The sequence below is a fragment of the Clostridium zeae genome (assembly GCF_017312485.1).
GTDB classification, from domain to species: Bacteria; Bacillota; Clostridia; order Clostridiales; family Clostridiaceae; genus Clostridium_AR; species Clostridium_AR zeae.
The window spans coordinates 59,966-175,308 of sequence record NZ_BMBA01000005.1; the positions used below are offsets into that span (position 1 = coordinate 59,966).

Genomic DNA, 115,343 nt, shown 5'->3' on the forward strand with positions numbered 1-115,343 from the left:
CACTCTATTGCCATACTTATATTTCAAGTTTGCATGTCTATCAAAAATCATCAATGAACTCTTACCTTTCAGATAGCCCATGAATTGTGCTACGCTTAATTTTGGTGGTATACTCACAAGCATATGTATATGATCTTTGCATGCATTTGCTTCGATTATTTCTACACCTTTATGTTCGCATAATTTTCTTAATATTTGTCCTATATCTGATTTTATCTTTCCGTATATTATTTGTCTTCTATACTTTGGCGCAAAAACTATGTGATATTTACAGTTCCATTTGCTATGTGCTAAACTATTATTATCCATTTTGGATATACCTCCTTTAAAATGTTAGTGGTCGGCAAACCTACTATTATTTTACTCCGGAGGTATTATTTTTTTCTACTCATAGCTATAAGCTTTTTAGAACCACATGTATAACATGTGGTATTCATTAATACAATAAAAAAATGCTACAATATTCACAATGTAGCATTTTAAAATTTAAATTTTGAAGTTTTATAAATATATTCAATTTACCATTTTTATGAACACGTATTATTGAACAGCTCAAGAAACTAAGTAAGTATAACTAATAAGTTTTTAAGTTATAAGTTTTAATGACCATATCTTTTTTGTTGTTCACTGGTTTCCATAATTCAATTCGATTTATCTTAGCCATATTATAAAAACCTTCTATTTTTGCAGTACTGCAAGCTACTTCGTACTCTTGTTTTTTCCATTCTCTCTGAGCAAAGTTAGTATTTGCAAGTGAAACATGCAGATCCCAATCACTTATATTTTCTCTTACGGAAAAACCATGCAGTTTTAAAGTGTCGTTTATATTTCTTGCTAGTCTTTTTATATAGCCTTTATTTTCTACTTTTAAATTCACAGACTTATGAGGTTCGCCAAAACAAATAATATCTTTAAGTTCAACTTTAAATTTTTTATAAGGCTTGATTATCTTGGAAATTACTTCATCTAATTTATCTAAATTTGGATTTTCTATTACTTCTAATGTAATGTGTAAGGTTGGTAAGTTTTTATATAACCTATATTTTTTAGAAAGATTTTTTTGTATAGGTTCTATTGATTTGTAGGAGTCATCGTCGAATAGCGCAACTAAATAATACCTCATGTTTAACCTCTTTCAATACAATTCTCATTATATAATATACAGACTTTGTTATAAATTATAACATATTACAAGGTATAAAAAAATATGCGAATACTTAAAATAGATATGCAAATTGTAATTTTGCAAAAATTTAAATTTATTGTTATCTAGGAGGATAAAGCAATGAAACATAACGATAGTATAGGATGTGTAGTTACAGAATGCAAATACCACGCTAAAGACAAGAATTTTTGTAGTCTAGATCAAATAATGGTTGTAAAACATACTCCAAAAGCTGAAGACGTACAATGTACAGATTGTGGAAGCTTCGAAGGAGAGGGAAGATAGAAATTAGTAAAAGAGGGTAATGCTTCATAGCATTACCTTCTTTTTTTATAAAAAAGTATTTATTAGTGATTTTTTATTTGTAAAATAAATGAATATTTATTAAAATTATTACATAAATATAGGAATTTATTTAAAAAATTCGTAAAGGTACATTTTTCCACGGTATCAACATAAAAAATCACTTTAATTATTATTACGTTATGATATAATGGAAACTATGGACAAGTGCTTTATTTAGTGATTTTTGACAATCTTGTATGTATAATTTTGTTGAAAATTGTAAGGCATTATTTGGATAATTGTTCTTTAGTTAGGGGAATTTATATATATAAAATAAGTGAGCAAGGGTGAAGTAGTATGGAAAGGTTAGTTATAAATGGAGGCTACAAGCTTAGGGGAGTAGTAGAAATTGCTGGTGCAAAGAATGCAGCTGTGGCTATATTACCTGCAGCTATATTAGCAAGTGAAGGAAAATCTATAATAGACAATATACCTGATATAGAAGATGTTCACTGCTTAGAGAGAATACTTAAAGGTTTAGGATGTAATGTAAATAAGATAGATAATAACACTTTAGAGATAGATTCATCAGATATTAATACTGTAGAAGCATGTACAGCAGATGTTAGAGCTATGAGAGCATCTTACTATTTTATAGGAGCTATGCTATCAAGATTTAAGAGAGCAAAGGTAGATTTACCAGGAGGATGCCCTATAGGGGTTAGACCTATAGATCAACATATAAAGGGCTTCGAAGCTATGGGCGCAGAAGTTGTCATAGAGCATGGTGCTGTAAACATCAAAGCTGATAGATTAGTTGGAGCTAATATATTTTTTGATGTTGTAAGCGTAGGTGCTACTATTAACGTTATGATAGCAGCAACAATGGCTGAAGGTGTAACAGTATTAGAGAATGTTGCAAAAGAGCCACATGTAGTAGATGTAGCGAACTTCCTTAATTCAATGGGTGCTGATGTAAAAGGCGCTGGAACAGATATAATAAGGATAAGAGGAGTTGAGTCCATGAAAGGACACAACTATAGTGTTATACCTGACCAAATTGAAGCAGGTACTTTCATGATAGCAGCTGCTGCAACAGAAGGTGATGTTACAATAACAAATGTTATTCCAAAGCATCTTGAGTCAATATCTGCAAAACTTTTGGAGATGGGTGCAATAATCGAAGAAGGCGATGACAGTATTAGAGTTGCGGTAGATAAACCACTAAGAGGGGTTAGCATAAAGACTGCACCATATCCTGGATTCCCAACAGACGTTCAACAGCCTATGTCTACACTTCTTTGTGTAGCTGATGGTAGAAGTATGATAACAGAAACAATATGGGAAAGTAGATTAAAACATCTTGATGAACTTAAGAAGATGGGTGCATCTGTGAAAGTTGAAGGAAGAGTTGCTGTTTTAGAAGGTGTAAGTAAGCTTACTGGAGCAATTGTAAAGGCTACAGATCTTAGAGCTGGGGCAGCAATGGTTATTGCAGGCTTAGTTGCAGAAGGAAAAACTGAGATATGCAGTATTGAACACATTGATAGAGGATATCCGCACATAGAAACTAAGTTTAGAGAACTAGGTGCAGATATATATAGAATACAAGAAGAATAAAAAATAGAATCATGGGGGAAGAGGCATGATATTTTGCTCATTATACAGTGGTAGTAGTGGCAATAGTATATTTGTGCGTTCAGATAGCGGAAAAGTACTAATAGATGCTGGGCTACCAGGGAAGAAAATTGATTCAGCTTTAAGTGAAATAGGACAGAATCCTTCCGAAATAGATGGAATATTTATAACCCATGAGCATTCAGATCATATTAAAGGTATAGGAGTTTTATCTAGGAAGTATAATATTCCTATATATGCAAATGAAGCTACTTGGAATGCCATGGAGAATCAAGTAGGCAAAATAAAAGAAGAAAATATAAGAATTATAGATAAACGAAGCACAATTGAAGTAAAAGACTTAGAAATTAAGTGTTTTAATATACCTCATGATGCTGCGGGTCCTATGGGGTATACTATAAGATCTAAAGGAAAATCTGTGAGTGTAGCAACAGACTTTGGTACATTCACTGAAGAAATAAAGGAAAATATAAAAGATTCTGAGGTTATACTTCTGGAAAGTAATCATGACATACAGATGCTTAAATATGGACCGTATCCATATCCTTTAAAAAGAAGGATACTAAGTGAGGTAGGGCATCTCTCAAATGAGGATTGTGGAAAAGCAATTGTAGATATACTTAGAGGAGATGAGCCTAAGAGGATAATATTAGGACACTTAAGTAATACTAATAATCATCCAGATTTAGCTTTCCAAACAGTATTAAATGTATTGAATGATAACAATATAAAAGATGGAAAAGATGTTTATCTAACTTTAGCAGATAGACACAAACCAAGTAGTTATATCGAACTTAAATAACTTAAACATAGGAAGGGTATGATATAATGAGCGATTATATTGAAAAGCTAAGTTGTGAAGATCATGTAGATATGGCAATTGATGAATACATAGATCAATTTGAAACATTTCCTACTTTAGAGAATGCGGATAGTGGAAGTTGCAATTACTGCAATTCGAAGGCTGTATATAAGATAAGTGGGGAAAAATAGCAAATTATAAATTATAATCTTGAAAAACATAGAAGTAATTAGTATAATTTCAATAGAATACTATTAAGAAGGAGATAATATAATGAGTTTATATAGTCAATGGACAGATATGGTTGTAGATTATGTTAAGACTAAGGGGGAAGCAGCTTTTTGGTCAGAATATAGTGATATAGAAAGAAGAATATACACTGAACTGCTTGGTAGTCACAATACAGTAAAGAAAGCTACAATTGAAAAGTTAGCTAAAGATTATAACACAACATCAGAATTTGTAATGGGATTCGTTGATGGTATAAACGAAAGTCTTAAAAATCCTTATGATCTTGAAAACATAGATGCTGATCAAGAATTAGTGTTCGATTTAGATTTTGAACAACTATATTTTAATATGTTAGATGCCAAAGCTGACTATCTTTACGATCTTCCTCAATGGGATGGAATATTCTCAGTAGAGAAGAGAAAAGAAATATCTGTTCAGTATAGAGAATCAAAAATAGTAAGAAATGAAAATAAAATTGGCAGAAATGACCCGTGTACATGTGGAAGCGGAAAGAAATACAAAAAATGCTGTGGTAAAGGTGAATAAATACTAGTTTTAAACTAGGTATTAGATAAAAAGGGTTCGGTAGATACATCTGCTGAACCTTTTCCATGTTTTACATAAGTAGTGTAGTGATAAAAATAATAGGAAAGTGTTAATGAATTATCAATAATTACGATAATTATATATGCAAATAATACTTATATAGCTAGGCATTTACGGGGAAGTATGCTGTAGTTTTATTTTGCAAATAATAGTCAGGGGGAAAGATATGAAGAAGGAAAAGCAAAAGAGCAGTTTAGGATTTAGAAGTATAAGAGCAAGATTAATAATATTCTTTATTTTAATATGTCAGGTTCCGCTATTGGCATTCGCTTTAATAGCAAATTATCAGTCAAAAAGTACGTTATATAGTAAATTAAAAGTGACTACTACTCAAGAGATTGATTTGACTAACAAGATAATTGATAATTATTTTTCCATATTTTCTAGTTCTATAGATACAATGTCTGGACTAGATGATATAAAAAGTGATGATGACGCTACTGTAGTAAGCATACTTAAGGGATTTAAGGATAAGAATCCAGATATAATAAATGATTATGTAGGTTTAGCTAATAAAAAGATGACTATATATCCGGAAACTACTATGCCAAGTGGTTATGATCCTACTACAAGACCTTGGTATACAGAAGCTATAAACAATAAAGGAAAAGTTTCGTTTAGCTCTCCTTATAAAGATGCGGCTACAGGTAAGTTAGTTATTTCATTATCAAAAACAATTGAAAAAGATGGACAACTTATAGGGGTAGTATCTATAGACTTAAGTTTAGAAAACTTAGCTAAAACTTTTTCAAATGTAAAGGTAGGAGAAGAAGGTTATGTTTACATATCTGACAGCCAAGGGATATTAGTTTCGCATCCTACTGCTAGTTTAGTTGGAACTGATGAAGCTAAGAAACAAAGCTTCTGGGGTAATGTTGAAAAAAATCAAAATGGATTTGAAGGATATACCTTCAATGGAGCTAAAAAATATGTAAGCTACGATAAAAATAAAGTAACTGGATGGATTATATTTGCATCTATGAACGAAAGTGAGCTTACTAAAGATACTAAAGTTCTAATAAATACTTCTATACTAGATATGATAATAACTTTAGTAATTAACATAGTTGTTGCATATGGAATCAGTACATATATAGCAAGAAATATAAATAAGATAAGACAAGGCTTAAATAAAGCAGCAAATGGTGATTTAACACATAAGGTTGTTATAAACACTAAGGATGAGTTTAGTCAATTAGCTGATAGCTTTAATGAGATGACCACTAGTATGAATGCATTAATATCAGGAGTAAAGGAATCCTCCTTAACAATGGAAAGTACAGCTGTAACAATAGCGACTATGAGTGAAGATGTTACTACTGCTATTGGTGATGTAGCAAAAACTGTAGATCAGGTTGCCGCTGGAAGCTCAGAGCAAGCTAAAGATATTGAAGAGGGAGTTTACGAGCTTCAACAACTTATAAGTGAACTTAAGGTTGCTTATGATCAAATAGAGAACATGACGAGCTTAGCAATGGTAACTCAAGATATGACTAATGACGGAATAACCACTATGGATGTGCTTAGTGAAAAATCTGTAGAAACAAACAAGTCATCCCAAAATATTGAAGAAGCAGTAAATGATATGACAAGTTCAGTAGGAACTATCAAATCCTTCACTAATATCATAAATGAGATAGCAGAACAAACTAATTTACTTGCTTTAAACGCAGCAATTGAAGCAGCTAGAGCAGGTGAAGCAGGAAGAGGATTTGCAGTAGTTGCTGATGAAATAAGAAAACTTGCTGAACAAGTAACAGAATCAACTAAGGAAATTGGTTCGATAATAGATTTAGTAGATTCAAAATCAAGAAATGCACTTAATGCAATGGAAAATACAAAAGCTGCAATCAGCAGTCAATCAGAATCTGTTGAACAGACTAAAAATAATCTTCAAACCATATCTGAATTTATGGGATTATTGTCTGAGGCTATAAGCAATGTTAAAACATCTATAGATGTAGTGGACAAGAGTAAGGATCAGATAATGGAAAACATGCAGAGTATGTCAGCAATATCTGAAGAAACTGCAGCAAGTACAGAAGAGGTTTCTGCATCTACAGAAGAAATATCAGCTACAATGGATGAATTTAATCAAAATGCAGAAGTGTTAAAAGAAATAGCAGTTACCTTAGAAGAAAAGATAGATAAATTTAAATTAGAATAATTATAGAAATAGAATTTAGCACCGAGTATATTGATCGGTGCTAAATTTTTTTGCTTTTTTATAGTTTTTATAACAGCAAGTTAAAACATTGATGCTAGGAAGAATTTAATGCCTATATGTCAGATTGAATGGCATAAACTTATGATATAATTATTTTAGTGATAGAGGACTAGTTAATAAGATTTAATCTTGCTGATTTAAAATTAAATGTAACTATAATATTTGGGGGTGTTTGCTATGGATTTAAACGTGTTTTGGTCAAATGAAAAAAAGATAGAAAGAACTATTGAAGCTCTAAACAAGAATAATATTAATGGATACTATATAAAGAGCAGAGAAGAGCTTCTAGAAAAGATTTGTGATTTAGTTTCAGAAGGTGAAACTGTCAGCTGTGGAGGTTCTGCTACACTTACTGAGACAGGCTTGCTTGAGCATTTAAGAAGTGGAAGATATAACTTTTTAGATAGAGCAGCAAAGGGAATAACAAAGGAAGAGATGAAAGAGGTTCATAGAAAAACCTTTAGTGCAGATACATTTTTCACTAGCACCAACGCCTTAACTGAGGCAGGAGAACTATTCAATGTTGATGGCAGAGGAAATAGAATTGCAGCTATGCTTTTTGGCCCAGATAAAGTTGTAGTTGTATGCGGAGTAAATAAGATTGTTAAGAATATTGAAGAAGCTGTAGAGAGAAATAAGAGAGTATCAGCACCAATAAATGCAAAAAGACTAAACAGAAATACTCCTTGTGCAAAGGTTGGTTACTGCATGAATTGCAGCAGTAATGATAGAATATGCAATGAATATACTGTGATAAAAAGACAAGGTGATAACACAAGAATGCACGTATTAATACTGAATGAGAGCCTAGGCTTCTAATAGAAGGGGTTTATGTTAAAACATCGCGTTGAAAATAAGTGGTTAGTCCTCCAATGCTTTAATTCTAGTAGCTCGCTCATATAGCATCTCCGGCATAGCCACTTATTTTCAATGATATTTTTATTGATAACTTATAATAAATGGATCTTTAATAGCTGGATAGTCTGTTAAAGATCCTTTTTGGCATATGGAAAGTATGGTGAGATGCATTCAAAACGCGTTTTACTATGAAATGGTTGGTTTACTCTTTTACTTAGTAAATATATAATAAATAAGAAATAATATTAAGAATGAACTTGTTGACTAAGTGATAAAAGAAGATTAGGAGATATAGATTTATGAACATAACCTTAATAACAGTAGGTAAAATAAAAGAAAAATATTTGAAAGATGCTATAGATGAGTATACAAAGAGATTAAAAAGATACTGTAAGCTGGATATTATTGAACTTCCAGATGAGAAGACTCCAGACAATGCATCGGAAAAAGAAGAGCTTCAAATAAAAGAAAAGGAAGGGCAGCTTATACTAAAATCAATAAAAGATACAATGTATGTTGTAGCCTTAGATTTGAAGGGGAATATGATATCATCAGAAGAATTTTCGACACTTATAGGTGATTTAGGAGTTAAGGGTGAAAGTCAGTTATGTTTTGTAATAGGTGGATCATTAGGGCTATCAAAGGAAGTTATACAAAGAGCTAATTATAAACTTTGTTTTTCTAAAATGACATTTCCTCATCAATTGTTTAGAGTTATGCTTTTGGAGCAGATATATAGAGCTTATAGGATAATGAAGGGGGAACCGTACCATAAGTAAAGGAAGTTTATAGCTTTAGGCATTGATATAACTTGGCTAAGACTATTTTTAAAACTGAAGATACCGTATCATAATTAAAAAGTAATTTGCAAAATATGTTATAATTGAAAATTCTTAAATAACAATAAATTTATTGGAGGATAGTATATGGACAGAGTATTATATGGTATGCCTACATTAATAGAGTGTGATTCGTTAGATAAAACTATAAAGTTATGCAAGGAACTTAGATTAGACTTTATAGAAATTAATATGAATTTACCACAATATCAGAAGAACAATATAGATATCTCTAAGATGAAAAGTTATATTTTAAATGATAATATATTTTTTACTATACATTTAGATGAGAATTTAAGAGTATGTGATTTTAATGAAGATGTATCAAAAGCTTATATAGATACAGTGCTATTTACGATAGAAATTGCAAAAAAATTAAGTATACCAATATTAAATATGCATATGGATAAAGGAGTATATTTTACTTTACCTAATGAAAAAATATATTTATTTGAAAAGTACAAAGATATATACTTAACTAATTTGATTAAATTTAGAAATTTATGTGAAGAAACGATAGGTAAAAGAAATATAAAGATTTGTATAGAGAATTGTGATGGGTATACAGATTTTATGAAAGAATCAATAGAGATATTACTTCAGAGTGAAGTTTTTGCATTAACATTTGATATTGGGCATGATTATTGTATAGGTAACAAGGATATAATGTTTATAAACAAAAATATTAATAAATTAATGCATATGCATATACATGATGCAACAAATTATAAAAATCATTTACCGCTTGGAAAAGGTAAGATTGATATTAAAGATAGAATAAACATTGCAACAAAAAATAATTGTACATGTGTTTTGGAAACTAAGACAATAGACAGTTTAAGGGAATCGGTACAATACATTAAGGATTATATAATAAATTGATTTTTATATAAATGTTTATTTTTTATAAAAATTTGATATAATATAAATAAGAAAAGCTTAGTGTTGGTAGCACTAAGCAATCCTTAGAACATTTATTTTGTTTTAGGGCTATTAGATGAATTAAAATTAATATTTTATTCTAGAGTTAAGCACTATTCTTTGTCGGATGGGTGCTTTTTCTCTTTGCCATTAAGTTCTATATGAATACCAAGAAATTTAATCTTGATAATTAACTTAGAAATAAAAAGGTTATGTTTCAAAACTAATTTAATAATATAAATAGTAACAAAGCTTTTTATAGTTAATTCTAGCATATCCAATACCACCCCCTAACTATGATGAAATATCACCAATAGTCCAAGGGGGATAAAACGTCCAAAACCCCCGTAGCCATCCACTACGGAATTCTTAATTTCTACTTTAGAATTATACCATAATTATGTAGAATATATACAGAAGAATAAAATGGAAAAACCTCATTTAAAGTGATTACGGCGAACCTTATCATAAGTAATGGAATGTATATAGAAATGCTGAAAGAAGCTCAAAGCTAATTTTACACAAAGATTATATTATTTATGTAAAAAGAGTACCTTGTGGGTACTCTTTATTTTCTTTGATGAAACTTAATAGAACTAGACTTTATCGGTAGATAATGCTTGTTAGAAACCATAGGGAATTCTGTATCATCATACATAGTTTCCTGTATTAAGTGAAATTGGTTTTCTGGTGATATTGGAGAGACCTTTGCTGTAAAGTTTCCAGAGGTAGAATACTTAACTTCAAGTAATACATTGCTACATATGTCATAAAGGTCTTTTTCTACAAATTGCAGCACTCTATCATGGTCATTCAGATCTATGTTAAACTTTGATATAGTTTCAATTGGAAGCAGCGTAAAAGAATATGCCGCTGTGTTTTCTTTGGATTTATACCATCTATCTATTAATACTACAGCAGCGGTTTTTTTTCCTAAAGTTTGATTAAAATAGTCTGTGGAAGGTTCTATGCGCAGTTGAATCTTAACCTCATCAATTATGTCAGCTGAACATCTATATATCGGATGTCCAATAGTCTCTAGGCCAACTGGTTTATCAGTGTGAGATTTAATTATAAAATTCCCCTTACCTCTAATATTTTTAACTATCCCATCATCTTGCAATAGTGCAAGTGCTTGCCTTAAGGTTGTTCTACTAACACCAAGTAACTTTGATAGGTCAGGTTCTGATGGTAATCTGCTCCCTTCAGGAAAAGTACCTTCATTTATCATTTTGAAGAGTCGATTATATACGGCTACGAACTTTAATTCCTTTTCCTTTTCAACAATACTAAATTGATCCATTAAATTAACACCTTTCTGCTGAATATGAATTTGTCTAGACAAGTGTGTCGATTGGATTACGAGTTGTCTATAAAAACATTATTAATATTAATTATAGCTTTAAATTTATGATTAGACAATAAAATACTAAAAGTGGACGTGTTGCATACATAAAAACACTAATTAAATTATGAATTTATTTAGATTGCGATATAAACAGCAGCATGGATGTCTGAAAACTATTAAAAAATCGGTAATGTTAAAGAACCGTGTTGAAATTAAGCGGTTATACATCCGATGCTTTAATGAGCTTATGCAAAGAATTAATATGATTTTGTCATATTCCATGGCTAAAACTGTAAACTCACTATGTTCGAACAGTACAGTTTTTTAACGCCACTCCATCTGAAAAAACCATTTAATTCTAGTAGCTCGCTCATATAACATCTCCTTTATAACCACTTAATTTCAACAATACTTTTAAACATAGCCAAAAAATCAAAGATTACAAAATGAACATAAAAGAACTTGACAGGCAAAAGCAGACATGCTACACTCGTTGTGTAGACAAAAATACAAGTAAATAGACATGTTAGAAATGTGTCTATTTTTTATGACATATTTGTAAACGTATAACAAGTGCGATTTATATTAGAAATAGATGGAGGGGCAAATATGATTTATTCACAGGGTTCAGGAAAACAATATCATATTAATGTTGGAGAAGGGGAGGTAGGAAAGTACGTTATACTACCTGGAGATCCAAAGAGATGTGAAAAGATAGCAGCACATTTTGATAACCCAAAGCTAATTGCAGATAGTAGGGAGTATGTTACATACACAGGATACTTAGACGGAGTTATGGTAAGTGTGACATCTACTGGTATAGGTGGTCCATCAGCTGCTATAGCATTAGAAGAACTAGTAAATTGTGGGGCAGATACTTTTATTAGAGTAGGAACCTGTGGTGGAATGGATATAGATGTTAAGGGTGGAGATGTAGTTGTAGCTACTGGAGCTATCAGAATGGAAGGTACAAGCAAAGAATATGCTCCAATTGAATTTCCTGCTGTAGCAAATTTTGAAGTAGCAAATTCACTAGTACAGGGGTGTAAGGAGCTAAATAAAACTCATCATGTTGGAGTGGTACAATGTAAGGATTCATTTTACGGACAACACTCTCCAGAGACAAAGCCAGTTAGTTATGAATTGGTGGACAAGTGGAATGCATGGTTAAGATGCGGAACTTTAGCATCTGAAATGGAATCAGCTGCACTTTTTGTAGCAGGAAGTTATTTAAAGGTAAGAGTAGGATCAGTGTTCTTAGTGGTTGCAAACCAAGAACGCGAAAGAGCAGGACTAGAAAATATACAAGTTCATGATACTGAAGCAGCTATAGAAGTTGCTGTACAAGCAATTAGAAATTTAATAAAAGCTGATAACGGAAAAATCGGTTAGTAAGATATTTAATGAATAAGTAGGAGGGGTAAAATGGAGAAGTATCAAGATATCATAGATAAAGCATTTAAAGCAGCTGAAAATGCATATGTGCCTTATTCAAATTATCAGGTTGGCGCATGTGTTCAAACAAAAGATAATAAATACTTCATAGGAGCAAATGTTGAAAATGCATCTTACGGGTTAACAAATTGCGCTGAAAGAAATGCAATTTTCCAAGCTTATTCAAATGGATACAGACAAGAAGACATAGAAGCTATAGCTATTGTAAGTAATGGAAAAACCCTAGCAACTCCTTGCGGAGCATGTAGGCAAGTACTAGTAGAGCTGCTAGAAAGACATACACCAATAGTGTTATCTAATCATAAGATAGAGAAGATAACTAACATTGAAGAATTACTACCAATGTCTTTTACTAAAGAAGACTTGGATTAATAAAGAAAAAGGATAATCTCTAAATAGATTATCCTATATGCGAGGCAAATGTGGAAGCGCTTACAGAAGGAGAAGAAGATATGAAGAAATATAAAAGAATTTTTACAATAGTATTAGACTCTCTTGGTGTTGGAGAGATGAGTGATTCAAAGGAATATGGAGATATAGGAGTAGATACCTTAGGACATATAGCAGAAACAGTGGAAAGCTTTAAGATCCCTAACCTTCAAAAGTTAGGTTTAGCTAATCTACATGCTATGAAACATGTAGAACCGGTTGAAAAGCCTCTAGGTTATTTCATGAAAATGAGAGAAGCGAGTATTGGTAAAGATACTATGACTGGGCATTGGGAGATGATGGGGCTAAGGATTAACACTCCATTTAAAACCTTCACAGAAACAGGTTTTCCAGATGAACTTTTGGAAGAGCTTAAATTAAGAACTGGTCATAATATTGTAGGAAATAAAAGTTCTAGTGGTACTGAAATTTTGGATGAATTTGGCGAACATCAAATAAAAACAGGAGACATGATAGTCTATACTTCAGCAGACTCTGTTTTACAAATTTGCGGACATGAAGAAACCTTTGGATTAGAAGAACTTTATCGCTGCTGTGAGATTGCAAGGGAATTGACCCTTAAGGATGAGTGGAAGGTTGGAAGAGTTATTGCAAGACCTTATGTAGGAACGAGAAAAGGAGAGTTTAAGCGCACAAGTAATAGACATGATTATGCCTTAAAGCCATTTGGGCAAACTGCTTTAAATGTGTTAAAAGATAATGGCTTTGATGTAATCTCCGTTGGAAAGATAAGCGATATATATGACGGAGAAGGTATAACAGAAGCACATAAGTCAAAGAGTTCTGTTCATGGTATGGAGCAAACCTTAGAGTTAATGGATAAGGATTTTAAAGGATTATGTTTTGTTAACTTAGTTGATTTTGATTCACTATGGGGACATAGAAGAAATCCTATTGGCTATGCTGAAGAGTTAGAGAAGTTTGATGTAAATCTAGGTAAGGTATTAGAAAAATTAAGAGAAGATGACTTACTGATAATTACTGCAGATCATGGTAATGATCCAACTTATATAGGTGCTGATCATACAAGAGAGTTCGTTCCCTTCTTGGCGTATTCACCAGCTATGACTGAAAATGGCGTAATGGAAACAAGTAATAATTTTGCTGCAATTGGAGCAACTGTAGTTGATAATTTTCAGTTAGAGATGCCTAAAAATACAATTGGTGAATCGGTATTAGCAAAGTTAATCTAATAAGGTACAGGAAAGGTACGGGCAATGAACAATGTAATTAGTAATGTAAAAAATAAATCATATAAGACTTTTCTAATGAGAATAATAATATCCTTAGTGGGAGTTTCTCTAGTAGGCTTTGGACTAGCGTTTAATTCAGCAGGGATGCTAGGAAATGATCCTGTTGCAGTTTTATATGATGGGGTTAGAAATCTACTAGGACTTCAACCTGAAAAGCTTGGCTTAGTAACCAACTTAGTTAATTTTATACTACTTGCCATGGTGTTTATCCTTGGCCGTAAATATATAAATATAGGAACGTTTATTTATGCACTACCTATGGGGAATTTCGTAAGTATAGGATTTAAATTTCATGAGATTCTTAATATACCTAATAGTTTAGCTGGAAGAATAATAACTTCTTTTTGTGGATGTACAATGTTGTTTTTAGGTATTGGTATCTTCATAGCAGTGAATATTGGAATGGATCCAGTTACAGGTGTAATTATGCTTGTGAGAGATAAAATAAATGGTCAATATAAAGTAGCAAAAATAATCTGCGATATTATATCACTAATATTAGGTTTTTCCTTTGGAGGAAAGATAGGAATAGTTACAATTGTTGCAGCCTTCATAGCAGGACCAACTATACAAAAAATTTCAGAGCTTTTTGATAAAGCAGTTCTTAAGAAGATGAACTTAAGTAAATTAGCTGTTGAATAACCAAGGGGGGCGACCTAAAAAGGAGTTTCCTTGCTAATTAGCCCCCTATGGTCTATATAAAGTTTTCAAGGAGGAATTTATGATGCAAACACCAACTCCACATATTGGAGCTAAATTAGGAGAAATTGCAAAAACAGTATTAATGCCAGGTGATCCGCTAAGAGCAAAGTTTATAGCGGAGAATTTTTTAGAAGATGTGGTACAGTTTAATTCAGTTAGAAATATGCTAGGATACACAGGAACTTATAAGGGAAAGCGTGTATCTGTGATGGGTGGAGGCATGGGTATGCCATCTATCGGAATTTACTCATATGAACTATTTAATTTTTACGATGTAGATAACATAATACGTATCGGAACTGCAGGAAGCTTAAGTGAAGATGTGAAGTTACGTGATGTAGTTATAGCATTAGGGGCATCTACTAATTCAAATTATGCATCACAGTACTGCTTGCCAGGAACTTTTGCACCTATTGCTAGTTTTGATTTGGTTAGCTCTGCAGTTGAGGTTGCAAAGGAAAGAGACATAAATGCTGTTGTAGGAAATATATTATCATCTGATACTTTCTACTGTGCAGATAAGACAGCATTAGATAAGTGGATAAGTATGGGGATATTAGCAGTAGAAATGGAGGCGGCTGCATTATATATGAATGCTGCAGAGGCTAAGAAAAATGCATTATGTTTGCTTACAATTTCGGACAGGCCTCTAACTGGTGAATCACTTTCAGCAGAAGATAGACAACTAAGCTTTACAGATATGATGGAAATTGCACTTGAAATAGCAAAATAATATATTAGTTTATTTTAGGAGGATAAAATTATGAAAAAGGTTATTGCAGTAGTAATGTCAGCGGTTGTTATTATGGGTACAATGGTTGGATGTGGAAACAGTAAGAGTGCTGGAAGTACTGGTGAAGAGAAGAAGGCAGCTACAAACTATAATGTTGCGATGGTAACAGATACTGGTGGGGTAAGCGATCAATCTTTCAATCAATCTTCATGGGAAGGTTTACAGGAGCTTTCAAAGAAAACAGGTGAGAAGGTAAGTTATTTAGAGTCAAAGCAAGAAACAGATTATGTTACTAACCTAGACAAGCTTGCAGATTCAGAGAACAAGTTAATTTGGGGTATTGGATTTGCAATGTCTGATGCAATATTAAATGCCGCAAAAACAAATAAAGATATAAACTATGCTATCGTAGATAATTCTTATGGTGATAAAACACCAGACAACGTAACAGGAGTTACTTTTAGAGCTGAAGAGCCTTCATTTATTGTAGGTTACATAGCAGGAAGAACTACTAAGACAAATAGAGTAGGATTTATAGGTGGTATAAAGAGTCCGGTAATAGATCAATTCCAATATGGATATCAAGCTGGAGTGCTTTATGCAGCAAAAGAATTAGGAAGAACTATTAATGTAGATGTTCAATACGCTGAGAGTTTTTCAGATGCTTCAAAGGGAAAAGCTATAGCTAACAAAATGTTCTCTGCAGGTTGTGATATTGTATTCCACGCAGCTGGTGGTACAGGGGTAGGTTTAATTGATGCAGCTAAGGAAGCTGGCAAGTTTGCAATTGGTGTTGACCGTGATCAAGCGTATCTAGCTCCTGATAACGTTTTAACTTCAGCTTTAAAGTTAGTTAACATCGCTGTTGAAAAGGTTTCCGAGCAAGCTATAAGTGGAAAGAAGATTGGTGGAACTACTTATACTTATGGATTAAAAGAAGGTGCAGTTGGAATTCCTGCTGAAAATAAAAATGTAAAAAAAGAAGTTTATGATGCTGCAATGAAATTAGAAGATAAAATCAAAGATGGCTCAATAGTTGTTCCATCTGATGAAAAGACTTACAACGAATTCAATAAATAATACTAAATATTAAACTTACAAAAGTTTATTTAAGCTTATGTTTAAAGTCAAATCTTTGCTGGCAGTTTAAGTTTGCTGCTAGCAAAGCATCTGACTAGAGGAGGAGTTAGTATGGAAATCAGCGAACAATATGCAGTTCAGATGAGTGGCATTACAAAGATGTTTGGTACGTTTTGTGCGTTGGATGATATAAGTTTGAATGTTAAAAAAGGTACAATTCATGCGTTATTAGGAGAAAATGGAGCAGGAAAAAGTACACTAATGAATGTACTTTATGGTTTATACAAGGCTGAAAAGGGTGAAACTTATATCAATGGTAAAAAGGTAAATATAAAGAATCCTGGTATAGCAATTGAAAACGGTATTGGAATGGTTCATCAACATTTCATGCTGGTTGATAATTTTACTGTGACAGAAAATATAGCTTTAGGTAGTGAAATCACTAATAAATTTGGTGTGACAAATATGAAAAAGGCACGAAAGCAGATATTAGATATAATTGATCAATATGGACTAGAAGTAGATCCTGATGCAAAAATCGAAGATATCTCTGTTGGGATGCAACAGCGTGTAGAGATATTAAAGGCATTATATCGTGGAGCAGATTTACTAATACTAGATGAACCCACAGCGGTATTAACACCTCAGGAAATACAAGATTTAATAAAGATTATGCATAATCTTATATCAGATGGAAAGACGATCATTATAATAACACATAAGCTAAAAGAAATAAAAGAATCATCAGATGTTTGTACAATTATACGTAGAGGAAAATATGTGGATACAGTTAATGTTAATGAGGTTAGTAGAGAGGATCTTGCAACTATGATGGTAGGTCATGAAGTCAATTTAGTTGTTGATAAAACCGTTGCAAAACCTCAAGAGGTAGTATTTGAAATAAATGATTTAACTGTTAAGGACGAGAGAAAATTAAATGTAGTTAAAGGTTTATCACTTAAAGTGCGTAAAGGTGAAATTGTTGGTATCGCCGGTATTGATGGAAACGGACAAAAAGAATTAGTTGAGGCTATAACATGTCTTACTAAAACTGAAAGCGGTACCATTAAAATAAATGGACAAGAAATACAAAATACAACTCCAGAAAATGTTATCAAACACAAAATTTCCACCATTCATGAAGATAGACAAAAACGCGGGCTTGTATTGGATTTTACTGTGGCTGAGAATATGGTTATTGAGAAATATAAGAGTAAGCCATTTTGTAAAAATGGTTTCTTAGATAAAAACAAAATTGTAGAGCATACAAAAAGACTCATTAAGGAATATGATGTTAGACCTGATAATTGTGAGTTGTTACCGGTTAGAGGGCTATCAGGAGGAAATCAACAAAAGCTAATAATAGCGAGAGAAGTAGCTAATAATCCAGATTTACTCATTGCTGTGCAGCCAACTCGTGGTATGGATGTAGGAGCAATTGAATATGTACACAAAACCTTAATCAATGAAAGAGATAAGGGGAAGGCAGTACTCCTAATTTCTTTAGAACTTGATGAAGTTATGAATGTTTCAGACACTATAGCGGTAATTTATGATGGAGCTATCGTTGAGTCCTTTAAACAAGGAGAAGTGGATGAAAATACAATTGGTTTGCTAATGGCGGGAGGTAAACGAGATGAAAACCGTAGTCAAAATACTTAAAAAGCCAGTTACATCAACATTTATTGCAATACTAATTGGATTTATTGTGGCTGCAGTAATACTTGGTATTGCAGGGTATAATCCAGCAGATGCATTTGGAGCACTTTTTAAAGGAGTTTTTTCCAAACCTAAATATATATCAAACACTATTATTAAGTCTACCCCTATTATATTAACTGGTTTGAGTGTTGCTTTTGCATTTAAAACTGGGTTATTTAATATTGGAGCTGAAGGTCAGTATATTGTAGGAACAATTGCAGCAACAATAGTTGGTATTAAACTTAACTTACCAGCAATAGTGCAAGTTCCTGTTATAATTCTTGCCGGTGTAATTGCAGGAGCATTATATGGAGGAATTGTAGGACTCTTAAAAGCAAGGTTTGGAATACACGAAGTTATAACAAGCATAATGTTAAACTGGATAGCTCTTTATTTGTCTAATTTTATAGTTGGATTAGATGCCTTCCACCAACCAAATTCTACTGGTACTTATATAATAAATAAATCTGGTTTTACAACTTTACTAGAGAATTGGAAAAATTCAGATGCAGGAATAGAAGTTTTATCAAAGCATAAGTGGCTTTCTGAAATCATGCTAAAAACTGATGTGAATATTGGAATTATAGTAGCTATTATAGCAGCTATAGCAATATGGGCATTGCTATACAAGTCCTCTAAGGGATATGAACTTCGTGCTGTTGGGTCAAACAAGTATGCAGCAGAATTTGCTGGTATAAATGTTAATAAGAATGTTATTCAAGCAATGTTAGTTGCAGGTGCCATTGCAGGACTTGCAGGAGCCTTAGCTATTACTGGAGTTGCTCCTCACAAGATATCAACTATGGCTGCTTTTGAAAATAATGGCTTTAATGGTATGTCGGTAGCTCTAATAGCTGGAAGTTCACCTATTGGGTGCATATTTGCAGGATTACTTTTCAGCGGATTACTTTACGGAGGACAAGCGGTGCAGTCTGCTATAGGAGCTCCATCAGAGATAATTAATATTATGATGGGTACAATTGTTTTCTTTGTAGCATTGACAAAGATAGTACCTGCTTTGGCTGATAGACTTTTAAAACGAGGTGAGACAAATGTTAAGTAGCATCTTACTATTAATAGGAATTACGCTTATGTATTCAGCACCATTGATTTTTGGAGCCCTAGGGGGAGTAATTTCTGAACGTGCTGGAGTTGTAAACATTGGTATAGAAGGAATGATGGTCATAGGTGCTTTTGCAGGTGCTGGAGTAGGATATTTCTCAGGAAATCCATGGCTTGGATTTCTTACTGCAGGGATAGCTGGTGGAATAATTGCCTTAATGCATGCAGTAGCAGCAATAACCTTTAAAGCGGATCAAACAATTTCGGGTATTGCTATAAATTTAATTGGACCAGGTCTCGCATTATTCTTATGTAGATTGTTTTTTAAAGGTGCGGCTATGACGCCTCCAGTTGATAACAAATTACCTAAGATATTTGGAGAAAATGTGTCTAATAGCATATTAAAAAGTTTAAATGTAGACAGTACTGTTGTTTTGGCATTAATTCTAACAGTAGTTTTATGGTTTGTTCTTTATAAAACGAAATGGGGACTACATATTCGTTCTGTCGGAGAAAAGCCAGCAGCAGCAGATACTATGGGAATTAATGTTACGAAGGTTAGATATATATGCGTAATACTTTCAGGTGTTTTAGCTGGATTTGGGGGAGCAGCAATGACCTTAGCTATTATTCCTCAATTTACACAAACAGCTATTAGTGGTCAAGGATTTATAGCCTTAGCTGCAGTTATATTCGGAAAATGGACTCCTCAGGGAGCATATGGAGCTTGTTTATTATTTGGATTTTCTCAAGCCTTAACTGTTATGTTGGGCGGTGGAAAGATAGTGATTCCTTCTGAGATTCTTGCAATGCTTCCATATATTTTAACTATTATAGTTTTAATTCTTTTTGTAGGAAAATCAGTTGCACCTAAAGCAGATGGAGTACCTTATGAAAAGGGAGCTCGTTAAAAAATAAAAATAAAAAGGAGATAGATAATATGAGATTTTTCTTAGATACAGCAAACGTAGAACATATTAAACAAGCTAATAAAATGGGAGTAATCTGTGGTGTTACCACAAATCCATCATTAATAGCCAAAGAAGGAAGAGACTTTAACGAAGTTATAAAGGAAATAACAGAGATAGTAGATGGACCTATAAGTGGTGAAGTTGTAAGTGAAGACGCTGAAGGAATGATAAAAGAAGGCAGAGAAATAGCTGCAATTCATAAAAACATGATAGTAAAAATTCCGATGACAGCAGAAGGTTTGGCGGCAACTAAAGTTTTAGCAAGTGAAGGAATAAAAACAAATGTAACTTTAATATTTTCAGCAACACAAGCTCTACTTGCGGCTAATGCAGGTGCAACTTATGTAAGTCCGTTTTTGGGTAGATTAGATGATATATCAATGGATGGAATGGAGCTAGTAAGAGATATAGCAGAAATTTTCGAAATTCATGGTATAGAAACAGAGATAATAGCAGCTAGCGTAAGAAATTCAATTCATGTTATACAAGCGGCAAAGGCTGGGGCTCATATCGCTACAGTTCCTCATAGCTTAGTAATGCAAATGATAAAACATCCATTAACAGATCAAGGATTAGAGAAATTTAAAGCAGACTGGGCGGCAGCCTTTGGAAAGTAGAGATAAAGTTAACCTAAGCAAATTTAAGGAGAGATATGCATGAACATAGCTAAATATATAGATCATACAATACTAAAGCCACAGGCGACAGTTGAAGAGGTAAAGAAGCTTTGCATGGAAGCTAGAGAATACAATTTTGCATCTGTTTGTGTAAATGGATGTCATACAAAACTAGTAAGTAATGAACTTGCTGGAAGTGATGTGAAGACTTGTGTTGTAGTCGGTTTTCCATTAGGCGCAATAACTAAAGAAGCTAAGGGTTTTGAGACTGTTGATGCAATAAAAAATGGCGCAGATGAAATAGATATGGTTATAAATATTGGAGCATTGAAGGATAAAAATTATGCTCTAGTAAAGGAAGATATAGAAGCGGTAGTAAGTGCTGCAAAAGGAAAGGCTATAGTAAAAGTCATAATTGAAACCTGTTTATTAACTGAAGAAGAAAAGATAAAGGCTTGTGAAATATCAAAGGATGCTAAGGCTGATTTCGTTAAAACCTCAACGGGCTTTTCAACTGGAGGAGCTACGGCTGAAGATATCGCTTTGATGAGAAAAACTGTAGGTGAAGACCTAGGAGTAAAGGCATCAGGCGGGGTTAGAGATTATAAAACTGCTGTAGATATGATAAATTCAGGAGCAAGTAGAATAGGGTCTAGTAACAGTATTGCTATAGTAAATGAAAGTAAATCCCTTTAAATTTATAATGTGATGTGAGGAAATATATGAGTAGAGAGTTAGATAAATTATCAATTAATGCAATAAGAGTGTTGTCAGCAGATGCGATCGAAAAATCAAAATCTGGTCATCCTGGGTTACCGCTTGGCGCTGCTAGTATGGCGTACACTCTTTGGACTAAAATGAATCATAATGGAAAAAATCCTAATTGGGATGATAGAGATAGGTTCATATTATCAGCAGGACATGGTTCAATGCTAGAATATTCCTTATTACATTTATTTGGATATGGAATAACTATTGAAGATATAAAAAACTTCAGACAAATAGGAAGTTTAACGCCAGGACATCCTGAGTATGGTCACACTAAAGGGGTTGAAATTACAACTGGCCCTCTTGGACAAGGTATATGTAATGCAGTAGGGATGGCCATAGCAGAAGCTCATCTTGCAGAAAAGTTTAATAAGACAGGCTATAATGTAGTTGACCATTACACCTATGCTATAGTTGGAGATGGATGTCTTATGGAGGGAATTTCAGGAGAGGCATCGTCACTTGCAGGAACATTAGGTCTTGGTAAGTTAGTTGTGTTGTATGATTCGAACAATATCTCAATTGAAGGAGATACTGACATAGCATTTAGGGAAGATGTGGCTAAGAGATATGATTCTTTTGGATGGCAGGTATTAAAGATTGCAGATGGAAATGATATAGATGCAATAGAAAGAGCAATAGAAGAGGCAAAAGCTGAAATATCAAAACCAACAATTATAATTGTTAAAAATCAAATTGGATTTGGATGCCCAGCAAAACAAGGAAAAGCATCAGCTCACGGGGAACCTCTAGGTACTGAAAATGTTGCAGCCATGAAAGAAAATCTTGGCTGGAAGATAGAACCTGCATTCTATGTGCCTGATGAAGTTTATGCAAATATGAATAACTTCATAGAAAATGGTGTATCAAAGGAAACAGCTTGGAATAAACTATTCAATGAATATTCTAAAGCTTATCCAGAACTTGCTGAAGAATATAGTAAGTGGATGAAGAGTGAAATTGATAAAGAAGCTTTATTAAATAACGGTGACTTCTGGAACTTTGATAAGGAAATGGCTACAAGAGATGCTTCAGGAATAGTTATAAATAGATTAGCAAATATTATACCTAATTTTATAGGAGGATCAGCTGATTTAGCACCTTCGAACAAAACATATATGGCTAGTAAAGGAGATTTCTCAGCAGAAAATAGAGGTGGAAGAAACCTTCACTTTGGAGTTAGAGAACATGCTATGGCTGCTATAGCTAACGGCATGTACGCTCATGGAGGGCTAAAAGTATTCTGTGCAACCTTCTTTGTATTTAGTGATTATATGAAGGGTGCTATGAGATTATCATCATTAATGAATCTTCCAATAGCTTATGTATTGACTCATGACAGTATTGGAGTAGGAGAAGATGGACCAACACATCAACCTATTGAACAGCTAGCAGCTTTAAGAAGTATGCCAAATATGACAGTGTTTAGACCAGCTGATTCAAGGGAAACAGCTGCAGCCTGGTATTATGCTGTAACTAATGGTTCTACACCAACATCATTAGTTTTAACAAGACAAAAATTGCCTCTATACGATGGATGCGCAAAAAGAGCACTGAAGGGTGGATATATTCTTAAGGATTCTAAGAAGGAAACACCAGATGTACTTCTTATGGCATCAGGTTCAGAGGTAGAACTGATTTATAAAGCAGCTGAAGAGCTAGAGGCTAAAGGAATAGACGCAAGAGTTATAAGTATGCCAAGCTTTGAGCTGTTTGAGGCACAGGATAAGGCTTATAAGGAATCGGTAATGCCAAATAAAGTTCGTGCCAGAGTAGCGGTTGAAGCCTTGACGTCTTTTGGTTGGCATAAATATGTAGGTCTTGATGGAGAAATAATATCCTTAGATACTTTTGGAGCATCAGGAAATGCAGAAACTTTATTCAAACAATTTGGGTTTACGGTTGACAATGTTGTAAATAGTGCTACTAATGTAATTAAAAATATGGAAATTTAAAATCAGATAAAAATTACTAATACTTTACCATTATAAATAAAATAATCATTAACATAATTTCTGATAATGGAAGTTGTTTCTAATAATAAATAGTTAGTTTGTGTAAGTAAATATATTTTAAATCTAGACTAGATATGATTTAAAGGGTCAATAGCTAAATTTATGTGAATAAAAATTAGTTATTGACCCTATCTGGTTAGAAGTCTATTTATTAAAAATACACTTTGTTATTGTTTGGTCTTCTCCTCTGCTGAAACATTTACTGCAGGATATGCATTTTGCCGGCAATCTATCTCCATTATTCCATCTATTGATTAAATCAGATTCTCTTATTAGAGGTCTGCTTAATGAAAGGTATTCAATTGAAGTTTCATTTATTATATCTGTTAATTTATCAAAATTTCTGTTACCTCCAACAGAGATTAGAGGTATATTGAGTTCTTTTGCAATTACTTCTGAGAATTGTTTAAAATAGGATTCATTTTCTGGTTTTATATTTCGTATAACGCCTTCTCCAAGTCTAGATGAAGGACTTCCTCCGCTTATTTCAATAGCATCTATTCCAGCTTTCTCAAGTGACTTACACACGTTTAGACACTCTTCTAAAGACAATCCTTGATCCATAAAATCATCGCAGTTAATTTTGATTAAAACAGGGAACTCTTTACCAACAGATTCTCTTATTTTTTGATAAGTCTCAATAATTGCCCTTGCTCTATTTTCAGGGGAACCACCATATTCATCTTTTCTACGATTATAATATGGGTTTAAAAATTTGCTTAGAAGGTATCCGTGAGCCACATGCATTTGTACACCGTCAAAGCCTGCTTTTTTAGCTCTAAGAGCGCCTTTAGCAAAAGCATTCTCCATATTATATATATCTTCCTTTGTCATTTCCATTGGAATAGCTTTGTAATATAAATCCTCTACTGCACTTGGTCCCCAAGCTATTCCGTTTTCAATACTAGGATTTTGTATTCCTGTGCAGACCAATTGAAGAATTATATTTGCAGCATACTTATGAACTCTATTAGTTAGCTCTATATATTCATCAATGTAAGAATCATTAGAAATACTCATCTGTCCTGGTAATAAACTTTCAAAATCACTTACTCTTGTCAGTCCAGTAATGATAGTTCCAACGCCTCCCTTTGCAAGATTTTCATAAATTTTAAGTAATTCTTCAGTTGCATGTCCTTCTTTATCTGCTGCTTTATCATTTGTTGCAGAACGAACAAATCTGTTTTTTAAAGTTAATCCTGCAAATTGTGTTTGATCAAATAATGTTTTCATTATAAGCTCTCCTTAATATTAATTAAATTTTTTATTTATTATGGATGATCATAATTAAGGATCCACTCATCTTAAGATATACTTGTTCGATAGACATAGTTTATGGTGATTATCTTGTATGAATAATTTAATAATTGAGTTAGGAATCCTATAAATCATCTTGATAAAAGTTTACTTTAAAAATATAATCATGTAAAATGATTATATTAGATTGGTTTAATCATTAATAGTGATATATATTATGGAGGTTACTTATGGATAGTAATGATTTGAAGATATTTCGAGCAGTTGCAGCAGAAGGAAACATAACAAAGGCAGCTCAAACCTTAGGATATGTACAGTCAAATGTTACAGCTAGAGTTCAGCATCTTGAAACTGAATTTGGAGTACCGCTGTTTTATAGACAAAGAGGTATGGTGCTAACTGCTGAAGGAGAAAAGTTGTTGCCTTATGCAGAGCAAATATTGCACTTATTTGAAGAAGCAGCTAAAGTAATGAACAAATCTTCTGAACCATCTGGACGTTTGGCAATTGGATCAACTCATCTTACTTATTCAATTAATATACCAGAGATTTTTTCAGAGTATCATAAAAAGTATCCAGAGGTGAATTTATCTTTAATAACTGCAAAGACAGAAGACCTTATAACAAGGATTCTAAACTTTCAATTAGATGGCGCCTTTGTGAAGGCCTCTGTGCTTGAAGAAAAGAATTTCATAAGTGAACTTGTCTACAAAGAAAAGCTTGTACTTATAGCTTCTCCTGAAATTAATGACTTACAGCAACTATACAAATTACCTTTTTTACTTAATTCAGTTGGCTGTGTAAATAGGGAAATGCTTATGAGATATTTTAATTCTCAAGGAATAAGAGACCTCACATATATAGAATTTAATAGTCTTGATGCTAGTATTAATGGAGTAATTTCTGGGCTTGGAGCTGCTTTTGTACCAGAAGCTTCTATTATAAGATATGAAAAGGCAGGACTTTTACGTTCTTTTTCAGTTCCAGAGGAATACAGCCTTGTTTACACATACTTTATAAGGAACAAAAATGGTGTGGTTACAAGTGCATTTTCAGAATTCGTTAGAATGATTAAAGAAAGTAATGATGTGAATTTTATAAGAGAGGATAAAATATAATTACTTTAATATTCAAGGATGTGGGATAAAGATAGTTTCACGGTTAATAACAATCATATTGATATAGAATGATAGTACAAATAATCGCTTAATTTTGTTGTTTATCAACAAACTTAAGTAGCAATCATTTCGATGTATTGAATTATACTTGAGATTATATAATAGATATTAATAAGAAGGAGAAGCCTTGTATGACAGGCGTTTTCCTCCTTTTTAATATTTATTTCTATAATTACTATGTGTAGATTTTTTCATTAGTTATATATATTTATGCACCACTTCGCAATAAAACTTATTATTTTTAAATTCTCTCACCAGAAGCCGTGAGAGTTTTAAAAATAGATTTCGGTTCGAAGTGGTACATCTATAGATAAACCACTTCATTATAAAATTTATATTTTCAGATTGAAGTGGTACATCTTTAAAAAACCTTGATGATAAAAACTATTTAGGAAAATTAATTTTGAGATATGCATTTCTTAGGGCAAGCGTATTGACAAGCTCCACAGTCAACACATGCAGATTCATTGATTAATCTCTTTTTATCATCTTCCTGTGTTATACATCCAACAATGCATACTCTTTGGCAAGTTCCACAACCAACACAATCTGATTTATTAATTCTTCTAGGCATAGTTTTCTCCTTTTATTAAAGTGTTTGTTTACAAGAATTAACTGTTATTTCTAATACTCTTGTTAAGAATGAGTATTTTTCATTCATCATCTTGAAGTGCTCTCCATCTTTTAAGTATTTAGCCGTTCCTTCAAGTAAAAATCCGGTTCCCATATAGTTATAGCCAATTACTTCTTTACTACCAAGAGTTAATTTAACCTCAGGGTTAGAATTTATATTTTCTTCTGTTTTAAGCATAGCTGCTGCAGGAATCAAAATTTTATTTCCCTCTACGATAACTAAATAACTATTCCATGTATTAGCAACATGAGCCTTATTATTTGCGCAACTTACAATAGAAACTACACCTTCATGATTTAGTACTTCAAGAAATTTTTCTGTAAACATATTATATTCCTCCTAAAATTATGGATAAGATTTATCGTCGACAACTATTGTCTAGAATTATAATATAATTTTTCTTTGGGGTTGTCAATAAAAATGTTTTCTAAAAAAGTATATATTTACTGTTGAAGCTATATCTTGAATGAGAATAAATAATAGGCTATTATTAAGAGAAGGTCACAAGATGTTTAAAGGAGTATGAAAGAAATGAAATTTTCAATTGGAGTAGAATATGCGCTACATTGTTTATTATATATGGTAAAACTAGAAGAAGGTAAATCTGTGGGTATACGGGATTTAGCTACGTTTCAAGGGGTTTCAGAAACGTATTTATCAAAGGTATATGCGAAATTGAGCAAGTCGGGAATTATAAAATCTATACCAGGTGTAAAAGGTGGGTATGCTTTAGCTCGTAATGCAGAAGAGATAACATTTTGGAATGTTGTTGAAGCAGTAGAAGGAAGCGAACCATTCTTTCAATGTGCAGAAGTTAGGCAAAATAATATATTATTAGATAAGGATAACTTGCCAGATTCACATACGAAATGTCCTTGTCTAATAAAGGTTGTAATGTTAGACGCAGAAGCAGAAATGAGAAGACACCTAAATAGTAAGACATTAGCATGGTTATATGATGAGGTATATAATAAAAAACTTCCTAAGGACGTAGAAATAGCAACATTTGAATGGTTTAATAATAGCAAAAAGTAATAAATTAGCGAAATATTTTACAATACATAATAGCCTAAATCATCAAATATGGTGGTTTAGGCTATAAAATTTCAACTATTTTATGAATTTATTACTTGTGGAGATAATCTAGATGTCCATATCATTATAGTTTTATATTATTAACTTCTTTTAAGATAGTCTCAAGTTTTTCCACAGATTCTATTCTGTCGTTACATTTCTCACTGTCTAGGCATACAGTAAAGCCTATTGATTTGTATCCACCTTCTGCTGCATTAGATGTTTTACAGATAGGTGAAACAAAGGTTACTTCATTTTCTACGTGTATGCAATTGCACAAGGAACATATATTAGCCTTTTTAGAGTCGGTGCTTGTCATCCTGCAAGACATACCTATAACTTTATCATCCATATTGTAGACTACAAATAACTTGTTACTGGCCTTATCAATCCAACCTAGGTAGACATTTTTTGAATTTTCTTGGTTTAAGTCTGGAAGTTTAAGTTTCTTTTCTTTTTTAAACAATTTGCTAATTTGTGCATTTGTGATTACAGGCATACCATATACATATTCATCTAAATTATATAAATAATTATTTATATAAGATGGATCTGTTATATTATTAAGGCTAAGCAGTTCTCTTTCTTCTTCTGCCAAATTGGCAAAAAGGTTGAAGATTTTATCCTGTGTATAGGCCTTAAAGGCATCAATGACATTGCTATCTGAACAAGTTTTGTAAGTATTGCTTAAGTCATTTAAGCATCTTTTTATATAATTATATTGATGTTTCTCTATAAAAGCTTTCATAAAATTCAGTGCCTCTCTTCAAAATATATTATTTTCATCATTATCGTAAGTAAATATGATATCAGTTAAGGTTTATATTAGATTAAATAGATAACCTTCATTAGGTTTTTACAATAAAATAATAGCATGGTTTAAAATAAGGGCTCAATCTAATTAATATTTCTGTAATGATTATGAGCATAGAAAATTCTCTATAACTATTTTTATTGTATAGTACCTGACAATAAAGGATAAATATACACAAGGTATAATATAAAGATAGGGGATATTCTTCCTAGAAAAGTATAAGATTCTAATTGAGAATCTCATAAAAAAACTGTATAATATAAATGTAATTTATTAAAATAATTAGATGTAATTATGTATGAAAGGTGTAAACAGTATGATTTACAAACATGAATTGGGATTAAGGAACACTCCTTGCGAAGGCCATAAAAACTAAATCGGCTATGCTTTGCTTGGAGATTAATTTGTTAAAATAGCTGATGTTGAATTTTGTGGTCTTGTTAAGTTCTTTTTGATTTTCATTAAAGAGCTTTAATTAGCGTTCAATTATTCAGCATTAGGCGATTTAATAGATAATTTCATACATTTATTCCTTTATATTAAGAATAAAACTGTTGCAAACATAGCTTTGTAACAGTTTTTTTGGTCTTTGCTTCAACAAAAAATAAATTTTTGGAGGAGTAAAGATATGAAATATAGTAATGCATACAATGTTTTACCAGATGATATAGTAAAAATTATTCAAGAATATGTGAATGGAGAATATTTATATATACCGAGAAGAGAAGAAGAGCAAAAGAAGTGGGGAGAGAATAGCGGTTCAAGAAGTACTTTAAAAGTAAGAAATGAAGAAATTTATCAGAAATATATAAGTGGTATGGCAATTTTGGATTTAGCTAAGGAATATTATCTTTCAGATAAAAGTATAAGAAGAATTATTGGTCAACAAAGGAAAAATGTGGTTAAGACTAATACAGAATGATAAAGAAGGTTAAAAGGTCTATAGCTTGATTTGATAAAACCAAAATGGCTACAGACCTTTATTTTAAATAATATACAAAACAATATATAGTATTAAAGTTAATAGTGTTTCATTAAAAATTATAAAACTAAAAAGACTCTAGCATTTTTTTCTAAAAGAAAGTCATAAGTATCTTTAAAGCCCATATAAGATAAAGCTATTAATAATGGATACACTGGGTATATATATCTGGATTTTATTTCCCATAATATATAGAATGCGATAAATCCTAATATCACTAAAACTAAGAGTACTTCGTCATATCTTTTAATTTTCATTGAATTTATTAATCTAATGAGGATAAAGCAATACATTAAAAAATTCATTACATACAATACTAAAAGCAAGGAGCTTCTGTATAGGGAATCACCTTTAAATAAGTCTGTTGCAAAAGTGGTATAGCTATAACCGCTGATCATACTCATTCTTTGACTTTTATTTGTAGTTCCGTCATCACCAATTCCGTATCTATCAATTTGATAGGTTCCTTCCGTCCAAGTCCATACAATCTTTTTATAATACATGGTTATTAAATCACCAAAGGTTGCATTGGATAATTTATCTTCAATTGATTGTTTATATAACTGGATACTTTCTTCTTTGTTATAACCAGCTTGTTGTTGATATATATTGTAACTTTGAAAATTGTCCCAAAAACCAAACCTGTCCATGTTAATTCCCATGTTTAGCCACATATATACCGGTGTAGAATTTATAGTAATGGATTCACTAACTTTATTTGCTAATTGAAGAGCTATATTTTGAGTCCAATTCGGTATGTTAAATAGTGAAATTACTATCAATAGGGCTGTTGCAACTTTTTTAAGGCCTATTTTCTTTAAACTCAGTAAAATATAGATAATTGCAGCTATGAGATAAAGTACCCCTATTCCTCTGAAGTAGTTACCCATAGATAAAAGTACAGAGGAAATGATGATGTGTTTAATGTTTTTTTCTTTTACAAATCTAATGATAAAATATATAGCACTAGTTAATAGAGCTGTTCCTATAATGTCATTGTATATAAAATTACTCATTAGCAATGCTGGTATATAAGTAGCACCAAATACTAAAATACCATAGTCATTTTCTTTTGATTTATAATTAATTTGTTTATATATTAAGTAAATCATTAAAGTCGTAACAAGAGTAAATAATATATTAAATATCTTTATAACAAGATAATTATCTGGAAATATAGCTAATAAAGCTTTTAAGTACAATACAATGGAGTAGTTAAATGGGAACATATAAAGATACCCACCAGCTTGAAATGAAGAATAATCATTGTTATACAGCATGTTTAAAGCTAATGAAACCACTGTTTGAGAATCAGCTGTAGGTAAAACTGTAAATGCAAATATAATACCTAATTGAACAAGAAAGGATAGTAGTAAGGTAACTGGAATTACTATTTTTTTACTATACCTATTGAGTTTTAAGCACAGTTTATATAATGCTATATTCAGTAGAACTAGTACTGTTATAACTAAAATAAAAACACCAATATTCTGCCTTTCTAAAATAGGGTTATCGCCATATACAGAAAAACTATATTTTGCTCTAATAAAAAATGAAGATATTATGAATATTCCTATAAAGAAAGTAAGTATTAAATATAATCCTTTTTTAAAAAACACTGTCATAATTAAGCCTCCTTTTAGATATTAACTATATACAGTATAAGCTGAATACCTTAAATAAAGCTTAAAGAATATATTAAAAATATACTTTTTTTATTTATTCACAAATACTATAGCTACAACTTATAGTATAAGTATAAACAGAGTGGTTGGTAATTAATTACTATTAACAAATTTAAAGATATAGTTTATAATGAATGATATGAGAATTATTATCATTTGAAAGATAGATAAGCATTTCAATCCATAAAAGGAGGTTGGGTTTTGTAGGTGATAAAAGAATTATCTGGTTTAATTATATTAGTAATGACTATAATATCAGGTTTGTTATATTCTTCTTTAATAGAATATTGTCTTCATAGGTTTCTGCTTCATAATTCTTATGAGCAAGAACATGTGAAAGTTCATCATAAAGTATTTCATGGAATAGATTCTTATGAACTTGAAGTGGTAAATAAGGAGACCGTTTTATCAAGCTTATGTGAAATTTTAAGAAATATAGCACTGTACCTTCCAGTAGCTATTGTAATATTTATGAGAAATAAGTTTCTTGGAATTTTGTTTCTTATAGTATGTATAATTTACAATATGTGGGAGGAATTTGCTCATTATTATTTTCATAAAAAGAACAAGAAGCTATTTGTATTTAAACTTAAAATGTTCAAGCGGTTAAAGGAGCATCATAGGATTCATCATTATATGTATAGATATAATTTTGGGATTGGAACTAGCTTCTGGGATGTTATATTTAGAACTATAAAAAAAGTATAGATAAAGATATAAGAACTATTTTAAAGACTCTGTTAGTTGCTAATAAGAGTCTTTAAAAATATAAATGATAGTACTAAGTGGTACCTCTATATACTAACACAGAAAGATATTTAGAAAATCAAAAAGAAGGAGAAGTCTATGATTAGTAGGACTTTCCTTCTTTTTGATTAAAGTTAATTTCTTATTAGGTAATCGAATGCTCCTAGAGCTGCATTTGCACCTGAGCCCATGGAAATAATTATCTGTTTATAAGCACTGTTTGTGCAATCACCTGCGGCAAAGATTCCAGGTATGTTTGTAGCACCATGATTATCAACAATTATCTCACCTATTCGGTTACGTTCAATTGTATCACCTAACCAATCTGTATTTGGTACAAGACCGATTTGAACAAATACTCCTTGTAACTCAACATGTTTAATTTCTTGAGTATCACGGTCAATATAAGTAATACCATTTACCTTATCAGTACCAGTGATTTCTTTTGTTTGAGCATTTTTTATAACAGTTATATTTTTTAAGCTATAAAGGCGCTCTTGAAGTACAGCATCAGCTTTTAGTTCTGGCAGAAATTCTAAAACAGTTACGTGGTTTACAACTCCTGCAAGATCAATGGCTGCTTCTATACCAGAATTGCCTCCTCCGATTACTGCCACATGTTTTCCTTTAAATAAAGGAGCGTCACAATGAGGGCAATATGCTACACCTTTTGTTTTGAACTCATTTTCTCCAGGAACATTAACATTTCGCCAACGAGCACCTGTTGAAATTATGACAGCCTTACTTTTTAAAACAGCACCATTTTCAAGTTCTACTTCTATTAAATCCTTTTTTGTCAATCCCTTTACTCGCTGTAAGTTCATGATATCAACATCATATTCCTTTACATGCTCTTCAAGGCTTGCTGCAAGCTTAGGGCCTTCAGTATATTTTACACTTATAAAGTTTTCAATTCCAACAGTATCCATTACCTGACCGCCAAAACGTTCAGCAACAATCCCTGTACGGATTCCTTTACGTGCTGCGTAAATGGCTGCACTTGCTCCTGCTGGACCACCTCCAATGACAAGAACATCATAAGGTTCTTTATTACTGAATTCTGATGGATCTTGAGTCGTACCAAGCTTTGCAAGAATCTCTTCTACAGTCATACGTCCACTGCCAAAGAATTCACCATTTAAGAAAACTGATGGAACAGCCATTATATTTTTGCTTTCAACTTCCTCTTTGAAAGCCGCGCCATCAATCATTGTATGAGTAATGTTAGGATTAAGAATACTCATTAAGTTTAAGGACTGAACCACTTCTGGACAGTTGTGGCAGGTTAAACTAATATAAGATTCAAAATTGAATTGTCCTTTAAGATTTTTAATTTGATCAATTATTTTTTTGTCGACCTTTGGCGGTCTTCCACTAACTTGTAGCAAAGCTAACACCAATGAAGTAAACTCATGACCTAAAGGAATACCAGCGAAGGTTACTCCTGTATCTTCACCAACACGATTGACACTAAAGCTAGGTGTTTTTGATAATGCTGCTCTCTCTACATTAATTTTTGGTGACATAGCTGCTAGTTCATCTACTAATGAAATCATATCATTTGATATATTATCAGATCCTGCACTGATTTTAATAAGGACATTGTCCTCCATCAATTGAAGATATTGTGCTAATTGTCCTTTAATATCGGAATCAAGCATAATAAGCTTCTCCTTAGATCTTTCCTACAAGATCAAGACTTGGTTTAAGTGTTTCAGAACCTTCTTTCCATTTAGCAGGACAAACTTCACCAGGATTATTTCTAACGTATTGAGCAGCTTTTATCTTATTAACAAGAATGCTTGCATCACGACCTATACCACCAGCGTTTATCTCAACAGCTTGAATCACACCGTCTGGATCTATTATAAAAGTACCACGATCAGCTAAACCGTCTGCTTCGATTAATACATCAAAGTTACGTGATATAGTATGAGAAGGGTCGCCTATCATAGTATAAGTAATTTTCTTGATAGTATCTGAAGTGTCGTGCCATGCTTTGTGAGTAAAATGAGTATCAGTTGAAACTGAATATACCTCAACTCCTAGTGATTTTAAAGTTGCATAGTTGTCTTGCAAGTCCTCTAGTTCAGTTGGACATACGAATGTAAAGTCCGCAGGGTAGAAACAAACTACACTCCACTTTCCCTTGAAATCTGCTTCGGTAAGGTCTAAAAATTTACCGTTTTGATAAGCTGATGCTTTGAATGGTTTTACTTCTGTTCCTATTAGTGACATAATAAAAATACCTCCTAAATTTGGTTTTATAATTAAATTAGATTTACATACTTGTTGTAGTTTTTATTAAGTAATAGTAATTATTACTTAATCTTAATTATAAAACTAAAGAATTATTTGTCAATAGTTTTGTATGAATTTTTTTTATTTATTCCATTAACTATTTAACGCTAGGTTAGTATGCCCATTAATGAATAACTAACCAATGAAATAATATATTTAGGGGTATGTTATAAAAGATAAATTTTTATAAAGATTTTTTCTATTATATATTGTTTATAATTAAAGATATAAAGTTCGGGTTATGTTTAAGAGTATTGTTGAAATTAATTGGTTATACAGGAGACGCTATATGAGCGAGCTATTAGAATTAAATGATTTTTTCAGATGGAATGGCGTTAAAAAACTGTACTGTTCGAACGTAGTGAGTTTACAGTTTTAGCCATGGAATATGAAAAGATCATATTAATTCTTTGCGTAGCTCATTAAAGCGACGGATGATTAACCAATTAATTTCAACACAGTGCTATAACATCACCAAAGTATAAATATAGAAAATTTTAAATAAGGAATTTGCATATAGATATTATTTCTACATGACAGAGAATAAGTCTTTTTATATAATAGTAAGGTACTAAAAATTTTGAAGAGGGGTTAAAGTATACCATGAAAAAAATAAATGAAATTTTTAGTGACTATGAAACAAGTGGTAACATAAATACTGCTATTGTAGAATCGGTAGTCTTAAGTAAAAAAAGTAAACGGCTAGAGATGAAAATCAGCTCAGATAAATATATTGAAGTAAATGAATTCGAAAGACTTAATAAATTTATAAAGAAAAGATTCTCTTTAAATGATTCTATAATTTCTGTTAAGTATGCTGATGGAACGGATAAAAAGCCTATAGAACAGGAAATTAGAAATATTATTCTTCTTATGGCAGATAAACATCCTATGCTGAAGACAATTATAAATAACAGTGAATACAATGTGGATGATAAGACAATAAACTTTGATTTTAAAATTGCAGCATCAGGCTTTTTAAAAGCTATGAGTTATGATAAGCAGCTTCGTGAGGCTATAAAATCTCTTTACGGTACTACATATAATATAAAGTTTGTTGATAAGGTAAATAATGAAGAGTTGATTCTTCATGAGGAAGCACGTGAAAAAGAAATGCTTGCTGCTATAAAGCAAATTAAAACTGAGCAAAGCAATAATGCACCTAAGGAAGCTCCAGTTAAAAAAGAGGAAGTAAAGGAAGAATCCGATGGTAAGAAAGGCGATCCATTTGTAATCTTAGGAAGAAGCTCTAAGATTAAGGATACTGTTATAAAGATTACCGATATTACACCTGATGAAGGAAGAATAGCTTTAGAAGGTGAGATATCTAATATAGAAGCTAAAGAATTGAGGAGCGGAAAGACACTAGTCTCCTTTGATTTATACGATGGGTCCAGTTCTATGACCTGTAAGTCTTTCTTAAAGCCAGGAGAATATGATATTGTGCTATCAAGACTTAAAAAGGCTAAGGGTGTTAGACTGGTTGGAAGTGCAAGTTTTAGTAAGTTCTCTGGCGAAGTTGAGATGATTGCTAATATTATAATAGAAACTCAAGGTATTAAAAGAGCAAAGAGAATGGATAATGCAGAGGTCAAGAGAGTAGAACTTCATATGCATACGCAGATGAGCCAAATGGATGCTATGAACAGTGCTACTGATCTTATAAAAAGAGCCATGAGTTGGGGAATGAAGTCAATTGCCATAACAGATCATGGAGTGGTGCAGGCTTTTCCTGAAGCTCATAAGCTTTTAGGAAGAAATAATCCTGACATGAAGGTGTTATATGGAGTAGAGGCGTATCTTGCACCTGATAAAAAGCCATCTGTAACAAATCCAAAGGGACAGAATATTGATACCACTTATTGTGTGTTAGATCTAGAAACTACAGGTTTTTCACCAGTAACTGAAAAAATCACTGAAATAGGAGTAATGAAGTATCAAGGTGGTAAGGTAATAGACCAGTTCAGCTGCTTTGTAAATCCAGAAAAACCAATTCCTGAAAGGGTTATTGAGGTTACTAATATAACTGATGATATGGTAAAGGATGCGGAAACCATAGAGAAGGTTTTTCCTAAGTTATTAGAGTTTATTGAGGGAAGTGTTTTGGTAGCTCATAATGCTGGATTTGATGTAGGTTTCCTAAAGCATAATGCAAAAGTGTTAGGATATGATTTTGATTTCACATATTTAGATACCTTATCTCTTGCTCAGGCGCTTTTCCCAGAGTATAAGAGTTATAAACTAGGAAGAATTGCCAAGAATCTTGGCATAAAGGTAGAAGTTGCCCACAGAGCATTGGATGATGTAGATACAACCGTTAAGGTTTTTGAAGTAATGCTTGAGATGCTAAGGGAAAGAGGTGCAACCACTATTGAGGATGTAGACTTATATGGTTCTGATGAAGAATCTAAAAAAGAAGAGTATAAAAAGCTTAGAACACATCATGCAATAATATTTGCAAAAGATTATGTAGGCTTAAAGAATTTATATAGGCTTGTATCTTACTCTAGCTTAGATTATTTTTATAAAAAACCTCGTATATTAAAAAGCATGTACAAAAAGTATTCCGAAGGATTAATTATTGGAAGTGCCTGCAGTGATGGGGAATTGTATCAAGCAATACTGCTTGGAAAATCTGATGAGGAAATTGAAGCAATTGCAGAAGACTATGACTATTTAGAAATTCAGCCTTTAGGAAACAATGACTATTTGGTGAGAAATGGTCAGGTACCTAATAGAGATTATCTAAAGGAAATAAATAGAAAGATTGTAGCTCTTGGTGAAAAGCTTAATAAACTTGTAGTAGCTACAGGGGATGTTCATTTTATGGATCCTGAGGATGAGATATATAGACGTATACTTGAAGCAGGGCAGGGATTTAAGGATGCAGATGAGCAAGCACCACTATACTTGAGAACAACTGATGAGATGCTTAAGGAATTTGACTATTTAGGAAAAGTAAAGGCTTATGAAGTAGTAGTTACAAATACTAATAAGATAGCTGATATGTGTGACCCAATAAGCCCAATATCTCCAGATAAAGCAACTCCTCATATAGATGGTTGTGAGCAGACTATAAAGGACATTACTTATGGAAAGGCTAATGAACTATATGGAGATCCCCTTCCTGGGCTTGTACAGGAGAGACTAGAAAAAGAGTTGGATTCTATTATTAAAAATGGATTCTCAGTTATGTATATAATTGCTCAAAAACTAGTTTGGAAATCCAATGAAGATGGATATTTGGTTGGTTCCAGAGGGTCTGTAGGTTCTTCCGTTGTTGCGTACATGACTGGTATAACTGAAGTAAATGCGCTGCCACCTCACTACAGGTGTCCAAAGTGCAAGTATTCAGATTTTGAGGATCATGGCTTTAAGAACGGCTTCGACTTACCAGATAAAAATTGTCCTGTTTGTGGAGAAGAGCTCGCTAAGGATGGAATAGATATTCCTTTTGAAACTTTCCTTGGTTTTAATGGAGATAAAGAACCTGATATTGACTTAAACTTTTCGGGGGAATACCAGGCTAAAGCACATAAATACACTGAGGTTATCTTTGGAAAAGGAACAACCTTTAAAGCTGGAACGATTGGTACTATAGCTGAGAAGACAGCCTTTGGATATGTAAAGAAGTATTTTGATGAAAAGAACATGACAATAAGTAAGGCCGAAATAATGAGAATATCAAAAGGATGTACAGGGATAAAGAGAACCTCAGGGCAGCATCCAGGAGGAATTATCGTTGTGCCTAAGGGAAGAGAGATTTTTGAGTTCTGCCCAGTTCAGCATCCTGCTGATGATCCGAATTCTGATATTATAACAACACACTTTGATTATCACTCTATTGACCAGAATCTATTGAAGTTAGATATACTTGGGCACGATGATCCAACAGTTATAAGAATGCTTCAAGACATAACGGGAGTAGATCCAAAGACTATACCTATGGATGAGAAGAAAACTATGTCTATATTCTCATCTACTGAAGCTTTAGGAGTAACACCACAGCAGATAAATTCTAAGGTAGGAACCTTTGGTATTCCTGAGTTTGGTACTAAGTTCGTACGAGGAATGCTTTTAGATACTATGCCAAAAGCTTTCACAGATTTAATCTGTATATCAGGACTATCCCATGGTACTGATGTATGGCTTGGAAACGCTAAGGATTTAATTGATCAAGGAGTAGTAACCTTAAGTGAAGCCGTATGTACAAGAGATGATATCATGATTTACCTTATTAAAAAAGGGCTTCCTCCAAACACTGCCTTTAAGATAATGGAAACAGTGCGTAAGGGTAAGGCATTAAAGGATTCAAAGTGGCCAGAATATGAAGCACTAATGAGGGAATGTCAAGTTCCTGAGTGGTATATAGATTCTTGTAGAAAGATAAAATACATGTTCCCTAAGGCCCATGCAGCAGCATATGTAATGATGGCTTTCAGAATAGCTTGGTTTAAAGTTCATATACCTAAAGCCTACTATGCAGCATTCTTTACTATCAGAGCAAAAGCTTTTGATGCAGAATTTATGACTTTTGGAAAAGAAAAAGTTAAAGCTAAGATGAAGGAAATTGAAATGCAAGGAATTCAGGCTGCACCTAAAGATAAAGATATGTATGATGATTTGGAATTGGTTTTGGAGATGTATGAGAGAGGTCTTAAGTTTCTACCAATTGATTTATATAAGTCTCACTCTACAAACTTTCTTGTAGAAGAGGAGGGAATAAGACCTCCGATAAATAGTATCTCGGGCATGGGAAATGTAGCAGCAGAAGGAATATACAATGCAGTACAAGAGGCGATAAAAGAAGATACACCAATAAACTCTATAGAAGATTTAAAAAAACGTGCTAAAATAGGAAATTCGGCTGTAGATTCGCTTAGAAAGTTTGGCTGTTTAAATGGTCTTCCTGAAAAAGATCAGTTGAGCTTTTTTGATTTAATATAATAAATGAAAATTTAAGATATAATAAGTAAAAGAGGTCTCAGGGTTTTCCTGAGGCCTTCATTATATTTTGGAAAGTAGTATTAGAGAAGAGCTATTTAGCAAAATGCTACTGTATATCAAAGGTTACTTTACCTGTATCCATATGATATTTGCCTCCAATTGCATTTACCTTTTTTTCGGTAGTTAACTTTTGAATAACTGGGCTTTTCTTAATCAAATTTATAGAATTTCTTATATTTTCATCAATTGTTAGGTTATAAACTTCGTCTGCATTTTGACTCTTATTTTTAATTTTATCATAAGATGGTTTTATTTGATTTATAATGGCTGTAATGTTTTCAGATGTTGTACCACCTTCAATTGCAGCTTTTACTGCACCACACTTTTCATGACCTAAAACAATTACTAATGGAGCACCTAGATGTTCAGCTCCATATTCTATACTTCCTAATGCAATAGGATCAATTACATTTCCTGCATTTCTAACAACAAATAAATCCCCTAGTCCTTGGTCAAATACTAATTCAGGTGGAACTCTAGAGTCTGAACAGCTTAACACAACTGCAAAAGGTTTCTGACCATCAGTAGATAGTTCTTTACGTCTTGCATTGCTTATATCATGTGTCAGTGTCTTATTATCAACATATCTTTTATTGCCATCCATCAAAAGTTGCTTTGCCTGATCTATAGTAACAATGTCGGGCCTTGTGTACATTTGAGAATCAGAAGTTTTATTTTCAAACGTTGTTTTACTTGCAACATTATTAATTGATGAAAGATTATCATTTCTAGCATTTGTACAGCCTGTAAGTAAAAAAGTTGCTATAAGAATATTAGCAGTTATTAATGTAAAGATATTAGATGCTTTTTTTAGCATTCATGAAACCTCCTAATTATGATTTTGTCTTTAATACAAATCGTTCATATTTTTTCTTATAATTAGGATTTTTATCCGTTATAAAAAAGCGTACAAAAAACGTATAGTTTTTACACGATTCTCAGCTAATTCTCAGCTAGTTTTAAGGTGTTGTTAATTTAACTAGTTTATATTTAATCTAGATAAATAATTAAGAGAATCTTAGGAGAGATAGATATGGATAGAGTGTTAAAAATTATACCTAATGGTATGACTATAGCAAGAATAATTATGACGATTGTATTTGATTTTCTTATTTTTAAGCAGTTTCTATATGGACAAGATTATAATGCAGTATTAATAAGTTTATTTATAATGATATGTGTTTCGGATTTTTTTGATGGTAAGATTGCAAGAAGGCTTGAGGTAGCTACCGCGATTGGTGCTAAATTAGATGTATTAGCAGATTTGTTATATATAGTTTCTTCTTATGCCGCACTAATAAGTACTCATGTATTGCCTTTATGGTATTTAGTGTTTGTTTGTATTAAGTTTTTAGAATTCGTTGCAACTTCTAATTTCATTAAGCTTTACCAAACTTCATCGGAACATCCATTTATTTTTGATAGGATTGGAAGAACAGTTTCAGCTATATTTTTCTTAATTCCAGGTATAATATGTATTTCAAATCTATTTAATACAGGCAGCACAATCCATATAGTTAGCATATTACTTTATTCTACATTTTTAGGAGGAGTATATTCTTCTTATGAGAGAATAAAAAGTTGTTATATTATGGCCTCATTAAAATATGACAAAGTTAGAAAATAGAAAGAGTTGATAGAATTTAATTGAGAGGTGTTAAGATGAAAAAGAAACTAGGTTTTTTATTTATTATATTAAGCATGTTTATAACTTTTGTAACATGGTTCTTTGTTAGGTCAACTAGAGAGATATCTACGGTAAGTGAATACTCGCAATTGATAGCGGCATTTGCCTTGGTTGCTTTTGCTTTAGTAAATTTTATTTCAACACGGAATAAGATTTTAAATTATATATTCAATGGGCTTGATAAGTCATATGTATATCACAAATATTTAAGTATAGCAGCATTACTTTTAGTGGTTATCCATAATATAACAATTGAAGTAGGAAAGAGAGCTGAGATTAAAGCTGGAATACCAATACCTAGAGATCCATATGCAATGTATGGTAGTTTTAGTCTATATCTATTCGTAATACTTATAATAACTGCAATTGTAGTGAAAAAGCTAAATTATGAAAGATGGAAGACTATCCACAAATTTATGATCGTGGCGTATATGATGGGAGTGTACCACTATTATGGAAGTTCTACTTACCCGGTATTATCCCTAGACCCATTTAGTATATGGTTAAATGTAATTAACTTCATAGGAATTATTTCAATATTATATAGTGTTTTTCTTTATGAAAAAGTAGCATTTAAGTTTAAATTTAAAGTTAGCAAACTTAAAATTGTATCTGATGGTACATTAGAAATTACAGGAAAGGCTTTATCACATAATATAGAATTTAAACCAGGCCAATTTGCATTCATTAAGCTTCCTGGAAAGGGGAGTAAGTTTTCTTCACATCCATTTACAATAAGTGCGGCTCCTAAAGAAGGAGAAATTCAATTTACAATTAAGTCACTTGGTGATGATACGAAGGTTTTATTAGAAACATTAAGACTTGGAGATGAATTTGTAGTAGAAGGGCCTCATGGCAATTTTGATTATAGGGAAGGAAGTAAGAATCAGATTTGGATTGCTGGAGGAATAGGGGTTACACCATTCAGGAGTTTTTTACAAGCGAAGGTAAAAGAAGATTATTCAATAGACTTTTTTTATGCCTATAATAGTGGGCAAGATGGAGCTTATTTAGAGGAATTAGAAAAGTTGACCTTTGGTTCAAATGTAAGGCTGCACTTATTTAACTTCGAAGATAAAGGTTTTTTATCGGTAGAACAAATGAAGAATTATGCGGAACTTAGTGTGGTTGAAGATGTATACTTTTGTGGACCTAAGGGAATGAGAGAAAGCTTAAAGACTCAATTTAAAAAGAGCACTTTTGAAAATATAAATATGCATTATGAGCAATTTCAATTTAAGTAAAGTAAGGTAAAAATGAATTTTACTCTACGACTAAGGTTATTTAAAAAATTATAAAAAGGATAGTAGTCAAATTAAAGTCTTATACTATTGACATATTATGAAAGTTGCTAGTTTTAGTTTGTAAGATAGCTATAATAGTAACTTTTATATTTTATGTTGTAAATAATAATCTTGTTAAAAGTAAGATATTGATAAAGAATATATTGTATTATAATACAATAATTTAATAATATTGAACTATTACCAATTAACTTATTATATAATATATCTAGTATTAATTATAATTAATAGGAGATGTTATATGAGAAAGATTATAACTTCTATTCTTCTGATTTTTCTACTGCTGATAGTCATGTTATATATCTATAAGGGTAATATCAGTGATGTAAAGGCAGTAAAAGGTGTCATTGATTTTAGTAATTATGATTTTGATAAAAAGCAGATTACTAGTCTAGATGGCCAATGGGAGTTGTATAACAATGAGTTGCTTGAACCACAACAATTGGAAAATAGAAGTACCAACAATTATTTAACTATTCCTAATGAATTAAAGGAACAGTTTAATGGACAAGCCACTGGGTATATGACCTTAAGATTGAAGATAAAAGCTGAAGATACTATTGTTTATGGATTTAGAATAAAGAGGCTACTTTCAGCTTCAAAGGTATGGGTAAATGGTATACTACAAGGAAAAGTTGGAACTGTAGGGAAGAGCTATAATGAAGAGAAAGCTATATACTTACCGACATATTCATACTTCACCGCTAAAGATGGTAATATTAATATCGTTATACAAACATCTAATTATAGAGATCTTTTTCCTGTAATTAGGTCTATGGAATTTGGTAAAAAAGATAATATAATGAATCAATTTTTGTTGGATGCTGGGGTTGATTTAGTAATAATAGGGGCTTTACTTATATTGCAATTATTAAACTTATCTTTATTTGTTAGATTAAAGTATAACAAGGCTTTTTTATACTTTTCTATCTTGTGTTTATTTGTACAATTGAGATGTTTATTCCTTAACGAAAGGATAATAGTGAGATTTTTTCCTAACATGCCATATGAGCTACTAAGCAAAACAGCAGCACTTACCTATTACCTATGGGTTCCTATTTATGTTATCTTCATAAAAGAAATATTCAAGGATTTGCCACCGAAATTAACAAAGTTATCATGGGCATTTTCATTATCGTTTACTATAATATGTTTAATGACTAATAATACTTTTTACGATAGTCTTTCATATATAGGAGAGGCAATATTAGCTATAATAATAATTAGTATGCTTATATTTTTAATAAATAAGGTGAAAGTCAAAGAAAGACACAGTGAAATATCTTTTGTGGCATTTTTCTTTATAATGATTACAAGTATAAATGATATATTTGTTAATAATGGGGTGTCCTACGCTAGGTATGGATTTCAGGTTGGTATGTTTATATTTGCTATACTTGAAGCGTACATGCTTACAGTAAAGTATTCAGAGGAAATAACTAAGGTTGAAAAATTAAAAAGTGATACAAAAGTAATATATGAACAATCAATTAGAGATGGATTAACCAATGTTTTTAATAGAGGTTATATAGAGAAAGTCTTAGATAATGTGATTGACGACTATAAAAAATATAATAATAAGTTTAGTGTATTAATGATAGATATAGATCATTTTAAGTCAATAAATGATAATTTTGGACATCCTTACGGGGACAAAATATTAATTGAAATAAGCGGAGTTATTAAAAATACATTAAGGTCTACAGATTATATAGGTAGATATGGTGGAGAAGAATTTATAATAATTTTGCCTAATACAAGTAAAGACAAAGCCAAAGAATTAGCTGAATGTATCAGAGATAACATTAAAGATATTTCCTTGGAAAATGGTACCTCAGTCACTGTAAGTGGAGGGCTATATGAAAATAATACATATATGAAGCAGATGTGTATAGAGATTGTAGACAGATTGCTTTATAAGGCAAAGAATTCTGGAAGAAATAAGATTATAGTTGAATGATATAAAAGTATAAGAATAACAGGTTGTTTAAAAAGCTATCAGCAATTAAATGTTGATAGCTTTTGCCATTGTTTATTAAGTTTTTAGAATATTGTTTATATGGAAATAATATTATATAAATGTTCATTATTAAATACATTCATATAATTTGTTAAAGAAACCAAAAAAATCATTCAACGAATTTGTACTTTCAGAATATGATTTAAGTAATAAATCTAATTAACTTATAATAATTATCTCTACATATTAGTAACTAATTTTATATCATTTTAATTTTTATTTTCTTAGAGGCAACAAGAGGACTAGGAAATAGTAGCTGATTTACATTTGAAATGATATATAAATACTAAGTTAAGGGGTGATAAAATTTGGTTGCTGATAAATTATTTTATAAAACATTATTGAAAAACATGTTTTCTGATCCATTCCAGGTTAAATTTTGGGATGGCAATACTGAAGATTATGGAGTAGGAAAAGCAAAGTTTAAGATAATTTTTAATGAACCAATTCCTAAGAAAGATCTTCTAAGTGATCCGTCTACAGCATTTGGAGAAGGATATATGACGAAGAAGATAGATATAGAAGGTAGCATACAAGATGTGATTGAGTCCTTGTATAATAATAAAGAAAGTTTCTTAAAGAATGGCGAAAAATATGAAAGCCTTATAAAAAAGTTTAAGAGTTCTATAAAAGCTAGTAAGGAAAATATTAAATTCCATTATGATATTGGCAATGATTTCTATAAGTTGTGGCTGGATGATTCAATGACGTATTCTTGTGGCTATTTTAGAGATCAAACAGATACCTTGAATGAGGCTCAAAAGAACAAAGTAAATCATATACTTAAGAAGTTAAACTTAAAAGAGGGATTAAGCCTTTTAGATATAGGGTGTGGTTGGGGAGAACTTATAATATCTGCAGCAAAGAATTACGGCGTAAAGGCAATGGGTATAACCTTAAGTTCTGAGCAGTTTGAAGGTGTAAAAGAAAGAATAAAGAGAGAAGGCTTGGAAGATTTAGTTGATGTAAAACTCATTGATTATAGGGAGATTAAAGGAATAACTTTTGATAGAGTAGTTAGTGTAGGTATGCTGGAGCATGTAGGAAAAGAGAATCTAAAGGAATATTTTCAAGTTGTAAACAGGCTTTTAAACGATAGGGGGATTTCTGTAGTTCATTCTATAACAGGAGTAAATGATGGTGGAACTAATACTTGGATAGATAAATATATATTTCCTGGGGGATATGTTCCAGCTATTAAAGAAATAATAACTGAAATAGCAGAGCAGGATTTTGAGCTTATAGATGTTGAGAGTCTTAGAAGGCATTATGGAAGAACTTTAGAAAATTGGGCTAGAAATTTTGAAAAAGCATTATCTGAGATTGAGAAAGATAAGGAAGAAGTATTTATAAGAATGTGGCGATTATATCTAAATTCTTGTGCAGCATCTTTTAATTGCGGTAATATAAATATTCATCAAGCACTGTTTGCTAAGGGATTGAATAACGACTTGCCATGGACAAGAGAGTATATGTACAAATAAATTTATTAGTAATTTATAAAGTTATTGTTCAATAAGGACATAACTTTATAAAAGGAATCTATGTTCATACTAAGATCATAGGTTCCTTTTTATTAGATATATTTCATAATTCAACCTCCTATATTAAATCTATATAACTGTATTATGACAAGTAGTTCATTGATTATGATTAAATGGAATGAAATTTCAATAGTAAAAGGTTAGTAAAAATTATTATTATTTTACTAAATATATTGAAAAGAGCTTTATAATGTTAGAGAATATAAGTATAGGTTTACATTTAAATATTACTAGTAAACATATCTGAAAAAATTTGAAAAATTGATTTTATGATAAAAGAGTTGGAGGGGTTATTATGGGGTTTAAGGTTCCTAACACAGACTGGCTTTCTGATACTTCAATTTTTGCTGTAAATAGAATTGAAGCTCATTCAGATCACAAGTATTACATTACAGAGGAAGAGATGAATTCTAGAGATATGAAACTAAGACAAAGTTTAAATGGAAGCTGGAAGTTTAGCTTTGCCATAAATCCTAGTTCAAGAATTAAAGATTTTTATAGTATAGACTTTGATTGCAATTCATGGAAGGATATAGAGGTACCTGGACATATACAGTTACAGGGTTACGATAAAATTCAATATATAAACACCATGTATCCTTGGGATGGGCATAGTGAATTAAGACCGCCTCACGTATCTGAAGAATATAATCCAGTTGGAAGTTATGTAAAGTACTTTAATTTAGATGAAAGCATTAAAGATGGTCCTGTATATATATCATTTCAAGGTGTAGAAAGTGCTTTCTATGTTTGGTTAAATGGAAATTTTGTTGGATATAGTGAAGACAGTTTTACTCCATCAGAGTTTGAGTTAACTCAATATATAAGAGAAGGTGAGAACAAGCTTTCAGTTGAAGTTTATAAAAGATCTACTGGAAGTTGGCTCGAAGATCAAGACTTCTGGAGATTTTCGGGGATTTTTAGAGAAGTATATCTATATTCGATTCCTAAGATTCATGTTCAAGACCTTTTTGTTAAAACTATACTAGATAGTGAATACAAAAATGCAGTTCTAGAATCTGAAATGAAAATTATTGGATTAACAACTGGAACTATAGACTTAGAACTGAAAAATAGTAAAGGGTTGAGCTTAGCTAGTATTAAAGATTATAGGTTAGAAAATGAAATGACTTTAAAGCTGGATATAAATGACGTAAGACTTTGGAGTGCTGAAGATCCTTATTTATATACTCTCTACATTACTGTAAGGGATGAAAATGATAATATAGTAGAAATTATACCACAAAAGATAGGTTTTAGAAGTTTTCAAATGATAGATAAAGTTATGCACATAAATGGAAAACGTATAGTTTTCAAAGGCATAAATCGCCATGAGTTTAATTGCCGTAGAGGAAGATCTATAACTAAAGAAGATATGCGTTGGGATATAAGATTTTTTAAACAGAATAATATAAATGCTGTCAGGACTTCTCACTATCCTAATCAAAGTCTTTGGTATGAGCTTTGCGATGAATACGGAATTTATTTAATAGATGAAGCCAATCTAGAAACCCATGGGTCTTGGATGAAGATGGGACAAGTGATTCCTGATTGGGTTATTCCAGACAGTAAACCAGAGTGGCATGATATTGTATTGGATAGAGCTAAGTCTATGGTAGAGAGAGATAAAAATCATCCGTCTATATTGATATGGTCTTGTGGAAATGAATCTTTTGGAGGAGAAAATATCTATAAGATGTCTGAGTATTATAGAGAGAAAGACCCGTCAAGATTGGTGCATTATGAAGGGATTTTCCATGATAGACGATTTAATGAAACTAGTGATATGGAGAGTAGGATGTATGCAAAACCTCATGAAATTGAGGAGTATTTAAATAATAACCCACAGAAACCATATATAAGTTGTGAATATATGCATGCTATGGGTAATTCCTGTGGAGCAATGCACAAGTATACGGAGTTAGAAGATAGGTATGAGCTTTATCAAGGAGGCTTCATTTGGGATTATATAGATCAAGCTATTATGAAGAAAGATAGCTATGGCAATGAATTCTTTGCATATGGTGGAGATTTTGATGATAGAGCCACAGATTATAATTTCTGCGGTGATGGAATAGTATATGCTGATAGAACCATATCACCAAAGGTACAAGAAGTTAAAAAGCTATATCAAAATATAAAATTATGTGTAGATAAAAATGGTGTTAAGGTTAGAAATGAAAACCTATTTATAGATACGTCCAATTATACATTAGAGTATAGTTTAAGCTATAACGGAGAAGAGCAGTATAAAGGCCAAATGGAGGTTGCAGTAAAAGCAGGTGAAGATGAATATTATAAGCTTGATTTACCACAAGTAAGTAATAGTGGAGAGTATTCCATAAATGTTTCTTTTAAATTGAAGGGGGATACTGCTTGGGCTAAGGCTGGTCATGAGATAGCTTTTGATCAATATGTGTATTCTATTGAAGAAAAAGAAGCTGTAAAAGCATTAAATAAAGTTAGAGTTATTCATGGAGATGTAAATATAGGAGTTAAAAACAGAGATTTTAGTGTGTTATTTTCAAAGCAAGAAGGTGGAATTGTATCATTAAGATATAATGGAAAAGAACTTATTACAAGAACTCCTATGCCTATATACTGGAGAGCAACAACAGATAATGATAATGGAAATAAACATGGATTTAGATGTTCACAGTGGCATGAGGCAAGTATGTTCCAAAAGTGCAAGGATATACAGGTTTTTGAACATGAATATAGTGTCACGGTTCAATATACTTACTCTCTGCCTTTAAGCGTATCAGCTGAGGTTAAAGTAGCTTATACTGCTTATGAAAATGGTGAAATCAAAGTTAAATGTGATTACAAAGGTATAGAAGGGCTCCCTGAAATGCCTATATTCGGATTAGCTTTTAGATTATCAGCCGATTATGATAGTTTTAATTTCTATGGAATGGGACCTGAAGAAAATTATATAGATAGAGTACATGGTGCCAGATTGGGTATTTATGAAAAATTAGTTAAGGGCAATGTTTCAAGATACTTAGTGCCTCAAGAAAGCGGCAATCATACTGGTGTAAGATGGGCAAAAATAAAAGATAAAAATGGCTTTGGAATAGAATTTGCAGCAGTTAATAATCCTTTTGAGCTTGGAGTGTCACCATATTCAGCCTTTGAACTTCAAAATGCACTTCATTACTATGAGCTTCCACCAGTTAACTACACTATTGTAACAATAGCAGGAAAACAAATGGGAGTAGGAGGAGATGATAGTTGGGGAGCACCTGTCCATAAGGAATACCTAATAGATTCTTCTAAAGATATGCACTTTGAATTTATTATAAGACCATGTAAATAAAAATAATAGAAGGAGCCATCGAAATGTAAGATTTCATGGTTCCTTTATTTGTGACTAGCTTAAAGCAACTATAATAGCGCCAACGGCTATTAGGCCTACACCAATTCCATTCATTCTGCTTATCTTCTCCCCTAAAAATGCAACGGCTAAGATAGTTGCAAGAACTACACTAAATTTATCTATAGGAGCTACTTGAGATACTTTTCCATACTTTAAAGCTAAGAAGTAAAATAACCAAGAAAGGGCGCCTGCTAGACCACTAAATATTATAAAGGAAAAGGTTTTTTTGTCAGCGATAATCTCAGGTATCTTGCTTAGCTTTCCTTGGAAGACTACAACTAAAATAAGAAATGTGGCCATTATTACAGCCCTTACGGCGGTTGCAGTATTGGCATCTACTGATTTCAAACCTACCTTGCCAAAAATACCTACTAGAGCAGCGAATATTGCTGAAAGCATAGCACATACAAACCATACACTATTCATTGTTAACATCTCCTTATTATTCGATAAAAAAACAAGTAAATATTATCTCAATAAGATTTTATAAAATCTTATATTCGTCTCTTTGTGTCCAATAAATCTTAAATTCAAGTTTTTCTACATCTCTTTGTTGTTTATAGCTAACTCTAAGATTAGCATTATCTGGTATGCTGATATTTTTCTCAAGTGTTAAAAACTTTTCTACACTATTTGATTCGCTTAAGTATGATATTTTTTCGCAGATACTATCCAATATATCTTGCCTAGTTCCTAATTCGTCTTTAGAAACTTGATAAAGTTCGTTTTTATTAATGTAGTTAGTGGAATCTCCAGTAGATAACCAATCGATAAGAGCTTGTTTGCTAAACCTCCATTCCCTACCGATTTTTCTAGCTGGGATATGTTCTTCTCTTAGAAGCTTTATTAATGTTTTTTCACTCACACCTAGGAATTCAACTGCTTGCTCTATGTTTAATATGTTATTGTCCAAAATAACACCTCCTATATATCTATCTTAATACTAAATGATAGAAAAATAAATATATAAATGTATTTAATAGTATTTTAACATTACTTAATAGATATTTGGATGTATATAAATATATTCTTGTTTAATAAATTTAATCTGATTTTAATGTTATTTTTAACTCAAATGGAGTAGCATAAATAAAGATGCACCACTTCGTTTTGAAAATATAAATTTTATTACGAAGTGGTACATCCATATGGAAAAAGTAATTCAAACAAAGATAAAGGCGTAAATAATAAGAGTGATGCAAACAATAATAATGATGAATAAAAAAATATTATATATTAATATTAAGATGGGTTATAAACCACTATTTTTTAGGAGATGATACTTTGAAGGAATTTAAGATACTTTTAGTGGAAGATGAAAAACAGATGTCAATGTTTATTGAGATGGAGCTTTCTCATGAAGGATATAAAGTAGATGTTGCCTATGATGGAATAGATGCATTAAGTAAAGCTGAGATAAATAACTATAATCTTATTCTTTTAGATTTAATGATTCCCGGAATTAACGGAACCGAGGTTTGCAGGAGAATTAGACAATTCTCAAGTATTCCAATAATAATGCTGACAGCAAAAAGTGAAGTTTCTGATAAAGTTTTAGGACTAGATGCTGGAGCAAATGACTATTTGACTAAACCATTCGCAATAGAAGAACTTTTAGCAAGAATAAGGGTATATACAAGAAGTAATGACTTAGCTAAAGATATTAGTGATATAAAAGTAGCTGATATTATTATGGATAGGAAAGCACATAGAGTTTTGAGGGCTGGTCAAGAAATAGAGTTAACAAAGAAAGAATATCAGCTTCTAGAGATGTTATTGATTAACAAGAATGTGGTGCTTACAAGAGAACAATTAATTGAAAGTGTATGGGGTTATGATTATCTCGGAGATACAAATGTTGTAGATGTATTTATAAGATATTTAAGAAGTAAAATTGATGAAGGCTTTAATCAAAAGCTCATAGCAACAGTGAGAGGCGTTGGTTATGTAATAAAAGGTGAATAATATGAAGCTATCAATAATTAAGAATGCTAAAATATCGGTAAAGCTAACTTTAATATATGCTTTTATGTTTTCTTTAGTGTTGCTTATATTGAGTACGGTAACTCTATATGGTACTAAGTATTTTTTATATAAGCAAGCTGACAAGCAAGTTAATGATATAAGTACGGTATTAACAAATAAGATAAATGACGAAACAGGAGAGTTAAGTTTATATAATAAGGATTTTTTAGCTGATTTACCTTCAAAAGAGAATATATCAATAAGGTTATTGGATAATAACAATAATATTATAAATCAATCACGTGACTTTAATTACAATATAAAGTTTAATGAAACTAATGATAAGACGAAACATTTAGAGCAAAAAGAAAAACATCTAATATATTTAAATACTAAATTAGATAGTAAGAATTATGGAGTAGTATATATCCAAGTAGTAAAAGATTTAGAAAATGAGTATAGTTTCATAAAGATATTATTTGTATTTTTGGCCATTGCTGATTTTATCGGAATGGTAGCATCAATAGTATTGGGATATATCATAAGTAAAAAAATGCTCAATCCTATAGATAATATAACTAAAACAGCTGAAAATATTAGTGTTAACAATCTCAAAGAAAGAATTGAAGTTAATGATTCTGATGATGAGTTAAAGAGACTAGCTAGTACTCTTAACAATATGATAGATAGATTACAAAAAGCTTTCGATAGCCAGAGTCAGTTTGTATCAGATGCATCCCATGAGCTTAGAACCCCAATTGCAGTTATTCAAGGATACGCAAATCTATTAGATAGATGGGGAAAAAATGATAAGGAAGCTTTAGAAAAATCAATATATGGTATAAAGCTTGAAGCTGAAAACATGGCTAATTTAGTAGAAAAGTTATTATTTCTGGCTAAAGGAGATGCTTTAACTCAAGTAGTAGAGAAAAAGAAATTTCATTTAAATAAATTGATAGATGAAGTGCTAGAGGAAACAAAATTAATAGATAAAAAGCATAACATATTTAGCGAAGAAAATGAAGATGCTGATATATATGGAGATTATAAACTTATAAAACAAATGCTAAGAATATTTATTGATAATAGTATTAAATTTACACCTGATGAAGGCACAATAACTATAAATTCTATGGTGAAAAATAAATCTCTATATATAAGTGTTTCAGATACAGGAATAGGTATACCAAAGGATGATATTCAAAATGTATTCGATAGATTTTATACAGTAGATAAGTCAAGATCCAAGGAAAAAGGAGGAACTGGGCTTGGTTTATCAATTGCCAAATGGATTGCAGATGTTCATGGTGGGATAATTGAAGTTGTAAGCGAAGAAGGAATAGGAACAAGTTTTATTGTTAAATTAGACTTAAGTGAATAGAGATTTTCAAATAAAAGGTGAGGAGCCAATTGGATATCCTCACCTTTTATTTATGATTTGTGGTAAATTAATGAATTAAAACCAATATGTAAATATCATAAAGATAGTCTTAATAGCAGAAAGTATATAAGGAAACTATAGTCCTAATTGTAAGGATGAAGGTCTTATATGGATGAACCACTTTGTAATAAAAATAGATTTAGGTTCGAAGTGGTATATATATATGTTTAATAAACACTATTAAGTTATGAGGTGATGAGCTTGGGGAAAAATTTAAAAAAATATGTGGCTAGCTTTTTAGTATTAATAACATTAAGTATATTTTGCTCTTGTACCATGCAAGAAAAAAATAAGTTTTTAAGAGTATCCAATACCCCTGTTGAAAATGGGGGCATTTCTCTGGTTATGGATACAACAAATTATCAAGGAATGCCAAGAAATTTTAGAAAAACTTCTGATTTAAGTAATGTTCAGAAAGATAAGACAATAGATTTAAAAGGTTTAAGTGAGCTAAACATATCTGGAACTCAACAGTTTTCAGGTTTTAATCTACCACTTGTAATAAGTAGTATAAATACGAAGATGCCTATAACAGTAATAGACTTGAGACAAGAATCTCATGGATTTATAAATAATATCCCTGTAAGTTGGAAGAATGAGAAAAATGATGCTAACATGGGATTAACAAAAGAACAGGTATTAGCTGATGAACAGAGTAAGCTTAAAAGCATTAAACTAAATGTTCCTATCACTCTTACAAATCATCCTAATGACACAATAATTCCGACTAAGGTTCAGGATGAAGAACAGTTAGTTAAGGAAAATAAACTTGGATATATCCGTATTCCTGTTACTGATGGAAAGATACCTACAGATGAAATGGTTGATTATTTTATACAGATAGTTAAAAAACAGCCTAAAAATACATGGTTACACTTCCATTGCAAAGAGGGAGTAGGAAGAACTACTACATTTATGATAATGTATGATATGGTTAAGAATTCTAAGCAGGTTACCTTTGATAATATTATGAAGAGACAAATAGCTTTAGTGGGATTTAATGAACAAGAAACTAAATCATTTTATAACAATGAAAGAATTAGTTTCTTACAAAACTTCTATAAGTATTGTAATGAAAATAAAGATAATTTTAATACTAGTTGGATTGAATGGAAGAAGACTATTACTGCAAGTAATAGTCCTTTTTCAATGTATATAAAAAATACGATAAAACCAACTTTTCTATATGTGATTTCACAAGATAATATGACTGAAAGTGAAAAAAACTTAATAGCTACACTTCAAGGAGTTGTCAATAATAAATCCGATCACCAAATATACACATTAAATTCTGATCAGCCAGACTATCAAATATGGTTAGAGGATTTAAATAAGAATTATGGAGTAACGTATAAAAAAGTTTCGGATCCGTGGGAGTTAGTTTATAGTTTTAAGGATTATGTAGATGGATATGTTCTGTATGATGTAGGGAATAATCCATCTATAAATAATGCCTGTTCTCTTTGTTCGTTAAAAGCTTCAATAGCAGTAGATAGTAGCATTGAATATAAAACAAAGCTTCATGGCATAACGAAGATAACAGGAGATTGTAGAAATACAGAGGAAAGTTGGGCATACGATAACTTATGGAATAAAGGGATAAATCACTCAATTGTAATACAATTAGAGCCTAATAAAAGTGCTTCACTTAGAGACTATGCAATTATGAGTAAAGCACTAGTATTTTATGAAAATGATATAAAAAACACCTCTCTTAGAGATAAGATATTTTCATCAATGGATGGAAGTAGCGTGTGCATGGGATGGGGGCCTGATGAATTTACTAATGTAAGTACGGCATCAAAGCATGGTGTAAGTATGGTAGCTGCTGATTGGTCTTATAATCTGACTGTTTTAAGTGCATTTGAGACTGCACCTGTTAAACAAGGGGATATAGCTAAAGATATACCTAAGGAGGACAATGTGCATTATGTAACTTTTATTATGTCCGATGGAGATAATCAGCAATGGAATCTTGGTACAAACTACAGCTCACAGAAATGGTATGGATCAAGCTATAGAGGAGATTTCAATTTAGGTTGGGGGATAAGCCCATCTATCTATTATTTAGCTCCCACAGTTTTTAATAGGTACTACGAAAGTGCGACTAAGGGAAAGTATAGTGATTATTTTGTAGTGCCTCCTTCCGGCAGTGGTTATATATATCCAAGCAAGTTTGATAAAGAAAAACTTTCCAAATATATAAAACAATTGGATAATTATATGAAACAGACTGATGAACGATACTTAGCGGTAATTGATGATTCAAGCTTTCATGATGCTGAGCTTTGGAGTCAATTTACAAGCAAGACTAATATAAACGGATTATTTTACTTAGACTATCACAAACATGATAACTATAAAGGAGAAATAGTTTGGTCTAATGGTAAGCCAATGGTATCCTGTAGGGATTTACTATGGAGTGGACTAGAAGATGAAGAACAACTGAATAAAAATATTAATTTTAGAATAGCGCAAGGTCAAACAGATGTAAGGAAGGCCGAAGCATATACTTTTGTGTATGTTCATGTTTGGAGTAAGGATATGAATGATGTTAAAAATGCTGTAAATATGCTAGAGAAAAATCCAAGAGTTAGAATAGTTAACCCAAAAGTATTTATGGAGCTAATTAATAAAAATATTGAAAGGTAATTAATTTGAAATAATAGTGGTGATGTAAAAAAAGACTATGCACTTTTACGATTTATAAGGTGTATAGTCTTTGGTTTTAATACATAGAAAACACTTAATGCTTAATATATAATCAATTTACCTATAGATGAGCCACTTCATAACTAAATTTATGTTTTTAAATTCTCCTCTCAGAACTCAGATGAGTTTTGAGAATAGATTTCGGATTGAAGTGTTTCAACTTTAGCAAAACTGCTTTACTGCAAAGGCTCCTATTATCACAAGTAAATATATTGCACCGAGACACACTATTAATGTTCCGGTTTCTATAGAGGTAATACCTATAACAAATAAAGCAAACAAGGCTATTCCACTTCCTATTAATAGTATATATAAAACTATTAAAAAGTAGTTTTTCATAATTGCTAAGCTACGTTCGTCAACTGGAGGGATATTGCCATTTTTCTTTTTGTATATTAAAGAAGTTGCCAGTGCAATCATCAATCCCACTAAAGTTCCAAATATAGTGCTTGTTGCTCCAGTTTTAAAGTCTAGAGCATTTCTTTGGCTAAGAAAATAGGACATAACCAAACCTCCTGCTATAAAAATTATAGCTAGGTATAAATATATAAATAGTTGAGCTTTTTTCATATCTAATCCTCCTTAATACTCTTTTCTAAGTAAAATAATTGTTCAATCGGCACCTCAAAGTATTCAATCAGCTTCAATGCTAGTTCTAAGCTTGGATTATATTTATTTTTTTCAATGGCGTTTATAGTTTGTCTTGTTATTCTAAGATCTTCAGCCATCTTTGTTTGAGTAATGCCTTTCTTCTCTCTGATTTCTTTAATATGATTAATTACTTTCAATGAAAACCAACTCCTAAAAACTGTAAAGATATCTTTACATAAATTGTAATATAGAAAAACAGAAATGTAAAGATATCTTTACATATTTGCTAATTATAAATTGTTAATAACCAAATTTTAAATTTTCTATAAGAGTTTAAAGGAAAAGCGCTGTCGAAATAAAATATCTTCTATAACCTGGATTCGACAAAGCAATACAAAGCCCTATGATAATATTAGTCTTATATAGAAAATTTTTAAATTTTATAATTTCAATGCAACGAAATTACGAGGTACGGTATCTATAGTTATGATAAAGTTTTTTTGCTTAATATAGTGAAATGAGGTGAAGCTTTGACTTCAAATGATACTTTAATTTTAGAATCCACTAGTTACTATGGAGAATTTATAGAAATGTATGAAAGCTGCAGTAAAAAGCTTTATATAACCGCTCTTATGATTCTGAAAAACCCATCTGATGCTGAAGATGCAGTTCAAGATACAGTAATACTTGCCATTAAAGCATTTAATAGTTTAAGAAACAAAGATAGTTTCCATTCTTGGATTTTAAAAATATTGATTAACAGATGTAATAGGATGAAATTCTTGCGATTTAGATTCAATCTTTCTCAAATAACTTTTGATTCGGTATGGGAAGATGATATATCTGATGATTCAATTGTTATAAGAAATGCATTGTTAAAGTTAGATTATAAGTACAGGATAGTAATAATTCTTAGATTTTTTCATGATTTTAAAATAAGTCAGATAGCCGAAGTGTTGAAGCTTTCAGAGGGAACAGTTAAATCTCAATTGCATAGGGCCCTTAATCAACTAAAAGATATTCTAAAGGGAGGAATGTAAGGTGGATAAAAATAAAATAACCGATGAATATATAGAATTAAGCTTAAGAAAGCTAGATGACAATATAAAGCTACCTAATAACCTAAAATCAATTGACAGAATAATAGAAAATAAGAAGACTAAAAATATAAAAACAAGAAGTAAAGCAGCAATAACAGCAGCATCTTTTCTGATATTTATTGTATTAGGATCATTAACAGTTTTATCTAAACCTGCTGGAAGCATTTTTAATAGTATGTTTGTAGATAAAGGAGTAATTAAATCAGAGATTGATGGTAAGGTTAGTTCAGTTGAAAAAATTTGTGAAAAAAATGGAGTGAAGGTAACTTTAAAAGGTGTTGTATCAGATGGCATTAGAACCGTGATAAGCATAAGATTTGATAGCAAAAATGTTAATTTCGAAGATTTTAAATTATCTAATGTATCTCTAATAGATGGCGACGGGAAAAAATACGAAATGTTTCATTATGGTCAAGGTGTGACTGCGAAAGGGGAAGATAACTTTGAAACTGCAATTGAGTTCAAGGGATCTCCTTCTAAAAAAATAACTGCTAAGCTTAATATAGGTAGTATAAATGATATTAAAGGAGACTGGGATTTTGATTTCGATATTAATCCTAGTTCCATTGAAAGTTATAAAGCAAGTGGAGTTTATAATGATAGTAAAATAGCACTTACTATAACAAGTGTGAAGATTACAGGGACGTATACGATTGTAGAAGGTAATATGAAGGGAAGAGATATTGATATTTATTCAGTTCTTTCAAACAGTAATGGAGATAAAGTTGGACAAGTTTCTGGAGAAATGGGAACAACTAAAGATTTTAAACTTTATTATCCACCTTTGACTAAGACAGATAAGTTGAATTTAACAATAAAAACTGCCGACCAGACTAAAGTGATACTTTCTACTGATATTAATCTAGATAAATAGATTAAACACTAGAATTAAAAGATAAACTACAAAAATTCCAAGAGTAGCTTCTTTTGATTCTAGTGTTTTTTATTTGTTATTCAAAAAGCTCAACTGTACAGCAGTTACTTCACTTTGGTAGGTAGGCATCTTAAGGCTAATGCCATATTTACTACATGCGTTTGATAGAACATAACTTAACTTTTTCATATTTTTAGTAGAACAACTATATCTATCGCCATAGCTCTTTTCATATTTTTCACGAATTCCTAGGAAATGTTTATCTAGTTTTTTATAATAATAATCTCGCTGCCTATCTCTAAGTGACATTCCAAGCCAAGGAACAATATTTTTAACTCCGTAGTAATTTGCTTTATTTACTATGTCTAAAATGTTTTCCTCAGTATCTTCAAGAAAAGGCAAGATAGGCATCATTGTTATACTTGTATGAATCCCAAGTTCAGAGAGAATTCCAAGTGCTTTAAGTCGATCTGTAGAGGAAGGGGCACCTGGCTCTACTACGCTTGCAAGCTTATCATCCGTAGTTGTTATAGTTATGGCAACAGAAGCATAAATTTTATTTATTTCTTGAAGAATATCAATATCCCTGAGTATAAGATTACTTTTTGTTGTGATGTGAATTGGAAATCTATATTGCGCAATTGCTTCAAGACATCCGCGGGTTAATTGATAGTGCTTTTCTGATCTAGTATAAGGGTCACTCATAGCACCAGTTCCAATTACACCTTTTTTTCTTTTATTTTTAAGTTCCTTATTTAAAAGTTCTACAGCATTTCTTTTGACTATTAGTTCATCAAAATTATCTATCCTATAGCATAAACTTCTTGAGTCACAATATATACAATGATGTTCACAACCTCTATAAATATTGAAGGTATAATTAGTACCAAACCAACCACTAGGGTTTTTACTTGTAGAAAGTAACATCTTTGCATCTATTTCTTTTGGCATATTTTTGACCTCCATTTATGACAGTGATATTAGACCACTAAGAATAAAATGTTTTTTTATATTAATTAAGCTCAGCACCTTTTGTAGTCATTATATATTGAAAACATATAATTTACTAATAAAGTATACCTAATTAAATACGACATAAGTCTGTCATATTATTTGAAATAAAGATCGCGATAATTATAAAATTAATGAAGCCCTCTTCTTTTCTGCTTTTCGTGATGCTTTGGATCTACTTCAAAAAGTAGATTTAAAACAGAAGAAGCAACTGGAAGACCTATAAACATTATTATCGATATTCTTGGATAATAGAAAGCGATAGAGATTATTATTAAACTTATAACCGGCATTATAAATATGCGTAGATACAATCTAGATTTATGTTCAAATATTTTGATAGGTACTATAAATAAAAACATAGAACTCATACATAAATTTACACATAAGAAAACTATGGCATATCCAACTGCAGGCGCTACTGCATTGGGATTCTGTATAACCCATTTTGTGAACAGAGGTACTAAGGATAAGAAAAATAAAAATATTATGTTTATCCAGACCACTCTATTAGAAACATGTTCTAACTCATCAAAAAGTCTCCTATGCTGATTCCAGAAGTTCCCTACAACTAAGAAGCTGATTAGATATACAATAATTGAATTAATTAATCCATAAATGGAAGCAGTGTCAAAGGTATTTGGAATAGGGATATTTAAAACTATTATAGTAACAATAATTGCGATTACACCATCACTAAAGGCTTCAAGTCTATTTTTTGCAACTTTCATTTGTATCCTCACTTTCTCTCTATAGATGATTACTTTTCTATGATTCGGTATGTTTACATCCTAATGGATTTCTTTATTTATAATTAAATATATAATTTCTATGTTTACTAAAACTATGGTTTTTTATTTGGAAATACAAAGATTATATTCTATAAATATGGGAAACACAAGAAGAGAAAAGACTAAGAATAAAATAAAGTAAGGTACCTTAATAAATCTGTTGACAATAAAATTGGCTAGGTATATGATGAATATATTAAGGTACCTTATTAATTTTTAAGGAGATAAATACATGTATAATATAACTTCAGAAAAATTGTTGCAACAAATAAATTATTTTACTAATCTTGTTAATCGACAACAGCATAATTCAAATTCTAAGGATAATGAAATTATGGTTAGTAGAGCTCAAGGGCATTTATTAGGATTATTATTAATGAAAGATGGTTTGACTCAAAAGGAATTAAGTTCACAGCTGCAGATAAGACCTGCTTCTCTTGGTGAATTGGTTGATAAATTACAACAAAATGGTTATGTAGAGAGACGAGTAAATGAAAAGGATAAAAGAGTTTCCAATGTATATCTTACAGACCATGGCAGAAAGTCAGCCAATGAAGTAATGCAGGCTAGAATGCAGCTAGTTGATAATATTTTTTCAGGTTTATCAGAACAGGAAATGGAGCAACTTTCTAGTCTAATGAGTAAGTTAATTAACTCAATTGAACAAAGTTCAGGTGAAAATATTGAGGAATTACGTAAAGAGCATCACGGCATTAGAGGAGAAAAAGGGTTTCCAGGAGGAGCTGATTTCTTTAGAAATCATCAGCGTGAACGTTAAAAATATAATAATATAAATCCATGATAATAGGTGCTATAGCCTAGTTTATATAGGTTAATCAATTTATATAAACTAACAACCATTCCTTATAACTGAAAGTAGTAAATTTTTTTGTTTTATCAATTATTGATTTATAAGCATTTTAAAGGAGGATAAGGAAATGGAACAAGTTGAAATAGATCAAATTGATTCATATTATTTTGAAAAATCACCAATTTGGAAAGCAATAGCACACATGTCATTACCAATGATGCTTGGGATGTCACTGAATTTAATTTATAACATCATTGATGCATATTTTATTGGGAAGTTAAACAATACAGAGATGATGTCAGCAATTACTCTAGCATTACCATTTGTTACAGTTTTGATGGCACTAGGAAATTTATTTGGAACAGGGGGAGGAACCTTTATCTCTAGACTTTTGGGAGAAAAAAATCTTCGAGAATCTAAAAAGGTTGCTTCAGTATCCTTTTATTTTAGTATAATCACAGGCTTGATGCTTATATTGTTTTCTATACCGATGCTTCAGCCAATGTTGAAGTTGTTAGGAGCAGAAGGAAATAATATAGAATTTACTAAAAGTATAATTTTAGTTTTTACTATAGGAAGTCCGATAATAATCGCAAATTTTGTATTAGAACAGCTTGTCCGTGCGGAAGGTGCTTCTACAGTATCTATGTATGGAATGGGTATTAGTGTTATAGCAAATATTATACTTGACCCAATCTTAATCTTCATTTGTCATTTAAACATTATGGGAGCAGCCTTAGGAACTGTTTTAGGAAATCTTTGTGCTGTATTGTATTTTATTTATTATATACAGAGGAAAAGCTCTGCTTTAAGTATTTCTTTTAAGGCATTTATACCAACTTCATTAATGACTAAGGATATTTTCAAAATAGGGGTAACATCTCTACTAATGGATGTATTCTTAATTATTTCAGGATTGCTATTTAATAATCTCTCAATTAGGTATGGAGATTATGTGGTTGCAGGTTTTGGTATATCACAAAGAGTTGTACAGTTATCAGATTTTATAGGTATGGGCTTATTTATGGGGATAATACCTCTCGTAGCATATTCCTATTCAGCAAAAAATATAGGAAGGATGCAAGAAATAATTCGTACTACAGCATCTTATATTGTAATTTTAATTGGGATTATTTCAGGAACCTTACTGATATTTAGAACTGAGGTTTTTCAGTTGTTTAGTAAAGATAGTGAAGTTCTTGCAATTGGAACTTTGATTTTTGTGGCTATGCTTTTATCTTCTTTATTCACAAGTCTTTCTGGTTTGATTGTAGGAATATTCCAAGGTGTGGGAAGAGAAAAAGAGGCTGCAATTATGTCTGTGGCAAAAGGATTAATTGTAATCCCAATAATGATTTTATCTAATGCTTTTTGGGGACTTCATGGATTAATATGGTCTCTAACTGTATCAGAAGTTTTAGCTTGTTTAGTAGGAGCTATATTGTGGTTGCACTTTAAAAAAGATCCTTCAATGAAAATATAAAATTTATTATGAAGTGTTCCATCTAAAGGTGGATAACTCTAAACATAAAGCTATCTTTAGCATAAATGCTAAAGCCAGCTTTTTTTATTTCCTAACTCAATTAATTTCTCAACTTGTCCCTCTGGGCATAGAAACGACCCTATTGGATAAGGCTGATTTGTATAATAACCATGAAAGTCAGTTCCACCAGTCATTATAAGATTATACTTTTCTGCAATATATTTTATTTTCTCTTTATCTTCTTCAGAATTTCTAGGATGATTGTATTCTACTCCTTGTACCATTTTGTTCCTAGCCAAATCTGCTAACAGCTCCAGTGAATTAAATTGGCCAGGATGAGCCATTACTGCAATTCCATCAACTTCTTTTATAACCTTCAATACGTCATCAACACTAGGATATTGAATTTGTACATAGTATTTTCCTTTTTTAGAAAGTAATTTTTTATATAATTCTCCAATAACAATATTGCTATATCCTAGGTCTGCTAAAGGCTGCATTATATGGGTTTCATACATAGATTCGCTCTTATGGCTGTAGTTTTCAATATGTCCCATTGTAACTGGATATTCCTCCATCAGCATCTTTGCCATGTTTCTTTTTGCTTTTTCTCTGCTGATTAAGGTTTTGTTTAAAAATCCTTGAAGTTTGAATATATCTTTAGGAAAATAACAAAGCATATGGACTGAACGATTTGTTTTATAATCAACAGACGATATCTCAACTCCAGGTATTACATCTATACCAAGCTTTTCACCTAGAGTATATGCTGTAATGACACCAGCCATAGTATCATGGTCTGTTATTGATATACAATCTAAACCTATTTTCTTTGAATAATTTACGATCTCTTTTACGCTTAAAACTCCGTCCGATAAAAAACTATGGTTATGTAGATCCGCTTTCATCTTTCCTCCAATCCGCATGATTCATCATACATTCATAATAATTTTCTATATGAATTTATAATTATACAGTATCATAAAATAAAATTTCTTGTCAATGAATTAAATGAAAGTTAATTTCTTGATTAATGAAAAAGTCTTATATAAATTAAAGCTTTTTTGATGTTAAGAAAATAAAAACATCTATCTGTGAAAATTAATTTCATGAAATTATTGTTGACAAAATTATTCTGTCACAATATAGTTAACTTATAATAAAAGTTAAGCAGGATTCTATCTTAAGAATATTTAATTCGATCTTAACTTCAGAGAGGGGCCAACCATATGGAAAATAATAAAACCATATTAGACATTATTTTCGCTGGATATGATGATTTTTTTGAGGCTGAGAAAAAAATCGCAAATTATATTATAAATAACAAAGAAAAAGTTATAGAAATGACAATCGCGGAATTATCCTTAGTAAGCGGAGCAAGTGAAGCGACCATTTCTAGGTTTTGCAAAAAATGCAATATGAAAGGGTTTCATCATTTAAAGATCAGTCTAGCAAAAGAGATTGTTGAAGCGCAAGATGATTTTGTTCCAGTATCTAACGATATTGATGAACAGAATATAGGTCAATCTCTTCAAAATATCTTGGCAAATAAGATAGAAGAGCTAAAGCAAACTGTCACAATGATAAATGAAGAAAATTTAAAAGAAATACTAGTGTTGCTGAAAAATGCGAGGTCTATTCAATTTGCTGCGGTTGGGAACACCATTCCAGTTGCTCTAGATGGTACCTATAAATTTAATCAAATTGGTATCCCTGCGATATCTAGTACTATTTGGGAAACGCAATTAGCATATACCTTCAATTTAACAAAGACTGATGTAGTAATTGTAATATCAAATTCAGGAGCATCCAAAAGATTAATGAGTGTAATCGAAGCTGCTAATGAAAAAGGAGCAACTACGCTAGCTATTACTAATAATGAGCTTTCACCAATAGCTAAAGCTAGTAAATATCATATTACAACATCTACTAGAGAAAAATTATTCATGGATGAATATTATTTCTCAAGGATATCTGCATCTATGGTAATTGAAATTCTCTATTTGTTCTTAACAGTAGGCAAAAAAGATGTTTATGAAAACCTAAGCAAGCATGAACAATCTATCGCTGATGATAAAATATAAAAATGTATTAATCACTTATTAAGTGAAATTAGAAATCAATGGGGATTTGTTTATCCATTTGAATAAAATAAGAGATGTATCTTAAGTTATTGATGTTAGGAGAGTGTGAACAATGTATAAATGTTGTGTTTTTGACTTAGATGGTACTTTAATAGATTCTATTAAAGCAATAGCTTATACTTCAAATTTAACTTTGAAAAAATATGGACTAGGTCCAGTTGATGAAGATCATTATAAGATATTTGTTGGGGATGGATACAAAAAACTAATAGAGCGTGCCTTAATTTATTGTGGAGATAAAGATCTAATAAATTATGAGGATGCACTTATCACATACACTGAATATTTTAAAATTCATTGTATGTATGAAGTCAAAGCATATGATGGAATTAAAGACATGTTAGATTATTTAAAATCAAATAATATTAAAATTGCAGTTTTATCTAATAAACCTCATGATAGGACTATTGATAATATTGAGGGGATATTCGGAGAAGGGTATTTTGATAGTATTTCCGGAGAAAAAGATGGAGTTAGAAGAAAACCAGACCCTGAAGGAGCAATTAACACAGCTATTAATCTTGGACTTTCACCTAAAGATTGTTTGTATATAGGAGATACTAATACTGACATGAAGACTGGTATTGGAGCGGGAATGGATGTAGTTGGAGTTACCTGGGGCTTTAGAAGTCGTGAGGAGCTTGAAGAATATAACCCAAAACATATAATTGATACTCCAAATGAAATTATAAACATAATAAAAAATGTTTAAAATCCGTGAAAAAATTCAGCTAAATACTTTACTTTACGAAAATGCATGTTATAATTCAAATAAATTAATTATTAAATATAATATTTGTGCAACTAAAGGGATGTAAGATCACGTTTGTGGTTTTACATCCCTTTTTAATCATTTCTATATGAAAAGAGAGAGTTTTAGAATAAGTATTAAATTAAATGGAGGTATAAAAATGATAGAAAAAATGGGGTTTAGAAAGACAGATAAGGTACTTATAATTAATGCAGATGATTTTGGTATAGCTCATTCTACGAATGAAGCTATTATTGATCTGTTTAATCGTAAGGCGATAACATCTACATCAATAATGATGCCTGGAAATAGATCAAAGGAAATAAAAGATTTTTTAAAAAGTACTTCATGCATAAATGTAGGTATTCATCTTACGCTTACAGACAAATTTAAGCCTGTAAGTATGGCTAATGAGGTTAAAACATTGATTAATAATAATGGAGTTTTCCCAGATAGCTCAGAATATATAGAATTAAATAGTGATATAAACCATGTTGAGAAGGAATTGAAAAGTCAAATTGAGTTAGCTTCATCCTTGGGAATTGATCCTACACATTTAGATAGTCATCAAGGAAGTGTGTTTGGATTTTTCTTAGGAAGGGATTTTATGGAGATAGTGTTTAATTTATGTCTTGAATATGGACTACCCTTCCTATTACCTAAGCAAGCAGTAAATCAAGTTTATTTTGATGAAAGAATGATAAGCTCTTTTAAAAGATATATAAGAATGGCTGAAGAATTAGGAATAATGATTATAGATGATATTATTTCATTGCCTTATGAATTACAAAACGGCGAAGACTATGAAACTGTAAAAGACACTATGATAAATAAATTAATGGAAATACAACCTGGTATTACTCAGATTACCATTCACCCTTCTTTTGTGAGCAAGGAACTAAAGGAAATAACCCCTCATTGGCAAAAGAGACAAATGGAATATAATCTGTTCTTAGATGATGATATTAAAAGAATATTATTAAGTGAAGATATTAAGTTGATTTCATGGAAAGAAATAAGGGATTATCAAAGGTCTATAAATAATTATTGAAATAGTTTTTAAAATATATTCAGATTGTATATTAATGAATAGGTAAGAAAGATTATTTTTTACCTATTCATTTGTTGAAAAATTTTGAATTACCTCGTAAATTTTTTTATTCTTTAGATAAGTTTCCATCACAGTTTCTGCTTCTTCCATTACTTTAAGAATGGAACATATACCTTCCTCTTGTAAATCACAGTTAAACATTGCTCCAGTGCCTTCGATGGCCTTGATTACATCCATAAATGAAATCTCTTCTTTCTTTTTACGTAGGATATAACCACCGTTAACACCAGGAGTTGATTGGATTAGATCAGCTTTAACTAACTGGGTTAAGATTTTTGAAAGATAGGTAGAAGATATATTGAAATGTTTTGCTAGTGTTTGTAAGCCTAAGTTGTCAGTTTTATCGTGTTTCATCATGAATGCAATTGTATGTAATGCATAGTTTGTAGCTTTCGTATATTTCAAAATATACCCCCTTTAATAGGTATTACAGACTTTATTTGTCTATAATTTTAAATTTAATAATTGCTTCTGTCAATGCTTTAGCTAGCAGAAGTTAATTTCAATCATGCTGAGATAAAGTGCATTAAGATTATTTCGAATAAATTTCGTTATATATGCTAATAAATTAAAGCTAAAATTCTAGCTATTAATGATATAATATAAATTGTAATTTAAGGATATATCATACTATTATAATTATGTTTAGCAAATTTGCAGTACATATAGAGATGTGCAACTTAGATTCCGCAATTTATTTTTAAAACTCTCGCGGGTTCTAGTGAGTAAATTTAAAATAAATTTAATTGCAAAGTGGCACATCCATAATAAAAAATAAAATCTCATTATATGCATTTTCTTAAATGCTAAAGGGGGAAAATAGAAGTATGAATGCTGAATTTATAAAAATAAGGGATTATTTGGATATAGATGGAGTGGAATATATAAGGCAATCTATGATTGGAATATTAGGCCTAATTAATTTGTTTGACTTAGCAGTTATTAATTTTTTGAATGATATGGGGTTAAAACAAAGTATATATCAACCTAAGAATATTATTTACTTAGGTATATTGATTTTTTTTGATTTATGGGGTGTGTACATATTTATAAATACGAAAAAAAAGCAAAAAAGTTTTGTATTATATTCTGGAATGGTAGGATTAATATCATCTGTTTTTTATATACTTATATTTTGCGAGGGTATGTTTTTTGAGTTACATAATAAGGCTATAATTTATGTTGTAATATGCATAATTATATATATTTATATTTTGGTAACTGAAATTTCTATAATAAAACAGTATGAAAAGGAAGGGTATAATCAATATAATAGAAGAATCTATAAGAGAAAATTACTTAGTATTTTTATTACAGTAGTCGTTATAGTTATTTGTTTTGCTGATATGGCAACTAAATACCCTAATAAAAATTTTGCACTTATATCAGTAAGTTTTGCTACTCTTATCTTTGGTTATATCTTTGAAAATTTAATTCATAACATTTACAGATATTATCTTGTTAAAAAATATCAGGTGGAATTTGATAGATATATGAATAAGAAATTGAGAAAATAAAGTATTTAAAGGAGAGAGTTATGAACGAAAATGGAATAGTTGAAGATTTGCAAAAACAAATCAATGAGCTTGAAGAAAAAGTAGACAAATTAAATGAAGTAGTTAGACTTTTATCCAAATCAAAAATGCCAGATCCAAGGTATCAATATACACACTGGCTTTTATACAAAGGAATTGACAATGAGTTAAAAAGAAAATTGGGCTATGTTTTTAATATATTAGAAAAAAGATTTAGGGGCGAATTAGTGGAAATACCTAAAAAGAGTCATTTTGTAGATGACGACTTAAAGCAAGTTCTTCATGTCAACCAAAAGCCTACTTTTGAAGAAGTATGTCTGATTTTAAAAAGCTTATTAGGGCAAATGTGTCCAAGTGACATTGATACTTCTATATTACTAATGAGTTTATTAAGAGAGGGATTGCATACAGAATTATCAACATATCTTTTAGTTGATGCTTCTAAAAATTCTAATTACTCTTTTCATAACTTTAGCCAATTTATTTAAATTAAATTTTTATAGTAAAAGGATATATTAATTTCCCACTGGGACATAGTTAATATATCCTTTTTTATTATAATCTAATATGAAAATTTACAAAGGTATTTCAAAATTTATTTGTCTTAATAACGTATTGACAAAGTGACTTGTCAGTCATATACTGTGACTAAGGAGTCATGTGACTTAAAAGTCATGATCTCTAACTTAAATTTAAGGTGGGAGCATATGCCAAAGAATACTTTTTTCAATCTTAATGAAGAAAAACGAGAGAAGGTAATGAGAGCAGCTGTAAGTGAGTTTTCAAATAATGGTTTTGAAAATGCTAACATAGGCAATATAGCAAAAACTGCTTCTGTAGCAAAAGGTAGTATGTATCAATATTTTGAGAACAAAAAGGAGTTATTCTTATTTTCACTACAATGGTCCTTAGAACTTGTCATGAATAAATATGGTAAATACCTAGTATTAGCAGATGACAATATAAATATTTTTGATTATTTATATCAAAGTTCTAAGGATATGTGGTCTCAGGTAAATGATGAAAGAGAAGTGATTATTTTCATTCAGGATGTTTTTTTAGGAAAGTATAATCATTTAACTAACGAATCGATGAAATATATGATGAAGGTTTCGGATGAGTATATATTAAAGATTGTTCAGGATGGAAAGAGAAATGGGAGCATAAGAACAGATATAGAAGATGAAATAATAGCTTTATTCATTTCTGGTGTATCAATGAAGATTAAAGAGCGCATGATGAATAGGGCAAGGGAAGCTGGAGAAGATATTGTGGATGAGAGCTTTGAGATTATAGAAAAAGACATTAAAAGTATGATCGAACTTCTAAAAAACGGACTAGGGACTAAATCATAAATGGTGAGGGAGGCATGAGGTAATCATGTTTATAGAGATTTCTAGCTTAAAAAAGAGCTATGTAACTGGAGATGTTGTAACGCAGGTGCTTAAAGGTGTTAGTATGAGCTTGGATAAAGGGGAGATAGGAGTTATACTTGGTCCTTCAGGTTCAGGAAAGTCAACTTTACTTAATATAATCGGAGGTATAGATCGTAGTGATTCCGGAAGAGTTATAGTAGACGATGAAGATGTTATAGCACTTAATGATGAAAAGCTTACAGATTATAGGCGAGAAAAGATAGGTTTCATATTTCAATTTTATAATCTAATTCCTAACTTGACTGTTGGAGAGAATATTGAGGTTGTTTCTAATATAAGCAAAAATCCTCTAAATACAGATGAGGTACTTAAAGCTGTAGGAATGCTTGAGAAAAAGTATAGATTCCCAAAGGAGTTAAGCGGGGGCGAGCAGCAAAGAGTAGCTATAGCTAGGGCAGTAGTGAAAAATCCAAAGCTTCTTTTATGTGATGAACCAACAGGTGCATTAGATTTTACTACCTCAAGAGATATATTAAAGCTATTGCAAAAGGTAAACAAAGAGTTTGGAACTACAATACTTATGATTACTCATAATAATGCAATAAGCGATATGGCAAATAAGGTATACAAGGTTAGAAATGGCGAAATAGTAGAGCAGCTTGAAAATAAAGTGATCTTACCAGCAGAAAGGATTGAGTGGTAATGGTTATAAATAACAAAATAAAGAGAACCATGCTAGAAAATAAATCTCAGTATATTGGATCATTATTATTAATCATTATAAGTTGCATGCTTTATACGATGTTTAATCAGCTCACCGTAAGCATGAAGAATACTTCAGCAGCTTTTGAAAGTAAGTATTATCAAGAAGATGCTAGTTTTATTGCTGATAAACAAATCAAAAACATAGATGAATTAGAATCAAGGTTTAACCTCCGTATGGAAGAATTAAAAACTTTTGATTATACCGTTTCTGAAGGAAAGACTCTTAGAATATTTAGTGAAAACAAAAAGGTTAATGTGCCTGCCGCCATTGAAGGAACTACTTTAAAAGGTGGAGATATAATTATAGATCCGGCATATGCAAATGCTAATTCTATTAAGATAGGAGATAGCGTAACTATTGCTTCTAAAAGTTTTAAGGTTTCTGGTTTTATGTCTATGCCGAACTATATATATGTTATAAAGCAAGAAAGTGACATATTAAATGATCCAAAGAGTTTTGGAATAGCGGTTATTAGTAAAGAAGACTTAAGTGCAATCGGCCAAGGAAATATTTCCTACGCAATAAGATTTAATAATAGAGAAAATGTAGATGATAATATAGCAAAATTTAAGAATTACTTAAAGGAGCAAAATATAATAATTCTCAAGTGGAGTAATGTAACTGAGAATCCAAGGGTTACGTATGAAACTGCAAAGGTAGATGGTATAGAGCAAATGAGTACTTCAATGCCTATATTTATACTACTTTTGACATGTATACTTACAGGTATAGTTATATGGAGAATGTTAAAAAAAGAATTTGCATTAATAGGAACCCTTTATTCCTTTGGATATAGAAAGAAAGAAATAATGAGGCATTATATAACTTATCCTTTATCGGTTGCAGTTGTAGGTGGAATTATTGGTACTTTCTTAGGAGCACTTACAGTTAAACCAATGCTTAAGGTGATGCTAGCTTACTTCAATATGCCTATGGGACCTATGAAGTACGATCCTAAATACCTTATTATAAGTTTATTACTCCCAATAGTATTCTTAGGACTATGCGGATACTTCGTGGTTAATAAGGCTCTAAAAAATTCTCCGTTAGATCTAATTAGAGGTGGGAGAGAAAAGAGCAAGGTTGGATTCATTGAAAGAAGATTGAGGCTTGATAAACTTGGATTTTCTACAAAGTTTAAAATAAGAGAGCAGCTTAGAAGTATACCTAGAAGCATCTTTTTGTTACTTGGAATAGCTTTTGCAACTATGCTTCTTCTGCTAGGTTTTGTAATGAAGAGTTCCATGGATTACCTCGTAAAGGATACTTATGAGAACACATATAAGTACCAATATCAGTATTTATTCAACTCACTTCAGAATGGTAAAAGTGATAATGCAGAAAAATTTTCTATATCACCATTTAGCTTAAAATCAGATAAAAAACACAGTTTTAGTTTGTATGGCATAGAAGGAGATTCTCAATATATAAGTCTTAAAGATTCAAAAGGCAACAAAGTTGATACAAACAAAGTTGTTTTTACAAAACCTTTAGCTGACAACTTAAAGCTTAAGATAGGTGATAAGGTAAAACTTATCAATAAGCTTGATTCAAAAGAATATGATATAACCGTGGATAGTATTGCGGATACCTATATTGGTGAGTATATTTATATGCCGATAAGTAATTTTAACTCCATGTTAGGTTATCCTAAAGAGAGTTACATGGGACTTATGAGTAAGGAAGCACTAAATATACCTAAAGAGAAACTTCTTAGTACTGCCACGCTTGATGAAATTAAAAATGCCTTTGATGCCTTAACTAAGCCAATGCAGGCTTATGTTGGAGCAATATCCTTCATGGCATTTATTATAGGGCTTATAGTTATATATGTGGTTACTTCTTTGATAATAGAAGAAAATAAGGAAAATATATCTCTAATGAAGGTGCTAGGGTATAGAAAAAAGGAAGTTTACTCACTTATATTAAACAGCTCTTCCTTTATTGTGGTACTAGGTTATCTAATAGGAATACCGCTGCTTTTAGCTTCAGTTAATGAAATGATAAGCTCTGCTACAAAAAGCATGAACTTAGCAATGCCTATAAGAATTAATTATATTTATGTTTTAATAGGGTTTATAGTAATCTATTTAACCTATGAAGTATCAAAGTCTGTAAGTAGAAGGAAGGTTAATAGAATCTCTATGACAGAGGCATTAAAATCTAGAGTAGAGTAAAAGAAAGTTATGAAGTGCTGAAATTAGCAGTTATAAAATATTAATTTAGATAATTATGAAGGTCCCTAAAAGGTCTATCTTACTTGATAGGACTTTATAGGGGCCTTTTTCGCATAAACTCAAACTCATTAAAGCATCAGAGGACTACCACTTAATTTCAACACAGTGCTTTTACAACTCCTAAATCCATGCTGAAGGTTAACTGTTAAATTAATTATTTACTTTAAAATAAAGTATTGACAGGAATATTATGGGTAACTATAATAAAGTATAGTAAGTTTATAGGAATACTAAGAAATAAGGCTGTGATAAGAAAATTTAATTAAGGGGCTATTTTTTTATGCATTTTTAGAAAAATAATTTTATTGGGGGCGTAAGAATGAAGAAAACATTATTAAAAACTATGATTTTAGCATTAAGTGCTGCGCTTATAATCACAGGATGCTCAGCTGATAAGTCTGACAAGGAAAATACGGCTGTAGTACAGCAAAAGGTTGAGGATACCAGTGAGCAGATAATAAAGGCAGCAGATTTAAGTAAAAATGTACAAAAAGCGAAGGATCGTAAAGATACCTTTGTTGCTGCAATTTCAGCACCTGGAGGAGTTTTTTTGCCATATTTTTATGACAATGGTTGGGATGGTAATGCAACAACTCCTATCTTTAGTTCATTAGTAGGATTAGATAAGAATGGTAAACCGATACCGGATCTTGCTGAAAAATGGGATATATCACAAGATCAATTGACATACACCTTTCATTTACGAAAAGATTTAAAGTTTGGTGATGGATCACCTCTTACTGCAGATGACGTAGCGTTCACACTTACACTTTTACACGATCCAGCATATTCGGGAGATATAGATATTTCACTTGCTTCTGTAAAAGGCGGAGAAGATTATAAGAAAGGGTCAGCAACTTCAATTTCAGGAATAAAGGTGGTTGATCCTCAAACAATAGAAATAACAACTGAAAAAGTAAATGCACAAAGCTTAACCTTATTAGGAGTACAAGTTCTATCAAAAGCTTATTATGGAAAAGATTATAAAAAAGGACAGCTTGATTACTTGAAAGCTCTATATCCAGCACCTTTAGGAGCTGGACCATATAAATTTGATAAATATGTTCCTGGGCAAGAAATTCGTTATACTGCCAATGAGTATTACTATGGTGGAAAACCTTCCGTGGAACATTTAATATACAAGGTCACTGCAAAAGATACAAAGCTTCAGTTATTTCAAACTGGTGAAACTGATTATGATGGATTTACCGCAGATGAAGATACAGTAGACCAATTAAAGAACCTAGGTTTTGCTAATATAAGAATAGCTACAGCAAACACATATGGATTTTTATATGTTAACAATAAAAAGCCTTATCTTAAGGATACTCTTGTGAGACAGGCTCTTATATATGGATTAGATCGTCAAAAGTATGTTGATGTTACTTACAAGGGATATGGTCAAGTTGCAAATGTACCAGCATCTCCAGTTTTATGGTCCTACTCAGAGGATGGAGTAAATAAATATGCTTTTGATACTGAAAAAGCTAAGAGTTTATTAGACCAAGCAGGATGGAAAGTCGGATCAGATGGAATACGTGAAAAGGACGGACAAAAACTTAAGATTAATTATTTAGCTAGAAGTAAGGATGATGAGTTAATTCCAATAGCAAAAGAAAATTACAAAGCTATTGGCGTAGATTTCAATGCTGAAATAATGGATTTTAATGCATTAGTTGCAAAACTAAAAAAGGGTGATTATGATTTAGCTGCTGTATCTACATCAATGCTTGGAGATCCTAATGATGCTGTAGGAGAGTTCTTATCAACATCTCAAGCTAATCTTTCAGGATATTCAAACCCTAAGGTTGATAAGCTTATACTTGACGGGTTAGCAACTACTGACGTGGAGAAGAGAAAGTCTATATATAAGGAATTATATAAGGAATTTAGCAATGATCCTCCTATAATACTTTTAAATTATAGAAAGTCGATTTCGGGATATAATGGCAGAATTGAAGACTTGAATATTGACAATTTCAACGGAATTGGAGCAACTCTATCAAAAGTAAAGATAAAACAATAGTCTTGTGAAAAAGGTCTAGCCTATGCTAGGCCTTTTTGAAGATATATTAAAAGGAGGAAAGCTATGAAAAAGTACATCCTAAAAAGATTTATACAGATGATTCCTACACTGATTGGAGTATCTATGATAGTGTTTTTTCTATTTGCATTATTGCCTGGAGATTATATAGATTCTAACTTACAACTTACACCTCAAAGAGCGCATGAGCTCAAAGCTTTGTATGGATTAGATAGGCCCATACCTGCACGTTATATTAATTGGATGAAGGATGCGTTTACAGGTAATCTTGGTTTTTCCTTAAAGTATCAAGAGTCTGTAACTTCACTTTTAAATAAATATATATGGAATTCATTTATTGTAGCAGTATTTACTTTGATACTGTCTTGGAGTATAGCACTTATAATAGGTATATTTTCTGCACTAAAGCAGTATTCCGTCTTTGACCGAATAGTTACATTAGGAGTGTTTGCTTCGATGTCTTTTCCTTCATTCTTTATAGGACTTCTCATGATTAAGTTCTTTGCAATAGATTTAAAACTTCTTCCGGTAGGAGGTATGATTGATACTGGAAGTAATTATACCGGATTTACTTATGTATTTGATGTTTTAAAGCATATGATACTTCCGATTGCAATACTTACTTTCTTGAGCATAGGATCTCTTACCAGATATTTTAGAACAGGTATGCTTGAGGTAATTAGATTAGATTTTATTCGTACAGCAAGAGCAAAAGGATTAAAAGAGAAGACAGTTATATTTAAACATGCTTTGAAAAATGCGATACTTCCAGCGATAACTTTATTAGGTTTTGAACTTCCTGGCTTATTTTCTGGTGCCATAATAACAGAACAGATTTTTAACTGGCCAGGTGTTGGAAGAATTCAATTAGAAGCCTTAAGTTATAGAGATTATCCTGTGCTCATGGCATTTACTATGTTTTTATCCTTTCTCACCATTATAGGAAATTTTTTAGCAGATATATTATATGCTGCTGCTGATCCTAGAATAAGACTTAGATAGAGAGATGAGGTGGAAATATGATTAAGACAAAGAGTGTTGAAGGCATAAATAATATAGCAAAATCACAATCTTTATGGAAGCAGGCTTTTAAAAAGTTAAGAAAAAATAAATTAGCAATGATAGCGCTTGCTTTTTTAATACTGATGCTTATTTTTAGTTTTATAGGGCCACTTTTTTCTCCTTATGTTTCAGGTACAGTTAATGCTGCAAGTATAACTAAAGCGCCTAGTGCGAAGCATTGGCTTGGTACAGATAAGTTAGGAAGAGACATTCTTACAAGGTTAATGCAGGCAGGAAGGATTTCTTTAACTATAGGTATTGCTTCAATGGTAGTATCAGTGTTATTGGGAGCAATTTTAGGAGCAATTTCAGGCTTTTATGGAGGAATAGTTGATAATATAATAATGAGATTTGCAGATATATTAATGTCTATACCTAGCTTGCCATTACTTATGATTATAGGGGCGCTTCTTTCAGAGTGGAAGGTTCCTGGAGAGTACCGCATATATATAGTTATGGTAATGTTAAGTTTAGTAGGATGGCCAGGGCTTGCAAGACTTATAAGAGGACAGATCCTATCTCTTAAAGAACAACCTTTTATGCAGGCTACAGAAGTTTTAGGGCTCAGTGATAGGAGGAAGATATTCAATCATTTGATACCAAATACAATTCCAATACTATTGGTAGTTGCTACTCTGAATGTAGCAGGAGCTATTTTAAGTGAATCAGTGCTGAGTTTTTTAGGACTAGGAGTAGTACCACCAACAGCATCATGGGGAAACATGATTGATTCAGCAAATAATCTAATAGATTTTCAGAAAAGGCCGTGGTTATGGATGCCGCCAGGAACTGCTATTTTCCTCACTGTTATATCTATAAATTTACTAGGTGAAGGCTTAAGAGATGCACTTGATCCTAAGATGAAAGGTAGGTAATTAATTATGAAGAAAATATTAGTACAAGTTAAAAATTTAAAAACCTACTTTTATGTAGATAAGGATGTTGTTAGAGCTGTAGATGATGTTAGTTTTTCAATTAATGAAGGGGAGGTTGTTTGTGTAGTTGGAGAATCAGGTTGTGGTAAAAGTGTAACCTCTCTTTCTATAATGAGACTTATAAGTGATCCAGGTAAGATTGAGAATGGAGAGATACTTTTTCGGGATAAAGACTTACTTGATTTGAATAAATATGAGATGAGAGATATTAGGGGAAAGGATATTGCTATGATATTTCAAGAACCTATGACATCGCTTAATCCTGTATTTACAATAGGCGAGCAGATGCTTGAACCACTAATGGTTCATTTACTTTTGAGTAAGGCGGATGCTCATAAAAAAGCAATTGAACTAATAAATAAGGTTGGAATTCCAAGAGCTGAGGATATATTCAATGCATATCCACATGAACTTAGTGGAGGAATGCTTCAGCGTATTATGATTGCTATTGCTTTAAGTTGTGAGCCTAAACTTTTGATTGCCGATGAACCTACAACTGCATTAGATGTTACTATTCAAGCACAGATTTTAGATATATTACGAAACATTAAAGATGAGTTTAATACATCAATACTATTAATAACCCATGATTTGGGGGTTGTTGCAGAAATGGCAGACTATGTAGTTGTAATGTATGCGGGAAAGGTTATTGAAGAAGCTCCTGTTTTAGAATTATTCAAGGAGACCAAGCATCCATACACTAAAGGACTCCTAAAATCAAAACCGATAATAGGTCAAAGAAAAGAACGTCTTTATTCTATACAAGGTCAAGTACCTAATCTTTTAGATCTTAAGGAATCTTGCTATTTTAGCGATAGATGTGAGCATTGTATGGAAATCTGTAAAAACAAAGCTCCAAAACTTAATATGGATTCAAAGGGACATAAAACAGCTTGTTGGCTTTATGAGGAAGGAGTTCAAAATGAGTAAAGCTTTATTAGAAGTAAAAAACTTAAAAAAATACTTTCCAATTGCTAAAGGTGTTTTAGGTAAATCAAAAGAAAGTGTAAAAGCTGTTGACGATGTTAGTTTTGTAATTAACAAAGGGGAAGCTTTTGGATTGGTAGGTGAGTCAGGAAGTGGTAAAACTACCATAGGTAAAACAATATTAAGAATGAATGATAAGACAGCTGGTAAAGTATTATTTAATGGAGAGGATGTTCATAAGTTATCTAAAAAGGAACTTCAAAAACTCCGTCCTAAGATGCAGTATATATTTCAAGATCCATATAGTTCACTTGATCCTCGCATGAGGATAGGAGATGCAATAGGAGAACCACTGCTTCAACATGGATTAGCAACACCTGAAAATGTTAGGGAGAAGGTTGAAGAGGTACTAGTGTTATGCGGGCTTGCACCATATCATATAGATAGATTTCCTCATGAGTTTTCAGGTGGTCAAAGACAGCGTATAGTTATAGCTAGGGCGATGGCTTTAGAACCAGATTTTATTGTTGCAGATGAACCTGTATCTGCCTTAGATGTATCTATACAAGCTCAGATAATAAATTTGTTCAGTGACTTAAAAGAAAAAAGAGGATTATCGTATCTCTTTATATCTCATGATTTAAGTGTAGTAGAACATTTATGCAATAGGATAGCTATAATGTACCTCGGAACCATAGTAGAACTTGCTGATAGAGATGAACTGTTTAATAATCCGCTTCATCCTTATACTAAGGCACTTTTATCAGCTATACCAATCCCAGATCCTACCTTGAAAAGAAATAGAATTATTTTGAAAGGTGATATTCCAAGTCCCGCTAATCCACCTTCAGGATGTAGATTTCATACAAGATGTCCTTATGCCACAGAAAAATGTACTATAGAAGTTCCTCAGTTCAAGAAGGTTATAGAAGGACATGAGGTAGCTTGTCATTTAGTGTGAGTAATGAACCAGTCTCAATACTTGGAGACTGGTTTTCATTTTAAGAAAAATGTACCATATAACTTTAGTTTTGTTGTTAACTAACTTTAAATAAGAGTATAATTAAGATTATACCAATTCAATTCAAAGATACTCTTAAACATAGCCTAACATTATAAAATAATACCATAGTATTTTAGGATAACGGTGTACTATTGTGAAATATTTTTTAAATAATAACTAGAGCCATAAATAATCTATATAAAGCAAATTGGGGGTATATTATGAGTAGACCAAAAGTATATATAGCAAAACCAATTCCACATGAGGTGGAGGAATATATATCTAAGTATTGTGATTTAGAAAAATGGATTTCAGATGAAGACATAACTAGGGTAGAACTTTTAGAAAAGTTGAAGGATATAGATGGGCTTTTAACATCTGGAACTAAGATAGATGAAGAGTTATTAGAAAAAGCTCCAAACCTTAAAGTGGTTAGCAATATGTCTGTAGGTTACAATAATTTTGACTTAAAAGCTATGAAAAGAAGAAATATAATCGGCACCAATGTAGCTGGTGCACTTGATGATACTGTTGCTGATTTAATATTTGGACTCATGCTTGCTTGTGCAAGAAGAATAACTGAATTAGATAGATATGTAAAGTCCGGAAAGTGGAATAAAGATGATGATCTTGAGCTTTACGGTGCAAATGTTCATCATAGAACCCTTGGTATTATTGGAATGGGAAGAATAGGTGAGGCGGTAGCCAAAAGAGCAAGTTTAGGGTTCGATATGAATGTACTTTATTACAACAGAAGTAGAAAAAAAGAGGTTGAAGAAAAACTAGGAGCAGAGTATTGTACCATGGAAGAGCTTTTAAAAAGATCAGATTTCGTAGTTATAATGACTCCATTGACCGAAGAAACTTTACATCTTATAGATGAAGAGCAATTCAATTTAATGAAGCCTAGTGCAATATTTATTAATGCTTCAAGAGGAAAAACTATAAATGAGAAAGCATTGATAGAAGCGCTGCAAAATAAAAAAATAAGAGCAGCGGGCTTGGATGTATTTGATGTTGAGCCAGTGAAAGCTGACAATCCATTATTAAAGATGGATAATGTAGTTACTCTTCCACATATAGGCTCTGCTAATGAAGATACAAGACTTGATATGGCTAGATTAGCTGCTAAAAATCTTGTAAAGGCTTTAACTGAAGGAACGGCACCTAATATTGTTCCAGAGTTAAAAATTTAAAAGTGTTTTAAACATAGGAAGGAATGAAGCTATATATGGAGCTAACTAAAATAAACGGAAATACTTATTATATCAAAGCTCCAACTAATATTGGGGTTTATAGTTATAAGAATAAAAACTGTCTTCTTATTGACACTGGAATAAATAATTCTGCTGCAAGAAAGATTGAAGAAGTGTTGAAGGAAAATAATCTTCATGTTAAGTATATAGTAAATACACACAGTCACCCTGATCATTGTGGTGGAAACAATTATTTCAAAAACAATTATACTGGATGTATAGTATATACGTCAGAAAAAGAGAAATTGTATATGGAAAACATGGAACTAAGGGCAAACATGTTATATACGGCTACTAGTCCAAAGAATCTTTCTGATGATTGCAAAGACTTAACTGTAGACCATGTTTTAGATCAAGGCAATACCAAGATAAATGATGACAAGTTTGAGGTTTTTGTGTTAAGGGGCCATTCTCCACAAAGTATTGGAATAGTTACTTCAGATAAGGTATGTTTCTTAGGAGATGCTTTATACAGTGGGACAATATTAGAAAAATATTCTTTTCCATACTTATTTGATGTAGATAATGCACTTATTTCTTTAGAGAAGATAAAAGAAATAGATGCAGACTATTTTGTTATAAGCCATGCAGAAGATATTTTTAAGAAAGAGGACATTATAGAGTTAGCAGATAAAAACATTGATAATATCAAGAATTACTGTAATCAAATGATAGAACTGTTAGAAAAGCCTTTGACAAAAGAGGAGTTATTAGAAAATCTAACAATACTTAATGACTTAGATATTGATTTTAGGCAATATCATTTAAACTATTCATCAATGTCAGCATTTTTATCATATCTTTATAACAAAGGAAGAATTAATTCTTCAGTAGAGAATGGAAGGCTGTACTACTATAGCGTTAATGGCTAATTAACATATTAAACAGAAAATTTATTATAAATATTTATTATGTTAAATTTATATATAAATAATTCTATTAATGAATATTAGTACTATTATTAGTAGTATAAAAATATTTTATTGTGAGGTAATATGAATGGATAATTCAAAATTTTATGAGACCATGTATAAAAGAAAATCTATAAGAAAGTATGATATGAGTCCCTTAGATGACAGAACTTTAAGTGATATAAAAAGCTTTATAAGTAACCTTAATCCTTTAGTATCTGGCATTAAAACAGATCTACAGGTTATATCTCAAAATGATGTTAAAAGTTTTATGTCTATAAAAGCACCTCATTATGTGGTTGTATTTTCTGAGAATAAAGATGGATATTTAACTAATGTAGGTTTTATGCTTCAACAACTAGATTTATACTTGTCAGCTAATGGATTAGGTGCTTGTTGGCAAGGAATGGCTAAACCTGCAAAAGAAATAGTAAGTAAATCAGAACTAGAATTTGTTATAATGCTAGCTTTTGGGAAACCAACTGAGAGTTTATATAGAAGTGATAGGTCAGAATTTAAAAGAAACTCAATAGAAGCTATAAGAGATAAAGCTGATTTTGATGAATTATTAGAAGCTGTAAGAATAGCACCATCTGCAACTAATAGTCAGCCATGGCATTTTGATATAGAAGGAAATAAGTTATATGCTAATTGTATAAAGCTTAATCCTATCAAAGCTCTTATAATGGAAAAAATGAATAAAATTGATATGGGAATCGGGTTGTGCCATCTATCAATAGCAGCAAAGCATTCAGGTAAAGAAGTTAAGTTCTTACTTAATGAAACTGCAACATATACTGCTCCAAAAGGATATTTCAATATTGGAAATGTAGAAATAGATTAAATATATAACGATGTGAAAAAAGTCTTCTGTTAATAATGAAAGTATGAAAAAGGAGTTATCATATATAAACTAACATTGTTTATATTGTAATAACTCCTTTTTAGATGAGCCACTTCGCAATAAAATTTATATTTTTAAATTCTCTCACCAGAAACCGTGAGGGTTTTAAAAATAGATTTGGGATCGAAGTGGATCATCTTTATTACTTTAATGCAGTTTGAAATCTGCTATTAACGTCTTCCCAATTAACTATATTCCACCAAGCTTCTACGAAGCCAGCTCTCTTGTTTTGATATTTTAAGTAATAAGCATGTTCCCATACATCCACAATAAGAAGAGGGCATACTTCCCACTGAGTCAAGTTTTGATGCTTTTCTACTTGTAGGATAACTAATTTGCTAAATAATTTATTCCAGCAAAGAACAGTCCAACCGGAACCTTCTACAGCTACTGCAGCAGCACTAAATTGTTTTTTAAAAGCATCGTAACTTCCAAAATCCTTTTTAATTTGATCTGCAAGATTTCCAGTAGCCTCTCCACCGCCATTTGGACTCATGTTTTGCCAAAACATTGTATGTAGGATATGACCAGCACCATGGAAAGCGTATTCTCTTTCCCAATGTTTTATTAAAGCAAAATCTCCTTTTTCTCTAGCTTCAGCTAGTTTTGTTTCTGCGTTGTTTAGTCCATCTACATAAGCTTTATGATGCATGTCGTGATGAATTTTAACAGTTTCTTGATCATAATGTGGTTCTAGTGCATCATAAGCATAAGGTAGATCTGGTAAAGTATACGGCATAATATCACCTCTTAATAAAATTTAATCTCTAATATATTACCCACTATATAGAAAGTTATAAGCAAAATTATAAGTTTGGATATTACAAATTAGGTTTACATAATCAGGTATATATTTTTTCTTGTAGTTAATAATACCAATGTAATTATAATTTGAGAGAGGATGTGTCTATATTGGCAGTAAACAATGCAATGACTGCTGACTTTTTACGTTCAGCTTATGGTGGAGAAAGTATGGCTCATATGAGATACCTTATATGGGGGGACTCTGCTGAAAAGGATGGGTATCCTACTATTGGTAATCTATTTAGAGCTGTTGCTTATGCAGAATTGGTTCATGCAAAGAATCACTTTAATGTATTGAAAGAACAAGTAGGAGATAACACTGTTGTGGCAGGAGCTGTATTTGGTCACACAAATATAATAGAAAATCTACAAGGTGCTATTGATGGAGAATTACATGAAATAAAACAAATGTATCCTGTTTATCTTGAAACAGCAAGATATCAAGCAGAAAAAGATGCTCAAAGGACTTTTCATTATGCATTAGAAGCAGAAAAAGTTCATGCTAAGCTATTCGAATTTGCCCAAGATACTGCAAAACAAGAAAAAGATTTAGATATAGCTGCAATTTATGTTTGCCCAATCTGTGGATATACTGAAATTGGTGATAATGTTGAAAAGTGCCCGATTTGTGGTGCAAGTAAAGATATGTTTAAAGCTTTTGAATAAATCAAATAATAGATTTTCACAGTTTAAATAAAGATTGTATATTATTAAGCTAGACGTCTTAGAAAACGAATCTAGATTTTAAAGCTATGCAGTAAAAAGCACTACTAAATCTTTTATAGATATAGCAGTGCTTTTATTAAGGATGAAACACTTTAATCCGAAAACCATTTTCAAAACTCCTCTGGGTTCTGAGAGGAGAATTTGAAAATATAAATTTAATCATTAAGTGGTTCATCTAAAGATGAAGCACTTCAATTTGGAATCTATTTTTTTGTAAATGCGGTTAACATCCATAAGTCTTTCTCATATGTAGATATAAATCCTGCCATAAGATCAACAGTACCTTGGTCGTTTGCATCGTCTGCAAGGGCCAGTATACTTCGTGAGGCTTCTAATAATGATGAAAAATCTTTTCTTATGACTTCTATTGAATCTTCAGGTGTAACATCTTTGCTTTCTCTTTCAGCTATTGTAGATAGACTTAGATATTCTTTCAAAGAAGCAGCAGGAGTATGACCTAAAGTTAATATTCTTTCTGCAACAGCATCTAGATCTGTATTTACTTTATCGTAATATTCTTCAAACTTTGTGTGAAGTTCAAAGAAAGCAGCTCCTTTTATATTCCAATGAAGATTGTGAAGTTTAGTATATATAATATTTAAGTTTGAAAGATACTTATTCAATTCTCTAACTATGGTTTCTAAACCATCTTTCTCTAAACCAATATAATTTTTGCTCATAAAAAACCCTCCTTATTAATTACTGTTTTTTATATGAAGACATAATAAAGTATAACCATTTAGTACTCGTAATATTTGCGCAATATAGTATTAAATTAAAGTTAATACTATACTGTATTAACCTTAATTTAATGATAATAAAAATAAAAATCAGACCAAAACTGGTCTGATTATTTGTCTTTATTACATAAGCAATTTTTGCAGATACCTTTAAAATGAAAAGATTGTTCTTTGACTTTAAAACCTTCTAAGTTTTTTATCTTAGAAAAATTTATATCCATGTCAATATCATAAACTGTGCCACAATTTTCACACTTAAAATGTCCATGACCTTGTGGATTAAATAAGTCATATCTTATTTCATTTCCCTCTATTGTTATAGCCTCTACAAGTTTTTTTTCAACAAACATGTTTAAAGTATTATATACAGTAGTTTTTGAAAGAGTAGGTATATCTTTAACTAATTCTTCATAAATTTGGTTTACATTAGGATGATTTTGTCTTTCATTCAAATATTCAAGAATTCTCTTTCTTTGATAGGAAGGACTGATACCATTTTTTCTTAAGTAAGCTTCAATATTGGTTATCTTCATCAAATTTATTAACCTCCTATATTAAAGTGTAATCAGTACAGTCTTATATTTAATTTAATAATGGTAAATTTTTTAAATTGTCAATGAAACATACTAGTTATAATTGTTATTAAGTTGTACTATATAAAGATAATATGAAAATTTTAGGAGGATATATGTCTAGTAAATTTGAGCAGGAAAAATCAATAATATTTTTAAGGTACATATATATTTTTATATTCATATTAGCTTTTTCACATAATGGAGATAGAATAGATGTTTTTCACATAGTATTTTTATTGTTATTTATAATAAATAATCAAGTAAGGTATTTCATGTTACCTAGGAAATATATATTTATAATTATATCTATTACTATTGAAACTTTATTGGCATATAAATTATATAGCTTAGGTGGGATCTTTGGTGAGTTTATTTTTGTATTACCTCTATTAGATATAATATATAACCTGAAAAAGATGTACTGGATATTCTATGCTTTATTTGTTGTTACTCTATTATATAACCAAAACTTAGATAAAATACTTGGATGGGTCATAGTATCAGTACCTTTAATTATAATTTTGGATAAGGTTAAGGATGAAGAGTATAGAAAAATAGAAGCTCAGGATTTATATGATAAATTAAGAGAAAAAGATGAAGAATTAAAAAAGGTTAATATGGAACTTGAAGCTTATGCGAACACAATAGAAGAGATAACGCTTTTAAGGGAAAGAAATAGAGTATCACGGGAAATTCACGACAATGTTGGGCATGCCTTATCTACTATAATAATTCAGCTTGGAGCGATAGAAAAGATATCAGAGAAAGATGGAGAAACAGCTAGCCAAATGGCTAAAAATCTAGGCCAATTCTCTAAGGAAAGTATGGAACGAGTACGAGCTGCAGTAAGAGCCATGAAACCACGAGAGCTAGAAGAGTATGAAGGTGTAATAGCTATTTCTGAAATGATTAAAAACTTTGAAAAACTCACTGCGGTAAAAGTTAGGTTTAGAGTGTCTGATAACGTATGGAAACTAAATTCAGATCAAACCATGGTTATATATAGAATAATTCAAGAGTTTCTATCGAACTCAGTAAGACATGGAAAAGCAACAGAAATAAGAGTGTTTTTAAATTTCTTAGATGATTATTTTAGAATGCATCTAAAAGATAACGGTAATGGCTGCAATGATGTGGTACCTGGTGTTGGACTTTCTAGTATAAAAGAAAGAGTTTCTGTTTGGGGAGGAACTATAGAATACTTTACTGAGATTAATAAAGGCTTTGAACTTATTGTTACTATGGATAAAGGTAAGTTGAGTTTAGATGAAGTATAAAATATGTTGGAGGTTTTATAGTTGGATAAGATAAAAATAATTATAGTAGATGATGAAAAGTTGATAAGAGAAGGTTTAAAAATAATACTTTCAACCTATGAAGATATAGAGGTATTGGCATTATGTGAAGATGGACATATAGCTTATGAATTTTGTAAATCAAATAAGGTTGATGTAGTGCTAATGGACATAAGAATGGATAACTGCGATGGAGTATTGGGGACAAAACTTATTAATCAATTAAATAGTGATACAAAAATACTTATACTTACTACTTTTAAAGATAGTGAATACATAGAGGATGCTTTGAAGAATGGTGCATCTGGATATTTACTAAAGGATAGTTCTTATGATTTGATATATGGTGGAATTAAGGCTGCGTTTGGAGGAAATATAGTTGTCCACCCAGATATAGTATCTAAGCTTGTAGTTAAAGAAAATGATAAAGATGATTCTTTAATAAAGAAGAAATTAAAAGAAGAAACAGGACTCACAGAAAGAGAGTTAATTATAATAGAAGAGATAGCAAATGGACTCTCCAATAAAGAAATTGGAGAAAAAATGTATCTTACAGAAGGAACTATAAAGAATAACATAACTACTATACTTTCCAAATTAGCTTTAAGAGATAGGACTCAAATAGCTATATTTGCTTTCAAAAATAACTTAATCAAGTAAAATTTTGAGGTCAGGAAATTCCTGACCTCAATTATTTTTATGAATTTACTACATCTATAGATTGCTTTTATTCAATATGGTTGATGGGTATAAAATTATTAATTGTATAGTTGTATCTATTTGAAAAATATCAAATAGCATAAGTATAAATGACTTAAGTCATTCAATATGATGACCTAGGCTAATATGTAATAAATAGGAAGCAGTATATAATTAACTCATAGATAAGAATTAAATAAAGTTAGCTTTGAGGAGATAAAAAGGCTTAACTGTTCAATATAAGGAGGATAATAAAATGAATATTGTAGAAGTAAATAATATAACAAAGAGGTTTAACGATAAGCTTGTTTTAGATAATGTTTCATTTAACATAAAGAAGGGTGAAATATTTGGGCTCCTTGGACCTAACGGAGCTGGAAAATCTACATTAATAAACTTGATGGTTGGGCTCTTAAAGATGGATAAGGGCCAAGTGATAATAGGCGGTAATGATATAAGTAAAGAAACAATTAAAGCAAAAGAAAGAATCGGTTTAGTTCCTCAAGAAATTGCATTATTTGAAGGTTTAAATGCAAAGGAAAACTTAGAATACTGGGGAGGTCTTTATGGATTAAGAGGAAAGATGCTTAAGGATAGAATAGATGAAGCTATAGAAATATCAGCGCTTAAGGATCATTTAAAAAATCCAGTAAAAAAATACTCAGGAGGAATGAAGAGAAGATTAAATATAGCTGCGGCAATGATGCACCATCCAGAAGTATTAATAATGGATGAGCCAACTGTAGGTGTAGACCCACAATCAAGAAATCATATTTTTGAAGTTGTTAAGAGGATGAATAAGGAATATAGTACGTCAATAATATATACATCTCACTATATGGAAGAAGTTGAACTTCTCTGCGACAACATTCTTATATTAGATTTAGGTAAGGAAGTAGCATATGGAAGTAAAGAAGAATTAAAGAGGATGGTAATCAGTGATAAGGTAATTAAGATAAAAGCTCAAGGAAGACTGGAGGAATTAGCTTTTGCAATAAAGAAGCTTCCTAATATAAGAGGCACTGAAGTTTTAGGTGACGAAGTCAAAGTGATATGCAATGAAGCACTTACTATAAATGAGATCTTGGACGCTATAGCAGAGTACAAGGTTGCAGTAAAGAATATAGGAATAGAGGAACCTAATCTAGAAGAAGTGTTCTTAACACTTACAGGCAGAAATCTAAGGGATGAGGAGAAGTAAAATGAATTTAGCAGCAGAGATAAGAAAAAATCTAATATCTTTTATTAGGCAAAACAGAATAATATTTGTGTTATTTATAATCTGTCCTATGATAGCAGCTTATGTTTATGGTGTTATGCAACAGGATCTGTTCGCTGGTAAAAGTTCCTTTGAACCTGTAAAAGTTGAATTTAAATATGATAAAACTTCACAAGAGGGAAAAGCATTAGAAACAATGCTAGATACAAAAGAAGTTAAAAATTTTATAAATAGTGATGCCAAAGATGATATAAAGTGTAGAGTTATAATAGATAAAGCTTTTAATGACATAAGAATAGAAAAAGTAACAGGATCTGATAGTGCCTTAGATATGGTTCAAGGATTTATGAGAACTTTTACTGAAAATATTAATCAATATAAGGTTATCTATAAAAATATAGATAGTATTAGTTTAAATGATGAAGAAAAGAAAACACTTACTAGTAAAATAATTGGAAAACTTCAGGATGTGCAAAAGGTGCCTTCCGTCAAGGAAAGAATAATAGAAGGCTACAAGTCCTTAGGAGCAAGAGAATATTACACCATATCAATGTTTAGTTTCTCGTCAGTTATGATAATGCTTACCTTAGTAAAATTGTTCTACAAAGAGAAGCGAGTTGGAATACTAAGAAGGAGTTTCTCTACCCCTAATAAAAAAGCTAATTATTTAGCAGGATATTTAAGCTCCTCTTTTATAATAGTATTTTTTATAAATATAGTATATGTGATGATAAATAAAATCTTAGGAATAGCTTTCACTACTTCAATAGTATGGATATTAGTTGCAGTTATTTTTCAAAGCTTGCTTCAAGCATCTGTTATAGGTCTGATAATAGCTTTTGTAAAAAGTGAGAAAGTAAGTAACTCAATAATTACTGTGATTACAGCTTTACCACTAATGATTGGAGGAGTTTTCTATAGTGTTGACATGACTGACGCAAGTGTGCTTAAAATAATATCTAATTTTTCTCCAAATTCCTTGATACTTAATTCTTATAAGAACTTGGCTATAATTGAAGGAAGTAATGGTGGCTTAAATCAGATTATGCTTATGCTTTTAGTAGCGGTAATATTTCTAGTTGTAAGTTTTGTTAAAGTTAATATTGCATGGGAGGATTAACTATGAGTTTTTTCATATTATTAAAAAGTAATCTAAAGAGATTGACTAAAAGTAAAAGCACTATTATAGCGACTATTATTGTTCCATTTATAGTGGTTTTAGCCTTTGGGTTTTTATTTAAGAGTCTAATTGGAGTTGATAATGAGAATATTATTGTAAACAGCGATAAAGGAAGCTATAGTAATGAATTCGTTCAAGAAATACAAACTAATACTAAGATTAAAATATATGATAAAAATACGGCAACTGAAAAACTAAAAAAGAAAAATATAAGTGTATTCTATGAAATGCCTGAAGATTTCTCTGATAAGATTGAAAAAGGTGAAAAGCCTCAAATAATTTCTTATAAGCTTGGAAGTAGTTCTGATTTAGGAAATTTTCAATTAAATGCGGATTCGCTCATAAATAATATGTTACTAAAAAATGAGTTTAAAAGTAATGGAAAAGATATAAATTTGAAAGCTTTAAATTATAAGGAAGCTAATATTTCAGTAGTAGGAAAAGACAAGGCTAATTTTGGAGATGCTATGGTTCTAAATTTAATAATTAGCTTTGCCTTATTCAGCTCTATTGGTATATCGATGGATCTATTTCACCTAAATGAGCAAAATATAATTGTGAGAAGTTTTACTACAGCTAATAAGCCAGGAGTTATAATAGGAGCTATATTAGGGGCGCTATTCATAATATCTGCATTATCCTATAGTTCGATTTATATATTAAGTGCTTTAGTAAATTCTCCTAGTATGCTTTCAAAAGCGCCTATAGCTATTCTAAATATAATTTGTTTAGCGCTAGTATCATTAAGTCTTGGAATCCTAGTGACCAGAGTAGTAAAGAAGGAGAACTATATCAACGTAGTATTACAAATAATTGTAGGAGTAACATGTTTTGTTGGTGGAAGTTTTATGCCTTATGACTTTTTGCCTAAGTCTGTTACAGCATTTTCAAAGTTTACTCCTCAATACTGGGCATTACAATCAATAAATACTCAAAAACCAGAGTATGCATTGATAGTGGTATTATTCTCAATTGTATTATTCACTGCAGGAACCTTTAAAGTTAAGAGAATCGCTTAATTTGTATTTAAATAATTTGGATTGTAATAGTAAAAGATATGATAGCTAAGTATTAAGGCTATTAAAAGAACTCTGCTGGGTTGTGAGCAGAGTTCTTTTAATATAAAGTCTATTACAGAGTAATACCTCCATAATAAAAAACTAAACCTATTTAAATAAATTATTTAGTGATTTCATCTATTAATCTAAGCTCTTCTCCAGAGAAATCTAGATTATTTACTACCTGAACATTTTCTATGATTTGAGAAACTTTACTTGCACCTATAAGTGCAGAGGTAACTTTACCATTTCTTAAAACCCAAGCAAGTGACATTTGAGCGAGAGATTGATTTCTGTTTTGGGCTATATCATTAAGTTTCTTTATTTTTTCAACCTTTTCTATAGTTATTGCATCAGAGTTTAGGAACGGAGACGTTGGGTTAGCAGCTCTAGAATCCTGAGGAACTCCATTGATATATTTATTTGTTAATAATCCTTGTGCTAGAGGACAAAATGCTATAGATCCTATGCCTTCTTCTTCTAAAACTTCTTGAAGTCCGTTTTCAATCCATCTATCAAACATTGAATATCTTGGCTGATGAATAAGGCAAGGAGTTCCAAGCTCCTTCAATATCTTAGAAGCTTTTGCTGTTTGTTCTGCACTATAGTTTGATATACCTACATATAAAGCTTTACCTTGTCTAACCACTTGATCTAAGGCCATCATAGTTTCTTCAACAGGAGTATTTGGATCTGGTCTGTGAGAATAGAATATATCTACATAATCTAAATTCATTCTCTTCAAGCTTTGATCTAAACTTGATATTAAATATTTTCTTGATCCCCAGTCACCATAAGGGCCTGCCCACATTCCGTAGCCAGCTTTTGTAGATATAACTAATTCATCTCTATAACCAGAAAGCTCAGAGTGAAGAATTCTTCCAAAGTTCTCTTCAGCAGATCCTGGAGGTGGTCCGTAGTTGTTTGCTAAATCAAAATGTGTTATTCCTAAATCAAAAGATGTAGTTATTAATCTTTTTTGGTTTTCTAAGGTGTCTACGCCACCGAAGTTATGCCATAAACCAAGAGATATTGCAGGTAGCTTTAGACCGCTTTTCCCACATCTATTATATTTCATATTATTGTATCTTGAGCTTGATGGAGTATGTGCCATGAGTTTTCCCCCTTTAATATGAATATTTATAAAAGATAATTTTTCATAAACATGCAAAATGTATTGATAATGTTTACATTATACCATTATACATATACAAAGTATATATTTTACATATGTTAATATAGATTAATGAATTGTATCTAAAAGGCTAATTAATATCGAAGGACATATGCTAAAGATATCTCAATAAAAAATACCCTTCAAGCTTGTTCTGCTGAAAGGTATTTTTTCATTTATAAAGATAATCATATGTTCTATAATAATGCAGTATCAAATACTTGCTTTATTTTTTCTTTTGTAGCAACGCCCTCATGTACCTTTTCTCCGTTAATGTAATAAGTTGGTACATAATAATAATCGTACTGGTTTGCTATATCTGGTTCTAAATTTTCATCAATAGTTTTTATTTCTATATCTGAATATGCTGGATTCTCTTGTTCAAGCTCTTTCATCCAGTTTACTGCTTGCTTGCAGTAAGGACATGATTTCATCATGAAAAATAGTACTGGTCTCATATAATCTCACCACCTTAATAAGTAATTTTTATATATTATACCTCTATATTTAAGTTTTTATCAATATTGTAGTGTGTTATTATTAAAGATGTACATCTATATTAAGGGTAATTACTTATTATATAGTAGTGCTTAGTTTTGTATTTGGGGAGGCAAGGTTATGTCAAAAAGATTTATTGATTTAAGAAGTGATACAGTAACACAGCCAACAGAAGCAATGAGAGAGGCTATGTTCAAAGCAATGGTTGGAGATGATGTATACGGTGATGACCCTACAATAAATGAACTTGAAAAATATGCTGCAGAACTAGTAGGAATGGAAGCAGCATTGTTTGTACCAAGTGGAACCTTTGGTAATCAATTAGCTCTTTTTACTCATTGTAGAAGAGGAGAAGAGGTTATTCTCGGAGAAGATTGCCATATAGTAGCTCATGAAGTTGGAGCAGCAGCTGTTATAGCAGGAGTGCAATTAAGAGCTCTTCCTACAGATGGAGGAAGAATGAATTTAGATAAAATAACAGCTACTATAAGAACTGAAGATATTCATTTTCCAGAAACATCATTAATTTGTGTTGAGAATGCTTATTCCAATGGAGCTGTAGTAGATTTAGACTATATGAGAGAGATAAGTAAAATAGCGAAAGAGGCTAATCTTAAGGTTCATCTAGATGGAGCTAGATTATTTAATGCTGCGTCATTCTTGAAGGTTGAAGCTAGAGAAATAACAAAATATTGTGACTCAGTAATGTTTTGTTTATCTAAAGGTCTTTGTGCACCGGTAGGATCTATGCTAGCAGGTAGCAAGGAATTCATAGATAAGGCTAGAAAAAAGAGAAAATTAATGGGTGGTGGGCTTAGACAAGCTGGTTTCTTAGCAGCAGCAGGTTTAATTGCTTTAAAGGACATGACCAAAAGGCTTAGTGAGGATCATGAGAATGCAGTGTACCTAGCAGATGAACTTGATAAAATTGATGGAGTTAAAGTAGATAGAGATACCTTAGATATAAACATGGTTTTTTTCACTATGGATAAGGTTGAATATATATCAGATAAAATAGTTAAATACTTTAATGATAGTAATATAAAAATAAATGGACAAGAAGGCGGAAAGCTAAGATTTGTTACTCATTACTGGGTTTCAAAAAAAGATATAGATTATACTATAAATACCTTGAAAAATTTTTTGAATAAGTAGCTTCAATTAATAGTCTTTTGAAGCCTATAGGTTACTATATACGATATTTTAATTAAATGTAAAAACAATTATAAATGTAGTATTGGGAATTATGGTAAATATACCTACACATATGAATTTATTATGTGGAAAATATATAAATGAAAGTCTTAATGTTAAAGAATATAACATTAAGGCTTTTTTCTATATTTATAAATTTTAATAGCTTGTTGCAGTAAAGCTTAAATCTCAATAAAACTCTTAAGTATAAGCTTAAATAAAACTGTTAGGGTTACTTTAAATATTAGTAAAGGGTGATGATATTTATGAAAAGAAAGCTAATACCAGTAATATTGATAATGTGTTTAATGTTTTCCTATGAGGCAAGAGCTAAAATAAAAGAACCCGATTATAATATAACAATGAAGCAGGATTTACTAACTCTTATGATGGCATATCCTTCTTATATAACAGGAGTGGAAAAAAGCAATGAAAATGTATATATAGTTATGAAATCTGGTAAAAAGATTGTTTATGACGATAGAAAGCAAAAAACTTTTGAGCAAAAATTAGAAAATCCAGATCTTCAAGATATGCTCGAACAGATTTATCCACTTGAATCAATAGATGGTATTGTAGCAGATAAATTTGATCCTGGAAGAATGAGAGTTTATGAATTATTACACGATGTATATGGGCATAGTAAAGGTGAAATAGAAAAAAATTTAAAGTCAGTGGCAGGAGGAATGCAGTTTAATGGACAAAATAATGCTGCAAGTAATCTAAATACAGTGATAAAATCCCTTAACGAATTAACTAAGTCTAATGGTAAGGCAGCTTCAGATATTTACCCACTCAACGGAACTTATAATTATAGGATAATAGCTGGAACAGGAAGATTAAGTCCTCATGCTTTTGGTATAGCAATAGATCTTAATAGAGATTCAAGAGATTACTGGCAATGGGCTTCTTTAGAGCAAGGAGATAAGAGAATAAAAGGATATACAAAGGACATACCTAAAATATTTGAAGCCAATAATTTTGTATGGGGAGGAAAATGGAGACATTTTGATATACTTCACTACGAGTATAGGCCAGAGATTATAATTAAAGCAAAATATTTTGGTAATAAAGAAGAGAAGTTTGATAACTGGTGGGGCAGAGTACCAGTTAATGATGAAAAAATAAAATCATTTATAGATGTAATAGAAAAAAGTTTATAAATATATTAATATGTTTTGCAATGTATAAAAAGCATCCTCAAGTCTTATGATAAGAACTAAGTACAGAATGATAAATCTATATTTTTAAATCACTTAAATATTAGTGTAAAAGGTGGTTTTATAATGCTAAAGAAAATATTTTATGAGAAACATAGGATTATAAAGATATCCAGTTTGTTTTTGGTTCTTACAATTCTTAGTTCTTGTTTTGGTATAAAGCAAGTTAATGCTGAGCCTATTGCGAACGAAGGTGCTAAGCCAATTACAAAAGAAGAAGCAACTACAATAGTACAGGAGATCTTTAATAATAGGAATAAAGCAATAATAGATGGTAACATGAATTTAGTTAAGGAATTATATGATACAAAAACAAAGTATGGAACTTGGGCTTATGAGTATGAGCAAAAGAAAGATCAATACCTTCACAATTGGCAAGAAAAGCAAGGGGCAAAGTTTGTAGAAATAGTACCAAAGGTTGTTGTAAGAAAAGTAAGAGGTGATCAATCCAAAGCTTCCATTAACTTTATCTGTTCCACTGAATACAAGTATATCTATGACAATGAACCAGATACAATAAACAGTTTTAGAATAGGTACATATCACATAATGAGCTTAGCAAAGTTAGAGGATAAGTGGATTATAAATAAGGAATGGTATAAAGATCCTTTTGGAGATTCTTTGGATTTAGAAAAACTTAAAGTAGACTCTATAAAAACACATATACTTTCTCAGCCTCAAAGAGATTTTTCTACTCTGGATGAGAGAAGAAAAGGTGCTATCGATTATGCATTTAGATATTGTGGAGCAGCAAGTGAAGAAGCTTTTGAATTTAAGTATAACAAGAAATATAGAGATTACAATCCAGAAGGTGGAGATTGTGCAAACTTTGCGTCACAGATACTATATGAAGGTGGAAAGTTTAAAAAGAATGGAGCGTGGGCCTACGATAGTAGTGGTGCAACAAGAGCTTGGTTAAATGCTGATGGGTTTAAAAACTATATGGTTGGAAGCGGAAGAGCCTCGGTTATAGCTTATGGAAGCTATGAAAAGGTATATAAAGCATCTTATAAATTGCTTCCGGGGGATTTTGTTGCATATGAGAAAAAGGGTGATATAAATCATATTTCAGTTGTTACTGGGGCTGACTCTAAAGGGTATGCTTTAGTTACTTGTCACAATAGCGATAGAAACAACGTTCCTTGGGATTTAGGCTGGAGTGATAAAAAGATAAAATACTGGCTTGTAAGGGTTCATTATTAAAATATGTAATAGTAATTAAATTATATAGTGGCTCATTAATAATAGGTTCATTTATTCTCATATAAATGAACCTATTATTATGATGATTCATATAAATGGTATGTAGAATATTTGTTAATCAGAGTTGATTTTATTATGAGGATAGATTTTGAGTATAATAAAAAAACTATAAAATACGTTGAAGGGTATATATTAAAAGGAAGTAACTATAGGGCTAACTATACAAGATTTAAAACTTTATATAGTTCCCCAGCACCTGGAACCGAAACAGTAGAGGTATATAATTTCGAACCAAAGAAGGAAGTAAAAGCATCTGCTATTCTTTTGCATGGACTAGGTAGCCGTAATATAAAGTTTTTACTTTGGATGGGGGCTCACTTGGCCTCTGCAGGGGTCTATTGTTCCATACCAGTGATACCTGGAAATTATACAAGAGTTGAAAATGACTCAGTAAGTGGAAGAAGCTTTCTATATCCTGAGATAAGAGTAATGTATAAGTTTTGGCAGCATGCTGTAGTGGATATTATGAGTACAATTGATTACCTTGATCAAAAGAAAGTGTGGACAAAAAACAATTGTATAATGGGATACTGTCTAGGTGGAATGCTTTCATCAATTGTGGCTTCTTTAGACAAAAGAATAGATCAAGTTATGTTTATGACTACGGGAGGCTACTTTCCTAAGATAATACATCAATCACCAGCAGCGGGCTTTGCAAGAAAGTTATTTAAAGATGATCATAGAGATATACATTATTTATATGATAAGGAAAGATTGTTTGAAACTTATGAGAGGCAATTGCCAAGCGTTAGAGCTATGTCGTTAAATGAGCTGATTAACAATGATGAAATACATCCGCTTTTTAAAATTGATCCGCTATCTTATGCAAGTAATCTGAAAAAAGAAAGAGTAACTATTATAGATGCATTGTTAGACGAAGTTATTCCTATTGGTAGTAGAATGTCGCTTTTTAGAGAAATGAGGGGAGCATCGAGATATATACTGCCTATGACTCATGGCAGCTGGTTACCTTTTGAGATACTATTAGCTCAATATATCCTATATAAAGTAAATATTGCAGATAAAATAAGCTTAAAACAAGTTAAAAAGAAACTAAAGCTTGATAAAGATTTCTTTTTTAATGAAGATTAAAGTTAAATATGAAATTTTGTGGTTAAATTTACTACTTTTTTTCATAAATTGGACACAAATATTTCTTTATAAGTTATAATTAAATAAGAAGTAATAAAATTCATCACAGTTTTGCAGCATATGTATCTTTATATATGCTCGAAAATTTCATAATTAGTGGTATTTTGGCACATGTATAAAGGGTACTAAATGTTTTTAGTGGGGGGATAATCAGTTGAATAGAAAAAAGATATTACAGTTGTTATTAGCTACATCTGCAATAGCATCAACTATTGGATTTACAAATCAATATGTTCATGCGACAGAACAAACTCAGGTTCAAAGAGCTCAAGTTAATTCCGTAAGCTACCATAACATTATGGGAAGCTCAGAGGCAAGCAAAGAACAAATGATAAATTACTTTAAGTCTTTGAATATAAGTAATTATAAGTTATCTATTTCTATAGATGATTTTGTTAACATTGCATACGAAGAAGCTCAAACAGAAGGTGTAAGAGGCGATATAGTAGTAGCTCAGGCTTTTTTAGAGACTGGATACTTTAGATATAATGATGGAAAAGGTATAGTTACTGCAGAAGATAATAATTTTGCAGGGATAGGTGCTGTAGGGACAGATCAAAGCCGCAGTAAGTTCAAGGATGCAAGAGAAGGGCTTAGAGCTCAAGTTCAACATCTAAAAGCTTATGCATCAACAGAACCATTAAAAAATGAAAAAGTAGACCCGAGATTTCAGCTTGTTACAAGAGGTAGTGCGAAGAGTTTGGAAGAACTAGGTGGTAAGTGGGCATATCCAGGATATGATACTACTGCTTATAGTTCTTTTGAACAAGCATTAAATTCTGGAGCTACATATGGTCAAAGAATTTATTCTATTATTGGCAGAGCAATTGGAGTAAATACTACAATAAAGGGTAGTAATAATATTACTGAAATAAAGCAAGCTGGTTCCGAAAAAGGACAAGTTATAAATGTAAGCACTAATCTTCGAATGAGGCAAAGTGCTTCAGCAGATTCTACCGTTATATCATATTTAAATAACGGACAGACCTTTGATATAAAAGGGATAGCAGGTGACTGGTATTACATAAGCATAAATGGAAAACTAGGATATATCCATAAGGATTATGTAAAGGAAACACCAACTACAACTGTTGTAGTATTGCCTCCAGCTTCTACTAGCAATACGCAAGTTACTCAAACTTCAACAGTGCAGCCAACTACAACTCAATCTAGAGGACAAGTTATAAATGTAAGCACAAGTTTGAGGATAAGACAATTAGCTAATATAGGATCGGCTGTAATAGGTTATTTAAATAATGGACAAGCTTTTGATATAAAAGAAAAGAGCGGAGATTGGTATTATATAAAGGTTAATGACAAACTTGGATATGTTCATAAGGATTATGTTAAGGAAATTAGCGCTACAACTGATACAAGTACGCCAGCTAATAATAATCAAAATTCAAGTAATAATACTAATCAATCAAATACAAACCAACAAAATAATCAGCCAACGAATACAAATACTGTAGTAAAGCCTTCTAAAGGACAAGTTATAGATATAAGTACTACTTTAAGAATAAGACAAAGTGCCAATACAAATTCAGCAATTATTGGCTATTTATATAATGGACAAACTATTGATATTAAAGATGTTAGCGGAGATTGGTACTATATACAGGTTGCGAATAGAACTGGTTATGTGAGTAAGCAGTATGTAAAGGTCACAGAAACCTCTAATATAATTACTGGACAAAAGCCAGCAGATTCTCAAAATGCGCCAGTAGTACAACAACCAACAACTCAAGTTCCTACAACACAGCAACCACAAACTCCTCAAGTAACAGTTCAAACTGGTATGGTTTATAATGTTACAACAAATCTTAGATTAAGAAGTAAAGCAAGCAGTGACTCAAGCGTAGTAGCATATATACTTCCTAATCAGACGTTTAAAATATTAAGCAGTTCTGGGGATTGGTTCAACGTAGACTTCAATGGAAAGACTGGATATGTAAGCAAAGCTTATGTTAAGGTAGTATCTGAAACAAGTACATCAGGAAGTGAAACTACAAGTAATGCATTCAAAGAAGTATATAATGTATTAAAGACTCAAATAGGAACTCCTTATATATATGGAGGCTATGGACAAGAAATTACATCAAGCCTTATTGATTTGCTTAAGAAAGCATTTTCTAGCCAGGCTGCTAGCGGAATGTATGATAGCATACCGGCGGAATTTATTAATAAAGGTTACAAAGCTTTTGATTGTTCTGGTCTTATGCAATGGGGATTTAAACAAGCAGGAATTAATATAGGAAGAACTACTTACGATCAAATTAATAATGGTAAAGAAGTAAGTAAAGATGAAGTTAAGCCTGGAGATTTATTATTCTATTCAGATATAAGTCATGTAGGTATGTACGTAGGTGATGGAAAATGGATTGAGGCTCCAAATTCTAAGAGCTTTGTAAGAGTTGTAGATGTACCATGGAATAAGATTGGAAGAGTAAGAAGAGTAATAAACTAACTATATTTTCTAGTTAAGTTTATGTTTAAGTATCATTTTGAAATTAAATGTAATTTTTAAAATAAAAGTTATTCATATTAATTTATGGGTAACTTTTTTGCTTATTATAATAATGTAGGATTTAATTTGTGACAATAGGTAATTACCTGTAAAGCAGCCAATACGTAAATGAATACTAATCTTTTTTTAAGCAACAATATATTATATATTAAAATATTAAAACTTAAAACTTTCTCAGTTAAGATTAGCTTAAACCAATGATTATAGACGTATTAATTAAGATTAATACGTCGAAAAATTAAATTTTTAAAGGAGGATTAGTTATTATGGCTGATAATAGATATAAGGAACATAATATGGTAAAACCTATAGAGAGACACGATACAGCTGCATGGGCTAATATAGCAGAAACTAAAGAAGTTTCTAAGGTTGAAATTCCCAGTGAATTAGATGTTAGAAATGCAAAAAGTTGGGTGGATACAAATCAAAAATAATAATTAAAAAGAGAGAACCTTAGGTTCTCTCTTTTTAATTTTACTGATACAGATACTTTAATTTATTGATTAATAAGTCTGCTCTGCTAGACGTTTATAGGTTTCATAACGTTCTCTAGCATCCTTCTCAGCTAGTTCCCATGCATGCTCAGCGGCATCAGGGAACACAGTCATCAAGGATGTATAACGAACCTCACTATGTAAGAATTCTTTATAAGGTTGTGTTGGTTCTTTAGAATCCAATACAAATGGATTTTTTCCGTCTTCTTTAAGAAGAGGATTATATCTATAAAGATGCCAATAACCTGCTTCTACGGCTTTCTTTTCTTGAGCCATACTTGTTCCCATACCTGTCTTTATACCATGACTTATACATGGTGCATACGCTATTATAAGAGAAGGACCTTTATAAGCTTCAGCTTCAGCTATAGCTTTTATTGTTTGATTCATATTTGCTCCCATAGCAATTTGTGTTACATACACATTGCCATAAGTCATAGCCATAGCACCGAGATCCTTCTTCTTAGATTTCTTTCCACCAGCAGCGAACTTAGCAACTGCGGCAGTTGGCGTAGACTTAGAAGATTGACCTCCTGTATTAGAGTAAATTTCTGTATCCATTACAAATATATTAACATCTTCACCGCTAGAAATTACTTGATCTAGGCCGCCATAACCTATATCATAAGCCCAGCCATCTCCACCTATGAACCAGTGAGATTTTTTAACTAGGTAGTCTTTTTTATCTAAAATCTCTTTAAGTGCTGGGTCGTTATTAAAGTCTTCTGATTGTATTGCAGCTAGAACCTTTTCTGAAACTTCCCTAGACTTATCACCATCTTCCATTGCTTCTAACCAAGCATTGAAAGTAGATTTAACATTTTCACTTTTACCGCTCTTTAAGTACTCATCCATAAGCTGAGCTATTCTAGCTCTCATTTGTTTTACAGCTAAGTACATACCGAAACCATATTCAGCATTGTTTTCAAATAAAGAGTTACCCCAAGATGGACCTTTTCCCAAAGCATTTGTTGTATAAGGCATTGCTGGAGCACTTCCACCCCAAATTGATGAGCATCCTGTAGCGTTGGCTATCATCATTCTGTCACCAAATAATTGAGTTAAAAGTCTTATATATGGAGTTTCTCCGCAACCTGGGCATGCACCATGGAACTCTAATAGTGGTTTTACAAATTGGCTACCCTTTACAGTCTTTTTATCCATTAAATTATCTTTATTAGTAACTGACAAAGAGAATTCCCAGTTTTCAGCTTGTAACTGGATTTGTTCATCAGCAGGCTTCATAATTAATGCTTTTCCTGGTGCAGGACAGATATCTGCACAGTTTCCGCAGCCAGTGCAATCAAGAGGACTTACCTGTATACGGAATTCTAAGTTTTCGAGCCCTTTTCCTACAGCCTTCTTGGTTTCAAAGGTATCTAAAGCTTTCGATTTTTCATTTTGGTCTAAAAGACTAGCTCTTATTACAGCATGAGGACATACGTAAGCACATTGATTACATTGGATACATTTATCTATCTGCCATTCAGGAATGACAACTGCTATACCACGTTTTTCGTATGCAGTAGTTCCAACAGGGAAAGTTCCATCTTCCATACCGCTAAACGCACTTACAGGAAGCGCGTCACCTTCATTTCTAGCCATTGGTCTTTGAAGGTTCTTAACAAAAGCAGGTTCTTCTTTTATAGATCCTAATTCATCAGTAGCTGTCTTCCAAGAATCAGGAACATCAACTTTATTGAGAGCTCCGATACCTTGATCGATAGCAGCTTGATTCATTTTTACTATTTTTTCACCTTTTTTGCCATAGGTTTTTTCAACGGATTTCTTTAGCAAGTCAACAGCTTGTTCTACAGGAATCACATTAGCTAGTTTGAAGAAAGCAGACTGCATTATCATATTTATTCTTCCGCCTAGACCTATAGATTGAGCAATAGCTATTGCATCTATGACATAGAAGTTTATGTTATTTTCAGCTATATATTTCTTTAAAGAAGCAGGTAATCTTTTCTCTAATTCTTCGCCAGTCCATGGACAATTAAGTACGAAGGAACCATTCTTCTTTAACCCTTTTAGTACATCAAAATTATATATAAATGATTTATTGTGGCATGCAATATAGTCAGCATTGTATATAAGATATGGAGATTTGATTCTTTGTTTTCCAAATCTTAAATGAGATATAGTACTTCCTCCAGATTTTTTACTATCATAGGAAAAATATGCTTGAGCAAATAAATCAGTATTATCTCCAATAATCTTTACAGCAGTTTTATTAGCGCCTACAGTACCATCAGATCCTAATCCCCAGAACTTACAGCTAATAGTCCCTTCTGGTGTAGTGTCTATGAGATCTTCTTCTGGAAGAGAAGTGTTTGTAACATCATCAACTATACCAATAGTAAATCCATTTTTAGGCTCATTTTGCTTTAGATTATTGAATACTGCTATTATTTGAGATGGTGTAGTATCTTTTGAAGCTAATCCATATCTACCACCAACTATAGTAGGTTTCATAGCATTGTTATAGAATACATTACATACATCAAGATATAAAGGTTCACCTGGAGCACCAGGTTCTTTAGTTCTATCTAAAACTGAAATTTTCTTCACAGTCTTAGGAACAGCATTCATAAAATAATTTTGACAGAATGGTCTATAAAGATGAACTTTTACAACCCCGACCTTTTCACCTTTTCCTTTAAGATAGTCAATTGTTTCTTCAATAGTATCGCAAACTGATCCCATAGCAACTATTATATTTTCTGCATTAGGGTCTCCATAGTAATCAAATGGATGATAAGCTCTTCCTGTAATTTTTTCTATTTCTCTCATATAGTTTTCTACTATATCAGGAACTTGTTCGTAAAATTTATTTGCAGCTTCTCTTTCTTGGAAATATATATCTGGGTTCTGAGCAGTTCCTCTTATTGTTGGATGCTCAGGATTAAGAGCTCTAGCTCTAAATTGTTTTATCGCATCGTAATCAACTAGTTTTGCAACATCCTCATAAGCTATTGGCTCTATTTTTTGATATTCATGAGATGTTCTAAAACCATCAAAAAAGTGCAAGAATGGAATTCTGCTTTTAATTGATGCTAGATGTGATACATTTGTCAAGTCCATTACTTCTTGAACATTCGAAGATGCCAGTAGAGCAACACCTGTTTGTCTAGTAGCCATTACGTCTTGGTGATCACCAAATATGGATAGCGCATGGGTAGCTATAGCTCTAGCTGTTACATGAAATACTCCAGGTAATAATTCACCAGCTACTTTATAAAGTACAGGTATCATTAGAAGTAATCCTTGAGAAGCTGTATATGTAGTAGTTAAAGCTCCGGAAGCTAAGGAACCATGTACTGCCCCAGCAGCTCCAGCTTCTGATTGCATTTCTACTACTCTAACTGGCTGACCAAATATATTCTTTTTTCCATGAGCAGCCCATTCATCAACTCCTTCTGCCATAGGTGTAGAAGGTGTTATTGGATATATAGCTGCAACGTCTGTAAAAGCATAAGATGCTTCAGCAGCAGCTTGATTTCCATCCATTGTTTTCATAACTTTAGTCACAGAAAGTACCTCCTTTTAATATCGATCTGAATATGCGTACTTTCATAGTATCTACTAGTTATTACTAATAAATGCATAAAAAATAAAGAAAATAGCATGAAATATCTAAATTTTATGATTTACTAGATATTAAAAAAAGAGTGTTATGAATTTATATTCCATACAACACTCTTAGATTAATATACTTTTTTATATTTTAAATTTTTGAACCATATTATTAAGGTTTTGAACTAATATTGCTTGGTTTTGAACTGCAGTTGATACATCGTCAATTGATTCAGTAACTTCAGTAATGCTACTAAGTATCTCTTCAGAGCTTGCAGCGGATTCTTCTGCTGTAGCTGAAAGGTTTTGTATTGATTCACTCACTTGATCCATAACAGTATTCATTTGTTTTGAGGAGGAAGCAATCTCTTCAGACATATCATTTACAAAAGCTGCATCTTTTTCATATTGGATACCAGTGCTCATTAGAAATTCATAAGTTGGCTTTACTACATCGTTCATGTAATCTAGCATACCTGATCCTGTTTCGGAAAGCTTACTGAAGGCTGATTGTACTTGATTAACCATAGTTTGTATACTAACTACAGCTTGTGAAGATTGTTCTGCTAATTTTCTCACCTCATCTGCAACCACTGCAAAGCCTTTGCCTTGCTCTCCGGCTCTTGCAGCTTCTATGGCAGCATTAAGCGCTAATAGGTTAGTTTGTTCTGCGATTGCTCCGATGGAATCAGCTGCAATTTTAACTTTTTCAACTACTTTGCCTTCTTCAATAGCTGAGAGTAGTCCTGATTTTTTTTCTTCATAGATTTTTGCACTCTCTGTAATGTTTTTTGAAGCAGTTTCTTTAATTGAAATAGCTCTTTTATCGATTTCTCTAACTGATTTTAGGGAACCTTCAGCTCTATTTGCTAATTCATTTGTAGTGGCAGTCACTTCTTCAGAAGAAGAGCTTACAGTCTCAAATACTATGCTGAGATTTTGAGCTCCTTTAGCGATTTCATCAGTAGATTGGCTTATGGATTGCATTACTGCGGAAATTTCTTCAGTTGAAGCAGCCAGTTCTTCACTAGATGCACTTAAGGTCTCTGAATCACTAATAACCTTAGAAATTAATTCTTTAACATTGTTGTTAGCTTTATTTAATTCACTTGCAAGATTTCCAAATTCATCTTTACTATCGATTGTCATAGTATGAGATAAGTCTCCTTCGCCTAAATAGTGTGCGAAATTTAATATTTTCTTTATTTGGCGGGAGATTTTAAGTGTTAAAGTTGTCGAAAGTATGATGGCAATTATTATAGCTGCGACTGAAATAGATACTACAGTTACTAAAGAATTTTTATATATAGTATTATTATTAGTTTCTTTAATCACTGCACTTTTATCTACATCGCTTACTAACTTTTCTATAGAAGCTGTAAGTTTATTTCTAATATCAGCAGAGCTTGTACTAAGTATAGCTGCTTCATCATATTTTCCTTGTGATACAAGAGCTATTATATTATCAGAAGCTGTTCTATAATCCGACAATTCACTCTTTAATGTTGAAAACTCGTCCTTTTCATCAGCAGTTAAAGCAGTTTTTGAAAATTCATCAAAGATTTTATTGTTTTCTTGTCTATATGAAGCCACAGTCTCTTGTGTTGAAGCAACTTTTGATTTGTCTTTTGATTCAACTAAGTTAATTATGCTTAGCCTAATATGCATTGTATTGGCATTAGCGGTTTCTAGATTTTTCAAAGTTTGAAACTCTTCATTATATATTGAACTAGATGCTTGATTTATTTTATTCAAGTTTATTTGACTAATTAAGGTTATAGCTACCATAAATACAATAACTATTGAAAAGCCTGAAATGAGTCTACTTTTAACAGATAGATTATTGAATAATTTCATAATTTAATCTCCGATCATTTTTTATTTAATATTTTATCAATGTTACTACTAATTTCAATTTAACTAATTAAGCCATTCTATTTTGGTGTTATCCCTACAAAATCATTGATTTAACTATAATGTTATAATCTACTAAGGCTTTATTATGACTTATAATAAGTATATTAGGATATTAAATAAAAGACAATAGTAATTAATAATAATTATCGATTATATGAAATGTAAATAATGGGATGTTATATCTTTATTCATTTACATGGCAGTGAGTGGAATTGTTAGTAGTAAATATGCGTATAAGGTGAGTTTTTAAAACATTAATAATTGAATAAATATAAATCAGAGACTAATAATATTTATTCAAATTTACTCATAAAAAAATCTCCTTTGGATAATTCCAAAAGAGATTTTTTATAGACATATGGTTTATTTTAAGTAAACATAAGGATCGGAAGGCTTTTGGATAGTTTGAAAACTATCAGCTACAACAACTGGTGTTACAGTTTTCTGACCATCTTGAACTTGATCCTTTTCGGAAATTTTACCAATCACTGTAACCCATTGTCCTTCCTTAAGGTCAACACTTCTATCACGTATTCTTCCTATAGGTCCAACAATTTGTGAATCAGCTATGCAGCAACTCATATATAATCTTGAAATTACAAATTCGTTAGTATCTAGGCCCTGCTCTTTGTGTATAAATCCACTTATTGTAACCTGTCTACCTTTGTATTCAGATACATGTTGAAACATATCTGACAATGAAGCTACATAGTTTTCGGTAGTTATATTAATCGGAAGCTTCTTTGCTCTTTCTTCTGCAGTAAGCTCTCCAGAGACATTGGCTAGCTTATTTATTGCCTTTACGCCTTTATTATCAACTATAGTGGTATCAATACCTGCTTTGCTTGCACCATAACCTACAATAATAGTGAATAAGAATAGAAGATGAACCTTACTAGACTTCTTATAAGTAGCTATTGTAAAAGATTTTTTAAACTGATAAAGAGTCAAAACTACCAATGCTATTTGAAACATATTTACATAAAATATTAGTTTAGGAGTTATAAATAATTTTATGTTGCCAGTAGAATTAAGGTTATAAAGAAATAATGATAGTAGGAATAAGGTTATAAATTTTACAAATTCATTAAAATTAAATCTTTTCATGTTAAATCACCTTCATTATTTCTATAAAGTTAACTAAATAACCTAATATGGAGCAAATAATAACAATACATATAATCAATGTAATTACATACTTTCTTTTAAAGCCTCCAACTAGCATCAAGGTATTCTTTATATCGAGCATAGGTCCAAATATCAAGAAAGCTATTATAGAACCAGTAGTAAATTGACCTACAAATGTAGAGCCAATAAATGCATCTGCTTCGGAACAGATTGAAAGAATAAAAGCTAGTCCTATCATAGCGAGTACAGAAATATATGGATTTCTAGCTAATACATTTATACTTTCTCTTGATACTAGAACTTGGAATACTGCAGATAAAATTGCTCCGAAAATTAGAAATTTACTTATATCGAAAAATTCTGAGATAACATTATCAAGCAATGAAGATAGTTTTGATTTGTTTTTAGATGCAGTATGAGATTCACCGCATCCACAAAGATCATCAGTATCATCATAAATATCTTCTCTAAGCAAATCTGAGTTATTTCTCTCTAGTATACTTATAATAGAGCCTATTGCTATGGCTGCGACAATTCCTGCAATGCTTCTAATAAATAATATAGATATTCTATGATTAAAAGCATAATATGTAGACATTAGTACTACTGGATTGATAATAGGGGTAGCTAGCATAAAGGTTGTAGCAACTCCAACTGGTACCCCTTTTTTTATAAGTCGTCTTGCTATAGGAATAATAGCACACTCACATATTGGGAAAAATATTCCGATTACAGATGCAGATAATAAAGCCAAAAATTTATTTTTAGGTAAAATTCTAGCTATAGTTTTTTCAGATACATAAAGTTGTATGAAAGATGATATAAGAGAACCTATAAATATAAATGGCATTGCCTCTAGAATTATACTTATAAAAATCGCAGAAAAGTTTTTTAAGGTCCGTCCATTTAAGGCTATCTTAAATTTTAACATTAATAATATTATCAATATTATCAATGGAATAAATGCTAATTTTGATAATTGGTTTATATAATTTTTCTTAGAAGTTTCTCTATATTCCATTGTAAACACCGCTTTCTATAGATGTACCAATTCGACCAGAAATCTATTTTCAAAACTCTTCTGGATTTTGAGAGGAGAATTTGAAAATATAAATTTTAATACGAAATGATACATTTATTATCATCGAAGTAAATTATATTTTAGATAAAATTGTTTTTAGAGAGATTCTTAAAAATTTAAGAAAACCTCCATCTAAGATGGCCATGTACTGTAATTCTTTTTCTAGGGAGTCCATTTTATCTATATCAGCGATAAATGTATCTCTATTTAGTTTATTAATATTAGATTTTATCTCTTTGAGCTTGTCCTTAGTAATATTAGTACAATTATTTAGTATTATTAGATTACTGTGGTATATGCACGGAAGAATAAGTCCGGGCATATTAGATAAAAACATACTGTATGTATTAATATCAGATATATAGAAGACTGAACTAATCTTACAAGTATTAGTTAATTCCTGGGAAATGATATCAACTAATTCGATAAGATCTTTGGTACCATTGTATTCTATTATTATCCTATGAGGTTTATATTTATCTATCATGGAATTAATATAGTTTGAATTCAGCTTTAATTGTGGATCATACTGCTCTAAGACTATGTTCTTACTGTTTATAATGCTATCTTCCATTTGGCTTATACCTTGTTCATTTTGAATGATTAGCACTTTTTCCATGAAAAGAAAAGTATTCTTTATAAGTGTATTTATAAAATATGTTTTACCAGAGCCTATAAAGCCAGTAACTATTTCAATATCTATTTTAGTTTGCATAGTGTAATCACGCCTTTAAATTTTTGTATAAGTTAATAATACATTATTATAGTACACCAATATAATAATAAGTTACATAATAATTAATTTCTAATTGTGGCACATCTTTAGATATATCACTTCATAATGGAATTATCTTTTTGAAACCAAGCTTTATTTATCTTAAAAAAATTAAGTATTAATTATAGGGCTCCAACTACAATTATTAGTTTATACTTGTGCAAAGGTTGATGGATATTCAAACTTTGCAAAAATACAAACCTGATTTTGTAGGGGAACCCTAAAATATATACCTAACTATAAATCATATAATAAAGGTTAATCTTCAAACAGTTTCTTTATCTCGCTTGAATTAAGTTGGTTTCCGATAACACAGACTCTGCCTGAGTAATCTGGTAGGGAAGGTCTTATCTCAAATTCTCCTGGTACATAGTCAAATTCTAACCATTTGCTGCTGGAGGATTCTATTATTCCTTTTGCTCTTAGAATTGTTCCATATACTTTTTTATCATTTAATCGGGTTAGTATGGATTCTAAAGTGTTTTTTGTGAATACTTTAGGTGTTTCTATGCCTATAGTCTTAAAGGTATCTCCAGTAGATTTTGTTGTTGAACCTTTAAGCGAAACTTTGGCAGAACTATTTTTTAGCAGATTTACCTTCTCAATAAGCTGCTTTTGAGCATCACCTTCAGCAATATTTATTATATCTTCAGCTTTTAAATTATCCCATGGAGTTGTTATTATATTTGCGCTTTTATTTAATTCTCTAATCTTTGATATAGTTTGTACTATCATATCTTTAGTCACATTTTGAGTTCTACTCAATATTATAGTTTTAGCATTTATTATTTGATTTTTATAAAAATCATCAAAATTTAATACGTACATATCATATTTTGTTATATCTATTACTGTCATTATCATATTTATAGAAACCTTATCCTTTAGATTAGGTTCTTTAAATACAGATAATATTTCTGAGAGCTTTGCTACTCCAGAAGGTTCAATTATAATCCTTTCAGGATTATATTTACTAATTACTTCATTAATTCCTTCGGTAAAATCCCCGTAAACACTACAACATATGCAACCTGCATTTATTTCCTTAACATCTATTTTAGTAGTTTTTAAAAAACTGCTATCAATGCCTATTTCTCCAAATTCATTTTCTATTATTGCAATCTTATCATTCTTTAGTTGTTCACTTATAAGCTTTTTTATAAGCATAGTCTTTCCTGCACCTAAAAAACCAGAAAATAAATCTACTTTTACCTTCAAAGAAATCCCTTCTTTCTAAATATTCTACTTTTACATTCTAAACCTATGAAAAAATTAAATCAATGCAAATGATTTGCATTGTATACTATATACAAAAATTTAACAAATTATGATTATCAATATTTATAGACTTTATTGATAATTATATGAAAAAAATATGATGATAATGTTTCATACAGTTAAAAAGTAACTATTGATTTATTAGGTAGAAAAAGTCTGCTATCAACACTGGATATTGATAGCAGACTTTTCTTTTATGATGAAGTGTTGCTTGATGTAGAATTTTGAACTGTAGTGATAAGTGAAGACATTGCATCATTTAGTTGTTTTAGTAAATCGGTTCTCTTATTTTGAATTGATATAATATTATTAAGTTCACCTTCGATAGGATCATAGTTCTTACTTTTGAAGTCATCTTTTATAGTCTTAAATGAAGTTTTTATAGTTCCTGATGTAGATGAAAGTGAAGAAAGTTGAGTTTTTATAGAATCTAGTTGAGATTCTATTTTGCTTAAATTTTCACTAGTAATCTGGCCTTTATTACCTTTTATACCCTTTAATAAAGTTTTTACCTGTTCCTTTTTTGAAAGTATCTCTTTTCTTAAAGCTTGATTAGTTTCGTGATTTTGTTTGATGATATCTTTCTTTGAGGAGATTAAAGTCTTATACTCTTTTCTTTTTTCAATGTTTGATATTACTTGAGCTTTCTTTTCTACAAGATTTTTTAATTTACCAGTAGAAGCATTTAACTCATCTGCCCTTACTAGGGTTGAAGGTACTAATATTGATAATGCTATTAATGAAGATACTATTTTTAATTTTAAATTTTTCATTTTTATAATCCCCCTTAATTCATGGTGTTTACTAAATTTTCGGTTTCATTTATATCATTTTTGTCATCTAACTCGTTCATTACACTATCAAGCTTATTCATAGAGCTATCTATCTTTTGTGCTATATCACTACTACTATCTGCCTTCGTCTTAGAATCAGTTGAGCTAGAAGAATTGGACTTAGTTGTATTTGATTCTTTATCTTTAGTTATATCTGATTTATTTGTACCATTAGCAGAGTTTATTGGCTTATTACGGGCACATCCTATAAAAAGTGATGCTGATAACATAATAATTAGAATGAAATGAAATTTTTTCAATTTGAAACCTCCTATGTAACTTTAAGTTTTAACTGTATGATTAGAGTATAACATTTGATATTAGGATAAGTCTCTGAAACTTTGTGGCAAAACTGTGGCAAGATTACTTAGTGGATAAAGAATCAAATGCACTATGATATAATCAAAATAAAAATTTATATAAAGATTTATAACTTGAGTATATAAATGAAGAGGTGATTCAAGAATGGCAGAGAAGCTAATATATATTGCTGATGATGAGGTCAAAATACAAGATTTGATAAAGATGTTTTTAAAAAAAGATGGGTATGCTGTAGAAACTTTTTCTGACGGAAGTTCCTTGCTTGAGCAATTCATGAAAAAGACTCCGGATATGGTCATATTAGATATAATGATGCCTGGTATGGATGGTCTTGAAGTTTGCTCAAAGATAAGATCGAATAGTAATATCCCAATTATAATAATTTCGGCAAAAGATAGTGAATCAGATAAAATTGCAGGACTTATGATCGGTAGTGATGATTATATGACGAAACCATTTAGTCCAGTGGAACTTGTGCTTAGAGTAAAAAGTATATTCAGAAGAATGGAATTTGATAAAAGTAATTTTAGTACTGATATAATTCGTGTAGGTGATATAAATATTTACTTAGATAGAAGATATGTTGAGTGTAATGGCAATGAAATAAAACTAACACCAATGGAGTTTAACTTGATAGGATATCTTTGTAAAAATGCTAATAAAGGAATAAGCAGAGAGGAATTATTAAACAAGGTTTGGGGGTTTGACAGTGAAGTGGATACAAGAGCCACAGATGATATGATAAAAAGAATACGTAAAAAATTAGCTAATGCAAATTCAAATTTAAGAATAGAAACCCTTTGGGGATATGGATTTATATTAAAAATAGCTGAATAGAGGTGTTTATGTGGGTAAATCAAAGAAGTCTATAAATAAAAGTATCTTCACTTCTCATATAATAACAATATTAATATTTATGATACTAACAGCTATTATATTTGATTTAGCTTTAAGAATTTATGTGAGAAGAGAAACAAGAAATCAAATTCTTACAACAGGAGAGATATTACAAAAATCAATAAATCAAAATTCAACTAATTTAGGTTTAGATCAATTGCAGAATTTACAAGTAAATGATAGAGGTAATTCAAAACTAAACTCAATTCTAAAAAGAACCAACTCTATCTTAGATATTAAATTTATAGTTATTAATGAAGAGAAAAATATAATATATCCTAATGAAAATATTAATCAAGAAGAGAAAATTACTTCAAATGAGCTAATTAATAAAATAAAAAAAAATCAAGTATCTAATATTGGTAGAAGTGTAGTGTTTAACTTGAATATTCGTGGTAATAAATATCAGGTTGTATCATATCCTATTAAGCTACAAAATAATAGCTGTTATCTAATTGTATATTCGGATTTGACTAAGAGTGATGAAGTGACAAAAAAAGTGAATCTTTTACTTTTTTCTATACTTATAATAATGGCTATAATCTCATTAAGTATATCAACAAAATTGGCTAAAAGGATTAGTAATCCAATTTATGATGTGATAAAGTATGCAAAGAATATTGCGGAAAGAAACTACACAGTAAAAGAGTTCAATTTTGAGCATGAGGAGCTTACAGAGCTATCAAATACTATGAGTTTTATGGCTGCAAAACTTTCTTCTTATGATAGTACTATGAAAACTTTCATGCAGAATGCATCTCATGAACTTAGAACACCTTTGATGTCGATACAAGGATATGCAGAAGGTATTAGATTAGATGTTGTAGAGGATAAAGACAAAGCTATAGAGATAATAATAGAAGAAAGCAAGAGACTATCTACTCTAGTTGAAGATCTATTGTATTTATCAAAGATAGATGCAATGCAGGATGATTTTAGTCTAGAGAAGGTAGATGTGAAAGAATTAATAAGTAGTTCTATTGATAGGATTAAAGGTATTACTATAAAAAATGAAAGAGAAATATTATTTAGACATGACGATGAGGAGCTGTTTTTATATTGTGATGAAGAGAAGTTAATGAGAGCAATCATTAATATATTAGCTAATTGCATTAGATACTCCAATAAGATAATAGATATCTCTTTAAAAAAGCAAGATGAAGCTGTAGTTATAGATATAAATGATGATGGTTCAGGTTTTGATATGGAAGATAAGGAGCATATATTTGATAGGTTTTTTAAAGGAAAAGGTGGGAATTATGGATTAGGGTTAGCGATCACAAAGACAATTGTACAGAAACATAATGGTATAATAACTGCTGATAATAATATAAGCGGAGGAGCAAACTTTAATATAATATTGCCACTGCAAAAAAGAAATACATAATTAAATTCATAGAATATGAAACTTAATTATGTATTATAGGTAGCCTTTTTTATTGAAAAATTATAACTAAATAATCTATCTTTATTAGTTTCTAATAATTAAATTGCTAGATTAACGTATTAAGGGTTAGATTCTTATACTTCATATAAGAATCTATATCTCATTAAAATAAGATCTTTAACGTATAAAAAAGCATATCTCCCTACAAAAGGGAAGTATTCATTTCCATAAAGAATTACCTTTGTTACGTACTCAAGCAGAGGGGTCGCTGGATTTTGAGTGATTAATACTTTTTTTGCTTTACTTTGCTTTAATGCCTCGCTAAGTCTAGAATTATAGCTACAGCCACCTGATATTGAAAATATAACTAGTAATGAATTTTCATCTAAGGATTTTATATTATCTAGCTGTTTATCAATATCTACAAAAACTGTTGCAAACTTACCTAGTACCATTAATTCACTCTGAAAATCAAGAGTAATGCTTTGCCCTGTATTTAAACCTACAAGTGATACAGTTGGATAATCGTGTATATACTGAACTAGTTGGTCAATTTCCTCAGTCTTCAACGTCTCAGTAGCCATATCTATATTTTTCTTAGCCATAAAAAACAGATCAGAGGCATCCTCATTGATGTTCATATTTATGCTTTTATTTCTTGGATCAAAATATTCATTGTCATCATATACTAACATGTTTTTAAATTCATAAAAGCTGTTGCAACCTAGTTTCCTACAAAATCTACTTATGGTAGATATGGATACATAACATAAATCAGCCAGCTGATTTATACTCATGCTTGATATTTTATTTATATTTTGAAGCATTAACCAAGAAATATTGTAGTCAATATCTTTTTCATTACTGGTATTAATTATTAATAATAGCTTATGAACAACATCACTCATTTTTTCACCACCATTGTATTAATTTTTAGCCTTTGTATTAAGTCATATTACAGTATATATAATTTAAATTTATTATAATATTGATGGATCATGTGTATTGTTAAATTATAAAATATATTTTTAACATTACATTAAATTATTTCAAAAATATGTACTATCGGAAATTAAATTTGTCTTCTTAATAAGAAGTAACTATAGTTGCATAAGCTTTTCTATAATATTTTCGCATATTTTATGTGTAAGCAGTGCATCATCTAAGGATATAGTAGTTTCTTTACCATCTCTTATACAATCTATAAAATGATTTATTATTTGATAAAAACCTTTTCTATATAAGGTTGTATCCCAGTCTCCTAATTTTCTTAAGCTTTCTTCGTTATTAGATAAGTTCGAGCTGATAGACATATCTTTTACAACAATTTTTTTTCCAGGACACATATATTCAACAAGTTCTTCTGACATCCCGCTATCCCTGTTCATTATGGCAATTGAAGTAGTATTTTGATTTGATAGCTTTGTAACTACATTATATAATTTATCATTTTTTATTAATCCATTTACCTGGAGGTCGGAGATACTTCCACCCATTAAAAATCTTGCTGTATCAAGCACATGTATATAATCATCAAGTATAAAAGTTCTTATGTCTTGAGGGCTAGCTACTCTGTTTTTTTGCACTAAAACTACATTAGCAGTTTCTTCGCTTTTAATTGAAGAATACATAGGAGCAAATCTTCTATTGAACCCTATCATCAAGGTTCTGTTATACTTATTTGCTATGTCTACTAGTTGTTTTGACTCTTCATAAGAGTAAGAAATCGGCTTATCTACGTAAACATGTATTCCTGACATAAGTAATTTCTTACAGATTTCAAAGTGAGATTCAGTTGCTGTATGAACAAAGGCAGCTTGAATCTTCGAATTTATTAAATCATCTATGGAAGTAGTATATTCATTAACTCTATATTTTTTAGCTTGCTCTTTTAAATTTTCGATATTCCTTGTACAAAATACAAGTTCTATATCCTCTCTTGCTGTTATAACAGGTAAATATGCTTTTTGGGCAATTCCACCTAAGCCTATAACTCCAATTCTCATATCAATACCTCCTAGTAAAAAATCTTTACTTTAATAATTATAAATCACCTAAACTACAATGACAAACAGTTATATATAATGTAAAGTATTATATAAGCATGTACACTGGGGCTAGTTAAGAAAATTTAACATGATAAAGGCTTAAAAATCTTGTACCTAAGGGATTTTTAAAAGTTTATAGACAACATAAGAAGAAATTATTTAGAATTGGGGGCTAAAGAAGTGAATGATAAGATAAAAATATTAATAGCGATGATTATTTTTGGAAGCATAGGTATTTTTGTAAAAAATATAAATTTACCATCTCTAGAGATTGCTTTTTTAAGGGCTACAATAGGCAGTCTATTTTTATTTTCATTTAGCATAATAGGAAAGCAAAAGGTTTCTATATCAAAAATAAGAGAAAATGCAATACCATTAATACTTTCAGGTATAGCAATAGGTTTTAATTGGATATTGTTATTTCAGGCATATAAGTATACAACAGTTTCTATAGCTACTATAAGTTATTATTTTGCACCGATGTTTGTTATAATTGCAGCGCCTTTTATACTTAAAGAAAAACTTACAGGAAGTAAATTAGCATGTCTAATAGCAGCATTGATTGGAATAGTCATGATATTGAATTCAGGCGAAAGTGCAGGTGGATTTTCACAAAATATTAAAGGTATAATGTATGGGCTTAGTGGAGCTGCTTTATATGCAACAGTAGTATTGACAAATAAATTTATAAAAGGTTTGTCAGGATTTGAAACTACATTAATTCAACTTATAGTTTCAGCAATAACACTTTTACCTTTTATAATCTATAGAGGAGAAATAGAGAAAGTTTCATCATTGGGTATTAAGGGCATTTTGTTTGTATTAATTGTTGGAATTATACATACAGGTATTGCTTATCTATTATACTTTACGGCTATGAAAGGATTAGAAAGTCATTCTATAGCTATACTTAGTTACATTGACCCTATATCAGCAGTAGTTTTTTCAACTTTATTACTAAGTGAATCTATTACTGTTGTTCAGGTAATTGGAGGTATTATAGTACTCTCATCTACATTTTTAGTAGAAAGTATAGGTAAACTATCAGTCCAGAGTTTTCAAGAATAAATTAAGTTTTTGTATAGCAAATATCTATGGTTAGTTTTTGGTATCTTGGCAATAATATGTATATGATTCATATTTAGACTTATATATTATTGAGGTGGGTTTATGAGAATACCAAATCACGTAGGGATAATT

Annotated in this window: 105 protein-coding genes (1 of these 105 cut by a window edge); 70 read left to right on the plus strand and 35 right to left on the minus strand. The window is 31.2% G+C overall.

The window, feature by feature from the left end:
• Positions 1-309: IS200/IS605 family transposase (gene tnpA / locus J3477_RS19490; protein WP_206871600.1), on the minus strand; the 309-nt coding region annotated here is incomplete at its 3' end.
• 265 nt (positions 310-574) lie between these two features.
• Positions 575-1,123 carry a 2'-5' RNA ligase family protein gene (locus J3477_RS19495; RefSeq protein ID WP_200268558.1) on the minus strand — a complete coding sequence of 183 codons (549 nt, stop codon included), beginning with the start codon at positions 1,121-1,123 and terminating at the stop codon, positions 575-577.
• Between the two features lie 162 nt (positions 1,124-1,285).
• Here J3477_RS19495 and J3477_RS19500 point away from each other — a divergent pair, with 162 nt between their 5' ends.
• The 9 genes from J3477_RS19500 to J3477_RS19540 all read left to right on the plus strand — a co-directional run bounded on the left by J3477_RS19500 (position 1,286) and on the right by J3477_RS19540 (position 9,533).
• A complete protein-coding gene (locus tag J3477_RS19500) occupies positions 1,286-1,450 on the plus strand; it encodes a DUF1540 domain-containing protein (RefSeq protein ID WP_206871601.1) in 165 nt (54 codons plus the stop codon).
• Positions 1,451-1,807: 357 nt separating this feature from the next.
• The gene (murA, locus tag J3477_RS19505) at positions 1,808-3,070 is read left to right on the plus strand and encodes a UDP-N-acetylglucosamine 1-carboxyvinyltransferase (protein WP_206871602.1); all 1,263 of its coding nucleotides are present in this window, start codon (positions 1,808-1,810) and stop codon (positions 3,068-3,070) included.
• 25 nt (positions 3,071-3,095) lie between these two features.
• Positions 3,096-3,890: an MBL fold metallo-hydrolase gene (locus J3477_RS19510; protein ID WP_206871603.1), complete on the plus strand. Its 795-nt coding sequence runs from the start codon at positions 3,096-3,098 to the stop codon at positions 3,888-3,890.
• Positions 3,891-3,916: 26 nt separating this feature from the next.
• A complete protein-coding gene (locus tag J3477_RS19515) occupies positions 3,917-4,081 on the plus strand; it encodes a CxxH/CxxC protein (protein WP_206871604.1) in 165 nt (54 codons plus the stop codon).
• Between the two features lie 82 nt (positions 4,082-4,163).
• The gene (locus J3477_RS19520; RefSeq protein ID WP_206871605.1) at positions 4,164-4,667 is read left to right on the plus strand and encodes an SEC-C metal-binding domain-containing protein; all 504 of its coding nucleotides are present in this window, start codon (positions 4,164-4,166) and stop codon (positions 4,665-4,667) included.
• Positions 4,668-4,893: 226 nt separating this feature from the next.
• Positions 4,894-6,894 carry a methyl-accepting chemotaxis protein gene (locus tag J3477_RS19525; RefSeq protein WP_206871606.1) on the plus strand — a complete coding sequence of 667 codons (2,001 nt, stop codon included), beginning with the start codon at positions 4,894-4,896 and terminating at the stop codon, positions 6,892-6,894.
• Between the two features lie 237 nt (positions 6,895-7,131).
• The gene (locus J3477_RS19530) at positions 7,132-7,773 is read left to right on the plus strand and encodes a lactate utilization protein (protein WP_206871607.1); all 642 of its coding nucleotides are present in this window, start codon (positions 7,132-7,134) and stop codon (positions 7,771-7,773) included.
• A gap of 338 nt (positions 7,774-8,111) precedes the next feature.
• Positions 8,112-8,591: a 23S rRNA (pseudouridine(1915)-N(3))-methyltransferase RlmH gene (gene rlmH / locus J3477_RS19535; RefSeq protein ID WP_206871608.1), complete on the plus strand. Its 480-nt coding sequence runs from the start codon at positions 8,112-8,114 to the stop codon at positions 8,589-8,591.
• A gap of 147 nt (positions 8,592-8,738) precedes the next feature.
• Positions 8,739-9,533, plus strand: a complete 795-nt coding sequence (locus tag J3477_RS19540) for a sugar phosphate isomerase/epimerase family protein (protein WP_206871609.1) — start codon at positions 8,739-8,741, stop codon at positions 9,531-9,533.
• 152 nt (positions 9,534-9,685) lie between these two features.
• On the opposite strand, the gene J3477_RS19545 is transcribed toward J3477_RS19540, so the two are convergent.
• Positions 9,686-9,853 carry a hypothetical protein gene (locus J3477_RS19545; protein WP_206871610.1) on the minus strand — a complete coding sequence of 56 codons (168 nt, stop codon included), beginning with the start codon at positions 9,851-9,853 and terminating at the stop codon, positions 9,686-9,688.
• Positions 9,854-10,140: 287 nt separating this feature from the next.
• The gene (locus J3477_RS19550) at positions 10,141-10,875 is read right to left on the minus strand and encodes a GntR family transcriptional regulator (protein ID WP_206871611.1); all 735 of its coding nucleotides are present in this window, start codon (positions 10,873-10,875) and stop codon (positions 10,141-10,143) included.
• 654 nt (positions 10,876-11,529) lie between these two features.
• Between J3477_RS19550 and udp the strand changes: the two genes are divergently transcribed.
• The 12 genes from udp (at position 11,530) to tkt (ending at position 23,667) form a co-directional block, all read left to right on the plus strand.
• On the plus strand, positions 11,530-12,312 hold the full coding sequence (gene udp / locus J3477_RS19555) for a uridine phosphorylase (protein ID WP_206871612.1): 783 nt from the start codon (positions 11,530-11,532) through the stop codon (positions 12,310-12,312).
• Positions 12,313-12,345: 33 nt separating this feature from the next.
• Positions 12,346-12,747 (plus strand): cytidine deaminase, encoded by a 402-nt coding sequence (gene cdd / locus J3477_RS19560; protein WP_206871613.1) that lies wholly within the window; start codon positions 12,346-12,348, stop codon positions 12,745-12,747.
• Positions 12,748-12,827: 80 nt separating this feature from the next.
• On the plus strand, positions 12,828-14,018 hold the full coding sequence (locus J3477_RS19565; RefSeq protein ID WP_206871614.1) for a phosphopentomutase: 1,191 nt from the start codon (positions 12,828-12,830) through the stop codon (positions 14,016-14,018).
• A gap of 24 nt (positions 14,019-14,042) precedes the next feature.
• Positions 14,043-14,720: a YczE/YyaS/YitT family protein gene (locus tag J3477_RS19570; protein ID WP_206871615.1), complete on the plus strand. Its 678-nt coding sequence runs from the start codon at positions 14,043-14,045 to the stop codon at positions 14,718-14,720.
• A 79-nt stretch (positions 14,721-14,799) separates the two neighbouring features.
• Positions 14,800-15,513 (plus strand): purine-nucleoside phosphorylase, encoded by a 714-nt coding sequence (gene deoD, locus J3477_RS19575; protein WP_206871616.1) that lies wholly within the window; start codon positions 14,800-14,802, stop codon positions 15,511-15,513.
• 30 nt (positions 15,514-15,543) lie between these two features.
• Positions 15,544-16,593 (plus strand): BMP family lipoprotein, encoded by a 1,050-nt coding sequence (locus tag J3477_RS19580; RefSeq protein ID WP_206871617.1) that lies wholly within the window; start codon positions 15,544-15,546, stop codon positions 16,591-16,593.
• A gap of 111 nt (positions 16,594-16,704) precedes the next feature.
• Entirely contained in the window at positions 16,705-18,255 is a 1,551-nt protein-coding gene (locus J3477_RS19585; RefSeq protein ID WP_206871618.1) for an ABC transporter ATP-binding protein, read from the plus strand.
• Entirely contained in the window at positions 18,230-19,357 is a 1,128-nt protein-coding gene (locus J3477_RS19590) for an ABC transporter permease (protein ID WP_206871619.1), read from the plus strand. Before J3477_RS19585 ends, J3477_RS19590 begins: the two co-directional genes overlap by 26 nt.
• A complete protein-coding gene (locus tag J3477_RS19595; protein ID WP_206871620.1) occupies positions 19,347-20,267 on the plus strand; it encodes an ABC transporter permease in 921 nt (306 codons plus the stop codon). Before J3477_RS19590 ends, J3477_RS19595 begins: the two co-directional genes overlap by 11 nt.
• 29 nt (positions 20,268-20,296) lie before the next feature.
• Positions 20,297-20,944: a fructose-6-phosphate aldolase gene (gene fsa / locus J3477_RS19600; protein ID WP_206871621.1), complete on the plus strand. Its 648-nt coding sequence runs from the start codon at positions 20,297-20,299 to the stop codon at positions 20,942-20,944.
• A gap of 39 nt (positions 20,945-20,983) precedes the next feature.
• Positions 20,984-21,640 carry a deoxyribose-phosphate aldolase gene (gene deoC / locus J3477_RS19605; RefSeq protein WP_206871622.1) on the plus strand — a complete coding sequence of 219 codons (657 nt, stop codon included), beginning with the start codon at positions 20,984-20,986 and terminating at the stop codon, positions 21,638-21,640.
• A gap of 26 nt (positions 21,641-21,666) precedes the next feature.
• Positions 21,667-23,667, plus strand: coding sequence for a transketolase (gene tkt / locus J3477_RS19610; protein WP_206871623.1), 2,001 nt, complete (start codon positions 21,667-21,669; stop codon positions 23,665-23,667).
• A 204-nt stretch (positions 23,668-23,871) separates the two neighbouring features.
• Here tkt and J3477_RS19615 read toward each other — a convergent pair whose 3' ends face one another.
• On the minus strand, positions 23,872-24,960 hold the full coding sequence (locus J3477_RS19615; protein WP_206871624.1) for an NADH:flavin oxidoreductase: 1,089 nt from the start codon (positions 24,958-24,960) through the stop codon (positions 23,872-23,874).
• A 254-nt stretch (positions 24,961-25,214) separates the two neighbouring features.
• Between J3477_RS19615 and J3477_RS19620 the strand changes: the two genes are divergently transcribed.
• Entirely contained in the window at positions 25,215-26,102 is an 888-nt protein-coding gene (locus J3477_RS19620) for a LysR family transcriptional regulator (protein WP_206871625.1), read from the plus strand.
• 457 nt (positions 26,103-26,559) lie between these two features.
• On the opposite strand, the gene J3477_RS19625 is transcribed toward J3477_RS19620, so the two are convergent.
• Positions 26,560-26,736 (minus strand): 4Fe-4S binding protein, encoded by a 177-nt coding sequence (locus J3477_RS19625; RefSeq protein ID WP_206871626.1) that lies wholly within the window; start codon positions 26,734-26,736, stop codon positions 26,560-26,562.
• A 15-nt stretch (positions 26,737-26,751) separates the two neighbouring features.
• Positions 26,752-27,123, minus strand: coding sequence for a pyridoxamine 5'-phosphate oxidase family protein (locus tag J3477_RS19630; RefSeq protein ID WP_206871627.1), 372 nt, complete (start codon positions 27,121-27,123; stop codon positions 26,752-26,754).
• A gap of 204 nt (positions 27,124-27,327) precedes the next feature.
• Between J3477_RS19630 and J3477_RS19635 the strand changes: the two genes are divergently transcribed.
• The gene (locus J3477_RS19635) at positions 27,328-27,831 is read left to right on the plus strand and encodes an Rrf2 family transcriptional regulator (protein ID WP_206871628.1); all 504 of its coding nucleotides are present in this window, start codon (positions 27,328-27,330) and stop codon (positions 27,829-27,831) included.
• Positions 27,832-27,955: 124 nt separating this feature from the next.
• Here J3477_RS19635 and J3477_RS19640 read toward each other — a convergent pair whose 3' ends face one another.
• Positions 27,956-28,618: a FusB/FusC family EF-G-binding protein gene (locus J3477_RS19640; protein WP_206871629.1), complete on the minus strand. Its 663-nt coding sequence runs from the start codon at positions 28,616-28,618 to the stop codon at positions 27,956-27,958.
• A gap of 694 nt (positions 28,619-29,312) precedes the next feature.
• Here J3477_RS19640 and J3477_RS19645 point away from each other — a divergent pair.
• Entirely contained in the window at positions 29,313-29,606 is a 294-nt protein-coding gene (locus J3477_RS19645) for a CD3324 family protein (RefSeq protein ID WP_206871630.1), read from the plus strand.
• A gap of 119 nt (positions 29,607-29,725) precedes the next feature.
• Here the strand turns inward: J3477_RS19645 and J3477_RS19650 are convergent, their stop codons facing one another.
• Positions 29,726-31,291, minus strand: a complete 1,566-nt coding sequence (locus tag J3477_RS19650) for a glycosyltransferase family 39 protein (RefSeq protein ID WP_206871631.1) — start codon at positions 31,289-31,291, stop codon at positions 29,726-29,728.
• Positions 31,292-31,558: 267 nt separating this feature from the next.
• Here J3477_RS19650 and J3477_RS19655 point away from each other — a divergent pair, with 267 nt between their 5' ends.
• The gene (locus J3477_RS19655) at positions 31,559-32,059 is read left to right on the plus strand and encodes a sterol desaturase family protein (protein ID WP_206871632.1); all 501 of its coding nucleotides are present in this window, start codon (positions 31,559-31,561) and stop codon (positions 32,057-32,059) included.
• 173 nt (positions 32,060-32,232) lie between these two features.
• Here the strand turns inward: J3477_RS19655 and ahpF are convergent, their stop codons facing one another.
• Positions 32,233-33,762 (minus strand): alkyl hydroperoxide reductase subunit F, encoded by a 1,530-nt coding sequence (ahpF, locus tag J3477_RS19660; RefSeq protein ID WP_284692016.1) that lies wholly within the window; start codon positions 33,760-33,762, stop codon positions 32,233-32,235.
• 10 nt (positions 33,763-33,772) lie between these two features.
• Positions 33,773-34,336 (minus strand): alkyl hydroperoxide reductase subunit C, encoded by a 564-nt coding sequence (gene ahpC, locus J3477_RS19665; protein ID WP_206871634.1) that lies wholly within the window; start codon positions 34,334-34,336, stop codon positions 33,773-33,775.
• Between the two features lie 666 nt (positions 34,337-35,002).
• On the opposite strand from ahpC, the gene polC reads away from it, so the two are divergent.
• Positions 35,003-39,346 (plus strand): DNA polymerase III subunit alpha, encoded by a 4,344-nt coding sequence (gene polC / locus J3477_RS19670; RefSeq protein WP_206871635.1) that lies wholly within the window; start codon positions 35,003-35,005, stop codon positions 39,344-39,346.
• A gap of 106 nt (positions 39,347-39,452) precedes the next feature.
• Here the strand turns inward: polC and J3477_RS19675 are convergent, their stop codons facing one another.
• Complete coding sequence (locus J3477_RS19675; RefSeq protein ID WP_284692013.1) at positions 39,453-40,223, minus strand: carbonic anhydrase; 771 nt, start codon at positions 40,221-40,223, stop codon at positions 39,453-39,455.
• Positions 40,224-40,439: 216 nt separating this feature from the next.
• Between J3477_RS19675 and J3477_RS19680 the strand changes: the two genes are divergently transcribed.
• From J3477_RS19680 to lacZ, 5 genes are all read left to right on the plus strand, one after another.
• On the plus strand, positions 40,440-41,033 hold the full coding sequence (locus J3477_RS19680) for a CDP-alcohol phosphatidyltransferase family protein (RefSeq protein WP_206871636.1): 594 nt from the start codon (positions 40,440-40,442) through the stop codon (positions 41,031-41,033).
• A gap of 35 nt (positions 41,034-41,068) precedes the next feature.
• Positions 41,069-42,337: a ferredoxin reductase family protein gene (locus J3477_RS19685; protein ID WP_206871637.1), complete on the plus strand. Its 1,269-nt coding sequence runs from the start codon at positions 41,069-41,071 to the stop codon at positions 42,335-42,337.
• A 301-nt stretch (positions 42,338-42,638) separates the two neighbouring features.
• On the plus strand, positions 42,639-44,357 hold the full coding sequence (locus J3477_RS19690) for a GGDEF domain-containing protein (RefSeq protein ID WP_206871638.1): 1,719 nt from the start codon (positions 42,639-42,641) through the stop codon (positions 44,355-44,357).
• Positions 44,358-44,725: 368 nt separating this feature from the next.
• The gene (locus tag J3477_RS19695) at positions 44,726-45,901 is read left to right on the plus strand and encodes an SAM-dependent methyltransferase (protein ID WP_284692014.1); all 1,176 of its coding nucleotides are present in this window, start codon (positions 44,726-44,728) and stop codon (positions 45,899-45,901) included.
• Positions 45,902-46,256: 355 nt separating this feature from the next.
• Positions 46,257-49,280 (plus strand): beta-galactosidase, LacZ type, encoded by a 3,024-nt coding sequence (gene lacZ / locus J3477_RS19700; protein WP_206871639.1) that lies wholly within the window; start codon positions 46,257-46,259, stop codon positions 49,278-49,280.
• A gap of 54 nt (positions 49,281-49,334) precedes the next feature.
• Here lacZ and J3477_RS19705 read toward each other — a convergent pair whose 3' ends face one another.
• Positions 49,335-49,766 carry an EamA family transporter gene (locus J3477_RS19705; protein ID WP_206871640.1) on the minus strand — a complete coding sequence of 144 codons (432 nt, stop codon included), beginning with the start codon at positions 49,764-49,766 and terminating at the stop codon, positions 49,335-49,337.
• A 58-nt stretch (positions 49,767-49,824) separates the two neighbouring features.
• A complete protein-coding gene (locus J3477_RS19710; RefSeq protein WP_206871641.1) occupies positions 49,825-50,253 on the minus strand; it encodes a helix-turn-helix domain-containing protein in 429 nt (142 codons plus the stop codon).
• Positions 50,254-50,624: 371 nt separating this feature from the next.
• Here J3477_RS19710 and J3477_RS19715 point away from each other — a divergent pair, with 371 nt between their 5' ends.
• From J3477_RS19715 to J3477_RS19725, 3 genes are all read left to right on the plus strand, one after another.
• Positions 50,625-51,305 (plus strand): response regulator transcription factor, encoded by a 681-nt coding sequence (locus J3477_RS19715; RefSeq protein ID WP_206871642.1) that lies wholly within the window; start codon positions 50,625-50,627, stop codon positions 51,303-51,305.
• Position 51,306: 1 nt separating this feature from the next.
• Positions 51,307-52,686 (plus strand): sensor histidine kinase, encoded by a 1,380-nt coding sequence (locus tag J3477_RS19720; protein ID WP_206871643.1) that lies wholly within the window; start codon positions 51,307-51,309, stop codon positions 52,684-52,686.
• 255 nt (positions 52,687-52,941) lie between these two features.
• On the plus strand, positions 52,942-55,398 hold the full coding sequence (locus J3477_RS19725; RefSeq protein WP_371876610.1) for a GxGYxYP domain-containing protein: 2,457 nt from the start codon (positions 52,942-52,944) through the stop codon (positions 55,396-55,398).
• 222 nt (positions 55,399-55,620) lie between these two features.
• On the opposite strand, the gene J3477_RS19730 is transcribed toward J3477_RS19725, so the two are convergent.
• Together J3477_RS19730 and J3477_RS19735 are read right to left on the minus strand one after the other, a co-directional pair.
• Positions 55,621-56,028 carry an LPXTG cell wall anchor domain-containing protein gene (locus J3477_RS19730; protein WP_206871644.1) on the minus strand — a complete coding sequence of 136 codons (408 nt, stop codon included), beginning with the start codon at positions 56,026-56,028 and terminating at the stop codon, positions 55,621-55,623.
• 2 nt (positions 56,029-56,030) lie between these two features.
• Positions 56,031-56,246 carry a helix-turn-helix transcriptional regulator gene (locus tag J3477_RS19735; RefSeq protein ID WP_206871646.1) on the minus strand — a complete coding sequence of 72 codons (216 nt, stop codon included), beginning with the start codon at positions 56,244-56,246 and terminating at the stop codon, positions 56,031-56,033.
• Positions 56,247-56,579: 333 nt separating this feature from the next.
• Between J3477_RS19735 and J3477_RS19740 the strand changes: the two genes are divergently transcribed.
• Together J3477_RS19740 and J3477_RS19745 are read left to right on the plus strand one after the other, a co-directional pair.
• Positions 56,580-57,089, plus strand: a complete 510-nt coding sequence (locus J3477_RS19740; protein ID WP_206871648.1) for an RNA polymerase sigma factor — start codon at positions 56,580-56,582, stop codon at positions 57,087-57,089.
• Between the two features lies 1 nt (position 57,090).
• A complete protein-coding gene (locus tag J3477_RS19745) occupies positions 57,091-58,023 on the plus strand; it encodes a DUF4179 domain-containing protein (protein ID WP_206871650.1) in 933 nt (310 codons plus the stop codon).
• Between the two features lie 69 nt (positions 58,024-58,092).
• Here the strand turns inward: J3477_RS19745 and J3477_RS19750 are convergent, their stop codons facing one another.
• Positions 58,093-58,974 (minus strand): SPL family radical SAM protein, encoded by an 882-nt coding sequence (locus J3477_RS19750; protein ID WP_206871652.1) that lies wholly within the window; start codon positions 58,972-58,974, stop codon positions 58,093-58,095.
• A gap of 191 nt (positions 58,975-59,165) precedes the next feature.
• Positions 59,166-59,765 (minus strand): TMEM175 family protein, encoded by a 600-nt coding sequence (locus J3477_RS19755; RefSeq protein WP_206871654.1) that lies wholly within the window; start codon positions 59,763-59,765, stop codon positions 59,166-59,168.
• A 394-nt stretch (positions 59,766-60,159) separates the two neighbouring features.
• On the opposite strand from J3477_RS19755, the gene J3477_RS19760 reads away from it, so the two are divergent.
• The gene (locus J3477_RS19760; protein WP_206871656.1) at positions 60,160-60,603 is read left to right on the plus strand and encodes a MarR family winged helix-turn-helix transcriptional regulator; all 444 of its coding nucleotides are present in this window, start codon (positions 60,160-60,162) and stop codon (positions 60,601-60,603) included.
• A 160-nt stretch (positions 60,604-60,763) separates the two neighbouring features.
• Positions 60,764-62,119, plus strand: coding sequence for an MATE family efflux transporter (locus tag J3477_RS19765; RefSeq protein WP_206871658.1), 1,356 nt, complete (start codon positions 60,764-60,766; stop codon positions 62,117-62,119).
• Positions 62,120-62,187: 68 nt separating this feature from the next.
• Here J3477_RS19765 and J3477_RS19770 read toward each other — a convergent pair whose 3' ends face one another.
• Positions 62,188-63,027, minus strand: coding sequence for a PHP domain-containing protein (locus J3477_RS19770; RefSeq protein WP_206871660.1), 840 nt, complete (start codon positions 63,025-63,027; stop codon positions 62,188-62,190).
• Positions 63,028-63,348: 321 nt separating this feature from the next.
• Between J3477_RS19770 and J3477_RS19775 the strand changes: the two genes are divergently transcribed.
• The 3 genes from J3477_RS19775 (at position 63,349) to J3477_RS19785 (ending at position 66,065) form a co-directional block, all read left to right on the plus strand.
• Positions 63,349-64,203: a MurR/RpiR family transcriptional regulator gene (locus tag J3477_RS19775; RefSeq protein ID WP_206871663.1), complete on the plus strand. Its 855-nt coding sequence runs from the start codon at positions 63,349-63,351 to the stop codon at positions 64,201-64,203.
• A gap of 112 nt (positions 64,204-64,315) precedes the next feature.
• Complete coding sequence (locus J3477_RS19780; protein WP_206871664.1) at positions 64,316-64,975, plus strand: HAD family hydrolase; 660 nt, start codon at positions 64,316-64,318, stop codon at positions 64,973-64,975.
• A 199-nt stretch (positions 64,976-65,174) separates the two neighbouring features.
• Complete coding sequence (locus tag J3477_RS19785) at positions 65,175-66,065, plus strand: polysaccharide deacetylase family protein (RefSeq protein ID WP_206871666.1); 891 nt, start codon at positions 65,175-65,177, stop codon at positions 66,063-66,065.
• A 63-nt stretch (positions 66,066-66,128) separates the two neighbouring features.
• On the opposite strand, the gene J3477_RS19790 is transcribed toward J3477_RS19785, so the two are convergent.
• Positions 66,129-66,530 (minus strand): RrF2 family transcriptional regulator, encoded by a 402-nt coding sequence (locus J3477_RS19790; protein WP_206871668.1) that lies wholly within the window; start codon positions 66,528-66,530, stop codon positions 66,129-66,131.
• A 422-nt stretch (positions 66,531-66,952) separates the two neighbouring features.
• Between J3477_RS19790 and J3477_RS19795 the strand changes: the two genes are divergently transcribed.
• The 13 genes from J3477_RS19795 to J3477_RS19855 all read left to right on the plus strand — a co-directional run bounded on the left by J3477_RS19795 (position 66,953) and on the right by J3477_RS19855 (position 81,021).
• Entirely contained in the window at positions 66,953-67,642 is a 690-nt protein-coding gene (locus J3477_RS19795) for a hypothetical protein (protein WP_206871670.1), read from the plus strand.
• A gap of 20 nt (positions 67,643-67,662) precedes the next feature.
• On the plus strand, positions 67,663-68,148 hold the full coding sequence (locus tag J3477_RS19800) for a hypothetical protein (RefSeq protein WP_206871672.1): 486 nt from the start codon (positions 67,663-67,665) through the stop codon (positions 68,146-68,148).
• Between the two features lie 219 nt (positions 68,149-68,367).
• A complete protein-coding gene (locus tag J3477_RS19805; RefSeq protein ID WP_206871673.1) occupies positions 68,368-69,015 on the plus strand; it encodes a TetR/AcrR family transcriptional regulator in 648 nt (215 codons plus the stop codon).
• Positions 69,016-69,040: 25 nt separating this feature from the next.
• A complete protein-coding gene (locus J3477_RS19810; RefSeq protein WP_206871675.1) occupies positions 69,041-69,739 on the plus strand; it encodes an ABC transporter ATP-binding protein in 699 nt (232 codons plus the stop codon).
• The gene (locus J3477_RS19815; protein ID WP_206871677.1) at positions 69,739-71,979 is read left to right on the plus strand and encodes an ABC transporter permease; all 2,241 of its coding nucleotides are present in this window, start codon (positions 69,739-69,741) and stop codon (positions 71,977-71,979) included. The genes J3477_RS19810 and J3477_RS19815 overlap by 1 nt, the downstream gene beginning before the upstream one ends.
• 379 nt (positions 71,980-72,358) lie before the next feature.
• Positions 72,359-74,065: an ABC transporter substrate-binding protein gene (locus J3477_RS19820; RefSeq protein ID WP_206871679.1), complete on the plus strand. Its 1,707-nt coding sequence runs from the start codon at positions 72,359-72,361 to the stop codon at positions 74,063-74,065.
• Between the two features lie 63 nt (positions 74,066-74,128).
• Positions 74,129-75,085: an ABC transporter permease gene (locus J3477_RS19825; protein WP_206871682.1), complete on the plus strand. Its 957-nt coding sequence runs from the start codon at positions 74,129-74,131 to the stop codon at positions 75,083-75,085.
• Between the two features lie 17 nt (positions 75,086-75,102).
• Complete coding sequence (gene opp4C, locus J3477_RS19830; RefSeq protein WP_206871683.1) at positions 75,103-76,020, plus strand: oligopeptide ABC transporter permease; 918 nt, start codon at positions 75,103-75,105, stop codon at positions 76,018-76,020.
• Positions 76,021-76,026: 6 nt separating this feature from the next.
• The gene (locus J3477_RS19835; RefSeq protein WP_206871684.1) at positions 76,027-77,010 is read left to right on the plus strand and encodes an ABC transporter ATP-binding protein; all 984 of its coding nucleotides are present in this window, start codon (positions 76,027-76,029) and stop codon (positions 77,008-77,010) included.
• A complete protein-coding gene (locus J3477_RS19840) occupies positions 77,003-77,968 on the plus strand; it encodes an ABC transporter ATP-binding protein (RefSeq protein WP_206871686.1) in 966 nt (321 codons plus the stop codon). The genes J3477_RS19835 and J3477_RS19840 overlap by 8 nt, the downstream gene beginning before the upstream one ends.
• A gap of 263 nt (positions 77,969-78,231) precedes the next feature.
• Positions 78,232-79,206 (plus strand): 2-hydroxyacid dehydrogenase, encoded by a 975-nt coding sequence (locus J3477_RS19845; protein WP_206871688.1) that lies wholly within the window; start codon positions 78,232-78,234, stop codon positions 79,204-79,206.
• Between the two features lie 35 nt (positions 79,207-79,241).
• Positions 79,242-80,138, plus strand: a complete 897-nt coding sequence (locus J3477_RS19850; protein WP_206871689.1) for an MBL fold metallo-hydrolase — start codon at positions 79,242-79,244, stop codon at positions 80,136-80,138.
• 127 nt (positions 80,139-80,265) lie between these two features.
• Positions 80,266-81,021, plus strand: coding sequence for a nitroreductase family protein (locus tag J3477_RS19855; RefSeq protein ID WP_206871691.1), 756 nt, complete (start codon positions 80,266-80,268; stop codon positions 81,019-81,021).
• Positions 81,022-81,223: 202 nt separating this feature from the next.
• Here J3477_RS19855 and J3477_RS19860 read toward each other — a convergent pair whose 3' ends face one another.
• Positions 81,224-81,820 (minus strand): superoxide dismutase, encoded by a 597-nt coding sequence (locus J3477_RS19860; protein WP_206871693.1) that lies wholly within the window; start codon positions 81,818-81,820, stop codon positions 81,224-81,226.
• 173 nt (positions 81,821-81,993) lie between these two features.
• Here J3477_RS19860 and J3477_RS19865 point away from each other — a divergent pair, with 173 nt between their 5' ends.
• Positions 81,994-82,551, plus strand: a complete 558-nt coding sequence (locus tag J3477_RS19865) for a rubrerythrin family protein (protein ID WP_206871695.1) — start codon at positions 81,994-81,996, stop codon at positions 82,549-82,551.
• A 263-nt stretch (positions 82,552-82,814) separates the two neighbouring features.
• On the opposite strand, the gene J3477_RS19870 is transcribed toward J3477_RS19865, so the two are convergent.
• Together J3477_RS19870 and J3477_RS19875 are read right to left on the minus strand one after the other, a co-directional pair.
• Positions 82,815-83,291 carry a Dps family protein gene (locus J3477_RS19870; protein WP_206871697.1) on the minus strand — a complete coding sequence of 159 codons (477 nt, stop codon included), beginning with the start codon at positions 83,289-83,291 and terminating at the stop codon, positions 82,815-82,817.
• A 170-nt stretch (positions 83,292-83,461) separates the two neighbouring features.
• Complete coding sequence (locus J3477_RS19875) at positions 83,462-83,884, minus strand: Fur family transcriptional regulator (RefSeq protein WP_206871859.1); 423 nt, start codon at positions 83,882-83,884, stop codon at positions 83,462-83,464.
• Between the two features lie 155 nt (positions 83,885-84,039).
• Between J3477_RS19875 and J3477_RS19880 the strand changes: the two genes are divergently transcribed.
• From J3477_RS19880 to J3477_RS19900, 5 genes are all read left to right on the plus strand, one after another.
• A complete protein-coding gene (locus J3477_RS19880) occupies positions 84,040-85,203 on the plus strand; it encodes a sensor histidine kinase (protein ID WP_206871699.1) in 1,164 nt (387 codons plus the stop codon).
• Between the two features lie 21 nt (positions 85,204-85,224).
• Positions 85,225-85,881, plus strand: coding sequence for a response regulator transcription factor (locus J3477_RS19885; RefSeq protein WP_206871701.1), 657 nt, complete (start codon positions 85,225-85,227; stop codon positions 85,879-85,881).
• 295 nt (positions 85,882-86,176) lie between these two features.
• On the plus strand, positions 86,177-87,121 hold the full coding sequence (locus tag J3477_RS19890) for an ABC transporter ATP-binding protein (RefSeq protein WP_206871703.1): 945 nt from the start codon (positions 86,177-86,179) through the stop codon (positions 87,119-87,121).
• A gap of 1 nt (position 87,122) precedes the next feature.
• Complete coding sequence (locus tag J3477_RS19895; protein WP_206871705.1) at positions 87,123-88,259, plus strand: ABC transporter permease; 1,137 nt, start codon at positions 87,123-87,125, stop codon at positions 88,257-88,259.
• A gap of 2 nt (positions 88,260-88,261) precedes the next feature.
• A complete protein-coding gene (locus tag J3477_RS19900) occupies positions 88,262-89,338 on the plus strand; it encodes an ABC transporter permease (RefSeq protein WP_206871707.1) in 1,077 nt (358 codons plus the stop codon).
• 160 nt (positions 89,339-89,498) lie between these two features.
• Here the strand turns inward: J3477_RS19900 and mgrA are convergent, their stop codons facing one another.
• Positions 89,499-90,491: an L-glyceraldehyde 3-phosphate reductase gene (gene mgrA, locus J3477_RS19905; RefSeq protein ID WP_206871709.1), complete on the minus strand. Its 993-nt coding sequence runs from the start codon at positions 90,489-90,491 to the stop codon at positions 89,499-89,501.
• A 257-nt stretch (positions 90,492-90,748) separates the two neighbouring features.
• Positions 90,749-91,009 carry a thioredoxin family protein gene (locus J3477_RS19910; RefSeq protein ID WP_206871710.1) on the minus strand — a complete coding sequence of 87 codons (261 nt, stop codon included), beginning with the start codon at positions 91,007-91,009 and terminating at the stop codon, positions 90,749-90,751.
• Between the two features lie 160 nt (positions 91,010-91,169).
• On the opposite strand from J3477_RS19910, the gene ltaE reads away from it, so the two are divergent.
• The 6 genes from ltaE (at position 91,170) to J3477_RS19940 (ending at position 98,839) form a co-directional block, all read left to right on the plus strand.
• Positions 91,170-92,204, plus strand: a complete 1,035-nt coding sequence (gene ltaE / locus J3477_RS19915; protein WP_206871712.1) for a low-specificity L-threonine aldolase — start codon at positions 91,170-91,172, stop codon at positions 92,202-92,204.
• Positions 92,205-92,509: 305 nt separating this feature from the next.
• On the plus strand, positions 92,510-93,406 hold the full coding sequence (locus tag J3477_RS19920) for a M15 family metallopeptidase (protein WP_206871713.1): 897 nt from the start codon (positions 92,510-92,512) through the stop codon (positions 93,404-93,406).
• 123 nt (positions 93,407-93,529) lie between these two features.
• Positions 93,530-94,666: an amidase domain-containing protein gene (locus J3477_RS19925; protein WP_206871715.1), complete on the plus strand. Its 1,137-nt coding sequence runs from the start codon at positions 93,530-93,532 to the stop codon at positions 94,664-94,666.
• A 135-nt stretch (positions 94,667-94,801) separates the two neighbouring features.
• The gene (locus J3477_RS19930) at positions 94,802-95,818 is read left to right on the plus strand and encodes a dienelactone hydrolase family protein (protein WP_206871717.1); all 1,017 of its coding nucleotides are present in this window, start codon (positions 94,802-94,804) and stop codon (positions 95,816-95,818) included.
• 214 nt (positions 95,819-96,032) lie between these two features.
• On the plus strand, positions 96,033-98,345 hold the full coding sequence (locus tag J3477_RS19935) for an SH3 domain-containing protein (protein WP_206871719.1): 2,313 nt from the start codon (positions 96,033-96,035) through the stop codon (positions 98,343-98,345).
• Positions 98,346-98,671: 326 nt separating this feature from the next.
• Positions 98,672-98,839 (plus strand): CDIF630_02480 family spore surface protein, encoded by a 168-nt coding sequence (locus J3477_RS19940; RefSeq protein ID WP_206871721.1) that lies wholly within the window; start codon positions 98,672-98,674, stop codon positions 98,837-98,839.
• Positions 98,840-98,908: 69 nt separating this feature from the next.
• Here J3477_RS19940 and nifJ read toward each other — a convergent pair whose 3' ends face one another.
• From nifJ to J3477_RS19980, 8 genes are all read right to left on the minus strand, one after another.
• The gene (gene nifJ, locus J3477_RS19945; protein ID WP_206871723.1) at positions 98,909-102,433 is read right to left on the minus strand and encodes a pyruvate:ferredoxin (flavodoxin) oxidoreductase; all 3,525 of its coding nucleotides are present in this window, start codon (positions 102,431-102,433) and stop codon (positions 98,909-98,911) included.
• A gap of 189 nt (positions 102,434-102,622) precedes the next feature.
• The gene (locus tag J3477_RS19950) at positions 102,623-104,335 is read right to left on the minus strand and encodes a methyl-accepting chemotaxis protein (RefSeq protein WP_206871725.1); all 1,713 of its coding nucleotides are present in this window, start codon (positions 104,333-104,335) and stop codon (positions 102,623-102,625) included.
• A gap of 423 nt (positions 104,336-104,758) precedes the next feature.
• The gene (locus J3477_RS19955) at positions 104,759-105,502 is read right to left on the minus strand and encodes a TIGR03943 family putative permease subunit (protein ID WP_206871727.1); all 744 of its coding nucleotides are present in this window, start codon (positions 105,500-105,502) and stop codon (positions 104,759-104,761) included.
• Position 105,503: 1 nt separating this feature from the next.
• Positions 105,504-106,544, minus strand: coding sequence for a permease (locus J3477_RS19960; RefSeq protein ID WP_206871729.1), 1,041 nt, complete (start codon positions 106,542-106,544; stop codon positions 105,504-105,506).
• A gap of 133 nt (positions 106,545-106,677) precedes the next feature.
• Positions 106,678-107,319 carry a GTP-binding protein gene (locus tag J3477_RS19965; RefSeq protein WP_206871731.1) on the minus strand — a complete coding sequence of 214 codons (642 nt, stop codon included), beginning with the start codon at positions 107,317-107,319 and terminating at the stop codon, positions 106,678-106,680.
• Positions 107,320-107,637: 318 nt separating this feature from the next.
• Positions 107,638-108,597 (minus strand): CobW family GTP-binding protein, encoded by a 960-nt coding sequence (locus J3477_RS19970; RefSeq protein WP_206871733.1) that lies wholly within the window; start codon positions 108,595-108,597, stop codon positions 107,638-107,640.
• 254 nt (positions 108,598-108,851) lie between these two features.
• Positions 108,852-109,430, minus strand: coding sequence for a hypothetical protein (locus J3477_RS19975; protein WP_206871735.1), 579 nt, complete (start codon positions 109,428-109,430; stop codon positions 108,852-108,854).
• A 14-nt stretch (positions 109,431-109,444) separates the two neighbouring features.
• Positions 109,445-109,750: a hypothetical protein gene (locus tag J3477_RS19980; protein WP_206871737.1), complete on the minus strand. Its 306-nt coding sequence runs from the start codon at positions 109,748-109,750 to the stop codon at positions 109,445-109,447.
• A gap of 205 nt (positions 109,751-109,955) precedes the next feature.
• On the opposite strand from J3477_RS19980, the gene J3477_RS19985 reads away from it, so the two are divergent.
• Both J3477_RS19985 and J3477_RS19990 read left to right on the plus strand, forming a co-directional pair.
• A complete protein-coding gene (locus tag J3477_RS19985) occupies positions 109,956-110,648 on the plus strand; it encodes a response regulator transcription factor (protein ID WP_206871739.1) in 693 nt (230 codons plus the stop codon).
• A gap of 10 nt (positions 110,649-110,658) precedes the next feature.
• Positions 110,659-112,095, plus strand: coding sequence for a sensor histidine kinase (locus tag J3477_RS19990; RefSeq protein WP_206871741.1), 1,437 nt, complete (start codon positions 110,659-110,661; stop codon positions 112,093-112,095).
• A gap of 134 nt (positions 112,096-112,229) precedes the next feature.
• Here J3477_RS19990 and J3477_RS19995 read toward each other — a convergent pair whose 3' ends face one another.
• Positions 112,230-113,003 carry a MurR/RpiR family transcriptional regulator gene (locus tag J3477_RS19995; protein ID WP_206871743.1) on the minus strand — a complete coding sequence of 258 codons (774 nt, stop codon included), beginning with the start codon at positions 113,001-113,003 and terminating at the stop codon, positions 112,230-112,232.
• Between the two features lie 192 nt (positions 113,004-113,195).
• Positions 113,196-114,101, minus strand: coding sequence for a Gfo/Idh/MocA family protein (locus J3477_RS20000; RefSeq protein ID WP_206871745.1), 906 nt, complete (start codon positions 114,099-114,101; stop codon positions 113,196-113,198).
• A gap of 222 nt (positions 114,102-114,323) precedes the next feature.
• On the opposite strand from J3477_RS20000, the gene J3477_RS20005 reads away from it, so the two are divergent.
• Both J3477_RS20005 and uppS read left to right on the plus strand, forming a co-directional pair.
• The gene (locus J3477_RS20005) at positions 114,324-115,211 is read left to right on the plus strand and encodes a DMT family transporter (protein WP_228731325.1); all 888 of its coding nucleotides are present in this window, start codon (positions 114,324-114,326) and stop codon (positions 115,209-115,211) included.
• A 102-nt stretch (positions 115,212-115,313) separates the two neighbouring features.
• Positions 115,314-115,343 carry the 5' portion of a polyprenyl diphosphate synthase gene (gene uppS / locus J3477_RS20010; RefSeq protein ID WP_206871746.1) on the plus strand. Its footprint extends 612 nt past the window's final position, so the window shows 30 of its 642 coding nt (coding positions 1-30); the start codon lies at positions 115,314-115,316; the stop codon falls past the right edge of the window.

What these genes read in the sequence shown, in the direction of transcription:
- J3477_RS19910 (WP_206871710.1), bottom strand. Translation starts at nt 91,009, where the DNA reads ATGAGACCAGTACTATTTTTCATGATGAAATCATGTCCTTACTGCAAG.
- polC (WP_206871635.1), top strand. Translation starts at nt 35,003, where the DNA reads ATGAAAAAAATAAATGAAATTTTTAGTGACTATGAAACAAGTGGTAAC.
- J3477_RS19805 (WP_206871673.1), top strand. Translation starts at nt 68,368, where the DNA reads ATGCCAAAGAATACTTTTTTCAATCTTAATGAAGAAAAACGAGAGAAG.
- deoC (WP_206871622.1), top strand. Translation starts at nt 20,984, where the DNA reads ATGAACATAGCTAAATATATAGATCATACAATACTAAAGCCACAGGCG.
- J3477_RS19965 (WP_206871731.1), bottom strand. Translation starts at nt 107,319, where the DNA reads ATGCAAACTAAAATAGATATTGAAATAGTTACTGGCTTTATAGGCTCT.
- J3477_RS19550 (WP_206871611.1), bottom strand. Translation starts at nt 10,875, where the DNA reads ATGGATCAATTTAGTATTGTTGAAAAGGAAAAGGAATTAAAGTTCGTA.
- J3477_RS19685 (WP_206871637.1), top strand. Translation starts at nt 41,069, where the DNA reads ATGAAAAAGAAACTAGGTTTTTTATTTATTATATTAAGCATGTTTATA.
- J3477_RS19820 (WP_206871679.1), top strand. Translation starts at nt 72,359, where the DNA reads ATGAAGAAAACATTATTAAAAACTATGATTTTAGCATTAAGTGCTGCG.
- J3477_RS19590 (WP_206871619.1), top strand. Translation starts at nt 18,230, where the DNA reads ATGAAAACCGTAGTCAAAATACTTAAAAAGCCAGTTACATCAACATTT.
- J3477_RS19835 (WP_206871684.1), top strand. Translation starts at nt 76,027, where the DNA reads ATGAAGAAAATATTAGTACAAGTTAAAAATTTAAAAACCTACTTTTAT.
- J3477_RS19720 (WP_206871643.1), top strand. Translation starts at nt 51,307, where the DNA reads ATGAAGCTATCAATAATTAAGAATGCTAAAATATCGGTAAAGCTAACT.
- J3477_RS19760 (WP_206871656.1), top strand. Translation starts at nt 60,160, where the DNA reads ATGGTTAGTAGAGCTCAAGGGCATTTATTAGGATTATTATTAATGAAA.
- J3477_RS19565 (WP_206871614.1), top strand. Translation starts at nt 12,828, where the DNA reads ATGAAGAAATATAAAAGAATTTTTACAATAGTATTAGACTCTCTTGGT.
- J3477_RS19960 (WP_206871729.1), bottom strand. Translation starts at nt 106,544, where the DNA reads ATGGAATATAGAGAAACTTCTAAGAAAAATTATATAAACCAATTATCA.
- mgrA (WP_206871709.1), bottom strand. Translation starts at nt 90,491, where the DNA reads ATGGCACATACTCCATCAAGCTCAAGATACAATAATATGAAATATAAT.
- J3477_RS19815 (WP_206871677.1), top strand. Translation starts at nt 69,739, where the DNA reads ATGGTTATAAATAACAAAATAAAGAGAACCATGCTAGAAAATAAATCT.
- J3477_RS19925 (WP_206871715.1), top strand. Translation starts at nt 93,530, where the DNA reads ATGCTAAAGAAAATATTTTATGAGAAACATAGGATTATAAAGATATCC.
- J3477_RS19765 (WP_206871658.1), top strand. Translation starts at nt 60,764, where the DNA reads ATGGAACAAGTTGAAATAGATCAAATTGATTCATATTATTTTGAAAAA.
- J3477_RS19725 (WP_371876610.1), top strand. Translation starts at nt 52,942, where the DNA reads ATGAGCTTGGGGAAAAATTTAAAAAAATATGTGGCTAGCTTTTTAGTA.
- lacZ (WP_206871639.1), top strand. Translation starts at nt 46,257, where the DNA reads ATGGGGTTTAAGGTTCCTAACACAGACTGGCTTTCTGATACTTCAATT.
- J3477_RS19770 (WP_206871660.1), bottom strand. Translation starts at nt 63,027, where the DNA reads ATGAAAGCGGATCTACATAACCATAGTTTTTTATCGGACGGAGTTTTA.
- J3477_RS19690 (WP_206871638.1), top strand. Translation starts at nt 42,639, where the DNA reads ATGAGAAAGATTATAACTTCTATTCTTCTGATTTTTCTACTGCTGATA.
- J3477_RS19950 (WP_206871725.1), bottom strand. Translation starts at nt 104,335, where the DNA reads ATGAAATTATTCAATAATCTATCTGTTAAAAGTAGACTCATTTCAGGC.
- J3477_RS19625 (WP_206871626.1), bottom strand. Translation starts at nt 26,736, where the DNA reads ATGCCTAGAAGAATTAATAAATCAGATTGTGTTGGTTGTGGAACTTGC.
- J3477_RS19825 (WP_206871682.1), top strand. Translation starts at nt 74,129, where the DNA reads ATGAAAAAGTACATCCTAAAAAGATTTATACAGATGATTCCTACACTG.
- J3477_RS19900 (WP_206871707.1), top strand. Translation starts at nt 88,262, where the DNA reads ATGAGTTTTTTCATATTATTAAAAAGTAATCTAAAGAGATTGACTAAA.
- J3477_RS19810 (WP_206871675.1), top strand. Translation starts at nt 69,041, where the DNA reads ATGTTTATAGAGATTTCTAGCTTAAAAAAGAGCTATGTAACTGGAGAT.
- murA (WP_206871602.1), top strand. Translation starts at nt 1,808, where the DNA reads ATGGAAAGGTTAGTTATAAATGGAGGCTACAAGCTTAGGGGAGTAGTA.
- J3477_RS19520 (WP_206871605.1), top strand. Translation starts at nt 4,164, where the DNA reads ATGAGTTTATATAGTCAATGGACAGATATGGTTGTAGATTATGTTAAG.
- J3477_RS19930 (WP_206871717.1), top strand. Translation starts at nt 94,802, where the DNA reads ATGAGGATAGATTTTGAGTATAATAAAAAAACTATAAAATACGTTGAA.
- J3477_RS19840 (WP_206871686.1), top strand. Translation starts at nt 77,003, where the DNA reads ATGAGTAAAGCTTTATTAGAAGTAAAAAACTTAAAAAAATACTTTCCA.
- J3477_RS20000 (WP_206871745.1), bottom strand. Translation starts at nt 114,101, where the DNA reads ATGAGAATTGGAGTTATAGGCTTAGGTGGAATTGCCCAAAAAGCATAT.
- J3477_RS19875 (WP_206871859.1), bottom strand. Translation starts at nt 83,884, where the DNA reads ATGAAGATAACCAATATTGAAGCTTACTTAAGAAAAAATGGTATCAGT.
- J3477_RS19595 (WP_206871620.1), top strand. Translation starts at nt 19,347, where the DNA reads ATGTTAAGTAGCATCTTACTATTAATAGGAATTACGCTTATGTATTCA.
- J3477_RS19870 (WP_206871697.1), bottom strand. Translation starts at nt 83,291, where the DNA reads ATGAGCAAAAATTATATTGGTTTAGAGAAAGATGGTTTAGAAACCATA.
- J3477_RS19785 (WP_206871666.1), top strand. Translation starts at nt 65,175, where the DNA reads ATGATAGAAAAAATGGGGTTTAGAAAGACAGATAAGGTACTTATAATT.
- J3477_RS19620 (WP_206871625.1), top strand. Translation starts at nt 25,215, where the DNA reads ATGGATAGTAATGATTTGAAGATATTTCGAGCAGTTGCAGCAGAAGGA.
- ltaE (WP_206871712.1), top strand. Translation starts at nt 91,170, where the DNA reads ATGTCAAAAAGATTTATTGATTTAAGAAGTGATACAGTAACACAGCCA.
- J3477_RS19800 (WP_206871672.1), top strand. Translation starts at nt 67,663, where the DNA reads ATGAACGAAAATGGAATAGTTGAAGATTTGCAAAAACAAATCAATGAG.
- J3477_RS19675 (WP_284692013.1), bottom strand. Translation starts at nt 40,223, where the DNA reads ATGCTAAAAAAAGCATCTAATATCTTTACATTAATAACTGCTAATATT.
- J3477_RS19680 (WP_206871636.1), top strand. Translation starts at nt 40,440, where the DNA reads ATGGATAGAGTGTTAAAAATTATACCTAATGGTATGACTATAGCAAGA.
- fsa (WP_206871621.1), top strand. Translation starts at nt 20,297, where the DNA reads ATGAGATTTTTCTTAGATACAGCAAACGTAGAACATATTAAACAAGCT.
- J3477_RS19530 (WP_206871607.1), top strand. Translation starts at nt 7,132, where the DNA reads ATGGATTTAAACGTGTTTTGGTCAAATGAAAAAAAGATAGAAAGAACT.
- rlmH (WP_206871608.1), top strand. Translation starts at nt 8,112, where the DNA reads ATGAACATAACCTTAATAACAGTAGGTAAAATAAAAGAAAAATATTTG.
- J3477_RS19705 (WP_206871640.1), bottom strand. Translation starts at nt 49,766, where the DNA reads ATGAATAGTGTATGGTTTGTATGTGCTATGCTTTCAGCAATATTCGCT.
- J3477_RS19650 (WP_206871631.1), bottom strand. Translation starts at nt 31,291, where the DNA reads ATGACAGTGTTTTTTAAAAAAGGATTATATTTAATACTTACTTTCTTT.
- opp4C (WP_206871683.1), top strand. Translation starts at nt 75,103, where the DNA reads ATGATTAAGACAAAGAGTGTTGAAGGCATAAATAATATAGCAAAATCA.
- J3477_RS19500 (WP_206871601.1), top strand. Translation starts at nt 1,286, where the DNA reads ATGAAACATAACGATAGTATAGGATGTGTAGTTACAGAATGCAAATAC.
- J3477_RS19955 (WP_206871727.1), bottom strand. Translation starts at nt 105,502, where the DNA reads ATGAAAAGATTTAATTTTAATGAATTTGTAAAATTTATAACCTTATTC.
- J3477_RS19570 (WP_206871615.1), top strand. Translation starts at nt 14,043, where the DNA reads ATGAACAATGTAATTAGTAATGTAAAAAATAAATCATATAAGACTTTT.
- J3477_RS19780 (WP_206871664.1), top strand. Translation starts at nt 64,316, where the DNA reads ATGTATAAATGTTGTGTTTTTGACTTAGATGGTACTTTAATAGATTCT.
- J3477_RS19615 (WP_206871624.1), bottom strand. Translation starts at nt 24,960, where the DNA reads ATGAAAACATTATTTGATCAAACACAATTTGCAGGATTAACTTTAAAA.
- J3477_RS19850 (WP_206871689.1), top strand. Translation starts at nt 79,242, where the DNA reads ATGGAGCTAACTAAAATAAACGGAAATACTTATTATATCAAAGCTCCA.
- J3477_RS19540 (WP_206871609.1), top strand. Translation starts at nt 8,739, where the DNA reads ATGGACAGAGTATTATATGGTATGCCTACATTAATAGAGTGTGATTCG.
- cdd (WP_206871613.1), top strand. Translation starts at nt 12,346, where the DNA reads ATGGAGAAGTATCAAGATATCATAGATAAAGCATTTAAAGCAGCTGAA.
- deoD (WP_206871616.1), top strand. Translation starts at nt 14,800, where the DNA reads ATGATGCAAACACCAACTCCACATATTGGAGCTAAATTAGGAGAAATT.
- J3477_RS19855 (WP_206871691.1), top strand. Translation starts at nt 80,266, where the DNA reads ATGGATAATTCAAAATTTTATGAGACCATGTATAAAAGAAAATCTATA.
- J3477_RS19975 (WP_206871735.1), bottom strand. Translation starts at nt 109,430, where the DNA reads ATGAAAAATTTAAAATTAAAAATAGTATCTTCATTAATAGCATTATCA.
- J3477_RS19795 (WP_206871670.1), top strand. Translation starts at nt 66,953, where the DNA reads ATGAATGCTGAATTTATAAAAATAAGGGATTATTTGGATATAGATGGA.
- J3477_RS19525 (WP_206871606.1), top strand. Translation starts at nt 4,894, where the DNA reads ATGAAGAAGGAAAAGCAAAAGAGCAGTTTAGGATTTAGAAGTATAAGA.
- ahpC (WP_206871634.1), bottom strand. Translation starts at nt 34,336, where the DNA reads ATGTCACTAATAGGAACAGAAGTAAAACCATTCAAAGCATCAGCTTAT.
- J3477_RS19510 (WP_206871603.1), top strand. Translation starts at nt 3,096, where the DNA reads ATGATATTTTGCTCATTATACAGTGGTAGTAGTGGCAATAGTATATTT.
- J3477_RS19890 (WP_206871703.1), top strand. Translation starts at nt 86,177, where the DNA reads ATGAATATTGTAGAAGTAAATAATATAACAAAGAGGTTTAACGATAAG.
- J3477_RS19880 (WP_206871699.1), top strand. Translation starts at nt 84,040, where the DNA reads ATGTCTAGTAAATTTGAGCAGGAAAAATCAATAATATTTTTAAGGTAC.
- J3477_RS19940 (WP_206871721.1), top strand. Translation starts at nt 98,672, where the DNA reads ATGGCTGATAATAGATATAAGGAACATAATATGGTAAAACCTATAGAG.
- J3477_RS19985 (WP_206871739.1), top strand. Translation starts at nt 109,956, where the DNA reads ATGGCAGAGAAGCTAATATATATTGCTGATGATGAGGTCAAAATACAA.
- J3477_RS19585 (WP_206871618.1), top strand. Translation starts at nt 16,705, where the DNA reads ATGGAAATCAGCGAACAATATGCAGTTCAGATGAGTGGCATTACAAAG.
- J3477_RS19860 (WP_206871693.1), bottom strand. Translation starts at nt 81,820, where the DNA reads ATGCCGTATACTTTACCAGATCTACCTTATGCTTATGATGCACTAGAA.
- J3477_RS19750 (WP_206871652.1), bottom strand. Translation starts at nt 58,974, where the DNA reads ATGCCAAAAGAAATAGATGCAAAGATGTTACTTTCTACAAGTAAAAAC.
- J3477_RS19635 (WP_206871628.1), top strand. Translation starts at nt 27,328, where the DNA reads ATGAAATTTTCAATTGGAGTAGAATATGCGCTACATTGTTTATTATAT.
- J3477_RS19645 (WP_206871630.1), top strand. Translation starts at nt 29,313, where the DNA reads ATGAAATATAGTAATGCATACAATGTTTTACCAGATGATATAGTAAAA.
- J3477_RS19640 (WP_206871629.1), bottom strand. Translation starts at nt 28,618, where the DNA reads ATGAAAGCTTTTATAGAGAAACATCAATATAATTATATAAAAAGATGC.
- J3477_RS19845 (WP_206871688.1), top strand. Translation starts at nt 78,232, where the DNA reads ATGAGTAGACCAAAAGTATATATAGCAAAACCAATTCCACATGAGGTG.
- tkt (WP_206871623.1), top strand. Translation starts at nt 21,667, where the DNA reads ATGAGTAGAGAGTTAGATAAATTATCAATTAATGCAATAAGAGTGTTG.
- J3477_RS19755 (WP_206871654.1), bottom strand. Translation starts at nt 59,765, where the DNA reads ATGAAAGTTGCAAAAAATAGACTTGAAGCCTTTAGTGATGGTGTAATC.
- udp (WP_206871612.1), top strand. Translation starts at nt 11,530, where the DNA reads ATGATTTATTCACAGGGTTCAGGAAAACAATATCATATTAATGTTGGA.
- J3477_RS19995 (WP_206871743.1), bottom strand. Translation starts at nt 113,003, where the DNA reads ATGAGTGATGTTGTTCATAAGCTATTATTAATAATTAATACCAGTAAT.
- J3477_RS19580 (WP_206871617.1), top strand. Translation starts at nt 15,544, where the DNA reads ATGAAAAAGGTTATTGCAGTAGTAATGTCAGCGGTTGTTATTATGGGT.
- J3477_RS19630 (WP_206871627.1), bottom strand. Translation starts at nt 27,123, where the DNA reads ATGTTTACAGAAAAATTTCTTGAAGTACTAAATCATGAAGGTGTAGTT.
- J3477_RS19730 (WP_206871644.1), bottom strand. Translation starts at nt 56,028, where the DNA reads ATGAAAAAAGCTCAACTATTTATATATTTATACCTAGCTATAATTTTT.
- J3477_RS19920 (WP_206871713.1), top strand. Translation starts at nt 92,510, where the DNA reads ATGAAAAGAAAGCTAATACCAGTAATATTGATAATGTGTTTAATGTTT.
- J3477_RS19895 (WP_206871705.1), top strand. Translation starts at nt 87,123, where the DNA reads ATGAATTTAGCAGCAGAGATAAGAAAAAATCTAATATCTTTTATTAGG.
- J3477_RS19495 (WP_200268558.1), bottom strand. Translation starts at nt 1,123, where the DNA reads ATGAGGTATTATTTAGTTGCGCTATTCGACGATGACTCCTACAAATCA.
- J3477_RS19775 (WP_206871663.1), top strand. Translation starts at nt 63,349, where the DNA reads ATGGAAAATAATAAAACCATATTAGACATTATTTTCGCTGGATATGAT.
- J3477_RS19515 (WP_206871604.1), top strand. Translation starts at nt 3,917, where the DNA reads ATGAGCGATTATATTGAAAAGCTAAGTTGTGAAGATCATGTAGATATG.